At 55.8% G+C, this 114,915-nt stretch carries 99 protein-coding genes and 2 tRNA genes (1 of these 101 only partly in view); 65 read left to right on the forward strand and 36 right to left on the reverse strand.

All coding sequences use genetic code 11. The annotated features are described in order from the left end of the window. Positions 1 to 53: 53 nt before the first annotated feature. Entirely contained in the window at positions 54 to 200 is a 147-nt protein-coding gene (locus tag ACO06L_RS00005) for a hypothetical protein (protein ID WP_172514340.1), read from the reverse strand. Positions 201 to 218: 18 nt separating this feature from the next. Further along, complete coding sequence (locus ACO06L_RS00010; RefSeq protein ID WP_075195753.1) at positions 219 to 851, reverse strand: metallophosphatase domain-containing protein; 633 nt, start codon at positions 849 to 851, stop codon at positions 219 to 221. A gap of 254 nt (positions 852 to 1,105) precedes the next feature. On the opposite strand from ACO06L_RS00010, the gene ACO06L_RS00015 reads away from it, so the two are divergent. Genes ACO06L_RS00015 through ACO06L_RS00025 form a run of 3 tightly spaced genes read left to right on the forward strand, consistent with a single transcriptional unit; the run spans position 1,106 to position 2,044 of the window. After that, positions 1,106 to 1,333, forward strand: coding sequence for a hypothetical protein (locus tag ACO06L_RS00015; protein WP_075195754.1), 228 nt, complete (start codon positions 1,106 to 1,108; stop codon positions 1,331 to 1,333). A gap of 25 nt (positions 1,334 to 1,358) precedes the next feature. Further along, entirely contained in the window at positions 1,359 to 1,556 is a 198-nt protein-coding gene (locus ACO06L_RS00020; protein WP_136633023.1) for a hypothetical protein, read from the forward strand. An 11-nt stretch (positions 1,557 to 1,567) separates the two neighbouring features. After that, complete coding sequence (locus ACO06L_RS00025; RefSeq protein WP_075195756.1) at positions 1,568 to 2,044, forward strand: putative molybdenum carrier protein; 477 nt, start codon at positions 1,568 to 1,570, stop codon at positions 2,042 to 2,044. A gap of 45 nt (positions 2,045 to 2,089) precedes the next feature. Here ACO06L_RS00025 and ACO06L_RS00030 read toward each other — a convergent pair whose 3' ends face one another. The 3 genes from ACO06L_RS00030 to ACO06L_RS00040 form a co-directional block, all read right to left on the reverse strand. After that, complete coding sequence (locus ACO06L_RS00030) at positions 2,090 to 2,764, reverse strand: 3'-5' exonuclease (protein WP_075195757.1); 675 nt, start codon at positions 2,762 to 2,764, stop codon at positions 2,090 to 2,092. Between the two features lie 144 nt (positions 2,765 to 2,908). After that, positions 2,909 to 4,312, reverse strand: a complete 1,404-nt coding sequence (locus ACO06L_RS00035) for a DEAD/DEAH box helicase (protein ID WP_075195758.1) — start codon at positions 4,310 to 4,312, stop codon at positions 2,909 to 2,911. After that, on the reverse strand, positions 4,309 to 4,860 hold the full coding sequence (locus tag ACO06L_RS00040; protein WP_075195759.1) for a hypothetical protein: 552 nt from the start codon (positions 4,858 to 4,860) through the stop codon (positions 4,309 to 4,311). Before ACO06L_RS00040 ends, ACO06L_RS00035 begins: the two co-directional genes overlap by 4 nt. A 116-nt stretch (positions 4,861 to 4,976) precedes the next feature. On the opposite strand from ACO06L_RS00040, the gene ACO06L_RS00045 reads away from it, so the two are divergent. After that, positions 4,977 to 5,186, forward strand: a complete 210-nt coding sequence (locus ACO06L_RS00045; protein ID WP_075195760.1) for a helix-turn-helix domain-containing protein — start codon at positions 4,977 to 4,979, stop codon at positions 5,184 to 5,186. Between the two features lie 64 nt (positions 5,187 to 5,250). On the opposite strand, the gene ACO06L_RS00050 is transcribed toward ACO06L_RS00045, so the two are convergent. The 8 genes from ACO06L_RS00050 to ACO06L_RS00085 all read right to left on the reverse strand — a co-directional run bounded on the left by ACO06L_RS00050 (position 5,251) and on the right by ACO06L_RS00085 (position 15,032). Continuing rightward, positions 5,251 to 6,432 (reverse strand): NAD(P)/FAD-dependent oxidoreductase, encoded by a 1,182-nt coding sequence (locus ACO06L_RS00050; RefSeq protein WP_075195761.1) that lies wholly within the window; start codon positions 6,430 to 6,432, stop codon positions 5,251 to 5,253. Between the two features lie 75 nt (positions 6,433 to 6,507). Next, positions 6,508 to 7,809, reverse strand: coding sequence for a site-specific integrase (locus ACO06L_RS00055; RefSeq protein ID WP_083637217.1), 1,302 nt, complete (start codon positions 7,807 to 7,809; stop codon positions 6,508 to 6,510). 181 nt (positions 7,810 to 7,990) lie between these two features. Then, positions 7,991 to 8,473, reverse strand: a complete 483-nt coding sequence (locus ACO06L_RS00060; RefSeq protein ID WP_075195763.1) for a hypothetical protein — start codon at positions 8,471 to 8,473, stop codon at positions 7,991 to 7,993. 8 nt (positions 8,474 to 8,481) lie between these two features. Then, positions 8,482 to 10,599 carry a hypothetical protein gene (locus ACO06L_RS00065; RefSeq protein ID WP_075195764.1) on the reverse strand — a complete coding sequence of 706 codons (2,118 nt, stop codon included), beginning with the start codon at positions 10,597 to 10,599 and terminating at the stop codon, positions 8,482 to 8,484. After that, the gene (locus ACO06L_RS00070; protein ID WP_177190656.1) at positions 10,596 to 12,656 is read right to left on the reverse strand and encodes a hypothetical protein; all 2,061 of its coding nucleotides are present in this window, start codon (positions 12,654 to 12,656) and stop codon (positions 10,596 to 10,598) included. The genes ACO06L_RS00065 and ACO06L_RS00070 overlap by 4 nt, the downstream gene beginning before the upstream one ends. A gap of 207 nt (positions 12,657 to 12,863) precedes the next feature. Further along, entirely contained in the window at positions 12,864 to 13,901 is a 1,038-nt protein-coding gene (locus ACO06L_RS00075; protein ID WP_421845102.1) for an NAD(P)/FAD-dependent oxidoreductase, read from the reverse strand. Between the two features lie 43 nt (positions 13,902 to 13,944). Beyond that, positions 13,945 to 14,751, reverse strand: a complete 807-nt coding sequence (locus ACO06L_RS00080; RefSeq protein ID WP_421845104.1) for a PhzF family phenazine biosynthesis protein — start codon at positions 14,749 to 14,751, stop codon at positions 13,945 to 13,947. Then, positions 14,748 to 15,032, reverse strand: coding sequence for a hypothetical protein (locus tag ACO06L_RS00085; protein ID WP_064227337.1), 285 nt, complete (start codon positions 15,030 to 15,032; stop codon positions 14,748 to 14,750). The genes ACO06L_RS00080 and ACO06L_RS00085 overlap by 4 nt, the downstream gene beginning before the upstream one ends. A 213-nt stretch (positions 15,033 to 15,245) precedes the next feature. Between ACO06L_RS00085 and ACO06L_RS00090 the strand changes: the two genes are divergently transcribed. Continuing rightward, on the forward strand, positions 15,246 to 16,661 hold the full coding sequence (locus ACO06L_RS00090) for a PLP-dependent aminotransferase family protein (protein WP_421845106.1): 1,416 nt from the start codon (positions 15,246 to 15,248) through the stop codon (positions 16,659 to 16,661). A gap of 7 nt (positions 16,662 to 16,668) precedes the next feature. Here ACO06L_RS00090 and ACO06L_RS00095 read toward each other — a convergent pair whose 3' ends face one another. Together ACO06L_RS00095 and ACO06L_RS00100 are read right to left on the reverse strand one after the other, a co-directional pair. Continuing rightward, positions 16,669 to 17,325 carry a response regulator transcription factor gene (locus tag ACO06L_RS00095; protein WP_202347271.1) on the reverse strand — a complete coding sequence of 219 codons (657 nt, stop codon included), beginning with the start codon at positions 17,323 to 17,325 and terminating at the stop codon, positions 16,669 to 16,671. Continuing rightward, positions 17,318 to 18,820, reverse strand: a complete 1,503-nt coding sequence (locus tag ACO06L_RS00100; RefSeq protein ID WP_421845108.1) for a sensor histidine kinase — start codon at positions 18,818 to 18,820, stop codon at positions 17,318 to 17,320. The genes ACO06L_RS00095 and ACO06L_RS00100 overlap by 8 nt, the downstream gene beginning before the upstream one ends. A 152-nt stretch (positions 18,821 to 18,972) precedes the next feature. Between ACO06L_RS00100 and ACO06L_RS00105 the strand changes: the two genes are divergently transcribed. The 6 genes from ACO06L_RS00105 to ACO06L_RS00130 all read left to right on the forward strand — a co-directional run bounded on the left by ACO06L_RS00105 (position 18,973) and on the right by ACO06L_RS00130 (position 26,064). Beyond that, complete coding sequence (locus ACO06L_RS00105) at positions 18,973 to 20,604, forward strand: acyl-CoA synthetase (RefSeq protein ID WP_421845110.1); 1,632 nt, start codon at positions 18,973 to 18,975, stop codon at positions 20,602 to 20,604. Between the two features lie 95 nt (positions 20,605 to 20,699). Next, positions 20,700 to 22,076, forward strand: a complete 1,377-nt coding sequence (locus ACO06L_RS00110) for a solute carrier family 23 protein (protein ID WP_421845112.1) — start codon at positions 20,700 to 20,702, stop codon at positions 22,074 to 22,076. A 256-nt stretch (positions 22,077 to 22,332) separates the two neighbouring features. Then, complete coding sequence (locus tag ACO06L_RS00115; RefSeq protein ID WP_064227343.1) at positions 22,333 to 23,166, forward strand: metal-dependent hydrolase; 834 nt, start codon at positions 22,333 to 22,335, stop codon at positions 23,164 to 23,166. Between the two features lie 110 nt (positions 23,167 to 23,276). Next, positions 23,277 to 24,227, forward strand: coding sequence for a DegV family protein (locus ACO06L_RS00120; protein ID WP_202347275.1), 951 nt, complete (start codon positions 23,277 to 23,279; stop codon positions 24,225 to 24,227). 139 nt (positions 24,228 to 24,366) lie between these two features. Further along, the gene (locus tag ACO06L_RS00125) at positions 24,367 to 25,401 is read left to right on the forward strand and encodes a hypothetical protein (protein WP_421845114.1); all 1,035 of its coding nucleotides are present in this window, start codon (positions 24,367 to 24,369) and stop codon (positions 25,399 to 25,401) included. A gap of 24 nt (positions 25,402 to 25,425) precedes the next feature. Next, positions 25,426 to 26,064: a LysE family translocator gene (locus ACO06L_RS00130; RefSeq protein WP_421845116.1), complete on the forward strand. Its 639-nt coding sequence runs from the start codon at positions 25,426 to 25,428 to the stop codon at positions 26,062 to 26,064. Positions 26,065 to 26,135: 71 nt separating this feature from the next. Here the strand turns inward: ACO06L_RS00130 and fdxA are convergent, their stop codons facing one another. Together fdxA and mutS are read right to left on the reverse strand one after the other, a co-directional pair. After that, on the reverse strand, positions 26,136 to 26,459 hold the full coding sequence (gene fdxA / locus ACO06L_RS00135) for a ferredoxin FdxA (protein WP_008170541.1): 324 nt from the start codon (positions 26,457 to 26,459) through the stop codon (positions 26,136 to 26,138). Positions 26,460 to 26,608: 149 nt separating this feature from the next. After that, on the reverse strand, positions 26,609 to 29,239 hold the full coding sequence (mutS, locus tag ACO06L_RS00140; protein WP_421845119.1) for a DNA mismatch repair protein MutS: 2,631 nt from the start codon (positions 29,237 to 29,239) through the stop codon (positions 26,609 to 26,611). An 82-nt stretch (positions 29,240 to 29,321) separates the two neighbouring features. Here mutS and pncC point away from each other — a divergent pair, with 82 nt between their 5' ends. Next, positions 29,322 to 29,822, forward strand: coding sequence for a nicotinamide-nucleotide amidase (pncC, locus tag ACO06L_RS00145; protein WP_421845121.1), 501 nt, complete (start codon positions 29,322 to 29,324; stop codon positions 29,820 to 29,822). Positions 29,823 to 29,986: 164 nt separating this feature from the next. Further along, positions 29,987 to 31,033 carry a recombinase RecA gene (gene recA / locus ACO06L_RS00150; RefSeq protein ID WP_064227350.1) on the forward strand — a complete coding sequence of 349 codons (1,047 nt, stop codon included), beginning with the start codon at positions 29,987 to 29,989 and terminating at the stop codon, positions 31,031 to 31,033. Here the strand turns inward: recA and ACO06L_RS00155 are convergent. Then, the gene (locus ACO06L_RS00155) at positions 31,030 to 31,287 is read right to left on the reverse strand and encodes a hypothetical protein (protein ID WP_202347277.1); all 258 of its coding nucleotides are present in this window, start codon (positions 31,285 to 31,287) and stop codon (positions 31,030 to 31,032) included. The genes recA and ACO06L_RS00155 overlap by 4 nt on opposite strands. Before the next feature lie 234 nt (positions 31,288 to 31,521). Here ACO06L_RS00155 and ACO06L_RS00160 point away from each other — a divergent pair, with 234 nt between their 5' ends. Then, the gene (locus tag ACO06L_RS00160) at positions 31,522 to 31,992 is read left to right on the forward strand and encodes a flavodoxin family protein (RefSeq protein ID WP_421845123.1); all 471 of its coding nucleotides are present in this window, start codon (positions 31,522 to 31,524) and stop codon (positions 31,990 to 31,992) included. A gap of 7 nt (positions 31,993 to 31,999) precedes the next feature. Here ACO06L_RS00160 and ACO06L_RS00165 read toward each other — a convergent pair whose 3' ends face one another. Next, positions 32,000 to 32,377, reverse strand: coding sequence for a PilZ domain-containing protein (locus tag ACO06L_RS00165; protein ID WP_064227353.1), 378 nt, complete (start codon positions 32,375 to 32,377; stop codon positions 32,000 to 32,002). A 217-nt stretch (positions 32,378 to 32,594) separates the two neighbouring features. Between ACO06L_RS00165 and ACO06L_RS00170 the strand changes: the two genes are divergently transcribed. Genes ACO06L_RS00170 through ACO06L_RS00180 form a run of 3 tightly spaced genes read left to right on the forward strand, consistent with a single transcriptional unit; the run spans position 32,595 to position 37,298 of the window. Next, complete coding sequence (locus tag ACO06L_RS00170; protein ID WP_421845125.1) at positions 32,595 to 35,003, forward strand: AAA family ATPase; 2,409 nt, start codon at positions 32,595 to 32,597, stop codon at positions 35,001 to 35,003. Between the two features lie 39 nt (positions 35,004 to 35,042). Then, positions 35,043 to 35,669 (forward strand): response regulator FixJ, encoded by a 627-nt coding sequence (gene fixJ, locus ACO06L_RS00175; protein ID WP_069183866.1) that lies wholly within the window; start codon positions 35,043 to 35,045, stop codon positions 35,667 to 35,669. 45 nt (positions 35,670 to 35,714) lie between these two features. Continuing rightward, the gene (locus ACO06L_RS00180; protein ID WP_230707562.1) at positions 35,715 to 37,298 is read left to right on the forward strand and encodes a response regulator; all 1,584 of its coding nucleotides are present in this window, start codon (positions 35,715 to 35,717) and stop codon (positions 37,296 to 37,298) included. Here ACO06L_RS00180 and ACO06L_RS00185 read toward each other — a convergent pair. After that, positions 37,295 to 38,167 (reverse strand): MaoC family dehydratase, encoded by an 873-nt coding sequence (locus ACO06L_RS00185; protein WP_202347281.1) that lies wholly within the window; start codon positions 38,165 to 38,167, stop codon positions 37,295 to 37,297. The two genes, ACO06L_RS00180 and ACO06L_RS00185, sit on opposite strands and share 4 nt — an antisense overlap. Positions 38,168 to 38,449: 282 nt before the next feature. Between ACO06L_RS00185 and ACO06L_RS00190 the strand changes: the two genes are divergently transcribed. The 3 genes from ACO06L_RS00190 to ACO06L_RS00200 all read left to right on the forward strand — a co-directional run bounded on the left by ACO06L_RS00190 (position 38,450) and on the right by ACO06L_RS00200 (position 39,926). After that, positions 38,450 to 39,481 (forward strand): AraC family transcriptional regulator, encoded by a 1,032-nt coding sequence (locus ACO06L_RS00190; protein WP_064227357.1) that lies wholly within the window; start codon positions 38,450 to 38,452, stop codon positions 39,479 to 39,481. A 138-nt stretch (positions 39,482 to 39,619) separates the two neighbouring features. Next, positions 39,620 to 39,696, forward strand: a tRNA-Asp gene (locus ACO06L_RS00195). 77 nt (positions 39,697 to 39,773) lie between these two features. After that, complete coding sequence (locus tag ACO06L_RS00200) at positions 39,774 to 39,926, forward strand: hypothetical protein (protein WP_202347282.1); 153 nt, start codon at positions 39,774 to 39,776, stop codon at positions 39,924 to 39,926. A 2-nt stretch (positions 39,927 to 39,928) separates the two neighbouring features. Here the strand turns inward: ACO06L_RS00200 and ACO06L_RS00205 are convergent, their stop codons facing one another. Then, positions 39,929 to 40,978 (reverse strand): AraC family transcriptional regulator, encoded by a 1,050-nt coding sequence (locus tag ACO06L_RS00205; RefSeq protein ID WP_202347283.1) that lies wholly within the window; start codon positions 40,976 to 40,978, stop codon positions 39,929 to 39,931. Positions 40,979 to 41,132: 154 nt separating this feature from the next. Here ACO06L_RS00205 and ACO06L_RS00210 point away from each other — a divergent pair, with 154 nt between their 5' ends. The 21 genes from ACO06L_RS00210 (at position 41,133) to ACO06L_RS00310 (ending at position 68,249) form a co-directional block, all read left to right on the forward strand. Next, positions 41,133 to 43,202 (forward strand): NADPH-dependent 2,4-dienoyl-CoA reductase, encoded by a 2,070-nt coding sequence (locus ACO06L_RS00210; RefSeq protein WP_202347284.1) that lies wholly within the window; start codon positions 41,133 to 41,135, stop codon positions 43,200 to 43,202. A 205-nt stretch (positions 43,203 to 43,407) separates the two neighbouring features. Further along, complete coding sequence (locus ACO06L_RS00215; RefSeq protein WP_202347285.1) at positions 43,408 to 44,655, forward strand: DNA repair protein; 1,248 nt, start codon at positions 43,408 to 43,410, stop codon at positions 44,653 to 44,655. 111 nt (positions 44,656 to 44,766) lie between these two features. Beyond that, complete coding sequence (locus ACO06L_RS00220; RefSeq protein ID WP_064227361.1) at positions 44,767 to 45,651, forward strand: NAD(+) kinase; 885 nt, start codon at positions 44,767 to 44,769, stop codon at positions 45,649 to 45,651. A 2-nt stretch (positions 45,652 to 45,653) separates the two neighbouring features. Then, positions 45,654 to 46,667 carry a metallophosphoesterase gene (locus ACO06L_RS00225; protein ID WP_202347286.1) on the forward strand — a complete coding sequence of 338 codons (1,014 nt, stop codon included), beginning with the start codon at positions 45,654 to 45,656 and terminating at the stop codon, positions 46,665 to 46,667. Between the two features lie 43 nt (positions 46,668 to 46,710). Next, entirely contained in the window at positions 46,711 to 47,577 is an 867-nt protein-coding gene (locus tag ACO06L_RS00230) for a rhomboid family intramembrane serine protease (RefSeq protein WP_202347287.1), read from the forward strand. A gap of 165 nt (positions 47,578 to 47,742) precedes the next feature. Next, positions 47,743 to 48,033 (forward strand): YeaC family protein, encoded by a 291-nt coding sequence (locus ACO06L_RS00235; RefSeq protein WP_064227364.1) that lies wholly within the window; start codon positions 47,743 to 47,745, stop codon positions 48,031 to 48,033. Continuing rightward, on the forward strand, positions 48,030 to 48,869 hold the full coding sequence (locus ACO06L_RS00240) for a DUF2797 domain-containing protein (RefSeq protein ID WP_202347288.1): 840 nt from the start codon (positions 48,030 to 48,032) through the stop codon (positions 48,867 to 48,869). The genes ACO06L_RS00235 and ACO06L_RS00240 overlap by 4 nt, the downstream gene beginning before the upstream one ends. Positions 48,870 to 48,951: 82 nt before the next feature. Then, positions 48,952 to 51,594, forward strand: a complete 2,643-nt coding sequence (gene pepN / locus ACO06L_RS00245) for an aminopeptidase N (protein WP_202347289.1) — start codon at positions 48,952 to 48,954, stop codon at positions 51,592 to 51,594. 136 nt (positions 51,595 to 51,730) lie between these two features. After that, positions 51,731 to 53,119 (forward strand): DUF1329 domain-containing protein, encoded by a 1,389-nt coding sequence (locus ACO06L_RS00250; protein ID WP_202347290.1) that lies wholly within the window; start codon positions 51,731 to 51,733, stop codon positions 53,117 to 53,119. A 146-nt stretch (positions 53,120 to 53,265) separates the two neighbouring features. Continuing rightward, entirely contained in the window at positions 53,266 to 54,414 is a 1,149-nt protein-coding gene (locus ACO06L_RS00255) for a WD40/YVTN/BNR-like repeat-containing protein (RefSeq protein ID WP_227512647.1), read from the forward strand. A gap of 46 nt (positions 54,415 to 54,460) precedes the next feature. Beyond that, positions 54,461 to 56,845, forward strand: a complete 2,385-nt coding sequence (locus ACO06L_RS00260; RefSeq protein WP_202347291.1) for an efflux RND transporter permease subunit — start codon at positions 54,461 to 54,463, stop codon at positions 56,843 to 56,845. A 185-nt stretch (positions 56,846 to 57,030) separates the two neighbouring features. After that, a complete protein-coding gene (locus tag ACO06L_RS00265) occupies positions 57,031 to 58,014 on the forward strand; it encodes a TAXI family TRAP transporter solute-binding subunit (RefSeq protein WP_230707552.1) in 984 nt (327 codons plus the stop codon). 82 nt (positions 58,015 to 58,096) lie between these two features. Continuing rightward, positions 58,097 to 60,700: a TRAP transporter permease gene (locus tag ACO06L_RS00270; RefSeq protein WP_202347293.1), complete on the forward strand. Its 2,604-nt coding sequence runs from the start codon at positions 58,097 to 58,099 to the stop codon at positions 60,698 to 60,700. A 154-nt stretch (positions 60,701 to 60,854) separates the two neighbouring features. Continuing rightward, the gene (gene thrS, locus ACO06L_RS00275) at positions 60,855 to 62,780 is read left to right on the forward strand and encodes a threonine--tRNA ligase (RefSeq protein ID WP_064227372.1); all 1,926 of its coding nucleotides are present in this window, start codon (positions 60,855 to 60,857) and stop codon (positions 62,778 to 62,780) included. Continuing rightward, positions 62,777 to 63,322 carry a translation initiation factor IF-3 gene (infC, locus tag ACO06L_RS00280; protein WP_082905111.1) on the forward strand — a complete coding sequence of 182 codons (546 nt, stop codon included), beginning with the start codon at positions 62,777 to 62,779 and terminating at the stop codon, positions 63,320 to 63,322. The genes thrS and infC overlap by 4 nt, the downstream gene beginning before the upstream one ends. A 95-nt stretch (positions 63,323 to 63,417) precedes the next feature. Beyond that, on the forward strand, positions 63,418 to 63,609 hold the full coding sequence (gene rpmI, locus ACO06L_RS00285) for a 50S ribosomal protein L35 (protein WP_007151842.1): 192 nt from the start codon (positions 63,418 to 63,420) through the stop codon (positions 63,607 to 63,609). Positions 63,610 to 63,659: 50 nt separating this feature from the next. Beyond that, complete coding sequence (rplT, locus tag ACO06L_RS00290; RefSeq protein ID WP_008170485.1) at positions 63,660 to 64,013, forward strand: 50S ribosomal protein L20; 354 nt, start codon at positions 63,660 to 63,662, stop codon at positions 64,011 to 64,013. Positions 64,014 to 64,165: 152 nt separating this feature from the next. After that, positions 64,166 to 65,164: a phenylalanine--tRNA ligase subunit alpha gene (pheS, locus tag ACO06L_RS00295; protein WP_202347294.1), complete on the forward strand. Its 999-nt coding sequence runs from the start codon at positions 64,166 to 64,168 to the stop codon at positions 65,162 to 65,164. Between the two features lie 60 nt (positions 65,165 to 65,224). After that, on the forward strand, positions 65,225 to 67,597 hold the full coding sequence (pheT, locus tag ACO06L_RS00300; protein ID WP_202347295.1) for a phenylalanine--tRNA ligase subunit beta: 2,373 nt from the start codon (positions 65,225 to 65,227) through the stop codon (positions 67,595 to 67,597). Positions 67,598 to 67,600: 3 nt separating this feature from the next. After that, positions 67,601 to 67,903: an integration host factor subunit alpha gene (ihfA, locus tag ACO06L_RS00305; RefSeq protein WP_007151838.1), complete on the forward strand. Its 303-nt coding sequence runs from the start codon at positions 67,601 to 67,603 to the stop codon at positions 67,901 to 67,903. After that, positions 67,884 to 68,249 carry a MerR family transcriptional regulator gene (locus ACO06L_RS00310; RefSeq protein ID WP_008170477.1) on the forward strand — a complete coding sequence of 122 codons (366 nt, stop codon included), beginning with the start codon at positions 67,884 to 67,886 and terminating at the stop codon, positions 68,247 to 68,249. The genes ihfA and ACO06L_RS00310 overlap by 20 nt, the downstream gene beginning before the upstream one ends. A 69-nt stretch (positions 68,250 to 68,318) precedes the next feature. Here ACO06L_RS00310 and ACO06L_RS00315 read toward each other — a convergent pair whose 3' ends face one another. Next, positions 68,319 to 68,507, reverse strand: a complete 189-nt coding sequence (locus tag ACO06L_RS00315) for a YgaP family membrane protein (protein ID WP_064227376.1) — start codon at positions 68,505 to 68,507, stop codon at positions 68,319 to 68,321. Positions 68,508 to 68,635: 128 nt separating this feature from the next. On the opposite strand from ACO06L_RS00315, the gene ACO06L_RS00320 reads away from it, so the two are divergent. Next, a complete protein-coding gene (locus ACO06L_RS00320) occupies positions 68,636 to 69,259 on the forward strand; it encodes a Crp/Fnr family transcriptional regulator (protein WP_202347296.1) in 624 nt (207 codons plus the stop codon). Positions 69,260 to 69,311: 52 nt separating this feature from the next. Here ACO06L_RS00320 and ACO06L_RS00325 read toward each other — a convergent pair. After that, a tRNA-Pro gene (locus ACO06L_RS00325) sits at positions 69,312 to 69,388 on the reverse strand. A 117-nt stretch (positions 69,389 to 69,505) separates the two neighbouring features. Next, the gene (locus tag ACO06L_RS00330) at positions 69,506 to 71,149 is read right to left on the reverse strand and encodes an FMN-binding glutamate synthase family protein (RefSeq protein WP_202347375.1); all 1,644 of its coding nucleotides are present in this window, start codon (positions 71,147 to 71,149) and stop codon (positions 69,506 to 69,508) included. A 260-nt stretch (positions 71,150 to 71,409) separates the two neighbouring features. Between ACO06L_RS00330 and ACO06L_RS00335 the strand changes: the two genes are divergently transcribed. Continuing rightward, positions 71,410 to 73,002: a BCCT family transporter gene (locus tag ACO06L_RS00335; protein WP_202347376.1), complete on the forward strand. Its 1,593-nt coding sequence runs from the start codon at positions 71,410 to 71,412 to the stop codon at positions 73,000 to 73,002. A gap of 61 nt (positions 73,003 to 73,063) precedes the next feature. Here ACO06L_RS00335 and ACO06L_RS00340 read toward each other — a convergent pair whose 3' ends face one another. The 4 genes from ACO06L_RS00340 to ACO06L_RS00355 all read right to left on the reverse strand — a co-directional run bounded on the left by ACO06L_RS00340 (position 73,064) and on the right by ACO06L_RS00355 (position 76,860). Then, a complete protein-coding gene (locus tag ACO06L_RS00340) occupies positions 73,064 to 74,011 on the reverse strand; it encodes an alpha-L-glutamate ligase-like protein (protein ID WP_064227380.1) in 948 nt (315 codons plus the stop codon). Between the two features lies 1 nt (position 74,012). Continuing rightward, positions 74,013 to 75,530, reverse strand: coding sequence for an inactive transglutaminase family protein (locus tag ACO06L_RS00345; protein WP_202347377.1), 1,518 nt, complete (start codon positions 75,528 to 75,530; stop codon positions 74,013 to 74,015). Continuing rightward, entirely contained in the window at positions 75,527 to 76,324 is a 798-nt protein-coding gene (locus ACO06L_RS00350; protein WP_064227382.1) for an ATP-dependent zinc protease, read from the reverse strand. The genes ACO06L_RS00345 and ACO06L_RS00350 overlap by 4 nt, the downstream gene beginning before the upstream one ends. Before the next feature lie 146 nt (positions 76,325 to 76,470). After that, entirely contained in the window at positions 76,471 to 76,860 is a 390-nt protein-coding gene (locus ACO06L_RS00355) for a hypothetical protein (protein WP_064227383.1), read from the reverse strand. A 288-nt stretch (positions 76,861 to 77,148) separates the two neighbouring features. Here ACO06L_RS00355 and rmuC point away from each other — a divergent pair, with 288 nt between their 5' ends. Together rmuC and ACO06L_RS00365 are read left to right on the forward strand one after the other, a co-directional pair. Next, complete coding sequence (gene rmuC / locus ACO06L_RS00360; RefSeq protein ID WP_202347378.1) at positions 77,149 to 78,624, forward strand: DNA recombination protein RmuC; 1,476 nt, start codon at positions 77,149 to 77,151, stop codon at positions 78,622 to 78,624. Between the two features lie 5 nt (positions 78,625 to 78,629). Next, on the forward strand, positions 78,630 to 79,484 hold the full coding sequence (locus tag ACO06L_RS00365) for a hypothetical protein (protein ID WP_202347379.1): 855 nt from the start codon (positions 78,630 to 78,632) through the stop codon (positions 79,482 to 79,484). A gap of 1 nt (position 79,485) precedes the next feature. On the opposite strand, the gene ACO06L_RS00370 is transcribed toward ACO06L_RS00365, so the two are convergent. After that, positions 79,486 to 80,505, reverse strand: a complete 1,020-nt coding sequence (locus tag ACO06L_RS00370; protein ID WP_202347380.1) for an AraC family transcriptional regulator — start codon at positions 80,503 to 80,505, stop codon at positions 79,486 to 79,488. A 195-nt stretch (positions 80,506 to 80,700) separates the two neighbouring features. Here ACO06L_RS00370 and ACO06L_RS00375 point away from each other — a divergent pair, with 195 nt between their 5' ends. Further along, a complete protein-coding gene (locus ACO06L_RS00375; RefSeq protein WP_202347441.1) occupies positions 80,701 to 81,822 on the forward strand; it encodes a CaiB/BaiF CoA transferase family protein in 1,122 nt (373 codons plus the stop codon). Positions 81,823 to 81,939: 117 nt separating this feature from the next. Continuing rightward, a complete protein-coding gene (locus ACO06L_RS00380) occupies positions 81,940 to 84,609 on the forward strand; it encodes a penicillin acylase family protein (RefSeq protein WP_202347381.1) in 2,670 nt (889 codons plus the stop codon). Between the two features lie 353 nt (positions 84,610 to 84,962). Here ACO06L_RS00380 and ACO06L_RS00385 read toward each other — a convergent pair whose 3' ends face one another. Both ACO06L_RS00385 and ACO06L_RS00390 read right to left on the reverse strand, forming a co-directional pair. Continuing rightward, positions 84,963 to 87,833 (reverse strand): MECDP-synthase, encoded by a 2,871-nt coding sequence (locus tag ACO06L_RS00385; protein ID WP_064227388.1) that lies wholly within the window; start codon positions 87,831 to 87,833, stop codon positions 84,963 to 84,965. Between the two features lie 305 nt (positions 87,834 to 88,138). Continuing rightward, complete coding sequence (locus tag ACO06L_RS00390) at positions 88,139 to 88,912, reverse strand: enoyl-CoA hydratase (protein ID WP_064227389.1); 774 nt, start codon at positions 88,910 to 88,912, stop codon at positions 88,139 to 88,141. Positions 88,913 to 89,095: 183 nt separating this feature from the next. On the opposite strand from ACO06L_RS00390, the gene ACO06L_RS00395 reads away from it, so the two are divergent. Beyond that, positions 89,096 to 90,610 carry a fumarate hydratase gene (locus ACO06L_RS00395; protein WP_064227390.1) on the forward strand — a complete coding sequence of 505 codons (1,515 nt, stop codon included), beginning with the start codon at positions 89,096 to 89,098 and terminating at the stop codon, positions 90,608 to 90,610. Positions 90,611 to 90,686: 76 nt separating this feature from the next. Here ACO06L_RS00395 and ACO06L_RS00400 read toward each other — a convergent pair whose 3' ends face one another. After that, on the reverse strand, positions 90,687 to 92,141 hold the full coding sequence (locus ACO06L_RS00400; RefSeq protein ID WP_202347382.1) for a protein adenylyltransferase SelO: 1,455 nt from the start codon (positions 92,139 to 92,141) through the stop codon (positions 90,687 to 90,689). Between the two features lie 75 nt (positions 92,142 to 92,216). Here ACO06L_RS00400 and ACO06L_RS00405 point away from each other — a divergent pair, with 75 nt between their 5' ends. The 5 genes from ACO06L_RS00405 to ACO06L_RS00425 all read left to right on the forward strand — a co-directional run bounded on the left by ACO06L_RS00405 (position 92,217) and on the right by ACO06L_RS00425 (position 98,029). Then, positions 92,217 to 93,155 carry a hypothetical protein gene (locus ACO06L_RS00405; protein ID WP_202347383.1) on the forward strand — a complete coding sequence of 313 codons (939 nt, stop codon included), beginning with the start codon at positions 92,217 to 92,219 and terminating at the stop codon, positions 93,153 to 93,155. Positions 93,156 to 93,167: 12 nt separating this feature from the next. Continuing rightward, positions 93,168 to 93,983, forward strand: a complete 816-nt coding sequence (locus ACO06L_RS00410) for an HAD-IIB family hydrolase (RefSeq protein ID WP_202347384.1) — start codon at positions 93,168 to 93,170, stop codon at positions 93,981 to 93,983. A 36-nt stretch (positions 93,984 to 94,019) separates the two neighbouring features. Next, positions 94,020 to 95,243: a glycosyl transferase gene (locus ACO06L_RS00415; RefSeq protein WP_202347385.1), complete on the forward strand. Its 1,224-nt coding sequence runs from the start codon at positions 94,020 to 94,022 to the stop codon at positions 95,241 to 95,243. Then, entirely contained in the window at positions 95,240 to 96,979 is a 1,740-nt protein-coding gene (locus ACO06L_RS00420) for a sugar phosphorylase (protein WP_202347386.1), read from the forward strand. The genes ACO06L_RS00415 and ACO06L_RS00420 overlap by 4 nt, the downstream gene beginning before the upstream one ends. A gap of 81 nt (positions 96,980 to 97,060) precedes the next feature. Beyond that, positions 97,061 to 98,029, forward strand: a complete 969-nt coding sequence (locus ACO06L_RS00425; RefSeq protein ID WP_202347387.1) for an NAD(P)H-quinone oxidoreductase — start codon at positions 97,061 to 97,063, stop codon at positions 98,027 to 98,029. 32 nt (positions 98,030 to 98,061) lie between these two features. On the opposite strand, the gene ACO06L_RS00430 is transcribed toward ACO06L_RS00425, so the two are convergent. Continuing rightward, positions 98,062 to 99,087, reverse strand: a complete 1,026-nt coding sequence (locus ACO06L_RS00430) for an NADP-dependent oxidoreductase (RefSeq protein ID WP_202347388.1) — start codon at positions 99,085 to 99,087, stop codon at positions 98,062 to 98,064. A 179-nt stretch (positions 99,088 to 99,266) separates the two neighbouring features. On the opposite strand from ACO06L_RS00430, the gene ACO06L_RS00435 reads away from it, so the two are divergent. The 8 genes from ACO06L_RS00435 to ACO06L_RS00470 all read left to right on the forward strand — a co-directional run bounded on the left by ACO06L_RS00435 (position 99,267) and on the right by ACO06L_RS00470 (position 109,634). Beyond that, positions 99,267 to 101,339 carry a type VI secretion system Vgr family protein gene (locus ACO06L_RS00435; RefSeq protein ID WP_202347389.1) on the forward strand — a complete coding sequence of 691 codons (2,073 nt, stop codon included), beginning with the start codon at positions 99,267 to 99,269 and terminating at the stop codon, positions 101,337 to 101,339. Next, positions 101,336 to 102,160 (forward strand): DUF4123 domain-containing protein, encoded by an 825-nt coding sequence (locus ACO06L_RS00440; protein ID WP_064227398.1) that lies wholly within the window; start codon positions 101,336 to 101,338, stop codon positions 102,158 to 102,160. Before ACO06L_RS00435 ends, ACO06L_RS00440 begins: the two co-directional genes overlap by 4 nt. 3 nt (positions 102,161 to 102,163) lie before the next feature. Next, on the forward strand, positions 102,164 to 105,556 hold the full coding sequence (locus ACO06L_RS00445; RefSeq protein ID WP_202347390.1) for a toxin VasX: 3,393 nt from the start codon (positions 102,164 to 102,166) through the stop codon (positions 105,554 to 105,556). Next, positions 105,553 to 106,689: a hypothetical protein gene (locus ACO06L_RS00450; RefSeq protein WP_202347391.1), complete on the forward strand. Its 1,137-nt coding sequence runs from the start codon at positions 105,553 to 105,555 to the stop codon at positions 106,687 to 106,689. Before ACO06L_RS00445 ends, ACO06L_RS00450 begins: the two co-directional genes overlap by 4 nt. A gap of 162 nt (positions 106,690 to 106,851) precedes the next feature. After that, positions 106,852 to 107,424, forward strand: a complete 573-nt coding sequence (locus ACO06L_RS00455) for a hypothetical protein (RefSeq protein ID WP_064227401.1) — start codon at positions 106,852 to 106,854, stop codon at positions 107,422 to 107,424. A 67-nt stretch (positions 107,425 to 107,491) separates the two neighbouring features. Beyond that, positions 107,492 to 108,568, forward strand: a complete 1,077-nt coding sequence (locus ACO06L_RS00460; protein ID WP_064227402.1) for a hypothetical protein — start codon at positions 107,492 to 107,494, stop codon at positions 108,566 to 108,568. A 90-nt stretch (positions 108,569 to 108,658) separates the two neighbouring features. Next, positions 108,659 to 109,072, forward strand: coding sequence for a TA system antitoxin ParD family protein (locus ACO06L_RS00465; protein ID WP_064227403.1), 414 nt, complete (start codon positions 108,659 to 108,661; stop codon positions 109,070 to 109,072). Then, positions 109,056 to 109,634, forward strand: coding sequence for an AAA family ATPase (locus ACO06L_RS00470; protein WP_064227404.1), 579 nt, complete (start codon positions 109,056 to 109,058; stop codon positions 109,632 to 109,634). The genes ACO06L_RS00465 and ACO06L_RS00470 overlap by 17 nt, the downstream gene beginning before the upstream one ends. Before the next feature lie 7 nt (positions 109,635 to 109,641). Here ACO06L_RS00470 and ACO06L_RS00475 read toward each other — a convergent pair whose 3' ends face one another. Continuing rightward, positions 109,642 to 110,538 carry a DUF1853 family protein gene (locus ACO06L_RS00475; protein WP_064227405.1) on the reverse strand — a complete coding sequence of 299 codons (897 nt, stop codon included), beginning with the start codon at positions 110,536 to 110,538 and terminating at the stop codon, positions 109,642 to 109,644. Between the two features lie 64 nt (positions 110,539 to 110,602). On the opposite strand from ACO06L_RS00475, the gene ACO06L_RS00480 reads away from it, so the two are divergent. The 3 genes from ACO06L_RS00480 to ACO06L_RS00490 all read left to right on the forward strand — a co-directional run bounded on the left by ACO06L_RS00480 (position 110,603) and on the right by ACO06L_RS00490 (position 112,916). Continuing rightward, positions 110,603 to 111,043: a VOC family protein gene (locus ACO06L_RS00480; RefSeq protein WP_202347392.1), complete on the forward strand. Its 441-nt coding sequence runs from the start codon at positions 110,603 to 110,605 to the stop codon at positions 111,041 to 111,043. Positions 111,044 to 111,145: 102 nt separating this feature from the next. After that, positions 111,146 to 112,570, forward strand: a complete 1,425-nt coding sequence (locus ACO06L_RS00485) for a hypothetical protein (protein WP_202347393.1) — start codon at positions 111,146 to 111,148, stop codon at positions 112,568 to 112,570. Continuing rightward, the gene (locus ACO06L_RS00490) at positions 112,542 to 112,916 is read left to right on the forward strand and encodes a hypothetical protein (RefSeq protein ID WP_202347394.1); all 375 of its coding nucleotides are present in this window, start codon (positions 112,542 to 112,544) and stop codon (positions 112,914 to 112,916) included. The genes ACO06L_RS00485 and ACO06L_RS00490 overlap by 29 nt, the downstream gene beginning before the upstream one ends. Positions 112,917 to 112,958: 42 nt before the next feature. Here ACO06L_RS00490 and ACO06L_RS00495 read toward each other — a convergent pair whose 3' ends face one another. After that, entirely contained in the window at positions 112,959 to 113,492 is a 534-nt protein-coding gene (locus ACO06L_RS00495) for a cold-shock protein (RefSeq protein WP_202347395.1), read from the reverse strand. Between the two features lie 222 nt (positions 113,493 to 113,714). On the opposite strand from ACO06L_RS00495, the gene ACO06L_RS00500 reads away from it, so the two are divergent. Continuing rightward, positions 113,715 to 113,933 (forward strand): SlyX family protein, encoded by a 219-nt coding sequence (locus ACO06L_RS00500; RefSeq protein WP_008170396.1) that lies wholly within the window; start codon positions 113,715 to 113,717, stop codon positions 113,931 to 113,933. 72 nt (positions 113,934 to 114,005) lie between these two features. Here ACO06L_RS00500 and dapE read toward each other — a convergent pair whose 3' ends face one another. Continuing rightward, positions 114,006 to 114,915 carry the 3' portion of a succinyl-diaminopimelate desuccinylase gene (gene dapE / locus ACO06L_RS00505; protein WP_202347396.1) on the reverse strand. The gene runs 227 nt beyond the window's last position, so only the last 910 of its 1,137 coding nucleotides appear in the window; its start codon lies off the right edge, out of view — the gene reads right to left on this strand; the stop codon is at positions 114,006 to 114,008.

Here is a 114,915-nt window from a genome sequence, read left to right on the forward strand (position 1 = left end):
TGTCCAAAATCCAAATGTTCGCTTTGCGACCTTTGCGTTCATTGTATAAGTCTCTACTCAAAGCCTCGATTATTTTCTGGGAGATTACACTGGGCCTTCAAATCCACTACGTCATCAAACCCCGTTTCGTAACCCTCAACCAGGACCGGCGTCTCCGGTGGCAGGCTTTTCAGCCGTTTGATCAGTTCTTCCGCAGTCATGTCTCGTCTCCCGTCTTGTCAAAGGTCGAGAACGATCGGTGGGTTGGTGGGCGCATATCGTGCGGTGCAGGTGCTGGCATTGATTAACGTCGCCGTGCCGTGACGGTGCTCGCCGTAGCCTTCGTGAATATGCCCAAAGACGTGTGCTGTAAGGTTAAGCTGGCTGAGCCGATGTAAGAGATCAACACACCCCACGTTCTGGCATTTGAAGCTGAGATTCACTTGGTCCCCGATACCCTTCGGTGGCCCATGGGTTATCAGTACATCAGTGTTGTCGGGGATTTGCTGCCACTTGTTATACAGTGACTGGCCGCGATCCAGCATAAATGCCCAGTCCATGAAGGTGGGTGTCCAGGGTGAGCCCCAAAATCGAACACCTTCAATGATGACGCCGCTGTCCTCAAGATAGATCGCATTCGTCAGCGCTTCGACAGCAAGCTCGGGTGTCTCCTGAAACGCCCAATCATGGTTACCGGCAATGACAATTTTGTGCCTGTGGGGCAAAGTGCCGAGCCAATCGTTCAGGTCTTCCACGTTATCTAGGGTGCCAGCCCCAAGGCAATCTCCGGCATGAATCAGGACATCGCCATCCGGCACCTGTGGTATCCGGCGGTGTAGACTGTGGGTGTCAGAAACACATACAAGCCTCATCGGTCTTCCTATTTCGCGTGTAATGTGGGTGGCATGCTTTGTCTGCAAGCAATGGTAACCTTGCTCTGGAACGCGCAGTCGGATCCGTCTTCAGCGAACAATCTGATAGGCTGGTCGCGCTAAAACGCAGCCGTCATTGGCCATCCTTATCGAGACATGCCCATGTCACACACTATGTTCCTCGGAATAGCCCAAAGTATAACCGGGAGCGCCCCCTAGTCACGTTCATCGATGTTGAGGAGTCTGGGTTGGACATGCAACAAAGCTACCCGATTGAGATTGCCTGGGTGGACTCCTTGGGTAGCGCGGATAGCTTCCTGATTCGACCATCCCCCGCGTGGACATACTGGGAGCCGAAGGCAGAAACCATTCATGGGATTTCCCGAGAGCCCCTCATACGAGCTGGTTTATCGGTGGAGCAAGCTGCCGAGCGGTTGAGTGATGCCCTGGGGCTGGAAAACGGTGTGCAGCGACGCGCCTGATTTTGATGCTCAATGGATTGATACCTTGTTTCGCGCTGCGAGAATGGAACACGACTTCAAGGTCGTGGACCTTCGTGTGCTCTATACTGAGATCGGCCCCGACGCCACAGAACGGTTTCGTCATCGGGCCGCTTTAACGGTGCCTGCGCACCGGGCTGAGGCTGATGCACGGCGGTACGCACTGGCTTACGGCAAAGTGCAGAACTCCGATCCGGCTATGTGACTTAACTTACGATGATGTGTCCAAGAAAGGTGATCAGTGGAGGCCAGACTGGCGCTGACCGGGCAGCCCTCGATGCGGGCTTGGCAACGGGACTGGCCATTGGCGGGTGCTGCCCGAGGGGGCGCATGGCTGAAGATGGACCCATCGATGACCGTTACCCGCTGGAAGAGATTACCGGTGGGTACCGCCAGCGCACCAAACGCAACGTGCTGAATGCCGACGGTACGGTAATTTTCTATCACAGCGCCCCAGAAGGTGGTACTGAAGCCACGCTGGCTTTCTGTATCAGAGAGAAGAAACCTTATAAGCTTATTGACACCGAGAGTGTGGCGGCGAGCACTGCAGCGGGTATGATCCGAGAGTTCGTTCAGCGCAATGCCATCACATCGCTAAACGTGGCTGGCCCCCGTGAGAGCCGCTGTTCTGGGATGTATGGGTTCGTCTTAGAGGCACTTTGTCTGTCGTTGTCTGGGGGCGGCCTCAGTTGAAGGATTTCTCAGATTGCCCCTGATGCTCGATGCTGGAACATCAGCTCAGTCGTACCCAAGCCCGAGCTCTTGATCTAGCGCACTTAACTCGTTCAGCGCATCCAGGCGCCCACTCTGCCACTGGGTTACCAGCTCGGTTCCGAGTGACCAGTCCATAAAAGGCAATAGCCGGACGATGTTGCGTGCATCATCCACACCCCGGTGGTGGTGTCCCTCGAATTCGAGCTCATGAAATGCCAGAGCGTGGGCCAGCCCGTTCTTTTTCTTCTGCCCCGTTGTCCTACGCCAGATCTGTTTGAGGTTCAGATGAGGGTAGGTCAGAAAAACCGGTGGTGAGTTGTATTGTTCACTCTCCGCCTGAATATGGAGTCGGTCGTAATCCCCCCAGCTACACCAGATGAACTCCTTGGCAGGACTCCCCAGCCAAGCGTTGATCTCCTGACACACCACCGTAAATCCGGGGGCTGCATCCACCATTGTCTGGCTAATGCCAGTCAGTTTTGTACAGAAACCGCTCAGATGGGGGTGCCGCACGGGGCGCACCAGAAAAGACTTGCTGTCCAGTAGCGTTCCGTCACGAGTGGCCAGCGCGCACCCAAACTCAATGATCTCCATGTTATGGATGCTTTGTGGCTGGCCGGATGGGGCGTGCCGGCTTTCCCAGCAGGTCGCCTCTAAATCAATGACGAGAAGCGGTGAGTGATCGCTGAAATAATCCATCAGAAGCCTTGTGCTTTTCGCGCGTTAGTATTTTTCACAAGTTCCAGCAATATTTGGGTGAACTCGAAATCAATGAAACACCTAATCTGAACAGAGTTTATATGCCTCTGTAGATATCCCACTATATAAAAACTCCTGACCAAACTACGTTGCCCTCTCACCGAATAGGGACAAAACCTCACTCCAGTATTGATTGCTCACGGATAGATCAATAGTCTCCCTAGCGCCGTTATGTTCCGGTGCAACATCCCATGTGCCCGTATTATCGATACCGAGGTCCCACGCTGCTGACTGGCCCTCTTGCTGGAGCATTTCAGAGCCCTTTGCTTCATCCGGGCTTTGCTTTGATGATCTTGGCGAAAATGAAACCACGTGCTGCCCTGGCAGGTCGTCACCAATTCTGCGTGCAAATTCTGTCAAGCTGGGCTCTGCAAGGACGTAGAGCCAGCCACCAATGTTAGATGGCTCCCTTGCTTGGCGCCGGAGTATTCTGCCGAGGACTTGCCGAAAATGGAGCTCTGTTCGAATCCTGCTGAGGTGACAGCACACCTGCAATCTCGGGATATCGGTTCCTTCACTAATCATCCCCACAGAAATGATCCATCGATCAGATGATGTTTTGAAGTTTGAAATAATTTGATGGGCTTCGGGAGTGTTGTAAGTGACAACAACAGGTCTTTCTCCGAACGCTGAAAGCCGAGCTGCAATCTGTTCTGCGTGTGCCACTGTAGCCGCTACAATGAGGCCGGCAGCCGTAGGAACCTGCTTCCGGATCTCTAATAATTTTTTTGATGCTTCGGAGAGTGTCTGGTCGATCACTTCGTCCCGGAACAGAAAGTCAGGATAAGTAATATGACCCTGGCTGATTGTTTCCCGAATGCTGGAGTAGGTTTTAAGGCCGAGTTCCGATGACCTCAGGCTGATTTCTCGATTATCAGTGAGCACGATTTTTGGGGCTCGGCAAACGCCGTCGGTAACCGCCCGCTCCAAGCCATATTCGTAATCACAATGGAGCTCGCCGTCAGGCTGCGTGTAGCGAGAAAGTACTATTGGGTTGTCGTCAGTCCTCCAAGGCGTTCCTGATAGCGCCATTGTGAAGGAAGCCTTTCCTTGAATCCGATCGAGAATTGTTCGCCCCCAACTGTTGCCAAGTGAGAGTTCGTCCCCCCAGCTGCTGCCGGAGCAATGATGGATCTCGTCCAATACCACGAAGACCCTGTGTTCACTCAGTACTCGCCATAGCTCTTTGGGAAGCGTGTTCATCGACTGATAGGTATAGGAACCGCCTGCTGCGCCGATCTGGCCATTGAAGCTTCGCCCAAGGATTTGGCTGAATGTCTTGCCGACGCTTTGTGCTACTGCCCGTGAAGGGGAAAAACACAAGACGAAATCAATGCTGCCGCGCTCCAGAAGGACTTTCGCCACCGATGCTACCATGACGGTTTTGCCCGCCGCAGGTGTTGCGTGACATAGAAAGTGGGATTGGTACTCAAAAGCTTGAAGGGCTTGATCGATGCACTCTCTTTGCCAAAGGCGCAGTTGGATCATGCGGGAGATCCGATTTTTGTAATGACCGACTCTACAGCTCGAAGTTGGCCCAGAAGTTTCGTGCTTCTTTCGCGAGACTCCAGGTACTGTGCCTTCACGGCGCTCCGAAGTGCCGGGTATTTGTTATACAGGCGCTGGTATTCCTCCGCCTCACCAATGCTGGCAATCAGTTCGACCTTCCTTTTAGAAAGCTCCTCCTGCAACGCCCGTTGTGTCTCACCATCCATTGACGATTCAACGTGCCCATATGCAGCGCTAAATGGAGAAGGCTTGGCTTCCAGGGAAATGTCTTGGTTGTTTGAACGGTAGATAAACTTGCATCCGCGGCCAGTCGATCCCTCGTAGCGATCGATAACTTTTGCCTTTTCAAGGCGTAGAAGTTCTCTGTATATGTACTTGCGAACTTGGTTGCGGCTTGGCCGCTGAACTTCGGGTATTTGAAGAAGATACATATCCCGGATGCTGGTATTGGAAAAAGGAGTATCTGACTGCTGTCTCAGGAGTTCGATCAGGATCTTGTCGACGCTCAGTGGTTGCGATTTTTTCATAAGGCGGTCCGATTCGTCTGTAGGTCGATCTGGTCGACCCCCGAAAAATGGGTAGTATATGCCGTGGCTCGAAATGCCTCAAGAAACCATAGTCTTGTCTTTTGTGAGGGCAAGAAATGGGCTCACCGATTTGTGAGGCGTTTGGCCGGAATTTGCGTGCGATTCGAAAATCGAAAGGGTTTTCTCAGGAACGACTCGCTCATGAAACGGGAATTGATCGAAGTTATGTGGGGAAGATTGAGAGAGGAGAAGTGAACATTACTATCGAAAAAATCTACCTGCTAGCAGATCATCTACAGTGCTCACCTAAGGATCTGCTCATTTAGCCGTTGACTCCAGGTCGTCTGTTCTTCCGCTCTGGTCGATTGAATTTCAAATGCCAAAAACCATTCAGACATGTTGCCCAGCGGCTACTCCAGAAGCCCAAGCCCATTGGAAGTTATGACCGCCCAGATGACCAGTCACATCCACCACTTCGCCAATGAAAAAAAGCCCTGGCTGATTGCTTGCTGACATCGTTTTTGATGACAGATCACGAGTGTCCACTCCGCCCAAGGTAACTTCGGCTGTTTTGTATCCTTCCGTTCCTGCGGGTCGCACTTCCCAATGACTTAGGACGTCAGCTATCGCCTCTAAGTCTTCATTGCGGCAATACTGGAATGGTTTGTTCCACTTTTGGAGTTCGCAGAAAGCTTTTGCAAACCTTTTCGGCAAGAAATCTTCGAGAAAATGGCGGATATGGCTCCGTGGTTTTGTTTTGCGATGTTCGTGCAGCCTATCACAAACAGACACGCTCGGAAGAAGGTTGATCCGTATTGTATCTCCGGGATGCCAGAAGCTCGATATTTGCAGCATGGCGGGGCCGCTTAGACCACGGTGAGTGACCAGCATCGGTTCGCGGAAATGTTCGTTGTTACAGTGCACGTCCACAGGGCAGCTCACACCGGAGAGTGGCGCCAGTCGCTCCTTTAGTTCTGGATGCAGGGTAAAGGGTACAAGTCCTGCGCGGGTTGGATGCACGGAAAGCCCAAACTGCCGTGCAACGTCGTATCCGAAGCCTGTGGCGCCCATGGTGGGGATAGACAGCCCACCGCAGGCGATGACCAGGGATTCGCAGGTAAGGGTGCCGCCGCTGGTTTGTAGCTGATAGCCGTGATCGACGCCGTTGATTTTATTCACGCTTGTTTTAAGTCGCACTTCTGCGCCAGCCCACTCGCACTCAGTGAGTAGCAGGTTGAGGATCTCCTTGCTGCTGCCTTTACAGAAAAGCTGGCCCGCAGCTTTTTCCTCATGCTCAATGCCGTGGCGATCTACCAATTCTAAAAAGTCTTGAGGGGTGTAACGCTTGAGTGCCGAAATGCAGAAATGGGGATTGTCAGACAGGAAATTCGCCGGCGTGCTGTTTAGGTTGGTAAAATTGCAACGACCGCCTCCGGACATGAGGATTTTCTTACCAGGTTTATTGGCATGATCGAGTACCAATACGCTTCTGCCGCGATATCCCGCTGTTGAAGCACACATTAGCCCGGCTGCACCTGCTCCTATAATGATCACATCATAAGTGCTTGACATAGTATCTCCTGAGGAAAAGACCGCTAGTGTAGGGCAGTCGGTGTAATGAGCCAATGATTCGTTAGGGCTCGTAGTCTAAGTTCGGAAGTTCGCGACGAGATCCTCGATCTGATTGAGCTTGGCATTTAACTTCTCGATGGTTACGTTGCTAATCTGCTTTCCAGCTACATTCTGAACATCGCCTTTCAACTCGTTGGTTAGGTAGAAGATGCTCTTCAATCTGTCCTGAAGCTCTTTCACCTCATAGGAGTGTGCGAAGGCATCAAGCTCTTCCCAAGCCAAATCGATGTAGTGCCACAATGAGTCAACACTTCTGTGGCCTGTAAAACTCGCGACTTTTTTTAGTATTGTTCGGTAATCACTGTCGGTAATGATGTGGCGGCTCTTCAATGGATTCTTATCCATGAAGCTAATAAAGTGTAGCTTAACCATATTGGTGATAAAGCGATGTCTAAACATTTTCTGACAGTTCTTTTGTTTGATGCCGGCTCTTACCGTAAGCCTCCGAAATTCTTGGTAAGCGGCATCTGGAAGTACCTCTTTGCCGCTTTCAGAATTTAGATAGATTACATTGTCCACATCCTTCTCTGATTGAATAATTCCTGCAGCAAGCAGGCGTTCAATTAATTTCTTTCTGTAAGAATTGATAAATATTTCAGTCTTCATCGCCAAGCTGCGTGGAATTGGAATCGTTCTCATATTATTTTTGGAGTCGATCCGGCCTTTGAGTGTGGGGAGAATCAGTTGCGATTTTCTCAGGCTAGCCACATTGTTAGAACAGGGTATAGTGATTAATTCTTGAGGTCGGAGCCCCGTTGCTTCAAGCAACACGAGTTGCAGCTCACGCCTTCTATGCATGTATTCGAGATGGTCCGCCTGTTGCTTTCTAGAAAAAAGACCTCGCAGTTTTCTACTCACATTCTTATCGCTTCGTGAAGCCTCAAGGGTATCCCACAATTTTCTGATGTTTATTGTTGAAATAGGGGTTGCGTTCGTCGTGGTAGCTCTTGGTATGTTCATCGGGAAAACGTTGTGAATGATTTGCCGACCAGTTCTATGTGCATAAACTTCTTGCTTTAGCTTTATCTGATACCTTTTATCAGCATCATCCACGCCCGCAATCAGTCGCTCAGTGGCAATGTTTTGCTGAACCCAAACCAGAAAATTAATGGAGGTTGCCACAATGGCTTTAACCGTGTTGTTGTTCCTGACGCGCTCGTTGTAGATATCAGTTTCTTGACAGAGTTCATAGATAAACTCATCGATATGGCTGTGTTTCAAATCAGCGAAATTCACCTTTCTCGCGTAGCAAAATCGAACTAGGTGGGAAAGATTTCGCGCGTAATTCCCAAGTGTCCCACCATCCTTTTGGTTCACCGTCACAGTCCTACTTCTATCGCATAAATACATTTCTGCGATTACGCAAGGCGAGCCATTAGGCCAAACAAATGAGTAATAGCAATACCGTACACGATCGTTCAAAAAGATCTCACCGGTTCCACTATCGAATCTGTCTATTGTCGGAAATCGAACATTTTTGATGAGGCGATAAAGTTGACTAGTCATTGTCGGCAACGAGCGTCAAAGAAAAATACTCCCGATACAATTCGTTGTGCCTGTCCAAATCGTATTGGTATTCAGGGCTCTTTTTGACTGCATCGAGACAGATCCTATTCAAGTCGGTGTATGCTCGGATGAGGATCGCTCGAAACCTTTCGGCTTCGTCGAGTTTTTCTTTATAAAATAGGGCCCTACTTTTAGTTTCATTCGACTTTTTGTTTCTTGAATTTTTGCTTTTCTTTTTGATTGCGACCCTTATTTTCTCGAGTTGTTCGAAACCTCCGTCGAGTGCGGTATCTGAATACTTCTTGAACGTATTGAGAGTCATTGCATGGATGCCTACTGATTTTCGCTCAACAGAAGCAATCGCAGCCTGGCTCCCGCACTTAGATGTTATCCAGGAATATGCGTCAGGATTTTTCAGTGCTTCAATCATTGAATGATAGAGCACTCTAATGGATTCTTTTCTTATATCAGACATCTCACCGCCTACGAAATCTTGATAGCAATGTCGACCTTTAATCCTTCATCGACATTCTCGATACCAAAAACAGTTACTTCGAAATGACCCGACTCAATTTGAATTTCAAGCCATTGTTTCAGTTCGTCTTCTTTAATCTCGGAAATAGAGTTAACCTTGAACTGATTGCAGACTGCGTCATAAACATCTTCGATGTTGCTGACGTCAGAGAGATTATTACCGTCCTTGAAAAGCCTCAATTGCTGATACGCATATTCAGATTCAACCTCAACCATCTCCTGGCCTTCAAAGTTATCCTGAATATACTCAAAAATGTGATCTGGATTGGTGTGACCTGCCATCCACCGAGCGCTATCTAAGGAGGAAAATTTAAATGTCCAAAAAAAGTTCAAAAGAAACGATTTTCGTAATTCATGTGTATTGACGTACCACCGTCTTCCGTATTCATCGAGTGGTACTTCGATATGGTCACAGAAATAGGAAAGCCGTGACCTTATGAATTCATGATCGGCAATCGAAGCAGATGTCCAACTAAATCCGTAGTTGATTCCATACAGAAGGTATTGTTCTTCTTTTTTTGAAGGGACATGTTTTCGCGCATGTTTGTTCATTTCTTGAAGTAGTACGATGGCCCTAGCTGCAACACGCGGAATTGGCTTCGCATCTTCTGGAAGGATTCCGCGTATACCCGACTTTTCAATATCCTGCATGAGCCAAAAGCCATCGTTATCCTTGAAATATAAACAATCGTATTTTAATGAGGAGAGTTCGTTTACTCTGATCGGTTTCATTGAAGCTATTATAATGAAACAAGCACCCCGCAAGATGTCAATGAGATAGGTTAGCGGAGGTCTTGATCTGAATAATTCCACATCGCGGCCGTGATAATCAAACGAACTGATCTCTATTTTCTTTCGATGTCGTTGAAGTACGTTTTCAACAACAATTTCTCGTTTCTTATAAAGCTGAGTAAATGGTTTTTCAATGACTAATAAACCCTCGTTGTGCAAAGTGTCGAAAGCGTCTACCATAGCACTGATAATCGCCTCCCCTTTGTTAAGCACCCAATCAACCGAGGAGTTGATTATCTGCAGACAAACGGGCAGCGGAATCCAAGGTGTGTGTTTAATCTGCAATTGATTGTTCTGTATGTATGTGTGGATCTCTTCAAACCTAAACTGCTCTGAATCGGGCAATTCACGGTGGAACAACTTCTTTGTAGATAGAAAAATTTTAAAGTAACCCAAGAACTGCTTTATGTTTTCCTTGTTAGCTATAACTTCAGAAATAAGCGGAGTCGTATGTCCAGGAAACTCATACTCAAGCGTCACAGGCACGAGAACGTCTTGGCTTTTCCTTAGTAGATCTGGCTCAAATTGTCTCAAAAACGCACTGAATTTATCGCTATGCGTAATTTGTTGTGGGAGCTCAAATTCCTCGACGAATTTCATGCGGTCTATGACAGAATCACCGAATTTGGTTTTTCGGTAAAATCCTTTTGATTTAAAGACTCTGATTGCTTCGCTAATATCAGCGGATGTTAGATGGTAAATATCGTCGCTGATTAAAGCTGTACCGGACATCTCAAAAAAACGAGCTTTAAAAATCTCTGCAACGCCGAACAACTCCATGATTCCGCCGTGAATTTTCTCTCTTACGTAGCGAAAAAGTCGTTCTTGAGTGAGATTTCTAAGAAACTCTGATCGTGGGCATAGATTAATATCTTTACGAAAGCACCATTGAGCAAAAGATAGAAGGTTATTAACTAGACCAGGTAGTGAACTCACGGAGACGTTTGGAGCGATAGAGGTTGATTCTACTATCACGAAAATTGCTTTCTGGAGGAAGTCAAGAAAATCACGATTTTGAGGTGAATAGAGAAGTGTCCCATCAGGAAGCCGTCTGTTCCAATTTATGGTTCGCACGTACTTATAGCTACCGTCAGCCCTTTTAACAGTTTTTGCTGTTTTAATGATCCATTTGCTTTCATGAATTCCAGATAGCAGCCAATCCGCGATAAAATCACCGGAATAGATTGTGATTCCAGAGTCGTAGCCTGCGAGATACTTTTGAATGCTTACTACGTCCGCTTGGCTCCAGTCCAAATGGGCGTTGAGTTTTCTCATGAAATATTAGCCCGTCGCATGATAAGTTGATCCCACTCCAATTTTTCGGCCATTAATAATGCTTTGTTTTTTGCAGAAAAATTGGTTTCTCTGACGGAGGATTCGTTATGTTGAGAGAGGGTGGTGTTTAAATGCTTTGCTAATGTAATGAAACTGATAGGAGCCAAACCTGTTTTAGAGTCTTTCTGTGCAAGTGTCGATGCACCTATATTATTGTTCTCGGCAATAAGTTTATAAGCATACAACAATGACAGAGACCTCTCTGAAATATTTGCGATCAGATCGCCTTGATGCCTTTCGCGTGTTTCGTCGATTTTATCCTTCAGATAGCTGATTAGAGGATTGTTACCTTTGGAATCAAGAGCAAGCATTTCGAGAATAAAGCTATGTAATTCATTCAAATTACTAAAATCTACAGCGTCGAGTAGATAATCCTCATTTGCACATGCGGAAACAAGCATTAGGTTTTGAAACCGTCTCACCTGCCTTGTGTTATAGGCTGCTATGAGAGGTTTTGGAAGATAGTGCTCAAGCGCTACTCTTGTTCCGTTGCCTAATTTTCTAGAAACGGCTCTGATTGATCCAGTTCGAAAATACTCTAGAACGCCTTCTGAAGCTCGCAGTTTCGAATGGGTTATCTGATTTCGGGAAATCCCGGCATCAGCAAGGGACGGAAACAAGCTGCCGATGAAGAGTGAGCCTTCAGTTCTCCCGGTCAAATAGGCTGTTACTCTCGAACCTTGCGCACAGGTAAAATCCTTATCCTTTGAATTCATGGCGAGGATAACGAATAGGTACTTAGATAAATTGGTGGGGAGATTCGCGAGGTTGGCCGTGCGCATTTCTAAAAGCGTTGAGATAATCTCGAGACTTAAATCTGACAACCCTTCTTTCTTAAAAGCTTTGGCGCGACTCTTTTCAATCATAAAAGAAATTGAAGTTTCCCCAATTTCGAGACGTGATTTACCATGTTTGTCTTCAACCTTGCAGTTAAGCAAGGATAAAAAAGTAAATTTTGGATTTTCCATCATTAAAAGTGCGACGATAAAGGAAACATCCATGTTACCCAAAATGCCTAACATCCAATTTAGTTTTCCCGTATAGCCGATTTTATCTTTTTCAATATGGCTCGGGGGGGTATGACTCATCCATAATGATTTGTTTTCCCACATAACGGTTCTGCTTGCCAGCCCACAGTCTTCAATTTTTGATGAAAGTTTAATGAATCCTTTGTATTTTTTGCTCAATAATAGATAGGCGGCGAAAGATTTCCTGTTATGTCCAGATGAAAAATGGCGTCTAATGGGCGGGGTGCCTTTTTCGCGAGGATATATGTCATAGAAGTCTTTAGCTTTGACCCGTCGCTCAAGAGAAGCGAGATCAATTTCGTTTATTAATTTTTGGCCATCTTCAAAAAATGCTTTTAGGGTCTTCCAATAATCTGTTAACGCTTGATGCAATCTATTTCGTTTTCGTTCAAGATCGTAATAAAGCTCGTCCAAATATTCAGAGTCAGTCCTGCTCAAGCTCACCGGGCAAATTAGTTTATCAATTTGGTCTTTGTTATTAACTTTGTATGCTGCCTTTTCGCCAATTATGCTCACATTGAAGCTGGATTCTTTTTGGACTTGATTGACCTGCTTCATTGCGGGAATGAGAACTGAAATGGGTATCTGATCTCGGTCTTGCAAGTACACCAAAAAGGGGAGAAGATTTTTATTCCAAATAGCGACCCGTGTAGTGATGCTTGATTTAATTTCAGGCGTGATCAATGTCGTCAGATAAAGATTTTTTATTAGCGTCGACCAGTCGTCGGCTTTCTTTGGAAAAGCTTTCATCTCTGAGTCAGTAATAGTCGGTCGCAACACGCTATTTAGGCGACTCCACCAACTTTTTATTGAGATTGGTTTCTTACCCGTGCAGTAATTGACTGCATGCTGTGCGAAAGGTTCCCAGTCTTTTACATGAGACAGATAGTGAATATTGATGTGCCTACAAGCCCCGGCTTCGGATTCTATCCTTAACTGATGCTCGCCGTTTTTCATGGTGATTTTCACTATATCTCTACTTCCGTTAACTGTCGTTCTCGTTTAAATCAATGGCGCCCCATATTAAAAACAGCATCTGCACGATTCGGCCTTCGCTCACGTGAGATCTCTACCAAAAAGCTGTCAAAAAATGTCTCTCAATAATTGTAGCTGTCAGATCATGTAGGTTATTGCAGTGTAGACGAAAAATGGGCGAGTGGGCCTTTTTTTGACAATTTAATGCGTTCGGAATATGCCTGTGCGGTAGCCCTCGGTTCCCGCCGGCTTGATCGACCATTGGCCCAGAACATCGGCAACCTGCTCGATATCGCTGTTCTTGTAGCCCTGCAAAGGACCGGTCCAGCCCTGCAGTTCGTTGAAGGCCTGGGCAAACCGTTTCGGCAGGTGCTGGGTCAGGTAGTTTGCAATGGTCGATTGCGGGCGGGTTTTCCGGAGGTTCAGCAGGTCATCCTTGATGCGGCAGGCCGGCAGCAGATTGATGGCCAGGCTGTCGCCCGGCTCCCAGAAACTGGAAATCTGGAGCATCGCCGGACCACTGAGCCCGCGATGGGTGACCAGCATCGGTTCCCGGAAGTGCTGGTCATGGCACTGCACGTCAACGGGACAACTGACACCGGACAATGGCGCGAGCTGTTCTTTCAATTCCGGCTGCAGGGTAAAGGGCACCAGGCCTGCTCGCGTGGGAAGTATGTCCAGCCCGAACTTCTCGGCTACCCGGTAACCAAAGGCGGTAGCGCCCATGGTGGGAATCGACAGGCCACCGGTGGCGATCACCAGGGACTCACAGGTGAGATCGCCGGAGCCGACGCGCAGGCGGTAGCCGCTGTCGGTTTCGGTAATGCGGTCGACCGCTGTTTTCATTCTCACTTCCGCTCCTGCCCACTCGCATTCGGTCAGCAGCATGTTGAGGATATCCTTGGCGCTGTCCTTGCAGAACAACTGGCCAGGGGCTTTTTCCTCATGCTCAATGCCGTGGCGGTCTACCAGTTCCAGAAAATCCTGGGGGGTATAACGCTTGAGCGCAGAAATGCAGTAGTGCGGGTTGTCCGACAGGAAGTTGGCGGGCGTGCTGTTCAGGTTGGTGAAGTTGCAGCGGCCGCCGCCGGACATGAGGATTTTCTTGCCGGGCTTGTTGGCGTGGTCCAGCACCAGCACCCTTCGGCCGCGATAGCCGGCGGTTGCTGCACACATCAGACCCGCAGCGCCGGCGCCGAGAATGATTACGTCGTACTGTGATGCTGAACCTGCCGCCATACTGCCCGCCGTTGGAAAGAAAACGGCGGGCAGTATACCAGTCTCAGGGCAGGTAGACGGAGCCTTCCATGAAGAATGCGGCCTGGCCGGCGATGTCGACCCGGTCGCCTTTCAGTTCGCAGCGCAGCACACCGCCTCTTGCCGAAATTTGCCGGGCGTCGAGCCGTGTCTTGCCCAGTTTTTCTGACCAGTAGGGCACGAGCACGCTGTGAATGGAGCCGGTAACCGGGTCTTCATCAATACCGGCGCCCGGAGCGAAATAGCGGCTGACGAAATCGCAGTCTTCGCCAGGTGCGGTGATGATCAGCCCCTGATTGCCGAGTTGCTTGAGTTTGCGCAGATCCGGTTGAGCAGATCGCACAGCGTCCTCGTCCTTCAGAACCACCATGTAGTTGGTGTCATTGGGAACGAAGAACGCGGTGTCAGGTGCCTCTGCCAGCGCCTCGCGGATCAAGTCCGGTGTTGGCCGTTCCTCGAAGCCCAAATTCGGAAAATCCAGTACCAGCCAGCCATCCTCCGCCTGCCGGACGGAGAGCGGGCCGCTTTTGGAAAGTAAACGGATTTGCTCCTTGTCCCAGCCAAGCTTGTTGAAAATAACCCAGGCACTGGCCAGGGTGGCGTGGCCACACAGTGGCACCTCTGTGCCCGGAGTAAACCAGCGGATATGGAAATCGGCATCCTCGTCGTCTGGAAGCGGCACGAAAAAGGCCGTTTCCGAGAGGTTGTTCTCCATGGCAAGCGAGAGCATGACATTGTCCGGCAGCCATTGCTCCAGAGGCATGACCGCGGCCGGGTTGCCGCCGAAAATCCTGCTGGTAAAAGCATCAACCTGGTAGAGGGGCTGTGTCATGGTCTGTTCTCCTTGAAAGATCGTCTAGCGTAATGATGCGCCCGGTGCCTGGCAAACATCTCCAGCTCCGAAGCACTGTAAAAGTGCAGTTCCGGCAATGGGGCCGAATGCGTCAGTACCCAGTGCTCCTGAGCCGGTTCGTTGATCGAAAACCCCAGGTCTTCGAGCCATCGACGGGTGACGTCCATGCCTTTGAAGAGCGGTGTCGCGCAGGCCTGCAAACCGAACAGGTCTTTACTGGTTGCTGGTGGTGCCGACAGATGCGTGTTGGCGATGCCCATGGTGAAACTCCTTCTTCAGTATTCAGTCCGTTTATTGTCGGCTCCCGCTGACAGTCATAACAGATTCAGATAATCTCATTTTGAACCGGTACAGAATGTGGTTTTCTGAATCTGTGCCGGTCAGATTCGACTGTATCTGTACTGCATGGAGAAGTGCCGTGTCTGGTGCAATATAGTGGTGACTCCGGAGGTACCAGTGACGAGGGACGGGCAATGGGCATTCTTTACAATCAGGTGGCGGATCAGCTCCAGGAGTTGATCGGGGACGGTGTCTACCGCGACGGTGATCGATTGCCGGGCGTGCGAATGCTGAGCCGGCAGTTTGGCGTGAGTATTTCGACCATCCTGCAAGCGCACCAGACCCTGGAAGCACGGGGCTTTCTGCAGGCCCGGGAGCGCAGTGGCTACTTCGTAAGGCTGCCGACCGTGGATGCACCTGAGCCGGTGATGCGCCGGCATCGAAGTCGTCCGGTACCGGTCAGCGCCCGGGAAATGACCCTGGACCTGTGCGCCGACGAGCAGAAGCGTATGGTGCCTCTGGCCACGGCGATTCCCCATCCGGATTACCTTCCGCTCCGACAGATCCAGCACAGCACGCTCTGGGCTGCACGTCGGGGCCTGGAAACACTGGACTACGCCTTTCCCGGCAAGGAGTCGTTCCGTCGACAGATCGCCCAGCGGATGGCGACCCTCGGGGTACCGGTAACCCCGGATGATGTGCTCGCCACCAACGGTGCCCAGGAGGCCATAATCCTGGCGCTTCGTGCCGTGACCCAGCCCGGTGACATTGTGGCGGTGGAATCTCCGTCTTTCCCCGGCATTCTTCAGGCTCTGGAAGTGGTCGGGCTGAAGGTCATTGAAATTCCTACCCATCCTTCCGAGGGTTTGAGCCTCGAAGGCTTGCAGCTGGCCTTGGAACAGTGGCCCCTGAAAGCTTGTGTGGTGGTGACCAATCACAGCAATCCCATGGGTGCGCAAATGTCCGACGAGCGCAAGAAGCAGCTGGTCTCCATGCTGGCGGCGGCTGCTGTTCCCCTGATTGAGGACGATATTTACGGGGATCTGCACCACGCCGGTGACCGGCCGCGCCCGGCCAAGGCCTTTGACCGGGCCGATAACGTGATTTACTGCAGTTCCTTTTCGAAGACTATCTCGCCGGGCCTGCGGCTGGGCTGGATGGTTCCCGGGCGGCATATGGCCAGCGCCCGGCAGCACAAGTATTTCGTCAACTTGGCGACCTCTTCGATTCCCCAGATGGCGGTGGCCCACTTTCTGGAGCAGGGCGGTTACGATCGCTATCTGCGCTCAGCGCGTCAGCACTATCGCGAGTCCACAGAGCGTATGCGTACAGCCGTGGCCCGTGCATTTCCGGAAGGTACCGCTGTGAGTCGACCCCAGGGCGGGTTTGTACTCTGGGTGCAGTTGCCGGACGGCGTTTCCGGCACGGAGGTTTACCACAGGGCCAGGGCGGAGGATATCAACGTGGCGCCGGGGCTGATGTTTTCCACGGCCAATAAATACGAGAATTGCCTGAGACTGAACAGCGCCAATCCCTGGAGTGAGCGTATCGAGCAGGCTGTGGGCAGGCTGGGGGTTCTGGCGCACGAGGTCCAGGCCAAGGCGGGTTAGGGGCCGTTCAGGTCTTTTCGCTACGCAGGTCCAGTGGGTCGAGCAACCCTGCGGCAATCGCTGTGCCGGTAACATCCGGCAGGCGATCGGCGCCCAGGCGTTTCATCACACGGGCCCGGTACAGATCAATCGTCTTAACGCTGACATCCAGCTGCTCGGCGATTTCCCGGCTGGTGTAGCCCTGGGCCAGTGGGAGAAACACATCCCGTTCGCGCCGGGTGAGGGTGGTCAGCAGAGCTTCGGTTGCCTCATCGCCCTGCAGCTGTGTGCCGGATTGCTGGTGTTCCTGAAGGGCCTGTTGAACGCTGTCCAGCAGCAACTGCTCGTTGAAAGGCTTTTCGATAAAGTCAAAAGCGCCGGATTTGAAGGCCCTGACCACGATGGGCACATCGGCATGGCCAGAGACAAAGATGATGGGCAGGTCCAGCCCTCGCTTCTGAAGCTCCTCCTGAACGTTCAGGCCGCCGAGCCCCGGCATCCTCACATCCAGAACCACGCAGCCGGCTTTGCCGTTGCCAACGGCGTCCAGAAATTTGCGGCCGTCGCTGTAGGCCTGGACGTTCAGGCCCACGGATTCCAGCAACCATTGGGTGGATTCCAGCATGCCTGCGTCGTCGTCAACAACATAGACGGTGGTGGCTTCCGGGGCAGAGTGGTCAGTCATCGGGCTGGTTCTCCGTGGTTGCGGTTTTGTGCTTCTGGTTCTGGCTGGCCGGGAATCGACAGATCAGGGACAGTCCCCCCGTTTTAGCGGGGCGGGCATCCAGAAAGCCGCCAAAGCCTTCAATGATCGATCGGCTCATGGATAGGCCAAGGCCCAGTCCCTGGGGCTTGCTGGTGTAGAACGGCTGGAACATCTGGCGGATGCCCTGCTCATCCAGGCCCGGGCCTTCATCAGTGACTTCAATCAGGGTTTCGTTCTGATCGTTGATGCAGGTGGTTATGATGATCTGCGCAGGTGCACTCCGGGTTTCTTCGTCACGGGCTTCGATCGTGGCTTCAATGCCATTGCGGATCAGATTGATCAATACCTGTTCCAGCAGCACCGGATCGGCGGTGATGACCGGCGCGCAGCAGGCCAGTCTCTCGCGGATCTGCACGTTATTCTTCTCGGCCTCCCACTGACACAGGCGGGCGACGTTGTTTACGACATCATTCAGGGCGAGTGGCGCGGTGCGCTTCTGGCCCTTGCGCAAGAAAGCCCGTAGACGCTTGATCACTTCCGATGCGCGGTTGGCATGGTGAACAATTTTCTGCAGGCCATCATCCACGCGATCCAGGCATTCGGGGTTGGTTCGGGCGCTTTTCAGATAACGTTGGCTGGCACTGGCAAAGTTCACGATGGTGGCCAGCGGCTGGTTCATCTCGTGGGCAATGCTGGAGGCAAGCTCCCCGAGAGTCGCGAGCCTGGCGGTATGGGCCAGTTCGTCGGCCAGCCTGCGGTTGTTCTCCTCGGATTCCACCCGGGCGGTGATATCCCGGGATACACTGATGACCTCAATCACGGCGCCGGTGTAGGTCTCACGGATGGCCCGGCTGGCAATCTCGAACCAGCGGCGGGATCCGTCCCGGTGGATGATCTCCAGGGTCATGGTGGCGTAGCCGTCATCCCGGAGCAGGTTTCGGGTCTCCGCCAGTTTCTGGGCTACATGGTTGCCGCGAAAGACCTCTTCGAGCGGTTTGCCTCGTAATTCTTCCGGCCAGTAGCCCAGCAGCCGCCATGACGCCGGGGTAGCATCGATAAAGCGCCCGTCCGGAGCGTGGCGGGAGATCAGGTCTGTGGTGTTTTCGGTGATCAATCGGTACAGGCGGTTGGAGCGGGTTGCCTCTTCCTGGGTCAGAACCTCATCTGTGGCGTCTCTCGCTCGTGCCAGAACCCTGCCGCTTCGGACATCTGGGACGAACGTCCACATCAGGATGGTTCCCGGAATACGGGCTTCGACATTCTCGATTGCCCGGTCCTGTTCCAAGGCAGATTTCACCAGTGCCAGAACATTGACCGGCAGCAGCCCGGACCGGGATGGCAGATTCGCCGTCTTGCACAGATTCCGGCTTGCGCGGTTGCCTTCAAGAACGGCGCCATCGGCATCCAGGATCAATCCGGGTTGCGGGTCGGCGTCGTGCAAACTAAATACACTTGGAGTGGAAGAATCGTTCATGGCTTATCGTTATAGTAAATTAACTATAATACGTTGGTATAGTTTCTAGTATTTATGCTATCCAATACTATTCTGGCCAGCCCGAAGTATAGCTAGTTTAGCGATATTCCTGAATACGCCATAAGAACAACAGTACTCAAGAGGACCACGCAATGACCTCGATATTTGATCAAGGCCTGGCGCCCGTTGACGCCAACTACGCCGTTCAATCCCCCATCGATTTTATCGAACGTACCGCCACGGTTTACCCGGAGTATCCCGCCGTTATTCACGGGGCGATCCGTTACACCTGGGCGCAGACCTACGAGCGTTGTCGCCGTCTGGCCTCTGCCCTCAAGGGGCGCGGCATCGGACGTGGTGACACCGTCGCCGTTATGCTGCCAAATATTCCTGCCATGGTAGAGGCCCACTTCGGGGTTCCCATGATCGGTGCGGTGCTCAATACCCTGAACGTTCGCCTGGATGCCGAAGCCATTGCTTTCATGCTGGAACACGGTGAGGCCAAGGTTGTAATTGCCGACCGGGAATTCGGTGAGGTGATCAAAGACGCCGTCAGCCGGCTGGACACCAACAAGCCACTGGTGATTGATGTGGACGATCCCGAGTACGGCGAGGGCGTTCAGGTCAGCGATCTGGATTACGATGCCTTCCTGCAGGAGGGGGATCCGGCGTTCCAGTGGAGCTTCCCCGACAACGAGTGGGATGCCATCTCCCTGAACTACACATCCGGCACGACCGGGAACCCGAAGGGCGTGGTTTACCACCATCGTGGCGCCTACATCAATGCCATCGGCAACCAGGCAGTCTGGTCCATGGACATGCACCCGGTGTACCTGTGGACCTTGCCGATGTTCCACTGCAACGGCTGGTGTTTCCCCTGGACCATCACCGCCATGGCCGGAACTCACGTCTGCCTGCGCCGGGTTGACCCGGAGAAGATCCTGCAGTTGATCCGCGACCATCAGGTTACCCACATGTGCGGCGCACCGATTGTTCTCAACGCGCTGCTGAACGTGCCGGAATCCGCCAAGGCGGGTATCGATCACGAAGTGAAATCCATGACAGCCGGCGCGGCGCCCCCCGCCCAGGTTATCGGTGCCATCGAAGAGATGGGCATCCAGGTGACTCACGTTTACGGCCTGACCGAAGTTTATGGTCCGGTGACGGTTTGCGCTTGGAAGACCGAGTGGGATGCGCTGCCGCTGCATGATCGCGCCCGCAAGAAGGCTCGCCAGGGCGTTCGTTATCACACCCTGGCTGGCACCATGGTTGGCGACCCGAACACCATGGAACCAGTGCCCAAAGACGGCAAGACCATCGGTGAAATCTTCCTGCGCGGCAATACCGTAATGAAGGGTTACCTGAAGAACCCCAAGGCCACTGACGAGGCCTTCCGGGGTGGCTGGTTCCACACCGGTGACCTGGCGGTATGGCACGAAGACGGCTACATGGAGATCAAGGACCGGCTCAAGGACATTATCATCTCCGGTGGTGAAAACATCTCCACCATAGAGGTTGAGGATACCCTGTACCGCCATCCGGCTGTGCTCGAGGCGGCTGTGGTTGCCCGGCCGGACGAGAAGTGGGGCGAAACTCCTTGCGCCTTCGTGACTCTCAAGCCGGAAGCGGGACAGGTCAGCGAGGAAGAGATCATCAACTTCTGCCGCGAGCACCTGGCCCGGTTCAAGGTGCCCAAGACCATCGTTTTCTCGGAGCTGCCCAAGACTTCCACGGGCAAGATCCAGAAGTTCGTGCTGAGGGACCAGGCCAAAGAACTGGATTGATCCCCCGATCGGCTGCGCCGCTCCGGCGCAGCCGAATTTAACCAGAAAAACAACGCTGTCAGGCACACGCGCCGCGTGAGCCCGGAGACCTTTTTATGCAAATGTTTCACCGAAAGAACGGGGAAGAGCAGCCGTACTGGCCGGCCGGTCCCTTCAAGGTTCGTCTGCCGTTTGTACATTACCGCTGGGAATTTGCGGAGATGGTGCAGGCCCTGATCATGTTTGTGGTCAGCCTGGCTATGATTCCCCTTCTTGAGAAATACCTGGGTGTGCCCTACGACGTGGCTCTGACCTATGTGGTGATCTGCGGTATCGGTTTCATGCTGCCGGCGTTGCTGGGCGTGCCTCTGGTGCCAGGCTGGATAACGCCCGGTATTCCGGTTGTTCTGCTGTTCCTGAGTGATTATGAGCCTGGTCCGGAGGCAATTCAGGCCTTATTCGCCCTGCAATTCCTCGTGTTTATTATTTTTCTGGTTCTGGGCGTTACCCGCCTTGGCAGCAAGCTGGTGGAATTGATTCCCCGCTCCATGAAAGGCGGGATTATCATCGGTGCCGGTATTGCGGCCCTGATGGGTGAGATCGAGGCTGGTGGTCGCCTGGCCAACACACCGATCTCCCTGATCATTGGTGGTCTGGTCTGCCTGTACCTGATGTTCTCCGTGTCTTTTAAAGGTTTCGTAGAGAGCAATTCCATCGCCCGCAAGATCGCTAACTACGGCATGGTGCCGGGCATGGTGGTTGCGATTCTGGTTGGCTTTGCCACGGGCGAATACGATGTGCCCAATGTGGAGTGGGGCATCACCAAGCCGGCATTTGACGAGCTGTGGTATTACCTGCCATTTGCCGTCGGTTTCCCGGACGCCAACGTGTTCCTTTATGCGATCCCCACGGCTGTGATTGCCTATGTCATTGCCTTTGGCGACATCGTGGTAGGTCAGTCGCTGATGAACCGCGTCGACCATCTGCGCAAAGACGAAGATATCGATAACAGCATTGATCGGGTTCATCTGGTAACCGCTATCCGAAACGGCGGCCATGCTTTCTTCGCGCCCTATCCGGGCCTGGCAGGCCCGATCTGGACGGCAGTGACCGCAACTATGGCAGAGCGCTACAAGTACGGCCGCAATGCCATGGATTCCATCTACAGTGGCGGCGGTACCTTCTGGATTACCGGTTTCATTGCCCTGTTCGTCCTGCCGCTGGTGAGCTTCTTCCAGCCGGTGTTGCCAATTGCCCTCTCGCTGACCCTGCTTCTGACCGGCTATATCTGTCTGATGGTAGGTCTAGAGCAGCTGGAGAATAACACCGAGCGTGGCATAGCCGGCACCATGGGCGTGGTTCTGGCGGTGTACGGTGCCGGCTGGGGCCTGGCCACCGGTGCCGTCCTCTATTTCCTGATTGAACGTACCAAATTGCTTGGCTTTACCGCCGACCCGGAAGCGCCGGGCGTGAAAGCCGCAGAAGAGCACTAAACCTGCGTCTTCCGGCTCTGCACCGGAAGGCGTTGACCCCCTGTGTGTCCTTGGGAGGCCTCGTGCCTCCCTTTTTTATGCCTGCATTTTCTCTTGAAATCCGGTCGTTGACAGAATGTCATTTCGTGACAATTTGTCCAATTTTTTCTACCGAAGTATTCCTTCCGCTTGGTTTCCGGGTTTAAACTGCTTTGACTGATGAATTTTTGTCCGCTGTTCATTACTGATAACAACACTACAAAAACAGGAGGCAGTCATGACCATCAGCTCCACGCCCGAGGGCGTGTCCGTTGAACCGAGGCATCTCCGGTTCGATGTCAGTGAAGATCTGAAAACGCTCTGGCACGGTAACGACGCCTTCCGGACTGCGTTTTTCAATGCCCTTTCCCTGCAGTTCCCTGACGGCGAACAGCAATTCATCAATGCCGTTCGACTCTATCGGGACAAAATTGAGGATCCAAAGCTGAAAGCGGAGATTCGCGGCTTTATTGGCCAGGAAGCCTTGCACAGCCGGGAGCACAAGGACTACAACGAAGCCCTGAAGGCCAGAGGTTACGACATTGATGCCCTTGACCAACGGTTCCGGAAGCATATGGAGTGGGTGGGCAACCTGCCGCCAAGCCGCCAACTTGCAGGTACCTGCGGAGCAGAGCATTACACCGCCGTTCTCGCCAATGCCATCCTGAGCCACCCCGAGTGGATGGAGGGTGCTACTCCGGCCATGGCAAAGCTCTGGCGCTGGCATGCGATCGAGGAAACCGAACACAAATCCGTTGCCTTTGATGTTTACCGGGAATGTGTTGGCAATGAACGGCTGCGCCGGATTGTCTTCCTGTTCGTGACCTGGAATTTCTTCAAGTACACCTTTCTCAATACCTGTAGCCTGCTGAAGGCCGATGGTAAGCTCTGGAGCCTTCGCACCTGGGTTGGCGGGTTTAATTTTCTCTGGGGCAGGCCCGGAGTGCTTCGCAAGTGTCTGCCGGAATTCCTGGCCTATTTCCGCAAAGGCTTTCACCCCTGGCAGCAGGACAACCGCGAGCTGCTCAAGCAGAACCTCCGTGAGCTGGATATGACATCCAGTGCAGGATAGGGCCGGTTTGCTGAAATTCTGATCGCGGTGTGTAAAACTGTGCGGCATAAAGAATAACGACAATAAAGGGGGCTTCCGGTCGAGAAGCTGCCCGGAGCTGGAGGCCCACCATGCGAGTTGGTTTGATCGTCGATTCTGCGTGCGACTTACCTTATGATTTCAGCCGCAAGCACGACCTGTTCGTCCTGCCGGTAACCGCTGTAATCGATGGCCAGACCTATATAGACAAGCATGATCCCGTTCGGACCCAGGAGTTTTACCAGAGCGGCCTGTTACAAAAAGGGCATCAGGCTGAGACCCGCGCCTTCACCGCTGAACAGATCCACGACCTGTTCATGGAGAAAATCGTCACCCAGTTTGACGTCGCGATCTGCGAGACGGTCACGAAAACCCGAAGTCTGATTTTCCAGAATGCCACCGAGGCAATGAATACGGTCCTGGCGAATTACGAGGGCGCACGGGAAGCGGCCGGGCGCGATGGCCGATTTTTCATGCGGGTGATCGACAGCAAGCAGATCTTTGCCGGCCAGGGCCTGCTGGCAGCGCATACCCTGAAGCTGATCGATCAGAAGGTCTCCAAGAATGCCCTGCGCCATGAGGTGGAAACCTTCAGCGACAAGATCTACACCTGCGTGATTCCGAGGGACCTGCATTACATCCGTGAGCGGGCAAGGCGTCGTGGTGACAAGAGCGTGTCGGCTTTGGTAGCCTTCCTTGGTAAAGCGCTGAACATCACCCCGGTGATCTTTGGGCAGGGTGCTGAAGGCCAGCCGGCGGCCAAAACCCGCAGTTTCGATGTGGCGGTGGAAAAGGTGATGAACTATGCCACCGCACGCGTGGAAGCCGGACTCCTGACCCCTTATGTCAGTCTTTCCTGTGGCCTGACCTGGACCGAAATCGAGGATTTGCCCGGGCTCAACCGCTTGCGGGACGCCTGCGAGCGTAACGGTGTGGAACTTCTGCTATCCCAGATGGGCATCACCAGCAGTATCTATGTCGGCCCTGGCAGCCTCTGCCTGGCCCTGGCCGCGGAACCCCACAGCTTCAACGACTTTCAGTAATTCCTGCATAGAGTTCGCGGCTGAACCGGACTGGCCCGGCCGCATCCCTTCACCTGTAGTTTTGGCAAACCTGCCAGCCTGAACTTCATGTTAGCCTCTGGTCAGTGTGTTTCATTTCAACAACAGGACAACTGACGCCATGACCAAAGGCAAAACGGATCTCGCCACCCAACTGCTGGAACAGCATGTGAAGCATGAACTGGCCTCGCTCAAGGGCGCAAAGCTGCGCAAGTTTCTGGAACAGGAGCTGGATGAGCTGTGGAGTTATGCCGGTGAGATAACCCTGAACCGGATCACTTCGGAAGAGCAGGTGATGGGCGTCATCCAGCGCATTGTTATGGATATGGAGCTGGATGCCGGCATTCCGGAGCTGGCCGCGGAAATGGCGACCGAAGTGCTTAATGCCGATGTGCAGTCGCAGACCACCCTGGGTGAGATCATTACCCGCGAACAGGCCACCGGCTTTCTGGAAGAGGCCCTGGAGCTGCGGCAGCAGCGGGAGCGGGTGATCAGCGAAATTATGGCGCACCCGGTCTATCAGGAGCTGGTGTCCAATGTGGTTTACCACGGCCTGGTTAACTACCTGTATGAGGATAACCTGATCGCCAAGTCGGTACCGGGTGTTGGTTCAATGATGAAGTTCGGCAAGCGCATGGCCAACCGGGCGGTGCCGGGACTGGATGAAACCCTGGAGCGGCGCCTGAAGGCCTGGCTGTCGGACAGCCTGCCCGGACTGATCAGCCGCAGTGAGCAGTTCCTGCATAGCGCCCTGTCTGACGACGAGCTTCGGGACAGCGTGATGGCGGCCTGGGTGTCGCTGGAAGACCGTACCATTGCCGAGCTGCATGAAGGTCTTGGCGACGTGGAACTGCAGGAGTTTGTGGTGCTGGGGTATGAATTCTGGCTGCAGTTCCGCAAGACCGGATACTTCGAGAACTGTGCCCGGGCGGTGGTTTCCCACCTGTTCGTAAAATATGGCGAACGCCCGCTGACTGACTTGCTGGGCGACATGGGGGTAAGCCGTGAAGTCGTCATGGCGGAGATTGATGCCTACGCAATTCCGGTTATAGACGTATTGCGTGAAGAGGGCTATGTTGAGGCCCTGATTCGCCGGCGGCTTGCACCGTTTTATAAGTCTGCCGCTGCGCGCAAGATTCTCCAGCAGGAGGCCTGATTTCGTTCAAGTGTTTATGAGGGAATGGTTTTGATCTCGGATCTGTTCTGGGCCTATCTCGTCGCAATTACCCTGCTCACCATTACACCGGGTGTTGATACCCTTCTGGTGATGCGCAATACCGGCCGGGGTGGTTTGCGGGATGGTTGTGTCACCAGCGTTGGCATCTGCAGCGGCCTGTTCATTCATGCCACGCTCTCGGCTCTGGGCATTTCCCTTCTGCTGGTGGAAACCGCCTGGGCCTTTTCAGCCCTGAAATGGGCCGGTGCCTGCTATTTGGTGTGGCTGGGCATCGGTTCATTGCGTCAGGCCCTTCGCCGTGGCGACGCCCCCGAGGTAAAAGAGGAAAAGGTTGCTCGCCGGAAGGTCACCATGGTGGCGTCGCTCCGTGAGGGACTGTTATCCAACGTTCTGAATCCGAAAACCGCGCTGTTCTATATGGCTTTGCTACCACAGTTTGTGGATCCCGCCGGTAACGCCTTTCAGCAGTCCCTGATGCTGGCCGGGGTGCATTTCCTGCTGGCCATGCTCTGGCAGTGCGGTCTGGCCTGGGTGGTGGTCACTTTCCGGAGTCTGGGCGTGAATGCGCGGATGAAGCGGATGCTGAACGGCCTGACCGGCGGGTTTTTCGTGGCCATGGGGGTCAAGCTGGCCAGTACCTGATCGTTTCTGATGCTCTTCGCACAAAAAAAGGGAAGCCGCAGCTTCCCTTTTTCCGTTTCAGCTCTGAAATCTTACTTTTCCAGATACTGCAGCTTGTTCGGCTTGCCATCCCACTCTTCGGCGTCTGGGAGCGGGTCTTTCTTTTCGGTGATATTCGGCCATTTTGCGGCCAGATCAGCATTCAGTTCTACAAACTGGACCTGATCGGCTGGCAGCTCGTCTTCCGAGAAAATGGCTTCGGCCGGGCACTCTGGCTCGCACAGGGCGCAGTCGATGCATTCGTCCGGGTCGATTACCAGAAAGTTCGGTCCTTCGTAGAAGCAGTCTACCGGACAGACTTCCACGCAGTCTGTGTATTTACACTTGATGCAGTTATCAGTAACGATAAACGCCATAGTCAGATCCCTGGTCCAGTGGTGGTCAGTCTCATCAGGAGCGCCGTCGGGCGCCGCCGTTATATTTTAGTGCGCGATATTGTAGGGAGCGACCCGCACAGCCGCAAGCGTTGGGCTGCTATAACCTTATTACACAGATCAATTTTCCGCTATTTCTTCATCAGCGCCTTCAGTTCGTAAAGCTGGTTCATGGCATCCCGGGGGGATAGTCCATCCAGATCCATCTCTTTAAGGGCTTCTTCCACGGCGCTGGGTTCAAGGCTTGCGAACATGTCGCCCTGGTAGACGGGTTCGTTAACCTGGGTGGCCGGTTTGGCCCGGGGCGTATCGATGCTCTGTTCACCAGTCGGAGCTGCCGGTGCCGCTGGCGAGGCACTGCCTTCCAGATGGGACAGCTGGGTCTTGGCGTTACGGATCACGTCCTGGGGCACGCCTGCGAGCTTGGCCACCTGAAGCCCGTAGCTCTGGCTCGCAGGGCCATCGTGCACGTTGTGCAGGAATACGATGCTGTCATCGTGTTCGGTGGCTGTCAGATGCACGTTGACGGCATGCTGCAACTCATCGGCCAGCTGGGTGAGCTCGAAATAGTGGGTGGCAAACAGGGTGTAGCAACGGATTTCCCGGGCGAGATGCTCGGCGGTGGCCCAGGCCAGTGACAGGCCATCGAAGGTGCTGGTGCCACGACCAACTTCGTCCATCAGCACCAGGCTGTGCTCGGTGGCGTTGTGCAGGATGTTGGCGGTTTCGGTCATTTCCACCATGAAGGTGGACCGGCCGCCGGCGATGTCGTCGGAGGAGCCCATCCGGGTGAAAATCCGGTCCACGGGGCCGATCACCGCCCGGTTGGCTGGCACAAAACTACCGGTGTAGGCCAGCAGGGCGATCAGTGCGGCCTGGCGCATGTAGGTGGATTTACCGCCCATGTTCGGGCCGGTGATGACCAGCATGCGGCGCTGGGTATCCATCAACAGATCGTTGGGTACGAAAGGCTCGTCCAGCAATTGTTCAACTACAGGGTGGCGGCCTTCTTCTATATCGAAACCGGGGGATTCGCTGAATTCCGGCGCTGAAAAGCGCAGGGAGGTGGCGCGCTCGGCAAAATTGCTCAGTACGTCCAGCTCGGCCAGCGCCTGGGCGGCATCCTGCAATGGTGCCAATTGCCCGGCCACGGTTTCCAGGACCTCATCGTACAGGCCTTTCTCACGGGCAAGCGCCCGGCTCTTGGCGCTGAGGGCCTTGTCTTCAAATTCTTTCAGTTCCGGCGTAATGAAGCGCTCGGCATTCTTCAGGGTCTGTCGGCGAATGTAATCCACCGGCGCCTGGTCCGACTGGGCCCGGCTGATTTCGATGTAATAGCCGTGGACCCGGTTGTAACCCACCTTCAGGGTGCTGATGCCGGTGCGGTCCCGCTCCCGGGTTTCCACGTCCAGCAGATACTGGCCGGCGTTCTCGCTGATGTTGCGCAGCTCGTCCAGCTCCTCGTCGAAGCCTTCCCGGATAACCCCGCCTTCGCGAATCACCACCGGAGGATTGTCGATGATGGAGCGCTCCAAAAGGTCGGCCAGTTCCGGGTATTCGCCAATGGTGGTCGCCAGCTTGACGACATGGTGGGAGTTAACCGGTTTCAGGGTTTCCTGCAGGTCCGGCAAGGCCTGAAAGGCGTCGCGAAGCCGTGCCAGGTCTCGAGGGCGCGCTGACCGAAGGGCGACACGGGCCAGTACCCGCTCAATGTCGCCAACGGCTTTCAGAAGGTCGTGTACAGGCTCGTAGTGAAACCCGTCGAGCAGCGCTGAAACCGCTTGCTGTCGCTGACGGACGATCTCCACATCCCGCAGCGGGCGGTTCAGCCAGCGCCGAAGCTCCCGGCCACCCATGGCGGTGGCGGTGCGGTCCATCACCCAGGCCAGGGTGTACTGGTGGCCGCCCATCAGGTTGGTGTCGATTTCCAGGTTGCGGCGACTGGCGGCATCCAGAATCACCGCTTCATCCCGACGCTCGCGGGTCAGCTTGCGAATATGGGGCAGGGCGGTGCGCTGGGTTTCCTTGGCGTACTGCAGCAGACAACCGGCGGCACAGACCGCCAGGTTCAGGTCTTCGCAGCCGAATCCGGTCAGGTCTCGCACCTGCAGCTGTTGGGTAATCACCCGCCGGGCGGTATCGGATTCAAACAGCCATGGGCCCTGACGGCGAATTCCGGTGAAGCCCTCCAGAATTTCCTCGTAGGGAAAGTCCTCGCTGATCAGAATTTCCGCCGGGCGCAGTCGCTGAAGTTCGCCCTGCAGGGCTTCCAGGTTCTCCAGTTCTGAAACGGCAAAACGGCCGCTGGAGATATCGAGTGAGGCAAAACCGAACTGTTCCCGGTGGTTAAAGATGGCAACCAGCAGGTTGTCCCGGCGATCCTCCAGGTAGGCATCGTCGCTCAGGGTGCCAGGGGTGACGATCCGTACCACCTGACGGTCAACCGGTCCCTTGCTGGTAGCCGGGTCACCAATCTGTTCGCAGATGGCGATGGATTGACCTGCCCGAACCAGCCGGGCAATGTAGCCCTCAGAAGAATGATAGGGGATGCCCGCCATGGGGATCGGGTTGCCTCCGGACTGGCCCCGGGCGGTGAGGGTGATGTCCATCAGCTCCGCCGCCTTCTTGGCGTCTTCGTAGAACAGCTCGTAGAAATCCCCCATGCGGTAGAACACCAGTTCGTTGGGGTGCTGGCCCTTGATCTTCAGGTACTGCTGCATCATGGGCGTGTGCTTGGAAAGATCGGTCTGAGCTGCTGACATGAACGGGTCCGGGTAGCCTTGCTTTGGATGAAGGCGTGAATTGTAAGAAAATAACCGCCGCGATGAAATGAAGGAGGTCATTATGCTGGCCAGCGATCAGGAATTGGAAGAGGCAGGCAATCGCCTTGGTGAACGACTGCTGCGAACCGGCCGTACTGTCGCTACGGCGGAAAGTTGCACCGGCGGCTGGGTTGCCAAGGTACTGACCGACCGGGCCGGGTCCTCGGCTTACGTGCTTGGCGGGCTGGTAACCTACAGCAATGAGGCCAAGCAGGGGTTGCTGGGCGTGACCCGGAAGTCGCTGGATGAACATGGGGCGGTCAGCGAACCGGTGGTGCGGGAAATGGTGGCCGGTGCCCTGGTGGCGACAGACGCGGACGTTGCCGTGGCCATCAGCGGTGTAGCCGGGCCCGGAGGTGGCAGCGAGGACAAGCCTGTGGGCACAGTCTGGTTTGCCTGGGGTAGCAGTCCGGCCTCCACCGTGGCGGTGGTAAAGCACTTTGATGGTGATCGTGAGCAGGTTCGCCGACAAGCCGTTCTCTTTGCCCTTCAAGGGGTTAACGATTTTGTGGGCGAACTCTGACGGCTTTCACATCCGAGGGGGTTGGTCTCCTCTGCGGGTTATGTTTTAATACTGTTCAAATATACAGGGAATTGACTGTTTAAGCTGTACGGATTCCCGATCCACTATTTCGCTGCCGGCCTTTATCTGAGGTTGGTGGCCCGGGCGACAGAGGGTTTGCACTGATGGAAGACAACCGCAAGAAAGCATTGAGCGCAGCACTTGGGCAGATCGAGCGCCAGTTTGGCAAGGGCGCTGTCATGAAAATGGGCGATCAGCCCCGTGAAGCCATTCCTGCGGTCTCCACCGGTTCCCTGGGGCTGGATGTAGCCCTGGGTATCGGTGGTCTTCCCTATGGTCGGATCTGCGAAATCTACGGTCCGGAGAGTTCCGGTAAGACCACGCTCACCCTGCAGGTGATTGCAGAAGCCCAGAAAGCCGGCAAAACCTGTGCGTTTGTGGATGCCGAGCACGCTCTCGATCCGGTGTATGCCGAGAAGCTGGGCGTCAACGTGGATGAGCTGCTGGTTTCCCAGCCGGATACCGGTGAGCAGGCCCTGGAAATCGCCGATATGCTGGTGCGCTCCAACGCGGTAGACGTGATCATCGTGGACTCCGTGGCGGCCTTGACCCCGAAAGCGGAGATTGAGGGTGAAATGGGCGACAGCCACGTTGGTCTGCAGGCGCGACTGATGTCCCAGGCGCTGCGAAAACTGACGGGTAACGTCAAACACGCCAACTGCCTGATGATCTTCATCAACCAGATCCGTATGAAAATCGGGGTGATGTTCGGCTCGCCCGAAACCACGACCGGTGGTAACGCCCTGAAATTCTATTCTTCCGTTCGTCTTGATATCCGCCGCATCGGCGCCGTGAAAGACGGCGATGAGGTGGTTGGTAACGAGACCCGCGTTAAAGTGGTCAAGAACAAGGTTTCACCACCGTTTAAACAGGCCGAGTTCCAGATCATGTACGGCAAGGGCATCTACCACATGGCGGAAGTTCTGGATATGGGCGTTAAGGAAGGCTTTGTTGACAAGTCCGGGGCCTGGTACGCCTACAACGGCGACAAGATCGGCCAGGGCAAGGCCAACGCCTGCAAGTTCCTGGAAGAAAACATGGACATTGCCAATGAGATTGAGGCCAAGGTTCGCGATAAGCTGATGCCCAAGCCGGTCTCCAAGAAAGAGGCTGAAGAAGCGCCCGCCGAAGCGAACGGCGAGCTGCTCTAACCCTTCCTGAGCAATACCAGGCGCGGCAGGTGGCAATGTAAACCTTCCGCGCCATCCCCACACTCGACTTTCTTTTCAGGTATTAGCCTTTCTTCCAATTCTCTCCTGAAGTGGCCTGGTTCAGCGCCGATGTCGATTTCCAGGCGCCTGAGGTAGTCCTCGCCACCAGCTTGTTGTAGCTGGCTTTTGATCCACCTCCGGTATTTCATTCGACGATAGAGATTCTGTAGATTTTTGCTGTTGAGAAAACGCATCGACTTCTCCTCCTCTTAACTGTCTGGTTCATACTAAGCAGAAGTCGTTGCAGGGTATCGGTTCAGAATGTTCAAAAATTCTCGTAACAGATCATTCATTTTCACCTCTGTGCTGCTCAAAAAATAGACATCTGTGTTTGCTGCCTCTTCCGTCGGTTTGAGGTGGTGTCACAATGAATTCATACTCGATAGGTGCTCAGGTTTCTTGCTCTTCAGATACAAATCAGAGGCGGTATGGAAGCAAAAAAGAGATTATTGATAGTCGCTCACGTCCCTTCCCCCAATACGCTCAAGCTCAGGCAGGCGGCTGAGCAGGGCGCCCGCCATGAAGACATCGAAAGCGTTGAGGTAAAGGTGATGGCGCCTTTGGATGCGGGCCCTGAAGACGTTCTGGCCTGTGACGCCATCATTCTGGGCACCACTGAGAATCTCGGGTATATGAGTGGTGCCCTGAAAGACTTCTTCGATCGCAGCTACTATCCCTGCTTTGAGAAAACCCAGGGTTTGCCTTTTGCCTACTACATTCGGGCCGGCCATGACGGCACGGGCACCAATCGGGCAATTGAAAGCATTACCACCGGGTTGCGCTGGAAGCTGATCCAGGAGCCTCTGATCTGCCGGGGTGAGTATCGGGATGAGTTTGAAGAACAGTGCCGGGAGTTGGGGATGTATGTCGCGGCCAGCCTTGATGCCGGGCTGGTGTGAGGCTGGCTCAGCTGGCAAACCGGTTGTAAAAGCCTTCAATCCGCGACAGGGCATTGTCGACAGTTCGTGAATAGCCTTTTTTGTCCAGGCAATAGCTGAACTGGACGCTGACGCGATAGCCGGCCTGGTAAGGTTGGCAGTCCACCACCCGGGCGCAAACCCGCGATTCGCTGATGTATTTGCCGTCAAAATCCATGAATAGGCGGGCCCCGGGCTCCACCGGCCTGGGGCAGAGCACGGCCATACCGTAGCGGTTTAGGTCCAGGCAGGTAACCGGCGTGGGCTGCTTGCCCCGACCAAAGAAACCACGCTCCCGGAGCTGAACCTTCAGGCAGGAGGCGGGGTAACGATCCTTGATTCTGCGTTCGGCGGAATCACTGGTCATACGCTGGCGTCCGTTGCATGCATTGTATTTATGGTTGGGAGATGAAGTGTAGTTCCGGAAGGGCTGGCTGAAAAATAACCGGCTGCGGAATTGTGAACTGTCTAACAAAATCCTGCGCAGTGTGCGCAACTCCAGAAATCTTCCTGCTGAACGCGACAGAGCCGACTGCAGAATCTACAATGACCGGCCAATGTGTTAACCGTTACAGGACCAAACCTTGAAGTCACTGTCTCTGCACCAGCTTTACAAAGCCTGTGTTCTGAAAGATCTGCCGTTCAAAACCACCAAGCAACTGGAGCCCCTGGCTGAAATCGTCGGGCAGAACCGCGCCCAGGAAGCTGTGCGTTTTGCCCTGGCAATGCCCCATGGCGGTTACAACGTGTATGCCGTTGGCCGAAATGGACTGGGTAAGCGCACCATGATGTTGCGCTACCTGGAGCACCATGTGGATACGGATCAACAGAGCCATGACTGGTGCTACGTGGCCAACTTCGAGGAGCCACGTATTCCGAAGCTGTTGCAGTTGCCGGCAGGAAAAGGCACCCAGCTCAAGCAGGATATGGAAAAGCTGATGAGTCGACTGGTCAAGGTGATTCCCCAGACCTTTGACAGTGACAGTTTCCTGGAGCGTTCGGAGCAGTTGAAAAACGAGTACGGCAAGAAGCAGGAAGATGAGCTGGAGAAAGTGGCGGCTCAGGCCAGGCGTAAGAAGGTGAGTCTGACAGTGACCACGCCGGGTGGCTACCGGCTGGTTGCCATGAACGGGGATGAACCTCATACCGCAGAATCCTTCCAGGCCCTGAGCGACGAACAGCGTGACAAGTTTGAAGATGCCATCAACCGGCTTGAGAAAAAGCTGCGCCAGGCCCTGCGCAAACTGGCGGACTGGGAGCAGGAGTATGCTGATAAGCAGCAGGCCCTGAACCAGGAAACGCTCGAAGGTATCTCTGGCCACCAGATTGATGAGCTGATCGAAAAATACAAGGATCTGCCTGATGTGGTCGCCTATTTCGAAGCGGTTCGGGCGGACCTGGTGGAGAATCTGGAGATATTTCTCGACGACAATGAAGAACAGGCGGCAATTGCCTACGCGTCCCTGGACAAGAAAATGCCCCGCCGGTATCTGGTCAATGTGCTGGTGCACCAGAAAACCAACGAGGTGCCTATGGTGGTGGAGGATAACCCCACCTACCATAACCTGTTTGGCTATGTGGAGAACGTTACCTACAAGGGCACGGTGTTCACGGATTTTTCCCTGATTCGACCGGGCAGCCTGCACAGGGCCAACGGGGGCTATCTGCTGATGGATGCCATCAAGGTTCTGGAACAGCCGTTTGTATGGGACGGCCTCAAGCGTGCCTTGCGCTCGAAGTCCATACAGATAAATTCCCTGGAACGGGAACTGACGCTGTCCGGCACTATCTCAATTGAACCAGAATCGGTTCCCCTGGACGTCAAGATCGTTCTGTTCGGTGATCGTGAAACCTGGATGTTGCTGCAGGAATACGATTCCGAGTTTGCCGAACTGTTCCGGGTGACGGCGGATTTCGAGAACGAGATGTACCGCTCCGATGACAGTCAGTTGCTTTATGCAAAATTCATTGCCAGCCTTGTGAGTGAGAAGAAACTGCTGCACTGTTCCAATAAGGCAGTTGCCCGGGTTATTGAACACAGTGCCCGTATGGCCGAGCATCAGGATCGACTCTCCCTGCACGCGGCGGATATTGCCAATCTGCTGCGGGAATCGGATTTCTGGGCCCGACAGGCCGGTGCGAAGCTGATCCAGGACCTGCATGTCGAGCGCGCGCTGGAAAGTGCGAAATATCGCAGCAGCCGGATCCGGGATCAGTTCTACGATTCCATCCGTGACGGCACGACGCTCGTAACTACCACTGGGAAGTGCGTTGGCCAGGTCAATGCACTGTCAGTGCTGTCCACGGGTGGGTTTGAGTTTGGCCTTTCCAACCGTGTCACTGCTACCTGCTATTATGGAGATGGCGCGGTGATGGATATTGAGCGTGATGTGAAGCTCGGTGGCAATCTTCACTCCAAGGGCGTGATGATTCTCAGCTCCTGGCTCGCCTCCCATTTTGCGGTCAACGATCCGATGCATCTGTCGGCCAGTCTGACTTTCGAGCAGAACTACGGCGAAGTGGACGGTGACAGTGCATCGCTGGCAGAGCTGTGCGCGCTGATCTCGTCCCTCTCCGGAATTCCGGTGCGACAGGATCTGGCGATCACAGGGTCGGTCAACCAGTTTGGCGAAGTTCAGCCCATCGGAGGCGTGAATGAGAAAGTGGAAGGCTTTTTCACCACCTGCCAGCTCAAGGGCGGACTGTCAGGCACCCAGGGTGTCATTGTGCCAGCCACCAATGTGCAGAACCTGATGCTAGACAGCGAAGTGGTGCAGGCAGTGCGCGGGGGGCAATTCTCGGTGTACGCGGTTGCCCGTGTTGAAGAGGCCATAACTCTGCTGCTTGGCAAGCCTGCGGGCAAGGCCGATGACAAAGGCAGGTACCCGAAGCAGAGCGTTTTTGGCATTATCCAGCAACGACTTGAGAAAATGCGGGAACACGAGCGCCAGGAACATGCTCGTGACGACCATAAAGACCCGTCAATTCACTGACCGGCGATCATAAGAAAACGGACAGGAGAGAACACACCCATGACTGATATCCAGCAAACCGTGTACGTTGTAGAGGACGATGAAGCAGTCCGCGATTCCCTGGAGCTGCTGCTGAAATCCGACGGCAAGCCGGTCAAGACCTATGAGAGTGCAACCGCTTTCCTGAAGGATTATTCCGACAAGATGGCAGGCTGCATTGTGCTGGATATCCGCATGCCCGGCATGGACGGTATGGAACTCCAGAAAAAACTCAATGAAAAACACTCCATCCTGCCCATCATCTTTGTGACCGGCCACGGTGATGTGCCCATGGCCGTTGACGCCATGAAAGAGGGCGCTGTGGACTTCATTCAGAAGCCCTACCGTGAAGAAGCGCTGCTGGAGAAAATCGAGGCGGCACTAAAGCAGGATCTGGAACAGCGGAAGTCCCTGGATGAGAAGCAAGAGATCATCCGACGGGTCAAGAGCCTGACCCCCCGTGAACATGAGATCATGGACAGGATGATTGCCGGCCAGGCCAACAAGGTGATTGCCATTGAGCTGGAGATAAGCCAGCGCACAGTGGAGATCCACCGCTCCCGCGTTATGCACAAGATGGGTACCCATTCCCTGGCACATCTCGTTCGTATGGTCCTGTCCGTAAAGGACCTTATCGACGCAGGGTGATCCCGGCGGCATCATGCGGTTACTTTTTTAACCGGCCCGACATTTATGACTGAAGCTGTCAGCGAGAACTCGGAGGTAACGGTTCTGCTCGTGGATGATAATCCGCAGAACCTCAAAGTCCTCTATGAGACCCTGAAAGACAAAGGTTACCGGCTACTCATTGCCAACGAAGGCGAAAAGGCCCTCGACCTTGCCCACCGCCATCAGCCTGAAGTGATTCTGCTGGATATCATGATGCCGGAGATGGATGGCTATGAAGTCTGTGAGCGCCTGAAGGCGGACCCTCAGACGGCCGACTGCGCCGTTGTGTTCCTGTCTGCGCTGGATGACCTGCAGGCGAAGGTGAAAGGCTTTTCCCTCGGTGGCGCCGACTACATTTCCAAACCCTTCCAGTCCCAGGAAGTGATCGCCCGGGTTAAAACCCACGCCAGTGTGATTCGCCTCGAGCGGGAGCTGCAGGCCCGCAATCGCGAGCTGCAGAGTGACCAGGCCCGGATTCTCAATTCCATCAGCGAAGGCATCTACGGTCTTGATGAGAACGGCATCATCGAATTTGCCAACCCTGCGGCGGCCTCGATTGTTGGCTGCCCGGTGGAAGAGCTGATTGGTCGCGATTTTTTCCAGACCCACTTCGCGACCGCCGGGGACAATCCGGACGGCTTGCCGGTAAAGGCCACCTGCCAGCAGGGTGTGGCGGAGAACCAGCGGGATATTCGAATGCTGCGGGCGGATGGCACTGGCTTTCCGGCGGAGTACCGTTCGACCCCGAAACTGGACTCTGATGAGCTCCATGGTGCTGTTGTCGTGTTCCGGGATATCACTGCCGAACTGGACAACGAAAAGGCGCTGGAGGATGCCAGGCAGCTGGTTCAGGAACAGCGTGATCAGCTGGCCCATACCTCCCGCCTGACTACCATGGGTGAGATGGCTGCCGGTGTTGCCCATGAGGTTAACCAGCCGCTGACAGCCATCACCAATTATGCCCGCGTTGCCAAGCGGATGATGGCGAAGGAAAACGCGGACATGGGTCTGCTTCAGGAGACCCTGGACAAAATTGAGGCCCAGTCCCACCGGGCCAGTGAAATCATACGTCGCATACGTCGATTCATGAAAAAGCCGGCCACGGGCAAGGAAGTACTGTCCGTGCCTGCGTTGCTGGAAGACACCCGGCAGTTTGCAGAAGTGGATATGCGCAACAACAAGGGTGCCATTGAACTGTCGGTTCCGGAGAACATGCCGGAGGTTCTGGCAGACCCGGTTCAGGTGCAGCAGGTAGCGCTCAACCTGATTCGCAATGCCCTGGAGGCCACCAGCAGCATTGATTCCAGTGCGCCGGTCGAGGTGAGTGCCAGTGTGCAGGGTGACACCTGTGTGCGAATCCAGGTGCGCGACCATGGCGTTGGCTTGTCGGAAGACGCCGAAGAGAAACTGTTCCTGCCGTTCTTCACAACCAAGGACGAGGGCATGGGGATTGGTCTCTCAACCTGCCGCTCGTTGATACAGGCGCAGGGTGGCGACATAGGTTTCGAGCGACCGGAAGATGGCGGCGCCTGTTTCTATTTTACTTTGCCTGTCGCCGGCGCCCAGGGTTCCCCCTGCGCACCGGATGGTGAGCCTTCCCAGAACTAGAGCCAGTTGATGCGCCCGGTTAAATGGGGCGCATCGCCTTTGGCGTTCAAGACCTGGTAGTCCCAGCCTTTCTCTCCCGTTTGCCAGTTGAGCTGGGCTGTGCCGGGCAGAAACAACGGTTTCTTGAACTGGCAGCTGACGCTCAGAGCGCCATTTTGCCAGTCTTCCTGTTGCTCCAGTAGTGCGAGTGCATGGGCTTTGGTCCACATGCCATGGGCGATTGCCCGTGGAAAGCCGAAGGCTTTGGCGCTCAGGGCATGCATGTGGATCGGATTGCTGTCGCCGGATACACGTGCGTACTGCCGGCCAATGGACTCGGGTGCTTTCATGTTTTCTGTGTTCGGATAACGCTCCAGCTCTGGTGGCGCTTTTTTGCCGGATTTGCCCTCACCATCCGATTGCCGGAACAGCGTTGTGCTTGCTTCTTCCCAGACCAGCCTTCCTGCCGAGCGTGCCTCCGTAATCAGGTCGAATTCCACGCCCCGGGCGCTTTTAACGGTGTTGCCGAGCCTTACCTGCATATCCAGGTTTTCCCCGGTGCCGATTGGTCGGTGCTGGGTGATCGTATTTCGCAGATGCACCAGACCAAGCAGCGGCAGGGGAAAGCTTTTCTCGGTAAGCAGTTTCAGGTGCAGGGGAAAAGCCAGCACGTGCGGCCAGGTGACAGGCAGATGACTGTGAGCCTTGAAGCCGCATACCTGCTGGTAGCGTTTCAGGTTCTTGCCTGCGGTACTGATACCGAGCAGACTCGCCGAGAGATTCGGGATGCTGATATCACCGCCGGTTTGCTTCTGCTTCGGCAACAGTGTTCTGCCATACATCGGTAACAAGGCGGGCGGCGTGTTGTGGTAAACGAGAGTCTCTGACATTGGTGTTCTCCTTCACAGCCCGGACAATGAATCCCGGCATTGCCTGATTAGAAAGCTTTGAAGCAAAGGGTATGCTTTTTTTTACAATTTGGTACAACTCGGCGTCTGTGGCCTGATATGCTCTAATATAAGACGATTGTCTAACAGGGTGCATTTCATAGGCCCCTTGAGTCTGGCAAACCCCTGGAGTCTGGCAAACCCCGCCAGATCAGGCATTGACCTGGCGTGCCACGGCGGCTGTCGGGAAGGTCACAGTAGTAAACCAATAAAAAGCGGAATCTTATGCAGGAACTTCGTGACGCGGGAGTGATGTTGCGCCTGATCTATGAGGCGATGAAAAAGAAGGGAATCGATACCGATGCCATCTTCACTCGACTGGGTGTGGATGAGAATTACGTCTATACCGAGCAGCTTCGAACCCCCCACAGTGCCCAGATGTATTTCTGGCAGGCTGTTGAGGATGTTTCCGGGGATCCCGATGTTGGCCTGCACCTTGGGCAATTACTCCCTGCGTACAAAGGACAGGTGCTGGAATATCTCTTTCTGAGCAGCCCAACCTTCGGCGAAGGCCTGCGGCGGGCCCAGAACTACCAGCGCCTGCTGAGTGACGCGGCGAATACCGATTTCTTCATTGAAGGTGATGACGCCTGCATGGTGCTGGATGCAGCGTCTGATGATGTCCGCCGCCTGAGGCATTTCAACGAATGTTTCGTGCTGGGATTGATTACCTTTTTCCGCTCGATCACCGATGGCAACTTCTATCCCTCACGCATTGAGTTCGAGCATGAACGGGCCGAGGGCCAGGACCATGTGCGCGAGGTGCTCGGATGTGACGTCACCTTTGGTGCGCAGCAGAACCGGCTGTACTTTCCTGCAAAACTGTTGTCCCACGCCTCACCTCATGCGGAGCCGGAGCTGCTGGATCTGCACGAGCGGTTTGCCAGCGAACAGGTCGCCCGGCTGGAGAAAAAGGATATCGTTGGCCAGGTGGAGCGGATTGTGGCTGAACTGCTCGATAGCGGTGAGGTTACCCTGGATGCCGTGGCTGAGCGCCTTGGTATCAAGCCGCGAACCCTGCGTACTCGGCTGACCGAAGCCGAGACCAGTTTCAATCAGGTGCTCGCGGATTTTCGCTATCGTCTGGCCCGTCAACTTCTGGCAACTACCGACGAATCCATCGATGAAATTGTCTATCTCACCGGCTTCTCTGAGCCCAGCACTTTTTATCGCGCATTCAAGCGCTGGTCCGGAATGACACCTATCGAATATCGCAAAACCGCCCAGGGCAAGGACGCCATGGTCGATGCCATGTAACAGAACGCTTTTTCTGAAAAAATTTAAGAAAAAGCGTTGACATAACAGGGCGCCTCTTTATAATGCGCCCTCGTTGTCACAGAGCAATCACACCCTTGATTGCCAAGCCTTTTCGAGGCTAGCTGTGGTGACCCGCACGGAGCGGTAGTTCAGTTGGTTAGAATACCGGCCTGTCACGCCGGGGGTCGCGGGTTCGAGTCCCGTCCGCTCCGCCATTTTTGCTCTTCTTGTTTTACTCCGTAACAGCCCCAGTATTTCTGACGGCCTTTCCTGTCTGCGCGAATTCAATTCTGTGTCATCGTTCTGTCACCGAGACGGTCTAGTCTGTTCCGGAAAGTTCAAGAACAGGACAGCCGCCATGCGGGATTACGAAGAAGAGTTGATTGAAAACCAGTTTGAAGAATACGAAGACGATGATGGCTGGGACGATGCTATGGAGCTCTGATCTCAGGAATGCCGGATTCGCTTTCGGTGTTCCCCCGGGCTCAGGCTGAACCATCGCCGATAAGCCTTGTGAAAGGCGGCAGGATTGGCAAAACCCAGAAGCCAGGCGATTTCCGCCAGTGATGTCTCCGTCTCGCGAATATAATCCCGCGCCAACTGTTTCCGCGTTTCATCCATCAGTTCCCTGAACCCGGTTCCCTCTGCAGCCAGCTGTCGCTGGAGCGTCCATGGCGCAACCCCCAGTTTCATGGCAATGGTTTCCAGGCTCGGTGTCTCGCCCCGGAACAGCGGCGTGAGAAGGTGTTTTACCCGATCGCCCGTTGTCCATCCCCGTCGGATCTGCTGCAGTTCCCGTTCGCACAGCTGCGTCAGCTTTTCATGCATGGCCGGTTGGGCCTGTTGGCTCGCGCTTTCCCAGATATCCTGCCGCACTGTGAGGCTGTTATTCGCCGCTCCGAATTGCACCGGACAGCGGAACCAGCTTTCGAATAAGTCATCCTGGCCAATGGACCGGTACTCGATGGTGACTCTCTCAAGAACGTCATAGCGACCGGTCACGGTTCGCAGGAACTGGGTCCAGGCCGCCAGAACAGAATCCACCACGAAATAGTTGAAGCCGTTGTAAGGGCGAATCGAATAGAACTGGGCCTGCCGGATTTCCGGCCAGACCGTTGGTGTTCCCCGGCTGTTGCGGCTGGTCAGCAGAGCATAGCGAATCAGTGCGCTGATCGCCGCTCCGGCCGTGCTGGCGGTCTCTCCGGCAAGCCCGGCAATACCGGCGTCGACAGGCCGGGATAATGCTCCCATCCTCAAACCCAGGGCCGGGTTGCCGGTCTCGTTGATCGCCGCGTGCCCGAGGCGCATGAATCTTGGAATGCTGATGCGTGCTTCTGGCGATGTCAGTGTCTGATGGTCAAGCTGGAAACGGGATGCCAGTTCTGCACTGTTCGCACCTTCGGCTTCGGCTGCCCGCATTAGCGCAGATACATAGAGAACACTGATGTCTCCCAGTGAGTTCTGGCTTTTGGGTGGGGTAGATCGGCGATCGCTCATTGCAGTCTTTGTCTGACATGTTATGCAGGGATAATAAAATGTTATGCCTGGATATTGTCGATGGCAAGGACCGCGAGTAGTTTAAGGCTCAACAATGAATGGGACCCTGGCCGTTTTGGGAGTCCCGCCGAAGATCACGATGAGGAGACCGAACATGACTGCGAGCACCACTCCGGGCGTAGCCAAATACCCGAACCTGCTTGAGCCGCTGGATCTTGGCTTTACCAAATTGCGTAACCGTACCCTGATGGGCTCCATGCACACGGGGCTGGAAGAAGCCAAGAACGGATTCGAACGGCTGGCGGCGTTCTATGCAGAGCGTGCCCGCGGCGGTGCAGGCCTGATCGTTACCGGCGGTATTGCTCCGAACGTAGAAGGGGGCGTGTTCCAGCACGCCGCCAAGATGACCACCGAAGAGGAATCCGACAAGCATCGGATTATCACTGACGCCGTGCATGAAGCGGATGGCAAGATCTGCATGCAGATTCTTCATGCTGGCCGTTACGCTTACTCTCCGGAGCTGGTGGCACCTTCAGCAGTCCAGGCACCGATCAACCCGTTCAAGCCCAGGGAGCTGGATGAGGCGGGCATCGAAAAGCAGATCCAGGATTACGCGGATTGTGCCGCACTGGCACAGCGTGCCGGCTATGACGGTGTTGAGGTCATGGGTTCGGAAGGGTATTTCATCAACCAGTTCATTGTTTCCCACACCAACCACCGGACCGACCGCTGGGGGGGCAGTTACGAAAACCGTATCCGCCTGCCCATCGAAATCGTACGCCGCGTGCGTGAGCGGGTGGGAGAGAAGTTTATCCTGATCTACCGCCTCTCCATGCTGGATCTGATTGAAGATGGCAGCACCTGGGAAGAGGTTGTGCATCTGGCCAAGGAAATCGAGAAGGCGGGAGCCACCATTATCAACACTGGCATCGGCTGGCATGAGGCCCGGGTGCCCACCATTGCCACGTCGGTTCCCCGTGGGGCCTTTACCAAGGTGACCGCGCGCTTGAAAGGTGAGGTGAGCATTCCGCTGGTCACCACCAACCGGATTAACATGCCGGACGTGGCCGAGAAGATCCTGGCCGAGGGCGATGCCGACATGGTGTCCATGGCCCGGCCGTTCCTGGCAGACGCTGATCTGGTTCTGAAGGCGGCAGAAGATCGCGCCGAGGAGATCAACACCTGCATTGGTTGTAACCAGGCCTGCCTTGATCACACCTTTAGCGGCAAGCTGACGTCCTGTCTGGTGAATCCTCGCGCCTGTCACGAGACCGAACTGACCTACGTGAAGACCGCCAATCCAAAGGCTATTGCTGTGGTTGGTGCTGGTCCCGCTGGCCTGGCATTTGCCACGGTAGCTGCGGAGCGGGGGCACAAGGTCACCCTGTTTGATGCTGGCAGTGAGGTTGGCGGCCAGTTCAACGTTGCCAAGCTGATTCCGGGCAAGGAAGAATTCTACGAAACCCTGCGTTATTTCCGGGTGATGCTTGACAAGCATCAGGTGGATGTCCGCCTCAACACACGTGTCAGTGCTGAAGATCTAAAGGCCGGCGGCTTTGATGAGGTTATTCTGGCGACGGGCGTCAAGCCGCGCACTCCGGAAATCGAGGGAATCGATCATCCGAAAGTCATCGGTTATCTCGATGCCCTGCTGGAGCGCAAGCCGGTCGGGCAGAAGGTGGCCGTTATCGGCGCTGGCGGTATTGGCTTCGATGTCTCCGAGTTTATTGTCCACAAGGGCACGTCGGCCGCGATAGACACCGACCACTTCATGCGTGAGTGGGGCGTGGATCTGAGTGTTGCGCACCGTGGTGGCATTCAGGGCGTTGAGCCGGAAGTGCCGGAGCCTGCCCGTGAGGTCTACCTGCTTCAGCGTAAGGCATCGAAAGTGGGCAAGAATCTGGGCAAGACCACGGGATGGATTCACCGAACCTCCCTCAAGAACCGTCAGGTTCAGATGGTGCCCGGTGTCACCTATCGCAAGATTGATGATCAGGGGCTGCACGTAACGGTCACGCCCAAAGGTGCGGAGCAGGGCGAAGACCGGGTGCTGCCGGTGGATACCATTATCGTATGTGCCGGTCAGGAGCCGCTGCGTGAACTGCAGAGCGATCTCGAAGCGGCTGGCCTGCCGGTGCACCTGATTGGCGGTTCGGATGTAGCCGCGGAACTGGATGCCAAGCGGGCCATCGATCAGGGCAGTCGTCTGGCGGCAGAGCTTTAAGCGCAAACACGATCACAAATCGTTGCAGTTTTTCCCTGTGCAGAAACGATTGTCTGGCTAGACTAATAGCTTTGAGTCTGTCAGCTTGCCTCTTCACCCTGATGCGGGGAAGCCGGGGTTGAAGAGGCCGGCATCGCTATCTGATGGAACATCTTTCCGGGTTCTGTCGTGTGGTGTCGAGTCGTTGAACTGTGGAGAACGTGCAATGGTGTCTGCCGACCAGGCAACCGATGGTTATTCGGCGGTATTTTTTGTGGAAGGGAATCAGGTGGCCCGTGAGATGCGGGCCAATGAATTCGGAGCCTTCCTGGATGGCTATGTAGGGTTGTCCGATCTCGCCGAAACCGATGTCAGGGCTGTTCTGGTTGAACTGAGTGGCGATCTCCGGGTTCAGGCACTGGTTTTCTTCCGGATCTGGTTTGATGAGGAAGGTCGAGCCGACAGTCACTGGAATGTGCCAATTGAAGAGCTGGCAAGAATGGGTGCCAAAGGGCCTGACATGGGTGGCGGTGCGATCCGGCTGGTTTGCCGGAGCCAATGCCCCGACCCCAAGTTCAAGGAGGATCTGTGGGACCCGGACATGACACCCGGGAACAACCATTTTCAGGCGATTCGCAAAGCGGTTGAGGCCAACAGTCTCAAATTCCGGAAAATGGAGCCGGTCCAGGAAGAGAACATTCCGGTTCTGAGCGAGCAGGCCGAGGATTCTGCTGAGCGTGAAGAGTCTGCGGCAGCGGCAGATCGTTCTCGTCTGGCGCAGCTGATTCGGGAGCAGCGCCTGCGGATCAAGACCCTGCAAAGTGTTCACCGGGATGCCCTTTCGGACATCCAGCGGGAACATCGGCTGGAAATTCAGGCGTTGCGCAGTGATTTTGCAGATCTCGAGCAGAAATACGAGCGCCAGCGCCTGAGTAATGAGCAGCTCAAAAAGCGCCTGGCGGAGCGAAATGAGCAGTACCTCACCATGCAGGAGCAGATGGCCGCTGTTGGTGAGGAAAAACAGCGTGAGGATTCAAACGCGGGTGCCGAGCTATTGCTGCTCAGGGAACAGCTGGAACGGCGCCAACGGGAGCTGGAGTTAAGGGACGAGAAAATCGTTGCCCTTGAGGAGGAAAATCACGAGCTGAGCCATCGTGAACCGCCGGAGGACTCCATCATGGGCCATCTGAAGCGCCAGACGGTGTTTCTGGTGGCCTACCAGCCGGGCGTCGGTCATGTGACGCTGCCTTTCAAAGACATTGAAACCTACTTCAGTAACCCCACCGCCTATGCAGCAGAACGCTGCGGTATGAATGAGCCCGCTTATCGGGAATGGCTGGAGCATTACGAAAACCCCGTCTGCACCCACGAAGGCAACGATGGCAATTCTTGTGGTGAGCCGATTCTGCGGGTAAGTCAGCCAGCAGAATTCCGTCCGGGCATTGATGACCGGTGCGAGAAACACCAAGCCTGAGGCCGGAACTTTTTCAGTATCGGGGTGACTTTCGTTAAACTGTACGCCAGATTGTCACCGGGGTAACGGTTTCGTTTGTCCCCGCCGCATCCCGACACCACAGGAAACTTCATGGATCAGTTCAGGAACATTGGTGTGATTGGCCGTATGGGCAGCGTGAAAGTGGTTGAATCACTGCGCCAGCTCAAACAGTACCTGATCGCCAACAACTACCACGTCATTCTTGAGGAAGACACAGCCAGCATGTTGCCCGGGCATGGCCTGCAGGTGGCGAGCAAAAAACTGCTGGGCGAGATCTGTGACCTGGTTATTGTGGTCGGCGGTGATGGCAGCCTCCTGGGAGCCGCCCGTGAGCTGGCCAAGTCCAAGATTCCCCTGCTTGGGGTAAACCGTGGCCGTCTGGGCTTTCTGACCGACATATCCCCTTCCGACCTTGAGGAACGACTGGGCAAGGTTCTGGAGGGCGAATACATGGAGGAAACCCGGTTTCTGCTGGATGGCAACGTCGAGCGTAATGGTCAGCCCCTGGGGTTTGGTACCGCCCTGAACGATGTTGTGCTGCATCCGGGTAAATCCACCAGGATGATCGGCTTCGATCTGTTCATTGACGGCCATTTTGTCTACAGCCAGCGCTCGGATGGCCTGATCGTCTCCACTCCGACCGGGTCTACGGCCTACTCGCTTTCCGCTGGTGGTCCGATCATGCATCCCAAGCTGGATGCCATTGTTCTGGTGCCGATGTTTCCCCACACTCTCAGTAGCCGGCCGATCGTTGTCGATGGCAAGAGTGAGATCAAACTGGTGATCGGGGAGACCAATGAAACCTATCCGCAAATCAGCTTTGACGGCCAGATGAACATTGCCTGTGCGCCAGGCGACATCATTCGCATCACCAAGAAGCCGTTCAAGATCCGGTTGATTCACCCCACCGACCACAACTTCTACGCCACCTGCCGTGACAAGCTTGGCTGGGCTAGTGAAATATCAGCGAGTTGATCATGGCTGCAACAAGACCGACCGCGAGTCGCGGTTACGACATTATTGGCGATATACACGGCTGCGCCAATACCCTGGCCAGATTGCTGGACCAGATGGGGTACCGCAAGATCAACGGGGTATACCAGCACCCGCGTCGTCAGGCGATTTTCATTGGCGATATCATTGATCGTGGACCCCGCATCCGCGAGGCGCTGCATCTGGTGCGGGACATGGTGGAACATGGTGCGGCCCGTATTGTCATGGGCAATCATGAGTACAATGCACTCGGCTACTGCACCCGGGCACGTCCCGGCAGCGGCAAAACCTTTTTGCGCGAGCACAATTCGCGTCATGACCGTCTGATCCGGGAGACCCTGGAACAGTTCGAGGCGCATCCGTACGAGTGGAATGAGTTTCTCGAGTGGTTCTACACCATACCGCTGTTCATCGACGACGAGGATTTCCGCGTTGTTCACGCCTGCTGGGACGGCGATCTGATCGAAAAATTCAAGCAGTCGCAGGGCGGCGCCTGCATCGATGAGGATTTCCTGCACGCTTCTGCCGCCATCGAGTCCTTTGCCGGGCAGGTCATGGATACCCTTCTGCGTGGCACAGATCTCCGGCTCCCCGAGGGAATGGCTATCACGGGCCGGGATGGCTACGTGCGTGAGTTTTTCCGAACCAAATTCTGGGCGGACGATCCCCATACCTATGCCGATGTTGTGTTCCAGCCAGACCCGCTGCCGCCCGAAGTGGCAAGCCGGGTACTGACCGATGGCGAGCGCAAACAACTGATCAGCTACCCCCTGGATGCGCCGCCGGTTTTCGTGGGCCATTACTGGATGGAGGGCGAGCCTGCGCCGCTCAAACCTAATGTCGCCTGCATTGACTACAGTGCCGTGAAGTACGGGCGGCTGGTGGCCTACAGGATGGATGGTGAGCGGGCACTTTCCCGTGACAAATTTGTCTGGGTAGATGTGGAAAGGCCGGAGCAACCGGACTATCCCACCAGCGAGGACAGCGTTGCGCGGTAAACCGTGCATTGCAGCTGAACCATTTCCACAGGCGGAGTAAGCGGTGTACCGAGTCAAGCAGTTGGATACCACGGTGAACCTGGCCGGCTTCAGTCGCTGGCTGAACGGCCAGGGTGTGACCCACCGGATTACGGAAGAAGGGGGATTCCAGGTGCTTTGGCTGGAGGACCCGGCCCACGCTGAACCTGTGCTTTCCGCTCTGGACCGTTTCATGGCGGAACCCGAAATCAGGGAGGCTGTTGTGGATCGCCAGAATCGGTCGCCGGTATTTGTTGGTGGGCGCTGGCAGCCTTCACCTCGGCATGCGCCGCTGGTACTTGGGATCATTGTGTTTGCTGTAGCCATGGTCTGGCTTACGGCCATGGGCCAGAATGAACTGGCGGCCAGCCTGATGGTGATTGATCCACGTGATTATGACTGGGGCACCATGGCCGGTCGCGTTGACGCCTTGACCGCCACCCTGGCCAGTGGCCAGATTTGGCGGCTGCTGACACCCGATTTTCTGCACTTCAGTTGGACCCACATCATATTCAATTCCGTCATGCTCTGGTTTCTGGGCAGCCAGATCGAATGGTTCGATGGTCGGGCCCGATTGATCACTCTGTTTGTGATTACCAGTCTGGTCTCGAACGGCTTGCAGTATTTTGTTTCCGGGCCCCTGTTCGGTGGCCTATCCGGAGTGGTTTATGGGATTCTGGGCTATTGCTGGCTTAGCCAGCGATCTGCACCGAGGTTCCAGTTTCCGCCGGCACTGGTTACCTTTGCAGTTGCATGGATGGTGATCGGGTTTACGCCACTTCCCGAAATGATCGGGCTCGGGCGTATGGCCAATGAAGCGCACCTGGGTGGGTTTGTTGCCGGATTGGCCCTTGCGGTGGTTTTGCCCGTAAGACGCAGGCGTGGGGCATAAAAAAGCCCCGCCAGAGGCGGGGCGTTAAAAGAGCTTTTAGCTCCTGATGAGAGAGACCAAATGATACGACCGTCGTCATTTGGTGAGGCAATGATAATCATTATCGTTTGATGCTGTCAAACGGTTCTGCCACATTTTTAATGAACGTTTTTTCAGGAGAGCGGGATGACCTACGAAGAACTGATCGAGCGGCTGGATCCGAATGTCTACCGGAGTCTCCGGCAGTCAATTGAACTCGGTAAATGGCCCGATGGCCGTAAACTGACGCCCGAACAGCGTGAAATCAGCCTGGAGGCGGTGATCTACTACGAGAATCTGCACAACATTCCGGAAGAGGAGCGCACAGGCTACCTCGACCGGGGCAGCAAGGCGGGGACCGCCTGTGATCCGTCGGTTCAGCGCACGCAGGGTAACGGTGACGTCGATCCAGACCAGTATGTTGAGGTCAAGTCTTGAGCGAGCTGATTGATGTCACCGGCCGGCTGCGCAAAATGCCTGCGGAGGTGGGTGACCCGGTGGCGTACTCCATTGCTGTGGGCGACACCCGCATTCCTCTGAACGACTTGATCGGTAGGCCGTTGCGTCTGGATTTCGATGGTGTGATCCGGTGCATCCACTGCGACCGGAAAACCAACAAGAGCTTCAATCAGGGCTTCTGTTTTCCCTGTTTTCGTAAGCTGGCGGCCTGTGACAGTTGCATCATGAGTCCGGAGAAGTGCCACTATCACCTTGGTACCTGTCGGGAGCCGGAATGGGGAGAAACCCATTGCATGGTCGAACACGTGGTGTATCTGGCCAATTCATCGGGTTTGAAGGTGGGCATTACCCGCGGATCCCAGGTGCCAACACGCTGGATTGATCAGGGGGCAGTAGACGCCATACCGATGGTCCGTGTTGCAACGCGGTATATTGCCGGCCTGGTGGAAGTCGCCTGCAAGGCCCATGTCGCTGACCGGACCAACTGGCGGGCGATGCTCAAGGGCGATGTTCCTGAGCTCGATCTGGCACAGGAGCGTCAGCGCATGCTTGGGCTGGTCGCTGACGATCTTGAGGCGCTTCGGCAGACCCACGGTCAGGATTCGATCCGGGAAGTTGACGAGCAGGGCCTTGGCCTGAGCTATCCCGTCAAGGTCTGGCCAGAAAAGATCAAAACCCATAACCTCGACAAAACGCCGGAAGTGGAGGGCGTGCTCGAGGGCATAAAGGGGCAGTACCTTATCCTGGATACCGGTGTGATCAATATTCGGAAATTCACCGGTTATGAAGTCCGTTTCCGGGTCATGGAAGGCTGACAGCGCCTTGCCCGGCCCATCTTTTCACGCCAGCGGGCCCTGAATTCCAGCGCCCGCTGGCCGCGAACTCTGGAGAAAACCAATGCGTACCAGCCAGCCACAGAGCATTTATCTGAGCGATTACAAGGTACCGGCGTATCTGGTCGACACCGTAGACCTGAGGTTCGAGCTTTTTGAAGACGGGGCACGTGTGCACAGCACGCTTGAGGTTCGCCGCAACCCGGAATCTGGTGAAGTGTCTGCACCCCTGGAGCTTGATGGCGACAGTCTGACGCTGGAATCCGTCGCCCTGGATGGCGCCGAGCTGGCAGAGGGTGACTATGAGGACCGGGGCGATCAGCTTGTGGTCCGCTCCGTACCGGAGCAGTTCACGTTGACCGTGGTGACCTGGATTGAGCCACAGAATAATACCCGTCTGGAAGGTCTGTACAAATCCTCCGGCATGTTCTGTACCCAATGTGAGGCAGAAGGCTTCCGGTGCATTACTTTCTTCCCGGACCGTCCGGACGTGATGGCACGTTTCCGAACCCGCATCGAAGCCAACAAGGACGCCTATCCTGTCCTTCTCTCTAACGGCAACGATGTGGAAAAAGGCGAGTTGGAAAACGGCCGGCATTTTGTCACCTGGGAAGACCCGTTCCCCAAGCCCTGCTACCTGTTCGCCCTGGTGGCCGGAGACCTGGTAGAGAAACGGGATACCTTTTCCACGTGCTCGGGCCGTGACATTGATCTGCGCATGTACGTGGAGCCTCGAAATGCCGAGAAGTGCGACCACGCCATGGATTCCCTGAAGCGTTCCATGCGCTGGGATGAGGAAGTCTATGGTCGTGAGTACGACCTCGATATCTTCATGATTGTGGCGGTGGATGACTTCAACATGGGCGCCATGGAGAACAAGGGGCTTAACATCTTCAACTCCTCCTGTGTGCTGGCCAGCCAGGAAACCGCCACGGACATGGCGTTCCAGCGAATCGAGGCCATCGTTGCCCACGAATATTTCCACAACTGGTCCGGCAACCGGGTTACCTGCCGCGACTGGTTCCAGCTCAGCCTGAAAGAAGGCTTCACGGTATTCCGGGATTCCCAGTTCTCTGCGGATATGGGATCTCCGACAGTCAAGCGGATTGAGGATGTAACGCTGCTGCGTACGGCCCAGTTTGCTGAGGACGGAGGCCCCATGGCGCATCCGGTGCGGCCGGCTTCCTACATGGAAATCTCCAACTTCTACACCCTGACCATTTACGAAAAAGGTGCAGAAGTCGTGCGCATGATCCACACCCTGCTGGGGCCGGACATGTTCCGTAAGGGCAGCGATCTGTATTTTGAGCGCCACGATGGTCAGGCGGTAACAACTGATGACTTTGTAAAAGCCATGGAGGATGCTTCCGGTCGTGATCTGGGTCAGTTCCGTCTCTGGTATGAGCAGGCAGGCACGCCAGTGCTGAATGTTTCGGATGACTATGACGCCGGGAAAGGTGTGTATCGCCTTACTATTGAGCAGAGCATTCCGGATACCCCGGGACAGACCAACAAAAAACCGCAGCACATACCGTTTGCGCTTGGTCTGCTTGGACCGGATGGACAGGCGCTGCCGTTGCAGCTTGAATCCGGAGATTCGGGTGCGCCGACGGAGCGGGTGCTTGAGCTAACCGAAGCCGTCCACACTTTCGAATTCCATGGCGTCGAGTCCAGACCCGTGCCATCACTTTTGCGGCATTTCTCCGCGCCGGTTCGGGTTCGCTACAACTGGACCCGCGAGCAGCTGCTCTTCCTGATGAGCCATGATCCGGACGGGTTCAATCGTTGGGATGCGGGTCAGAGACTGGCGGTCGATGTTATTCAATCGCTGTTCGGTGCGCCGGACGATGCGGAAATCGAACCGAGACTGGTGGAGGCTTATCGCAAACTGATTTCCGACACCAATCTCGACCAGGCCCTGGTGGCCAAAATGCTACAGCTTCCCTCTGAGGCCTATCTGATTGAGCTGGCTGATAACGCCGATGTGCCGGCCATCCATCAGGCCCGTGACGCGGTACTCCGGCATCTGGCCGGTGCCCTGAAAGGCGAGCTCATTGATTGCTACCAGCGCCAGCAGGACAGTGGCCCCTACGAGGTGACGCCGGAGGCCATTGCTCGTCGTAGCCTGCGCAATACCTCTTTGGCCTGGTTGCTGATGATTGATGACGAGGAAGGCCGGGGCCTGGCTGTGAGCCAGTTGAACTCGGCTGACAATATGACCGATCGCATGGGTGCCTTGCGTGCGCTCGTCAATTCGGGCTTTGAGGCTGATCGCCAGCACGCGCTGGATGACTTCTATGACCGGTTCCAAAGCGACCCACAGGTTGTTGAGCAATGGTTCTCTGTGCAGGCAGCCAGTGATCAGGCCGGCCAGCTCCCGGACATCCATAAACTTCTGGAGCATCCGGCCTTTGACTGGAAAAACCCCAACAAGATTCGCTCTGTGGTGGGTGCGTTTGCGGGTCAGAATCTGGCTGCGTTCCACAAGCCTGACGGTTCCGGTTACGAATTCCTGGCGGATCAGGTCTGCCGCCTGGACGACAGCAACCCGCAGATTGCTGCGCGCCTGGTGACGCCGCTCACCCGATGGAGAAAGTTTGCGCCCGCGTACAGCGCTCAGATGAAATCCGCTCTGGAGCGGATTCGCGACAAATCCGGACTGTCCCGGGACGTTTATGAGGTGGTGCACAAGAGCCTTGCGGAGTGAAGTCAGATACAAAATCGCACTTTCGGTCGATAGACTTTAGTCTGGGATCGGGTAATCTGGAGTAAGGTCTGTAATTCCATCAGACGACAATAAAAAAGCCTCCGCAGAGGCTTCCAGACGCACTTAAGGTTTCACAATGATGTATAACAAAAATGCGATTCTCGGCGGCCTGCTGGCTCTCTCCGTGGCATCAGGGCCTGCGTGGGCGGCGGTCTCCGCCAGTGAAGCGGCCCGTCTGGGCCAGGAGTTGACACCCTTTGGCTCGCCCAAGGCCGGTAACAGTGCCGGTACCATCCCGGCCTGGACCGGAGGGCTGACAGAACCGCCTCCCGGCTATGAGGGCAGCGGACAGCACCACATTAATCCGTTCCCGGATGATGAAGTCCTTTTTACCATTACGCCCGCCAACATGGATCAGTATGAGGAGTACCTCACTGACGGTGTGAAGGCGATGCTCGAAACCTACCCGACCACATTCCGGGTGCCCGTTTACCAGTCTCGTCGTACCCATGCGGTCCCAGATTGGGTGGCAGAGAATACCCGTGAAAACGCGGTAAGCGCGGAGATTGTTGGTCAGGGCGAAGGGCTGGATGGAGCCTTTGGTGGATACCCATTCCCGATCCTGCACGGCAATGACGAGCAGAAGGCCTGGCAGGCGGTCTGGAACCATCTGACCCGCTGGCGCGGTGTCTCTGTAACACGGCGCTCCAGTGAGGTGGCGGTCCAGACCAACGGCGACTATTCGCTGGTTACTTCCCAGCAGGAAGCCTTCTTCAATTTTTACAACCCGGAAGGTGGTGAAGAAGATCTGGATAACGTGATCTTCTACTACCTGTCGTTTACCCAGTCACCACCCCGCCTTGCCGGTGGCGCCATTCTGATTCATGAGACCCTGAACCAGATCATCAACCCCCGGAATGGTTGGGGCTACAATGCCGGCCAGCGTCGGGTACGTCGGGCGCCAAACCTGGGGTACGACTCCCCGATTGCAGCGGCTGACAACCTCCGGACTGCAGATGATACCGATATCTTCAACGGGGCCCTGGATCGCTACAACTGGAATTACGAAGGCAAGCGGGAAATCTACATCCCCTACAACAATTACCGAATTGGGGAAAAAGGTCTTCCTTACGAGGAAATCCTCGGTATCTCCCATCTGAATCCGGACCTCACCCGTTGGGAGCTTCACCGTGTGCACGTGGTTGAAGCCACACTGAAGGACGGTGAGCGCCATATCTATGGCAAGCGCCGCTTCTATATCGACGAGGACAGCTGGAACACGGTTCTGCTGGATCAGTACGACGGTCGCGGCGAACTCTGGCGTGTAACGATGGGGCTGCCGAAAAATTATTATGAACTTCCGGGTGTGTGGACGGTTCTTGACGTCTATCATGACCTTCAGGCCCGTCGTTATCATGTACTCGGTCTGGACACAGAAGAGGCCAATACCCGCGTGTTCACCAACGAGGTCCCGAACAGGCGTTACTTCTCGCCGGCTTCCCTGCGCCGCAGGAGTGTTCGCTAACGCACTGTTGGCCGAGGGATGCGTCCCCGCCCACAGGAAGTGGCGACCCGACATACCGGCAACCGTAAGGTTGCCGGTATGTTTACAGTTATTCCCGGCTTTGCCGGTCAGAGACACAGTTCAATACAACATAATAGGCAATCTGAATGGCTAAAAGGTTGATGTGCAAGACTCTGGGCGCTGCCTGCCTTGGACTTTCCATGGTCTGGTCTGCCCCTGCAGCGTTTGCGCTTGCAGATATCATCGAAACCCCGGCCCGGCCGACGGATCTGGCCCCGGAAAATCTTCTCACCGATGCGACCCGGGTTGGGGATCGCATTGTGGCCGTGGGAGAACGCGGCCATATCATTTACTCGGATGATGAGGGGAAAACCTGGGTTCAGGGTGAGGTACCTGTTTCTGTGACCCTGACAGGGATCGATTTTGGCTCCGACAGCCATGGCTGGGCAGTGGGCCACAGCGGCGTTGTCCTACATACCAGCGATGCCGGGGCCACCTGGAGCCTTCAGATTGACGGTATCCGCGCCATGGAACTGGCCATTGAGAGCCGGGAAGAGCAGATTGCCGCCATGGAGGAGCGGATCGAAGAAGCGCCCGAAGAAGAGAAAGAAGATCTCGAGTGGGCGCTCGATGACCTCTACTTCGCCCTCGAGAACATTCAGGCGGATATGGACATCGGCCCAGTTAACCCGCTGCTGGATGTCTGGTTTGAAAACGAGAACCGCGGTTTTGTGGTGGGCGCCTACGGTATGTTCCTGCGCACCATGGACGGCGGTGAGACCTGGAAAGACTGGGCGCCAAGAATTGATAACCGGCAGAACTTCCACCTCAATGGCATTACCCGGATCACGGGTGGTGCCCTGGTGGTCGTTGGTGAAGCCGGTCAGATACATGTCTCCGTAGACGGTGGTGAGACCTTTGAGCGCCGTGAGGCGCCTTATGAAGGCTCCCTGTTCGGTGTTATCGGCACAGGCCAGGTTAACGAGATTCTCGCCTTTGGCCTTCGTGGCAATATGCTGTTCTCTTCAGACCTCGGCAAAAGCTGGCGGATGGTTCCCAATTCGGCCGGGGCTACGCTCAACGACGGCGTCGTTTCGGAGGATGGTCGTATCACCTTGGTAGGCAATAGTGGTGCGGTACTGATGAGCACCAATGGCGCCGAAACCTTCCGCGAGTATTTCCGAAGTGATCGTGAAGGTGTCATGAGCGCGGTGCCTATTTCAGGAACAGACCTGCTGATTGTCGGCGAAGGTGGGGTAAAGATCACAGACGCCCGTGGAAGAAACCTTCAATAACGCCCTGATGTGGCAACAACCGAACGAACAATAGAGGGGCTTTTGAATGTCCAACCCTAAGCATGACAAGGGCGAGCACTATCTGACCACGCCCAAGGCCGAACCCTTTCTCGAAAGGCTGATCTTCAATAATCGGCCAATCATTCTTGTCGTCTTCGCCGTGTTGACGCTGTTCCTGGGATATAACGCCGTCAAGATCCAACCGGATGCCAGCTTCGAGCGGATGATTCCGCTTGAGCATCCCTACATTGTAAATATGCTTGATCACCGGGATGATCTTGAAAACCTCGGTAACTTCGTTCGTATCGCCGTCGAGGTCGAAGAGGGCGATATTTTCACCCAGGAGTACATGGAAACTCTGAAGCAGATCACCGACGAGGTTTTCTATCTCAACGGCGTGGATCGCTCGGGTCTCAAATCCCTCTGGACGTCGAATGTCCGCTGGGTTGAGGTTACCGAGCAGGGTTTTCAGGGTGGCACTGTCATACCGGACGGCTATGACGGCTCCCGGGACAGTCTGGAGAAGCTTCGCCAGAACGTTCTTCGTTCTAACGAAGTCGGGCGCCTGATCTCTGATAACTTCCAATCAACGATCGTTTACGCGCCGCTGTACGAGAAGAATCCGGAGACCGGTGAGGCTCTGGACTACGGAGAATTTTCCCGTCAGCTTGAAGAAAAGATTCGTGAAAAGTACGAAGAACAGAACCCGAACATCAAGATTCATATTGTCGGTTTCGCCAAGAAGGTCGGCGATCTGATTGAGGGGATTGGTTCTATCGCCTGGTTCGCAGGGATTACCATCCTGCTGACCACGCTGTTGCTGTTCTGGTACTCGCGGGCTATTGCCGGCACCCTGGTTCCTGTCTTTACCTCAATCATTGCGGTGTTCCTGCAGTTGGGAACTCTTCGGTTGCTGGGCTACGGGCTGGACCCTTATTCGGTGCTGGTGCCATTCCTGGTGTTTGCGATTGGTATCAGTCACGGCGTTCAGATTGTGAATGCCATGGCCGTTGAGGCTGCCAAGGGCTTTGATGCCGTGACCGCTGCGCGCCTGGCTTTCCGCGCACTATACATACCGGGCATGTTGGCTCTGATTTCGGACGCCTTTGGCTTCCTGACCCTGTTCTTTATCGAGATCGACGTTATCCGGGACCTGGCCGTTGCCGCAGGTATTGGTGTGGCGTTCGTGATCTTCACCAACCTGGTGTTGCATGTACTGATTATGTCTTATGTCGGTATCTCCAAGGGGGGGATCCGTCACGTGCAGAATCACGGCGAAAAACAGGATCGGAAGTGGCGCGTTTTGTCCTACTTCTCCCATCCGGGCGTTGCGCCAATCTCGTTGCTGATTGCTGTAATTGGTCTCGGTCTTGGTCTTTATTACAAGCAGGATCTGAAGATTGGCGACCTGGATCAGGGTGCGCCTGAGCTTCGTGCGGATTCCCGCTACAACAAGGACAATGCCTACATCATCAATAATTACTCGACCAGTGCGGATGTATTGGTGGTGATGGTCAAGACGCCTGAAGAGCAGTGCACGCAGTATAATGTGCTGCGGGCCATGGATACTCTGCAGTGGGAGCTTCAGAACACGCCGGGCGTTCAGTCTTCGGTATCACTTGCAGATGTTTCCAAGATGGTGACCAAGGCGCTGAACGAGGGCAACTGGAAGTGGTATGAGATCTCACGCAACCAGACCATCATCAATGCGTCGATTCGTGAGGCACCTGCCGGGTTGATTAATACAGACTGCAGCCTGACTCCGGTTTTGGTGTTCCTTGAGGATCACAAGGCAGAAACCCTGGAAACCGTCGTTGAGCGCGTCGAACAGTTTGCGGAGAAAAACAGCACTGAGGAGCACAGGTTCCTGCTGGCGGCGGGTAACGCCGGTGTCGAGGCCGCTACTAACGAGGTTATCTCCGGCGCCAAGGATAAGATGCTGATCCTCGTTTACAGTGTGGTGAGTTTGCTGTGCTTCGCGACCTTCCGTTCGATCCGTGCTGTGCTGTGTATCGTGATACCTCTGGGACTGACTTCGATCCTCTGTGAGGCGATCATGGCGGTATCCGGCATTGGTATCAAAGTGGCAACCCTGCCGGTTATTGCCCTGGGGGTCGGTATAGGTGTCGACTACGGCATCTATATCTACAGCAAGCTGGAGAAATACCTGCTTGAGGGCAAAACGCTTCAGGAGGCTTACTACGAGACCCTGCGCTCCACTGGTAAGGCGGTTATGTTTACCGGCGTGACTCTGGGCCTGGGTGTTGTCACGTGGATTTTCTCGCCCATCAAGTTCCAGGCCGACATGGGCTTCCTGCTGTTTTTCATGTTCCTCTGGAACATGGTGGGAGCCATCTGGCTGTTGCCGGCCCTGGCCCGGTTCCTGCTGCGGCCGGATCAGATGCTTGCCAAGGCCCGAGCTGCGAAATAACATTGGCGCCGACCTGCAAAAAAGCCCGCATTGCGGGCTTTTTTGTTGTCTGGTCAACCGGTTAGCGAGCTAATCCATACTTTATTTATGGTGTGAAGTGGTCTATGTTTTATGGTGATCGTACGTCTTGCCCGCTCTTGAAGCGGGCGCCGAATTACAATGAACAGAAAAAAGGAAGAACTCACATGACACTGAAACTCAAAGCCTCCGCATTCGCTGTCGCCGCCGCAGTCAGCCTGGGTGCTGCTTCAACCTCCGTTTCCGCTCAGGAGCAGCGCTTTGTGACCATCGGCACCGGCGGTGTAACCGGCGTTTATTATCCGGCTGGCGGTGCTATCTGTCGTCTGGTGAACATGGACCGTAAAGAGCACGGAATTCGGTGCTCTGTCGAGAGTACCGGTGGTTCCGTCTACAACCTGAATGCCATCCGCCAGGGAGAGCTCGATTTGGCAGTTGCCCAGTCAGACTGGCAGTACCATGCCTACAATGGCACCAGCCAGTTCAAGGATGATGGTGCTAACAAAGATCTCCGCGCTGTCTTTTCTCTGCATCCGGAACCGTTCACCGTTGTTGCCAGCAAGGGCTCAGGTATCAAGACCTTTGAAGACCTTGAAGGCAAGCGGGTATCCGTTGGTAACCCGGGCTCTGGCCAGCGCGCCACCGCCGAGGTTCTGATGGATGAGATGGGCTGGACGCTGGACAAGTTCTCCCTGGCTGCCGAAATCAAGGCCGCGGAGCAGTCCCAGGCCCTGTGTGACGGTAACATTGATGCCTTCTTCTACACCGTTGGCCACCCGTCCGGTGCGATCAAGGAAGCGACAACTTCCTGTGACAGTGTCCTGGTCAACGTGGATAACGCCGCCACCCAGAAGCTGATTGACGATAACCCGTACTATCGTAAAGCGGTGATTCCTGGCGGTATGTATCGTGGCAGTGACGAAGACGTAACCACCTTTGGTGTTGCGGCGACCTTCGTGTCATCCACCGATGTCCCCGATGATGTTGTCTACGCCGTTGTGAAGGCTGTTTTCGAGAACTTTGACAGCTTCAAGCGTCTGCATCCGGCGTTTGCCAACCTGAACAAGGAAGAAATGGTCTCTGATGCCCTGAGTGCGCCGTTGCACCCGGGTGCTGCCAAGTACTACAAGGAAGCCGGTCTGATCGACTGATCTGTCTGCACTCCGACACAGCGGGCCCCGGTCCGCTGTGTCGTCCTTTCAGAGAACCATCTTTTAAGTACGGGACTAATTTATGGCGACGAGCGATCCGGCAAACGGAGCTGGTGCTGGTGGTAGCAGTAATGTAGACCAGATCCTGCAGACTGAAACCGGGGGCAGGGCGACCAGCGGGTATGCCGCTGTCATTCTGTTTATCGTTCCCCTGGTGTGGTCGCTGTTTCAGCTCTGGATTGCGTCACCGCTCCCTTACATTTTCAACTTTGCCATCTTCAATTCCACGGAAGCGCGTTCTATCCATCTCGCGTTTGCGGTTTTCCTGGCGTTTTCCGCCTTCCCCATGATCAAGGGGCGGCACGTGAATGTCGTGCCCATCTACGACTGGATTCTGGCGCTTGTTGCGGCTTTTTGCGCCTCATACCTTTATGTTTTTTACGAAGAGTTGTCGACTCGCCCCGGCGCTCCGATCACCCAGGATCTGTGGGTTGCGCTTATCGGGCTCGTGCTGTTGCTTGAAGCGACCCGTCGCTCACTGGGTTTGCCACTGACCATCGTCGCTGCTGTCTTTATCACGTACTCGATTGCCGGCCCCTACATGCCGGATGTGATTGCCCATAAAGGCGTGAGTCTGAGCAAACTGGCGTCGCACCAGTGGCTGGGTACCGAGGGTGTGTTTGGCGTTGCACTCGGGGTTTCCACCAGCTTCGTCTTTCTGTTCGTGTTGTTTGGCGCGCTGCTTGAGAGAGCAGGCGCCGGTAATTACTTTATTAAAGTCGCCTATGCCATGTTGGGGCATATGCGTGGTGGTCCCGCCAAAGCTGCGGTGGTTTCCAGTGGTTTAAGCGGCGTTATTTCCGGTTCGTCTATTGCCAACGTCGTCACTACCGGCACGTTCACCATTCCGCTGATGAAGCGGGTTGGTTTTCCGGCTACCAAGGCCGGCGCAGTGGAAGTGGCCGCATCAACCAACGGCCAGCTGACACCTCCGATCATGGGCGCGGCCGCTTTCCTGATGGTCGAATATGTGGGTATCTCCTACCTGGAGGTCATCAAGCACGCCATCCTCCCTGCGATGATTTCCTATGTGGCACTGATTTATATCGTGCACCTTGAGGCCTGCAAGCTGAACATGCAGGGCATTGAGCGTCTCAACAAGCCGACTCTTGCCCAGCGGATGCTGAATTGGGTCGTTATCCTCATCGGCCTGAGTGTGCTGACCCTGGTGGTGTATTACGGGATCGGCTGGACGAAAACGCTTTTCGGTGAAGCGGCGATGTGGGTGTTGGCACCTTTGCTGGTGCTGATCTATATCGGCCTGGTTGGCTATGCCACCCGATTCCCGGAACTCGAGGAAGACGATCCGGATAAGGACATGGGCGAATTGCCGCCGGTTGGCCCAACTGTAAAGACTGGGCTTTACTTTCTTCTGCCCGTTGTAGTGCTGGTCTGGTGCCTTACTGTTGAGCGTTTCTCGCCACAGCTGTCGGCGTTCTGGGCCACGCTGTTCATGATTTTCATTGTTGTTACACAGCGACCGTTGAAGGCCTTTTTCTACAAGCACGGCAACTTCCTCACTGCGTTCAAGGATGGCGTGTTTGATCTTGCGCATTCGCTCGCCACCGGTGCCCGAAACATGGTGGGTATCGGCGTGGCAACTGCCACCGCCGGTATCGTGGTGGGTACGGTTACCCTGACCGGTATTGGCCTGGTGATGACCGAATTTGTCGAGTTCCTGTCTGGCGGCAACCTGCTGCTGATGCTGATCTTCACGGCCATTATCAGCCTGATCCTCGGCATGGGTTTGCCGACCACTGCCAACTACATCGTTGTGTCCACGCTGATGGCGCCGGTAATCGTCACTCTGGGCGCCCAGAATGGGCTGATCGTGCCGCTGATTGCGGTGCATCTGTTTGTGTTCTACTTTGGCATTCTGGCGGACGATACGCCGCCCGTGGGGTTGGCGGCTTATGCCGCCGCTGCCATATCCGGCGCCGATCCCATACGAACGGGTATCCAGGGCTTCACCTACGACATCCGTACGGCGATCCTCCCGTTCATGTTTATTTTCAATACCCAGTTGTTGCTCATTGGGTTGACCGGATGGTTTGACCTGCTGGTTACGATCTTCAGTGCAGTCACTGCGATGCTGGTCTTTTCCGCGGCCACGCAGGGGTTCTGGTTTACCAAGAGCTATAAGTGGGAATCACTGTTATTGCTGCTGATTACGTTCACCATGTTCCGGCCCGGCTTCTGGTGGGATATGGTTTACCCGCCCACGGCAGATCGGCCCGGCGCCGAGATCATGGAGTATGTTGAGGATGTGCCAGCAGACAAACCGATTGTCCTGAAGGCTTCCGGGATGACGATTGATGGCGACGAGGTGACCACCTATGTGCGGCTTGAGATTCCCGCTGGCGACACGCCCGAGCAACGACTGATGGACGCGGGGCTGGAGCTCAGCCCGGATGGCGAAAAGATGGCCGTCGACTTCGTCGGGTTCGGTAGCCCTGCAGAAGATGCCGGTATCCAGTTTGGCTGGACCATCGACGCGGTGCAGGTTGACCTCGAACGCCCGCCCAAGGAGCTGATGTTCATTCCCGCGCTGGCTCTCCTCGGGCTTCTGGCGTTTGGTCAGTTGCGTCGACGGGCCCGGGAGGAGGCCGCTGGCCAGCCAGCCTGATGTCAAGTCTGTGTCTGTGAAAACCCGGCATTAACCTGCCGGGTTTTTTTCTGTTAGACTTCCGCTCGAAACGGCCCGCGGTTTGTATCGCGCCGTGCCGTCACCATGTGGTCTCTGGTATAGATCACCGCTGAGTAACCAACAGGAGCCTTTCATGCCCGTCGTAACCCTGCCCGATGGTAGCCATCGCAGTTTTGCCGAACCCGTAACCGTTCATGATGTTGCCGCCGATATCGGCGCTGGCCTTGCCAAAGCCGCCCTTGCCGGGAAGGTGGATGGCCAGCTCGTGGACACCAGTTATCGCATCGAAAACGATGCCGAGCTGGCAATCGTCACGGAGCGTGATGAAGAGGGCGTTGATATCATTCGCCATTCTACGGCTCACTTGATGGCCATGGCTGTCCAGGAACTGTTTCCAGGGGCCCAGGTCACCATTGGCCCGGTCATCGACAATGGCTTCTACTACGACTTCAAGTACGACCGCCCGTTCACCAATGAGGATCTGGCGCGGATCGAGAAGCGGATGGAAGAGCTCTCCAAACAGGACTTGCCGGTTTCTCGCTCTGTCATGTCTCGCGATGAGGCGATCAAACTCTTCGAGGATATGGGCGAAGAATATAAGGTCCGTATCATTCAGGACATTCCGGGCGATGAGGACCTTTCGTTTTACAGCCAGGGCGATTTTATCGATCTGTGCCGCGGTCCCCACGTTCCGAGCACCGGCAAACTGAAAGCCTTCAAGCTGACCAAAGTAGCCGGAGCCTACTGGCGTGGTGACACCAGCAACGAGCAGCTTCAGCGCGTGTACGGAACCGCCTGGGGTAACAAGAAGGATCTCAAGGCCTATTTGCACCGTCTGGAGGAGGCCGAGAAGCGGGATCACCGCAAGGTCGGCAAGAAGCTTGGCTTGTTCCATATGCAGGAAGAAGCACCGGGCATGGTTTTCTGGCATCCGGATGGCTGGTCGCTGTATCAGGAAGTTGAGCAATACATGCGCCGCAAGCAGCAGGAGCATGGCTACAAAGAGATCAAGACACCACAGGTGGTGTCACGGACCCTGTGGGAGAAGTCAGGACACTGGGATAAGTTCAAGGACGACATGTTCACCACCGAGTCGGAGAAACACGACTACGCCATCAAGCCCATGAACTGTCCGTGCCACGTGCAGGTCTTCAATCAGGGGCTGAAAAGCTACAAGGACCTGCCTCTGAGACTGGCGGAATTCGGTTCCTGCCACCGGAATGAGGCTTCCGGGGCGCTGCATGGACTGATGCGGGTTCGTGGCTTCACCCAGGATGACGCCCATATTTTCTGTGAAGAAGACTCCATTCAGCAGGAAGTGTCGTCCTTTATCGGAATGCTGCACGAAATCTACACAGACTTCGGGTTTACCGAAATCCTGTACAAACTCTCAACCCGTCCAGAAAAACGGGTTGGCTCCGACGAGGTCTGGGACAAGGCGGAAGCCGCCCTGGAAGAGGCCCTGAATCGCGAGGGTGTAGACTGGGAATTGCTGCCAGGCGAAGGCGCCTTCTACGGCCCCAAGATCGAGTTCTCGCTGAAAGACTGTATCGGACGGGTATGGCAGTGTGGCACTATTCAGGTGGACTTTTCGATGCCGGGTCGTCTGGGTGCGCAGTATGTTGCCGACAATTCAGAGCGGAAGACCCCGGTTATGCTCCACCGGGCGGTATTGGGTTCCTTCGAACGTTTTATTGGTATTCTGATCGAGGAATACGAAGGTGCATTCCCGACTTGGCTCGCGCCGACTCAGGTGGCGATCCTCAATATTACCGATAATCAGCGTGATTATTGTCAGAATCTGGCGAAAAAGTGGGATTCTTTGGGCTATAGGGTTAATGCTGACTTGAGAAACGAGAAGATCGGCTTTAAAATCCGCGAGCATACTCTTAACAAGGTTCCCTACCTTGTCGTTGTCGGTGACAAAGAAGTCGACAACAACGCCGTTGCGGTGAGAACCCGCAAGGGCGAAGATTTGGGAACTTTATCGCTTGAAGCGTTTGAGCAACTCTTAAGTGAAGATGTTGAACGCAAGGGCAAAACAAAGACGGAGATCTGATTATTAAACAGCGAACGAATCGGGGTGGGCGTACTCCTAAAGCGCCTATCAATGAGAATATTGACGCAACTGAAGTCCGCCTGATCGATGCCGAAGGCAACCAGGTCGGAATTGTGCCAATTGAGGACGCTCTGAAGCAGGCCGAAGAGGCCACCCTTGATCTGGTGCAGGTTACGGATTCCGATCCGATCGTCTGTAAGATAATGGACTACGGCAAGAAGATCTTCGAAGAGAAGAAAGCGAAGGCGGCTGCCAAGAAAAAGCAGAAGCAGACGCAGGTCAAAGAGCTTAAGTTCCGTCCAGGAACTGAAGAAGGGGATTATCAGGTCAAACTACGCAACCTGATACGTTTCCTTGAAAACGGGGACCGCGGCAAAATCACGATCCGCTTCCGTGGCCGTGAGATGGCACACCAGGAAATTGGTATGCAGCTCATGCAGCGCATTGAAGCAGACGTGGAAGAGCTTGCCCAGGTTGAGATGCGGCCGAAAATGGAAGGCCGGCAGATGACCATGGTAGTGGCGCCCCGCAAGAAGAAGTGAACCTGATCGGGTGCTTGTCCCCCGCGCATGCGGGGGATTTGTCGTTCAGGGGCACGTCATTGTTTATTTAAAAATAGAATGCGGAGTTTTAAAAAATGCCTAAGATGAAAACCAAAAGCGGAGCCACCAAGCGGTTCAAGAAAACCGCCACCGGCTTCAAGCACAAGCAGTCCTTCACCAGTCACATCCTGACCAAGAAGAGCCCGAAGCGTAAGCGTCAGCTGCGCGGCACCAAGCTCATCGCCAAGTCGGATGTTGCATCTATCAAGCGTATGACCGCGTGCTGATCCAGCCGCGAGTATCATTCCTTAGAAAGTACAGGTAGAAGGATTAAAGTATGGCTCGTGTAAAACGTGGTGTGGTCGCACGCCGTCGTCACAAAAAGATTCTCAATCAGGCCAAAGGTTACTACGGCGCTCGTAGCCGGGTATTCCGTGTAGCCAAGCAAGCGGTTATCAAGGCTGGTCAGTACGCTTACCGTGACCGTCGTAACCGCAAGCGTGCTTTCCGCGCTCTGTGGATTGCCCGTATCAATGCTGGTGCCCGCGCTAACGGTCTGTCTTACAGCCGTCTGATCGCTGGTCTGAAAAAGGCTAACGTTGAAATCGATCGTAAGGTTCTGGCCGATCTGGCTATGAACGAGCAGCAGGCGTTTGCCGCTGTTGTTGAGAAGGCCAAAGCGTCCCTGTGATTGCTTAGCTCTTTCATCGATTGCTGATCGATACGGGCGTCTCATGATTTCATGATGGCGCCTCCTGATAGGGGAAGGGCACGCTCTTCCCCTATTTTTGTTTTTGCAGTTACGTTTTTAAGCACTTCCATTTCTGGTTTGGAGCAGGGTCAATGGAAAACCTGGAGCAACTGGTTCAGGACGGTCTGGCAGCAGTTGATAGCGCCGACAGCCTGCAGGCACTCGATCAAATTCGTGTTGAGTATCTTGGCAAGAAGGGTGTTATTACCCAGCAGGCGAAAACACTGGGCAAGCTGTCTGCTGAGGAGCGCCCTGCCGCCGGCCAGAAGATCAATGAAGCCAAAGGGCAGGTAGAGCAGGCCATCAATGCCCGGCGAAATGATCTGGAACGTGCCGCCATCGAACAGAAGCTTGCCAGCGAATCCGTTGATGTGACTTTGCCGGGTCGAGGCCAGGACCTGGGTGGTTTGCACCCGGTTACCCGCACCCTGCAGCGAATCGAACATTTCTTTGCGCGCGCCGGGTACACCGTGGAGCAGGGGCCCGAGATCGAAGATGACTATCACAACTTCGAGGCCCTGAATATTCCTGGCCACCATCCCGCCCGCGCGATGCACGACACGTTTTATTTCAACCCGGGCACACTGCTGAGAACCCACACCTCACCAGTACAGATTCGCACCATGGAGGCAGGCAAGCCGCCCTTCCGAATGATCTGCCCTGGTCGCGTGTACCGATGTGATTCGGATATGACCCACACCCCCATGTTCCATCAGGTGGAAGGGCTTCTGGTCGAGAAAAATGTCAGTTTTGCCGACCTTAAAAGCACCGTTGAGGAATTCCTGCGGGTGTTTTTCGAGCGGGACCTTCAGGTCCGTTTCCGGCCATCGTATTTCCCCTTCACCGAGCCCTCTGCCGAAGTGGATATCGAATGGGGACGGGAAGCTGATGGCAGCATCAAGTGGCTCGAGGTTATGGGCTGCGGAATGGTGCATCCGAAAGTGTTTGAATACTGCGGAATCGATGCCGAGGAATACCGTGGCTTTGCATTCGGTCTTGGTGTAGAGCGCCTGGCCATGCTTCGTTATGGCGTGAACGATCTGCGTATGTTCTTCGAGAACGATCTGCGCTTCCTGCGACAGTTTCGCTAACACGCAAGATCAAGGCATCCAACCAAACAGGCAAAACCGCATCAGGACAAGGCAATAACCATGAAATTCAGTGAACAGTGGCTGCGCGAGTGGGTCAATCCACAAATCGATACCCAGGAATTAATGGACCAGATCACCATGGCAGGTCTGGAAGTGGACGGTTTCGAGCCGGTGGCCGGTCAATTCAGCGGCGTGGTCGTTGGAGAGGTTCAGTCAGTAGGGCCACATCCTGACGCAGACAAGCTGCGGGTTTGCCAGGTCAGTGATGGTGCCTCCGAGGTTCAGGTGGTCTGTGGCGCTCCCAATGTTCGCGAAGGTATGAAGGTTCCTTTTGCCGTGGTGGGTGCGGTTCTGCCGGGTGATTTCAAAATCAAGAAGGCCAAACTTCGCGGTCAGCCCTCCGAGGGGATGCTTTGTTCCGAATCAGAGCTTGGGCTCTCGGACAATCACGATGGCCTGATGGAGCTCCCGGCGGACGCACCGGTGGGGCAGGACGTGGCCGATTACCTGAAGCTGAACGACGTCACTATTGATGTGGATCTGACTCCGAATCGCGCCGACTGCCTGTCTATCAAGGGTATCGCCCGTGAAGTGGGCGTCCTGAACAGCATGCTGGTCAACAGCCCAGTAATCGAGCCCGTGGAATCGGTGCACTCTGAAGTGCCTGATATCCGGGTGGAAGCGCCGGCAGGGTGCCCGAGGTATCTTGGCCGTATTCTCCGGAATGTGAACCTGCAGGCGGAGTCGCCTCTGTGGATGCAGGAAAAGCTTCGCCGTTCAGGTATTCGTTCCATTGATGCCGCCGTGGATGTCACCAATTACGTCATGCTGGAGCTTGGCCAGCCCATGCACGCCTTCGATCGTGATGAAATTCAGGGCGGGATCATTGTCCGGATGGCGCGAATTGGTGAAAAGCTGGTTCTGCTGGATGGTCAAGAGGTCGAACTCACCCAGGGAACGCTGGTGATCGCGGATCATGAGAAGCCGATCGCCATCGCCGGTGTCATGGGCGGTGAGCATTCCGGAGTCAGTCCGAAAACACGGGATCTGGTGCTTGAATCGGCCTACTTCGATCCGATTACGCTGGCGGGTAAGGCCCGTCACTATGGACTGCATACAGACGCATCGCACCGGTTCGAGCGGGGCGTTGACTACAAGTTGGCGCGCGATGCCATGGAGCGGGCCACCCGGTTGCTGATGGACATCGTTGGTGGTGAACCTGGCGAAATCGTCGAAGTTGCCAGCGATGAGGATATTCCCGAGGATCGGGTTGTTGACCTGCGAGCCCGCCGACTTAACGATGTTCTGGGCATGGAAATTGATCGCACTACCGTCGAGGAAATCCTGACCCGTCTCGGTCTACGGGTGGAAAAGCTCCTGAAAGACGGCTGGCGGGTCAGTGTGCCCAGCTTCCGCCCGGATATCTCTATTGAAGAAGACCTGATCGAAGAAGTCGGTCGAATTTATGGTTACAACAATCTGCCCGTAACCGAGCCCACGGGCTCTCTCGGTCTGCGACCTGAGCAGGAGGCTGTTCGCCCTGTATCGGCCATCCGCAACTTCTTTGTGGATCATGGATACCAGGAGGCGGTGACCTACAGCTTTGTTGATCCGAAGGTTCAGCAACTGGTGGATCCCGATCGTCAGGGCATCGCGTTGGCCAATCCGATTTCCTCGGATCTGTCGGTGATGCGTACCAGCCTGTGGAGCGGCCTGCTGAAAACCGTGGCCTACAACCAGAATCGTCAGCAGCCCCGCATACGACTGTTCGAAACCGGTCTGCGCTTCCTTCAGGAGGGCGAGCGGATTGATCAGCAACCGATGCTGGCCGGTGTGGTGGTTGGCAGCCAGTATCCAGAAAACTGGGCAAACGGTCGCAGAACCGCGGATTTCTTTGATGTAAAAGGGGATCTGGAGAGTCTGTTCAGGTTGCTGGGCATTGAGATTCAATTTATTGGCAACAAGCACCCTGCGTTGCATCCAGGACAGACTGCGGAACTGATGCGTGACGGCGAGCACGTGGGCTGGTTGGGGACTCTACACCCACAAGTTCAGAAAAATCTTGAACTTAATGGCACGATCCTGATGTTTGAGCTATTCTTGAATTCAATCGTTACCGGATATGTGCCTAATTTCAAAGAAATTTCAAAATTCCCGGAAGTTCGTCGGGATTTGGCTATTATTATCGGAAGCGAGGTAGCGTTCGCCGATGTGGAGCGTGTAGCGAGAAAGCATGCCGGCGGGCAGCTGACAGCGTTGCGTGCGTTCGATGTCTATGAGGGCGAGAGTCTGGGTGAGGGTAACCGAAGCCTGGCTCTGAGTCTGTTCTGGCAGCACCCCGAACGTACATTGAACGAGGATGAAGTGCATTCGCTCTTCAACGGTGTGATCGACGCATTGAAAGAAGAGCTGGGGGCAACACTGAGGAGTTGAGAGATGGCGGCTTTGACGAAAGCGGAAATGGCGGAGCGGTTGTACGAGGAGTTGGGTCTGAACAAACGCGAAGCCAAGGAAATGGTGGAAGCTTTTTTCGATGAGATCAGAGGCGCTCTCAGCCATAACGAGCAGGTGAAGCTGTCGGGTTTCGGTAACTTCGATCTGCGGGACAAGAAGCAGCGGCCGGGACGGAACCCGAAAACCGGTGAAGAGATTCCAATCAGTGCACGGCGTGTCGTTACGTTTCGCCCGGGACAAAAACTAAAGCAAAAAGTAGAAGCGTATGCTGGAACCCAGTCATAACAACGAACTTCCCACAATTCCGGGGAAGCGTTATTTCACCATAGGTGAGGTAGCGGAACTGTGTGCTGTGAAAGCACACGTACTGCGGTATTGGGAACAGGAGTTTCCGCAGCTGTCGCCGGTGAAGCGTCGGGGCAACCGTCGGTATTATCAACGGGCGGACGTCATTACCATTCGCCAGATTCGTAGCCTTCTGTATGACCAGGGCTACACAATCGGTGGCGCGAAGCAGAAGCTGAGCAGTCACGAGGTGAAAGACGATACCTCCCAGTACAAGCAGCTGATCCGGCAGATGATTACAGAGCTGGAAGAGGTGCTCGAGGTGCTCAACGCGCCGGTCAAATAGTGCTTCCGAAGCTTTGAAGAAAAACCGGGATAGCGAGGAAGCTGCCCCGGTTTTTTTATGCCTGCACGGTTACTGCTTCTTGCATGTCTTGATTCCCAGCAAAGAGTAGGCAGGGCAGTTGCCTACCAAGGCAGTTGCCAGAGGCACTATGCCAATCCAGCCCCAGGCTGTTTGCGGGCCCACAAATACGAGTGCCAGCAGTACAATGCCGACAATGGCGCGAATGATACGGTCTGCAGATCCCATATTGATGCTCATGATCCTTTCTCCTTGCTTGATATGCGATGACAGTACGGACTTTAGCCCCTGTTCGCTGACGGTTCAGTGATAAAGTCACACAGGCCTGGCCGCCCGGTAGGCTAATCTAACGACCTATGGAAAAGCCGATGTTGCAACACAGCATTCTTGAAACATTGCCTGAGCCTCTTCGCAGAGAAGTCCTGAGCGGCCTGCAGCCTCTTCACTTCGAGCATGGAAGGATTCTCTTCCGGGCCGGGGATCCCTGTCAGGGACTCCCTCTGGTACTGAATGGAAGCGTTAAGGTCCAGATGACCGGCTTGTCCGGTCACAGCATCGTGCTATATCGGATGGGGGCTGATGACATTTGCACATTGTCTATCGGCTGTCTGATGACAGGCGATGGCTTTCGCGCAGAAGCAGTGGTTGAGGATGATGCCGAGGTGTTTATGATGCCCAGGGGGCTGTTTGACCGGCTGATGGATCAGTCTGCTGATTTCAGGCTTGGCATTATGGAATCCTACGGACGCCGCTTGAATGACCTGATGTTACTGGTGGAAGAGGTCGCGTTCAGGCGCATGGATGAGCGGCTGTTTCAGTGGCTCGAGGCCAGGGTCAGGCAGGGAATAATCACGATTACCCATCAGGAACTTGCCGTGGAGTTGGGAACCGCCAGGGAAGTGGTTAGCCGGCTGCTGAAAGAGTTTGAACGCAAAGGCATGCTGCGGCTCGCCCGGGGAAAGATCGAATTCACAGGTTCGTTTCCCCGGTAAGCCCGGAAAACAAAAAGCCCGGACCTTTCTGTCCGGGCTTTTTGTCGGAATCTGGTCGGGACGGTAGGATTTGAACCTACGACCCCTTGCACCCCATGCAAGTGCGCTACCAAGCTGCGCTACGCCCCGATTCGCTCTCTGCCACCGGAAGAAACTTGGGAGTATTCTCAGTGGCTTAGCGGGAGCGAAGTCTACACGAGCCTTTGGAAAAAATAAACATCCGATGACGATTTTGATGCCTGTTTTTTAGCGTAGCTTGGTCTCCCGGAGTTTAAGGATAAATTCGGGTGGTTCGAAGGTGTCCGACCGAGCGAATTCCCAGTATTTATCGAAGATCGTCAGTCCGGTTTTCCCCTCAAGCAGGGCACCCGGTTCCAGGAAAGGGAACAGGTCCATGTAGGAGTGTACCTCTGTTTTCGAAACCCGCCGTACGATGTGCTCGGGGCCAAGTTCGGATGGGTGTCTCAGGCCTGAGGCCTCAAGCAGGTTCTGCAGGGCATCAAGGGTATTCTTATGGTAGTTGTACACCCTCTGACTCTTGTGCTCCACGTCCAGCTTGTTGCCGCGCCGGGGGTCCTGGGTGGCCACACCGCTGGGGCATCGCCCGGTATGGCAATTGAGCGCCTGTATGCAGCCCAGTGCAAACATATAGCCCCGGGCGGCGTTGCACCAGTCGGCGCCGAGGGCCAAGGTTCGGGCAATATTGAAGGCCGAGGTAATCTTGCCTGCGGCTCCAATGGCGATGTCTTCCCGAAGGTTTGTGCCAACAAGGGTGTTGTGAACCAGTAAAAGCGCTTCCGTCATCGGCATGCCCAGCCGGTTGATAAACTCCAGCGGTGCAGCCCCAGTGCCGCCTTCGCCTCCATCAACGACTATAAAATCAGGTTTTCGCCCGGTTTCCAGCATGGCTTTGACGATGGCGAACCATTCCCAGGGGTGACCAATGGCGAGTTTGAAGCCTACAGGTTTGCCGCCAGACAATTCTCGCAGCCGGTCAATGAATTCCAGCATCTCTACAGGAGTTGAGAAAGCCGAATGGCTGGCAGGAGAAACACAGTCTTCGCCCACAGAAACACCACGAGCTTCGGCGATCTCAGGCGTCACCTTGGCGCCTGGCAAAATCCCGCCATGACCGGGTTTGGCGCCCTGGGATAGTTTGAGTTCTATCATTTTGACCTGATCAAGTGTGGCATTCTGCCGAAACATGTCCCCGTTGAAAGAACCATCTTTGTGGCGGCAGCCGAAATACCCGGAACCTATCTCCCAGACCAGATCTCCCCCGGGCTGACGGTGATAACGGGATATGGAGCCTTCGCCGGTATCGTGATAAAAGCCGCCCATCCTGGCGCCAGTGTTAAGGCTGAGAATGGCGTTGGCTGAGAGTGAGCCGAAACTCATGGCGGAGATGTTGAACACGCTTGCGTTGTAGGGCTGGTCGCAATTTCTGCCGATCAGAATCCGGAAGTCGCTGCCGCTCAGCCGAGTGGGAGCGAGCGAGTGGTTCATCCACTCGAATCCTTCCTCATACATGCCGAGTTGGGAGCCGAAAGGGCGTTTGTCGAGGACATTCTTCGCGCGCTGATACACGATCGTGCGCTGTTCCCGTGAGAAGGGGCGCTCTTCAGTGTCTGACTGGATGAAATATTGCCGGATTTCAGGCCCGACTGATTCGAGCAGGTACCGGAAGTTGGCCATGATGGGATAATTTCGACTCACCGTGTGCTTCCGCTGCAGCAGATCGTAGGTGCCCAGGGCCGCGAAAGCACCGAAAATCAGTGGAAAGACATAACCCGCATTCAGAGCCAGGGCCAGTCCAAGCGAGACAAGAAAGCCGACAATGCTGAGCACATAGGCAGTATAGCGAAGCGGGAAGGTCTTTGTTTTTTCCATGGAATCCTCTGGTTGTCTCCCAAAACCGGCTCGACCGGCAAGGTGATTAAAGAAGAGTTTAGTCGTACGACGCGGGATTCCGCCTCGATTGGTCCGGACTTTGGCTGGTCCGTTGTCGATCATGGTCTATGATAATTATCAAGGCGGCTAAAATAATCGTAGTTTTGATGTTTTGAACTCAAAACATTATGATAACGCGCTTGTAATGTTTGAACTCCGATTCTGAATAAACGACTTATCAACCCAGGAGGCGCCATAACGTGGGCGAGGTAGTGAAAGACGAATATTCGACGGACTACGTGGCTGGCCAGGACAATATCACACCGTTCGGGCTGGATCTTCACGCACCGGTATTTCCGATTACGGCGATACTGGTTGTTGCGTTCGTGATAGGAACCCTGATGTTCCCCGGGCAGGCCAAAGAGCTGCTTGATGGAGCGAAATGGGACATTATTGCGACCTTTGACTGGTTTTTCCTGATCAGTGCCAACATCTTCGTAGTGGTGTGTTTGGCCTTGATCTTCCTGCCAATGGGTAAGATCCGTATTGGCGGCCAGGACTGCAAACCTGAATTCTCTACGATTTCCTGGTTCTGCATGCTGTTCGCGGCTGGCATGGGTATTGGTCTCATGTTCTGGGCCGTTGCCGAGCCGGTGGCCTACTACACAGGGTGGTATGAGACACCACTCAACGTAGAGGCGGGCACGAATGAAGCCCGCAATCTTGCGATGGGCGCGACGATGTACCACTGGGGCCTGCACCCCTGGGGCATCTATGCCATCGTTGCGCTGTCCCTGGCATTCTTTGCCTTCAATAAAAACATGCCGCTAACCATTCGCTCCGCCTTTTTCCCTTTGCTTCGAGATAAAGTGTGGGGCTGGCCTGGACACATTATTGATGTTCTGGCGGTTGTAGCCACCATTTTTGGCCTTGCCACATCTCTCGGTTTCGGCGCTCAGCAAGCGGCTTCCGGCCTGAACTATCTGTTTGATGTTGGCGCTGGAACGAATATTCAAATGGCGATCATCGTTGGCGTTACAGCGCTTGCGTTGATCTCAGTGCTCAGGGGCCTCGATGGCGGCGTGAAAGTCCTGAGTAACATCAACATGGGCGTTGCAGCCATTCTGCTGTTGTTCGTTATTTTCGCTGGTCCAACCATGACCATTCTTGAAACCCTGTGGGTTACTTCTTCCAACTATGTTGGCAATGCTTTGCAGCTCAGTAATCCGTTTGGTCGTGAAGACGAAGCCTGGTTCCAGGGCTGGACTGTGTTCTACTGGGCATGGTGGATTTCCTGGTCACCGTTCGTTGGCATGTTCATCGCGCGCGTGTCCAAGGGACGCACAGTTCGAGAATTTGTTACCGCAGTGTTGATTGTTCCGACTGTGATCACGATCGTGTGGATGAGTGCTTTCGGTGGTGCCGCTATCGAACAGATCCAGCAAGGCATTGGTGAGTTGGCTGAGAACGGTCTGACTGAAGTTTCCCTTGCGACGTTCCAGATGTTTGCGAACCTGCCGCTGACCGGAATCCTGTCATTCGTCGGTATCGTTCTGGTTCTGGTGTTCTTCGTGACTTCCTCGGATTCGGGCTCGCTGGTAATCGACAGCATCACTGCCGGTGGCAAGACCGACGCACCGACCGCTCAGCGTGTGTTCTGGGTTGTTGCTGAGGGTGCCATTGCTGCTGCCCTGATCTTTGGCGGCGGTGAAGATGCACTTGGCGCGATTCAGGCAACCGCAATCAGTGCCGGTCTGCCGTTTACGGTGGTTCTCCTGGTCATGACCTGGGGTCTGCTGAAGGGGCTCAGTCACGAGCGTCAACTACTGATCGCACGGGGCGAGCTCACGTAAAATTGATCTGAAAATAAAAAACCGGGGCTTCGGCCCCGGTTTTTTTGTGCCTGGTAAGAACTCAGGAACTGGCGAACGTTTCCATGGCAAAACGTGAGCGCTCCGACGGCGTAAAGTGTGGCCGTTTAAGCGCTTCAATGGCCCGGAGTCGGGGCAGCAGGCCGCGACCATTTGCCATCTGGATTGCCAGCCCGGGTCGGGCGTTCAATTCCAGCAGCAGTGGCCCTTCGTTGGCATCCACCACCAGATCGACTCCCATGTAGCCAAGGCCGGTCGCCTCGTAGCACCGTGAGGCCATTTCCAGCATCTCGTCCCAGGCTTCAATCTGGATGTTCTCCAGTGCCAGGCCAGTGTCGGGGTGCAGGGTAATCGGGCGGTTAAACTGAACCGCATTCAGGCCTCTTCCAGAGCCGATGTCCAGGCCAACACCCACGGCGCCCTGATGGAGGTTTGCCTTACCGTCAGATGCGGTTGTGGCCAGTCTCAGCATGGCCATCACGGGGTAACCCTGGAAGACGATAATCCGGATGTCGGGCACACCCTGATGGGAATACTTTGCCAGTGATGGCGCAGACTCCACCAGGTTTTCCACGATCGCCACGTCCGGCGTGCCGGCGAGTGAGTAGAGCCCGGCCAGAATGTTGGTCAGATGACGTTCCAGGAATGGGGAATCGACGCGCGAACCGGACGCCTTGATGTATTCATCGCCATCCCGACCGGTAATGACGGTAATGCCCTTGCCGCCGGAGCCTTTCGCCGGTTTGATGGCAAAACCGGCCAGATCCTCTGCCATTTCCCGGAAGTGCGATATTTCATGCTGCTGGCGAACAACCTGAAGCAGTTTCGGGGTGTTTACGCCGTACTCGGCAACCACCAGTTTGGTCTTCAGTTTGTTGTCGACCAGAGGGTAGGATGACCGCTCATTGTACCGGGCAATGTAGTCTACATTGCGCCGGTTCATATTCAGCATTCCCAGTCTCTTGAGTGATCGCGGCGATATCCAGTCCATGTCAGTCGTACGCCTTCATTGGCGTGAAGCGCCTCAGCTCGCTGAGCTTGTAGCCGGTGTACTGACCCATCAACAGGATCAAGCCGAGGATTACGAGGTGCAGCTCCGGGAAGTTGAAGGTGAGATGGCCGGCCAATGGTGCGCTCATCAGCAAATAGGCGCAGATGGCCACAAACAGACTCCCGGCGCCCTGGACCATGACCTCGTGCGCACCCTCTTCCTCCCAGAGGATGGACATACGCTCGATGGTCCAGGCAATGATCACCATCGGGAAGAAGGTCACCGTCATACCGGTGTTGAATCCCATCTGATAGCCGATGATGCTCAGGCCCGCAGTAATAAAAATAACCAGGATGATCAGAGCGGAAATTCGTGATACCAGCAACAGGTTGAGACTGGAAAGGTAGCCGCGCATAAGCAGACCAATGGATACGACCGAGAGGAAGGCTATCAATCCCGGCACCAGTGTCGTCTGGACGAACGCCACCGCGATCAACACGGGCATGAAGGTGCCAGAGGTGCGAATACCGATGACAATTCGCATGAAAGCGACCATCAGTGCCCCCAATGGCAGCAAGAGCAGCATGCGGAACATGCTTTGTTCTTCTATGGGCAACTCATAAAAGCTCAGGAAACCGAGGCCGTTGGAGGCGGACTCCATGGTTGCCAGCTGAAGGGCGGGAACCGTTTGTCTGAGCATTGAGAAGCTCACTTCTGAGTTTTCGCCACCCACCACATCAAGCAATGAGGCCGCGCCCTGGCGCCAAAGCAGGAGATTGTCAGGCACGCCCTGTTCGGCCGTTTTGGGGTTGAAGGTGAGCCAACGTTCGCCGTTGTAGATTTGCAGATAGGGCATCAGCTGCTGCCGACGGCGAGCATCCTCGAGCCTCAGTCCATCCGCTATTCTGGCGGCAATACCGCTGTGGTTGAGCATGTCGACCAGAAGGTCCAGGTAGTTCTCTTCCGAGACCAGCAGGGTTGTGTTCTGGGTCCGTGTATCTGGCTGCATAAGCCGGATCAGTTCACGGGTCATGCTTTCCGGGGTGCTTGAGCGAGCCTTTGCCTGGTCCAGAATTTCCTGCACGGCGGTTGCTTCGGGCTCTTCCCAAAAAGTCCTCGGTGTTCTGGGTTCACGGGCCGGGATCTCCGGCTGGGCGTTGGGATCCGGAATAAACTGAGCTTTGAAGTACAGGGTTTGTGGCCCGGAGACTTCACGCTTGCTCCACTCCGCCCGGCGACTGCCGGAGCTGTCGATGATGGAAAAGCCGTAGCCAGGTGACGCCGCCTGTTCGGTCAGGATCCGGAAACCCGGGGGCTGCTCGGGGATATTGAGGCTGGCAAGCACGGATCCGTCGCCTGCGTCAAAATCAATCCTTGCCTCGACCATCCAGACAGGTCGCTGCTCACCTGTCAGCCAGGGGATGCCAAGCTCAACGTGCCGCCAGACGGCGAGGGAGATGCCTGCGGCGATCAGGAGAAAAACGGCGATGTAAAAGGGCAGGCGCGAGCGGGTGGTCACGATTCGTTCCCGTTGTTGTTACGGATGGATTCGGGCAACTCGGTTGCGTACTCCTTGCCGACATCGACCAGCATCACGTCACGCAGAATATTGCGGCCGATAAGAACTTCGTAAGTGAGGTTGGTTCTGTCCGCAAGTGTAAACTCCGCGACCTGTTGGTGGTCGCCAATAAAAAACTGAAGCTCGACGACGACACGGCGCTCTGCTTCGTCAGCGCTGGCCTGGATGACGCGAACCCGGCGGGAGATCTCTTTTTCAAGAGTTACGAACTTGTCGGCACCGGGAACAGGTACATCAAACCGCACCCAGTTGTTGCCGTCCCGCTCAAACCGAGTAATGTTACGTGCGTCTATGGAGGAGGTTTCGGCACCGCTGTCAATTCGAGCCTTGTAAATCAGGCCGGGGCCTGCGAGGTAGAAGTTTTCGACCTCGCCGACAATGACTTTGCCCTTGAGTCGATCTGCACGGCCTTTCGAATCGTCTATCGTGGGGCATTGCTTCTGGGCCTGCACCGGCGGGCACTCGGGTTTTTCCACCTGGGTTGCAATCGCGTCCAGTATGGTCTGCGTCGATGAGCGGTTCTGGGCGATGGCTTGCTCGTGCCTGACTGCTGCGTTGTTTTCCATGGTAACGAGCGTCGCACGCTGACTCTTGATGGAACCCTGGAGTTCATTCAGATCAGTTTTGGGAACCATCAAATAGCGGTCTGCCGAGCATCCCGTCAGCAGAAGAATGCCTGCAAGTGCGGTGACGGTAAGCTTAGGCAGTCCAGCCCGATACCATTTAAAACCCATGAAGAACCCCTGAGCTGGCAGCCTGTCACGCCCGATTTCGGGCTACCGTGACGGTCTGTGCGTGTGAAACCGAATTAATACGGAACGGGAGTATACAACATCCAACCTGTGTGGTTGATTTACAGATGGTTAAGGGGCGGTAGTGTTTACCGTGACAGAAAATTCCCTTCACCAAGAACGGTCTCAGCGCGCAGGTATTCCTGGATAACCGGCGAGCAATTGAGGTAGAACAGCAGCAGCTCGCGCTGTACATCCTGGTCCTGAATTCGAGCAGCAAAACTGATCAGTTCCCGGATTTCCTCGTCACTTTCAGATTTGCTGGAGGGCATCCCGAAACTCTTGCCATAACGGGCTTTTAGCAGATTGGTAAGACGCTCGAGGTGAAACTCGCCCGTGTGAGTGATGTGTGGCAGGATTCTGAATCCTTCCTTGCTACCGGTCGAGCGGGTGCCGAACAAGCCTGCCTGGCTGTCCTGGCCGGAGCAGTCATTGTGCAGAAACTCCGCCTCCAGTTTTCGCCACAGTTCTTTCAGCATGATCTGTTATCCGTTTCTGATCTGGTTCGAACCCGACATGCGGTTAACAAAGGGTAATAACCACTTGGCGAGTGAACATTTTACCCTTTTAGACGATATTACGTTTGCCGTCCAGAGACAGATGCCCGGGCTTTAAAATATTGCCAAACAGTCGAGGTCCTTATCGGCGGTGCCAATCAGATTGACGGCGCACCGGGCAAAAGGTTCCTTTCGTGGGGTAGACTGTTCTGCAACAGATAAATACTGGCTGTTCAATCAAACACAGAACCTCAACAGGAGTAGTACCAGGTGCCTGAAGCCATCACAGAACTGATCTTGTCCCGACCTGATCTGGTGGCGGGATTGATGGTTGTATTAATACTTCTGGTAATTCTGAAAGGGCTTTGGGGTAGGAATAGTCGGCTTGAGCAGGACGTCGAGCATTGGCGTCAGCACGCCGCAAGCCTCGAGAACAGGCTGGCCGGGCTTGATTCGGACCTGGAGAGCCGGAAGGAGCGCCTGGCGCAGCTGGAAAGTGAGCGTCAGAGCCTGCAGGCAAAGGCGGATGAGCTTTCCGGGGCGCTGGGCGAGGCCCGTGTTTCGCTCCGGGAGCAGGAAGTGACGATTGATAAGGAGCGCCGATCCGCCAATGAAAAGCTGGAGCTGCTGGAGCGCAACCGGGATGCCCTGAAGCAGGAATTCGAGAATCTTGCCAACAAGATTTTCGATCAGAAGAGCGAGCGTTTCAGCCAGCAGACCCGCACCAGCCTTGATACCCTGCTCAATCCATTCAGGGACCAGTTGCAGGACTTCCGCAAACGGGTTGAGGACGTGTATACCACCGAAACCCGTGACCGTCAGGCGCTCCGTAGTGAGATCAAGTCACTGCAGGACCTGAACCGTCAAATCACCGAGGAAGCATCCAATCTGACCCGGGCGCTGAAGGGTGACAAGAAGATTCAGGGCAACTGGGGCGAGCTGATACTCGAGCGGGTACTGGAGAAGTCCGGTCTGCGTAAGGGGGTGGAATACGACACCCAGGGCAGCTATCGCGACAGCGACAACCAGCTCTATCGGCCGGATGTCATTGTCCATCTGCCGGACAGCCGCAACCTGATTATCGATTCCAAGGTCTCACTGGTGGCCTACCAGCAGTGGGTGACGGAAGACGAAGATTCCGGGGTTAAAGAGGAGGCTCTCAAGCAACACGTTGAGGCCGTGAGAAATCACATCCGCACTCTCAGCGAAAAGGATTACAGCCAGCTCCACGGCCTCCATTCCCCGGATTTCGTGCTACTGTTCATGCCGATTGAACCTGCTTTTGTGGCAGCATTTCAGCAGGACGAGAACCTTTTCGCAGAAGCCTTTGAGCGAAAGATTATTGTGGTAACTCCAACTACGCTACTGGCAACACTGCGAACCATTGAGAACATCTGGCGGTACGAGCGGCAGAGCCAGAACGCCCGGCAAATCGCTGAGCGGGCTGGTGCCGTCTATGACAAACTCAGGGTGTTTGTGGAGGCAATGGAACGTCTGGGCACACAGTTGCATACCGCCCAGGGAACCTATGATTCGGCCATGAACACTCTGACCCGTGGGCGCGGCAACCTGATCTCCCAGGCGAATCGTTTTGTAGAGTTGGGTGTTCGGGTGAAAAAGGAATTGCCGAAGGGGATAATGGATCAAGCTGAAGTGGACGCCACTGAGGATTTCGAGCATTCCGGGGACAACGACCTGCCTGATTCAGAGGAACAGGCGATTGGTGCAGATAACGAGCAGGAGTAGATGCCATGGCAGTATTAGTTGGAACAGGTCGCTGTTTTGCCCTGGGAGTCGTGCTGGCTTCCGCGCTCCTGGCAGGACCCGCGTTGGCGCTGGCGCCCGAGCACGAAACCCGCAGATTGATGTTGGCTACCGAGGAGGCAGTTGTTGCCGAGAACTGGGGCGAGGCTGCCGAGTATCTGAACCGCTTGCAGCAACTGGAAGGGGAAAAACCAGAGGATTACTTCTTTTACCGGGGCCGGGTGATGTTGCAGTCTTCCCACCTGAACGAAGCCCAGTCTGCTCTTGAAACCTATGTGAGCCGCGCCGGCGCTGAGGGTGCCCATTATCAGGAATCGTTGCAGCTCATCACCTCTATTGAAAAGACCAGAAAGCAGAACGCCCTGGCGCCCCAGGCAGCCGGTGAAAGTGAACAGGTTGCGGTCATTGAGCCTGCGGGTGAAGGCCGTGTTGAGTCCTTGCGCAAGCTATATCTGGCAGATTCAGATCGTGAGGCGTTGACCCTTCATATCAACAGTCTGCTCGAATTGGCTGGCTGGCGCCGTGATCAGGCGGTAGTGCGGCTCGACCGACCGGCGGATGTGGAATATCGCATTGGAACCCAGGGAGACGAGATACAGATTCAGGAAATCAATCGCGCCGAGGACGGCCGGATACTACGAAGCACGGAGCCGATGTCGGTGTTTGGCATTAACCCTAGGGTTGAATGGCGTTGCGAGGCGGCTGTTTCAACCTGCTGGGTCTACGATCCCAGGGACGGTTCCCGCCTGCTCCAGCTGGCCGCCAATCGGGAGCGGGCCCAGGAAATCGCCGAGACGCTCGGGCAACTGATCCGTGCGCTCCAGGTACCGTCGGGGTCCTGAATCAGTCGGAGGGGGCGCCACGCTCGCCTTCCCGATATGCACCGGGCGTTACGCCCGTCCACTTCTTGAAGGCCCGGTGGAAGGTTGATGGCTCGGTGAAACCGACCTTGGCGGCGATGTCGTTAATGGGAAGTTCCTGTCGGCTCAGGTAGTAAATTGCCATATCCCGCCGCAACAGATCCTTGATTTCCTGGAACGAGGTATTCTCCTGTTTCAGCCGGCGCCGCAGTGTTTGCGGGCTGGTGTGCAGTTCCGCAGCAATCCATTCAAAATCCGGCAACGGCTTTGATAAATCCCTTCCGATCAGGGCCCGGATGCGCCCCGTGAATGTATTGCTCTCGTCTGGGCGGGACAGCAAGTCTGCCGGGGAGGTCTTCAGGAACTGTCGCATCTCCGGCTTGTCCCGAATCACTGGTGCAGACAGGAAGCGTTTATCGAAGGTGAGAGCGATTTTGTCGGACTCGAACGCCAGGGGGCAGTGAAAAATGTGTCGGTATTCGTCGCCGTGGGCCGGCCGGGGGTAATCGAATTCGGCCTTCTCCAGCTCGATGGGTTGGCCGATCAGCCAACTACCCAGGCGGTGCCATATCACCAGAATGCTCTCCCGCAGGAAAAAACTGGGGTCGTTGATCTCGCCCTCCATTCGGGCGACCAGCTGAGCCTTGTCCTCGCCAATCTCGAGTTCCATCGACACCATCGGCTCAAACAGGCGGGAGAACTGGAAGGCCTGCCGGTAGACCGATTCCAGGTTGGGGCAGTCAATCACCAGCGCGCACATGGTGGCAAAAGTCCCTGTTCGGGCCTTTCTGGGCCCCAGCCCCATGAATTCATCCCCCATCCGGTTCCAGAGCACCTGCATCAGATGACTGAACTGGTCACTGCTGACCCGGGCCATCTCGATACGTAACAGATCGGGAGAGATTCCTGCCTCCCGGAGCATTTCGCGGGTATCAAAACCAAGTCTCTCGGCACCCACAAGGGCAGCCTGAACAAAGTGCTTCGAAACCGTCAGATCGGACATTACGCTCGCCATTCCATAAAAACGAAACCCATCATAAAACCCCGGCAGAACAATGCAACCGAAGCCGTTCGGTCGGGCTGGTAGAAACGGCCAATCGGAATGACGGAACCGGCAGTTGGCCCCATTGGCAAAACCGGGCAGCATGAAGGAAGCGAACGCTACTCGGACAACTCTGACAATAAAAAGGAGATCATCATGGCGGGTCCTTTGACTTCGCTGAAAGTTCTGGATTTCAGTACCTTGTTGCCCGGCCCCTACGCCACCATGCTGCTGGCAGACATGGGGGCAGATGTATTGCGTGTGGAAGCACCGGACAGAGTGGATCTGACCCGGGTTATGCCGCCCCACGATGCCGGCGTGAGCGCCGCCCACGGTTTTCTGAACCGCGGTAAGAAGTCTCTCGGGCTCAACCTCAAAGAGCAGGGGAGCCGGGAGAAAGTTCTGGAGCTGGTCAAAGCCTACGATGTTGTTGTTGAGCAGTTTCGCCCTGGGGTGATGGACCGCCTTGGTATTGGCTATGAGGCCCTGAAGGCCGTAAACCCTCGCCTCATCTACTGCTCAATTACTGGTTATGGCCAGACCGGCCCCTACAAAGACCGCGCAGGCCACGATATCAACTACCTCTCCCTGGCGGGCGTCAGCAGCCACTGTGGCCGAGCCGACAGCGGCCCGCCACCGATGGGTATCCAGATTGCTGATGTTGCTGGCGGTTCGCACCATGCCGTTATGGGCATACTGGCTGCGGTGATCCACCGGCAGCAGACCGGCGAAGGGCAGTTCGTAGATATCAGCATGACCGACGCAGCCTTTGCGCTGAACGCCATGGCCGGGGCAGCCTGCCTGGCCGGTGGCCAGGAGCAGAAGCCAGAGAGCGCGTTGCTCAATGGCGGCTCCTTCTACGACTACTACCAGACCAGCGATGGCCGCTGGCTCTCGGTGGGCAGCCTCGAACCCCAGTTCTCTGCTCGTCTTTGCGACACCCTGGGGATTCCGGACATGAAAAGCCTGGCCATGAGCCAGAAGCCCGAGCATCAGCAGCAACTCAAAGCCGCGATAAAGGAAAAAATTGCCGCGAAGCCGCTGGCCGATTGGCAGGAGGTTTTTGCCGATCAGGATGCCTGCGTGGAGCCGGTTCTGACCATTTCGGAGGCCGCCGAGCACCCCCAGCTGAAGGCCAGAGACATGGTGGTTGGCGTTGACAGGGGAGACGGCACTCAACAACCGCAGATCGGGTTCCCGATCAAGTTCGAAAAAACGCCATCGGAAACGTCCCGGATCGGGAAAATGCTTGGGGCTGATAACGATCAGTTTCTTTAGAAGAAAATAACGTGAATAAGTGTTCAGTTTTATCTGGCTGAAAAGGAGGGCTCTGCTAGTTTTATAAATGTCACCGGAAGCGGTGGAACCGTAGTGAACAAATACAAGGACAACACTATGAAGCTCAGGAAAACCCCGAGTGGCAGACATGCCCTCAGTCTCACCGTCGCCCTGCTTGGCAGTACTTTGCTGGCGGGCTGCTTTGATAGCGATAATGACTCTTCGGGACCCTCACAGACTGAGGTGGATCCCAATCTCTTTCCCTCGGATGGTCAGCTAGAGGCGACCATTCGTCGAACTACGGGCGGCGTTCCTCACATCGTCGCTGACGACCTCAAATCTGCGGCTTTCGGGCACGGTTATGCTCAGGCGCAGGATAACGTCTGTATGCTGGCGGAGGCCGTCGTTAAGGCCCGCAGCGAGAGAGCGAAGTATTTTGGGCCAGGACCCGATGCGGGATTTGGCGTCGGTATCAATGTCGTTAATGACTTCAGCTACAAGGCCCAACAGATATATGCTGGCGCTGAGGCCGAGTTCCCCAATCTGAGCCCGGAGAGCCGTGCGCTGATTGAGGGCTTCACTGAGGGCTACAACCGATACGTTAATGAAACGGATTCTTCTCAGTTCCCTGCGGAATGTGCGGATCAGGACTGGGTTAAACCGATAACACCGGTGGATCTGCTGGCTCATTATCGCATCGTTGGTCAGTACGCCAGTGGTGCGCTGTTCGCCACAGGGGCGGTTTTCCTCGCAGTCCCTCCGGGAGAGAGCCCGGCGCCGACACCGGTAAGCTCGGTGACCAATGTTGAGGAAGTGAACAAGCTTCTAAAGAGCGTTGTGGCTACCGCAGAGGCTGGCGCGAAATCACAGACCAATTTCGCGGATATGGGCCTTGCCAGTAACGCTTGGGGTATTGGTAGCGAGTTGACCGAGCAGGGCCGGGGCGCTCTCTTGGCGAACCCCCACTTCCCTTACACAGGACATCGGCGCCTCTACGAGGTTCAGATGACCGTGCCGGGTTACCTGAATGTTCATGGCGCCGGCCTGCTGGGCACGGCGATCCCGTTGATCAATTTCAATGAGAATCTTGCCTGGTCTCACACAGTAACGACCAGTCGTCGCTTTACCTGGTATGAGCTGGTTCTCAAGGATGGAGATAATCTGACCTACGTGAAAGACGGAGTGGAAAAGCCGATCACCTCCGAGACCTATCAGATTGAGGTCGATATGGGGATGGCTCAACCTGTGGTGCTGGAGAGAACGTTCTACTTCTCCGAATATGGTCCCATGATCGCCGCGAACGCTGTGAGTAGTCAGCTGCCGGCTTGGGGCGACAATGGTGCGCTGAACACTTCCTCGACGGTGGCTCACACCTATCGTGATGCCAATGCCAACACTGGGGGGCTTCTGGACACCTGGTTGGGCATGAGTCGAGCCAGCAATCTTGAAGAGTTCCAGAGTGTCTTCCAAAACTGCGGCTCAACCCTCTGGACCAACACCACCTACGCGGATGACCAGGGTAACGCTTTCTACATCGACAGCAGTTCGGTCCCGAACCTCTCCGAGAAAGCCATCGCGCTTGTGAACTTCAGAAGGGCTGGCAGTGCAGCATACGCTGGCCTCTTTGACCAGGGCGTTACCTTGCTCGATGGCAGGCTTTCCCAGGAGGACTGGGTGGAGACCGCTTGTGGTCCTTTGGTGCCTTATGACCAGAAGCCAAAACTGGTTAGATCGGATTGGGTACAGAACTCCAACAGTAGCTATTGGTCAACCAACCCGGACGAGTTCCTGACAGGTTTCTCGCCCCTGTTCGGCGATGAAAAGGCGCCAATCAATCCCCGTACCCGCCTTGGTATCAAGATGCTGCAGAATCTGATGGAACCGGGCTTTCCGGATGCGCCGCTTCCGGCTGGACAGGACGGAAAGTTCAGTGCAGAAGAGTTGATTGGAGTGATCTGGAACAACCGCGCATGGTATGCAGAGCAATTCCTGCCGGAACTTCTGCAGCGCTGCGATGCCATTGGCACTACGGCAGTGAATGGCGTCGATCTGTCTTCCTGGTGCCAATCGCTAAGCACTTGGGATGGCCTGTACAATCGGGACAGCGTGGGTGCCCATATCTTCCGGGTGTTCATGGCTAACTACCGTAACGATCTGGATTCAGATCTGACTACACCCTTCAGCCCGGCCGATCCTGTAGGCACGCCTGCGGATCCATCCGAAGAGAATGCAGGGACAGCTAGCGACACCATGCTTCTCGCGCTTGCCGATGGCGTGACTGCTTTGCAGTCTCAGGGCATTTTGCCGACTGATGCACTGGGCGACCTGCAATATTATCGAGCTTCTGGCGGTGTTGTTCCTGGCTCCGGCGGGACACCGGTGTTTCAGACTCAGCCAATCCCCTGGCACGGTGGCGATGGCAATATTGACGGCGCCTTCAATGCGATCGGTGTTGTGACAGATCCGTTCCTGGAAGATACCCGGTTCCCGCGGATCGCGCCGACAACTATTGATAATACTGCAGGGCTTTCGGATGGCTCGGACGGCATTGATGGCTGGTTGATGGCCAGAGGTACCAGCTGGCACTTCGGGCTGGAATTCACGGACAATGGTCCGGAGGCTTATGGCCTTGTGAGTTATTCCCAGTCTACGGACGCCATGTCACCATTCTTTAGTGATCAGAGCGAGCAGTATTCCAATAAGGACTACCGTCAGTTGTTCTTTACTGAGGAAGATATTCAGGCGAACCTGTTGCCGCAGGGCGAGACTGTTATTTCTTCAGATTAAGACTCAGACCAGGATGAAAACGCCGCGCTCTAACGAGTGCGGCGTTTTTTTCGTTGCTATCAGTTATGCCGTTTAGCTCAAGCAAGAAGCCCGTCTAGCCACTCGTAAAGCGGGAAAATCCCTGCTTTTTAGCCACCTTTCCTCCGCTACACGCCTGTCCCCTTTGGCTATCTGAGCGCCGTCAAACATCCTCATAATTTATGGTTGTCCCAATAATGTGAACGGCTGCATTGCTGCAAGAGTCCTCGGGTGTGGGGGCTCCTCGATATGTTGATTGTTCGTCTCTGACCCAGGTCGGGCTTGCCAAAAAAAAGCCCCGGCAATGCCGGGGCTTGGTAGGCAGAAGCTAGTCCTTAAGGAGCAGCTTGCTCGTCCTGATCAAGTGCGTTGGCCAGAGTCGGACTGGTTCCCAGTGCATCAATGTTGTTGGGGGAGGCTGGCACGTTACCGCCGCTCAGCGCTTGGGCTGTTTGAGTGACCATTACCGTAAAGGCATCACTGGTAACGGCAAACCCACCCGGGCAAGCATCATTTGGCGCTTGAGGCGCTACAAAAGTACCATGATTTGCGGTAGAGCATGGGTCACTGCCATCAAAGAATACAGCGACCGGTGTGGTGGCCGAGCCTGAGATGTCTTCACCCTGAAGCAGGTTAAGGTCAGCACCATCGGCAAGATTGGTGCCGCCTGCTCCCAGATCCAACAGTGCCATCAGTGGCTCTGTGCCTGTTAGCGGTGCAGAGAACGCCGGGCTGAGCGGATTGACGTTGGCTTCGTTGGGAACCGTGGTGTCGCCAACAACTTCTGTTACCAAAAGATTGCTGGTAGAAGCACCAAGGCCTTTCGCAAAGTTCACCGGGTCGCCAGCATCTGAGATTGACTGGAAGACATAGAAGAAGCTCTCGAAATCAGAGGTTCCCTGGGTGACACCTGCATTGGCCAGCCCACCAAGAACTTGACCGGAGAAGGCCGGAGAGTTCTCGATCAGGCGAGTAACTTGGCCGCTGGTGTTGTGCAGAACGACCGAGTTAAGCGTCGGGAATGTGAAGTTCGAAAGAGGAACTCCGGCCTGCGCATACGTGCCGTTGAGAGTGGCGTTCAAGGTCGCGTCGTTTGCCAGAGAGGCAAATACCGTTCCGGAAATGCCACCTAGGGAGTGCCCGATGAAGTTCACCGGTACGCCAGCCAGATCGCCTGGTGCGAAGTCCTTGTTGAGGTCAAAGGTCTGGATTGATGCTGCAACGTTTAGCAGGTCAACAACACCTTGGCGCAGATTGTCACGGCTGTTCATCATATTGAGCGGGTTGATAAACAGGCTACCTGATGAAATGTCAGCCAGCGGAGCTTCTACCGGTTGCAGAGACGCATTTGCAGTGTATCCGAAGTGACGCTCGCCGATGTAGTCTGCCGAGATTAGGGCGTTGAGTTGAGCGATTACAGCCGCCTGGTTTGCATCATTAGGATTAAGAAGACCAATTGCGGCTTCCACATCTGTGGTGAGGGCATCCGCATCCAGAGGCGATAATCCAGCTACCGTACCGTTAGTTGCGCCTGCGAGGCCATGAAGTGGCTGATCTATGGCCACAACAGTCTGGCACGCGCTCTGAGCCAGCAATATCGCGGGCAGCATGGAAACGCTCCGATCTACCGTAATGCCATGCTGAAAAATGGTAACCCCTTCAGGTTTTCCTGCCCCATTGGTTTCGACGCATGAAGCGGGTTGAGCTGCGCTTCCATCCAGAACAGGTTGGAAAACCACAACGGGGACAGTGGTGGTCGCATTTTGTTCTGGGAATGGGAAGTACCCGTTCACATTCAGCGTGCCGTCGATATCCCGCAAGAAGGAGAAGATCGTCTGGCCCGGCGCCAGGTTCTCATTAAGGTCGTCTTCCAGGCTTGTGCTACCGCTCCAACTGCCGGTCACAATGCCCGCTCCGGTTTCACCCGGCAACGACTGGAAGTACGGCAGAGCGATGGCACCTTGGGAAACCTGAACCTGCTGCGCTGCATTCGCTATAGCATTGGTTGGATCCGCTGCCAATACCTGAATTGTGGCTAGATCAGTTGCGGGTTCTGGTGCATTAAAGAAAGACGGGCGCGGAACCGGAAGGTGAAGCGTGTCACCGATTTCTGCGCCGATCGCAGCTTGAAGGTCACCTGGTTCAGTGAGGGGCCGAACTGTAGCCAACGCGGTTATTGCTGCCAGCTCTTGGGCATCCAAATCGCTTGGATCAATATCGCCCGCTTGTAGGTCCGCAGCAAGCTCTGCAATTTCACCAAGTTTCGTTGTCAGCTGGGAAAAGTTGAGCGTCGGATAGTTGTCTCTCACCGCTTTCAATTGCGCAGTAAAGCCAACTTTTTGGCCCAGTGCGCTTCCGAATGCTGCAGGTGCCATCATAGCGCGCAACACGTCAGTATCTGAGTTGGTAGTGAAAGTGTATGCCAGTGCCGACTTGGGGGTATCCTGCGGAATCGCCTGAGCGAGGAAAGCGTTCGCCAGTGTATCTGAGGCCTGCAGGATCGATTTCACGTTAGCTAGGGCTGGGTTACCCAATACACCATCCGCAAGATTAACGTCCTGAACAGACCGCTCAATTGGCTGTCCGTCAGCGCCAACAATGTTATTCGTGGCCACGACCAAGTATTTCTGACCTTCTGCGAGAGGCTCCAGGGGAACGATTCTTATGGCGTTGTCGCTGCCACCATCAATACTTACAACGTCGGCTCGGAAATTGGGAATTGACGCCAGATCGAAAGGATTCGCCTGGTCAATGCCTGACGGATTGGTATTCGGGAGCGCTTCAGGCACGCCCTCAACGGCATCTTTCACGTTGACCGGCAGCAGGAATACGGTTGCACCAGCCTGAACGGATACGGGGTTCAGGGACCCGTCAAACTTCAGTGTGAATGCGCCGGAGGTAGAGAAGCCGGAAAGATCGTTGACCGCATCATCGGCCGGAGAAGTGCCGCCAGAGAGCCCTGTAAAGTCATAGTTAGCGCTCTGAGTCGCGCCCAACAACAGAATCAGGTCGGCATTGATCGGAAATTTCGGATCGGAAGCAATCGGGTTGGGATCGTAAATCGGACGAACAATCGACTTATCAATCGTCGTATCTTCAATCTGATAATCCGGATTGGCATTCGCCCCCGTCTCGCCGCTATCAAAGCAGCCTGTAAGTCCAACGGAAGACGCCACGGCAAGACTTATTAGAGTTTTCTTGAACATGGGTGGAACCTTTTCCTGTTGTTGTGTCGTTATGTTCGGCAGCTGACGGGGCCGGTCTGATCCGGTAAGCCCGTTGTCAGTGGCCTGTTCTGCTTAAACTGTTGTCTGAAATTGTAGCCAGCGCTGTAAGCCAATTTCTGTATCTCTGACTATAGCGACAGTATGGCAAGTGTTGATCAGCCAAAAGTGTGATTCTGGTGTTTGAATCCTTCCCGCACGATTGGAGTTCGGCCTTTGAGAAAAATAGTTGCCGGATAACGGTTTGTCGAGGTCCGGCAACAGGGAAATTGAGGCGCAGTCGAGGTTTACTCGAAGCGCGAGAAATCCGGTGCGCGTTTTTCCATAAAGGCCCGGAAGGCTTCGGCGGCTTCTGGGGATTTCAGGCGCTCGGCAAACAGCTGACCCTCTTCGAGCATGGTCTCCCGAAGTGCCGCCATGGTTGGCTGATTCAAAAGGGCTTTGGTGGCTCGAATCGCAGCTGGCGCTTTTTCGGCCAGCCGCTGGCAGGCCTCGAAGGCACTGGCCTCGGTTTGCTCTGGCTCGCAAACCCGGTTGATGAGGCCAAGCCGGACGGCCTCTTCGGCGGTGAAGGCGCCGCCAAGCATCAGGAGTTCGGCGGTGCGCACCCTGCCAATCCAGGAGGGAAGTAGCAGGCTGGAGCCGCCCTCGGGGCACAGGCCGAGGCTGGCAAAGGGCATCTGGAACGCCGTGTTGTTGCCAGCGAACACCAGATCGCAATGCAGCAACATGGTGGTGCCAATGCCGACGGCCGCGCCATTGACTGAAGCCACCACAGGTTTGGTTGCACTGGCCAGTAATAAAAGAAAGCGGCCGACTGGGGTTTGTTCGAAATCACCGGGCAAGCCGGCGGCAAATTCTCCCAGGTCGTTGCCTGCAGTGAAACACTCGCTTGTACCGGTGAAGAGTACGCACCGGATGTTGGTGTCATCCCGGGCCTGTTCCAGGGCGTCCCCCATGGCGGTGTACATGGCGTGGGTGAGGGCGTTCTTGCGCTCTGGCCGGTTCAGTCGAACGATGAGAATCCGGTCTTTGATTTCGGTGAGGACGAGGTCAGTCACGGTGTCTCCTGCGGTGTTATTCTAGTTTGGTTAGGATGATACCTTTTTCTGCAGGCGTTTTTCACGGGTTTTAATCCTTGCTTCGCCATCTGTCGAATCACTCGCCAAGCCGATTTTCTGGTAAACTCTCGCCTCCCGATTTTTGATGACACGACATAACGATATCAAGCTGATGAGGCGCCTATGACCACCGTAATCCGCCAGGACGACCTGATTGAAAGCGTAGCGGACGCGCTGCAGTTCATTTCCTACTATCACCCGAAGGATTTTATCCAGGGCGTCTACGAGGCCTACCAGAAGGAAGAATCCCGGGCGGCGAAGGATGCCATGGCTCAGATCCTGATCAACTCGCGCATGTGTGCCCAGGGCCACCGCCCGATCTGTCAGGACACCGGCATCGTGACGGTATTCGTGAATGTCGGCATGAATGTCCAGTGGGACTGCGATATGCCGCTGGACGACGTGATCAATGAAGGCGTTCGCCGTGCCTACACCCATCCGGACAACGTGCTCCGGGCTTCGGTACTGGCCGATCCGGATGGCAAGCGCCAGAACACCAAGGACAACACCCCAGCTATCATCCATTACAAGATTGTTCCGGGTGACACGGTAGAGGTGCACGTCGCTGCCAAGGGCGGCGGGTCTGAAGCCAAGTCCAAGTTCGCAATGCTGAACCCCTCTGACTCGGTCGTCGACTGGGTGCTGAAGATGGTTCCGCAGATGGGTGCCGGCTGGTGCCCGCCGGGCATGCTGGGTATTGGTATCGGTGGCACCGCGGAAAAGGCGATGGAGCTGGCCAAGGAATCCCTGCTGGACCCGATCGATATTCACGATCTGAAAGCCCGTGGCGCCTCCAATCGTTCCGAAGAGCTTCGTCTTGAGCTTTTTGACAAGGTCAATGAACTGGGCATCGGCGCCCAGGGCCTGGGCGGTCTCACCACGGTTCTGGATGTGAAGGTGAAAGACTATCCCACCCACGCGGCCAATAAACCGGTTGCGATAATTCCGAACTGTGCGGCCACCCGTCACGCCCACTTTACCCTGGACGGTACCGGGCCCTCCCTGCAGACCCCGCCGAGCCTGGACGACTGGCCGGAAATTACCTGGGAAGTGGGTGAGAACGTCCGTCGCGTGAATCTGGATACCGTCACACCGGAAGACGTGAAGGACTGGCAGCCGGGCGAAACAGTCCTGCTCTCCGGCAAGATGCTGACCGGCCGCGATGCTGCCCACAAGAAGATGGTGGACATGATCGAAAAAGGCGAGGAGCTGCCGGTTGATCTGAAGGGACGGTTCATTTACTACGTGGGCCCCGTTGATCCGGTGCGTGAAGAGGTGGTTGGACCCGCAGGCCCGACGACTGCCACACGTATGGACAAGTTTACCCACACCATGCTTGAGAAGACTGGCCTTACCGGCATGATCGGTAAAGCCGAGCGCGGTCAGGTGGCCATCGACGCCATCAAGGAATTCGGTGCGGTATACCTGATGGCCGTGGGCGGTTCCGCCTACCTGGTCTCCAAAGCCATCAAGAACGCGGAAGTGGTTGCCTTCCCGGAACTGGGTATGGAAGCCATTTACGAGTTCGAGGTAGAGGACATGCCGGTTACAGTCGCTGTTGATTCCCGTGGCTCTTCTGTGCACCAGACAGGTCCTGCCGAATGGCACGAGAAGATCATTGCTGCAAAGGCGGTCTGATCTCCGGTAGGTGCTTAAAAAATGAAAAGGGCCGTACGAGTAGATCGTCCGGCCCTTTTTTGTTTGCTTTAACCCGTCAGCTTGAACAGCTGATATTCAGATGCTTGCCCCAATCCGGCGGCAATGCCGCATAAGCCTCGTTCTCCGGTTGCTCGTCATAGGGCCGCTGAAGCACCTTCAGCAGTTCTTCCATCGGTTCGTAGTCCCCGTTCTGCGCTTCCTGGATGACCTGCTGGGCCAGGTAGTTCCTCAGCACATACTTTGGATTCACGCGACGCATGGCGTACTCCCGCTCATCGTGAGCGCGGGTTTCGTTCAGGAGTCTCTCCTCATAGCGCTCCAGCCACTGGTCTGCCACGCTGCGATCTACAAACAGATCCCGCACCGGCCCATGGCCATGGCTGTGCAGATTCGAGAGCGCCCGGAAGAAGGCGGTGTAGTCGATATGGTGCTCGTGCATCATGCTGAAGGTATCCATGATCAGGCTCAGGTCCGCTTCATCTTCGATGGCGAGGCCAAGCTTGTCTCGCATGTTCTGGAGGAAGCGCTCGTTGTAGGCCACTTCATAGCGGCGAAGCCCCCGGCGCACGTCGTCTTCCTCCATTACCGGTAGCAGGGCTGTGGCCAGGTATCGGCAATTCTCAAACCCGACTTGCGGCTGACGGTTGTACGCGTAGCGACCGCCCTGGTCGGTATGGTTGCTTATATAGCCGGCATCGAAATCATCAAGGAATGCGAAGGGGCCATAATCAAAGGTGTCGCCGATGATCGACATGTTGTCGCTGTTCATCACCCCGTGGCAGAAGCCCACCGCCTGCCAGTCGGCAATCGTTCGTGCCGTGCGTTCGACAACTTCCTCGAACCAACGGCTGTATCGCTCGTCATCGGGTAGGTTGATCAGGTGGGGGAAGTGCAGCGAGATCACGTGTTCGAGCAGCGTCCTGACGGTTTCAGGCCCTTCGTGGTGGGCGGCGAACTCGAAGTGTCCGAAGCGTATATGGCTCTGGGCCACTCTTACCAGTGCCGCGGCTGTCTCGATGGACTCCCGGCGCACCGGGTCTTTAGCGCTCACCATGAACAGTCCCCGTGTGGTAGGGATACCAAGTCCATGCATGGCCTCGCTGCACAGGTATTCGCGAATGGTGGAGCGAAGCACGGCCCGGCCATCCCCAAAACGGGAGTAGGGGGTCATCCCTGCGCCTTTGAGGTGCCAGTCCCAGCGTCGTCCATCGGGGCCAACGGTTTCCCAAAGCAGCAGGCCGCGGCCGTCGCCGAGTTCCGGATTGTAGGCGCCGAACTGGTGGCCGGTGTATTTCATGGCCACCGGGTCCATGCCCTCGAGCAGCTCAGAGCCTGCACCCACGCCGGTCCAGTCGGATTCGGAATCGGCGCGAAAGCCCATCTGTTCCGCGAGCTTGTGGTTGAAGCACACCATCTTTGCGTCTTTCAGAGGCGAGGGCTGAACCCGGGTATAAAAGCTGTCCGGGAGCTCAAGGTAGCGATGCTCCACTCGAAAATCGTTGCCACTCATAAAACGCCTATACTCCCATTGGTATGAATTCTGCTGCCGTTTCTCTTCAATAAACTATTAAACCGGAAATCCAACGTGTCTGATCGCTCGCTCGAACAAACCGTCAGTGCCCTGATTCAACAGGAGGGCCTGCCCGATTCCTACGCCGAAACGGTGGAAAAGACCATTCTGCCGCTGGCAGACCGAATCTGTGCGCTCCATGATACGGAAAAGCAGCCCATTGTGGTTGGTATTCACGGAGCCCAGGGCACGGGCAAGTCCACGTTGACCCTCTTTTTACGGGAAATTCTGCTCCGGCACCGCAACCGTTCCACTGCCAATTTCTCCCTCGATGACATTTACCTTACCAGGGGTGAGCGCCAGGACCTCGCCGAACGGGTGCACCCGTTGTTTATAACCCGTGGCGTGCCGGGAACACACGACGTTGCGCTCGGGCAGCAGGTCTTGAACCGCTTGCGCAGTGCAGCGCCTGAAGATGCCACCCCGATTCCTGCATTCGACAAGTCCCGGGACGACCGGGTTCCCCGGGATCAGTGGCCTGTCTTTGGCGGAAGGGCGGAGGTCATTCTTCTGGAGGGCTGGTGCCTGGATGCGCGACCGGAGAAAGACAGTGCGCTCGCTGAGCCGATGAATCGCCTGGAGGAGAATGAGGATCCGGACGGCATCTGGCGCAGCTATGTGAACGATCAGTTGAAAGGGGAGTACCGGCAGTTTTTTGATGAAATCGATTTTCTGGTCATGTTGAAGGCTCCCTCCATGGAGTGTGTTCTTGAATGGCGTCGACTCCAGGAGCAAAAGCTGGCGAAGAAAATTCGCAATGCACCAAAAAGTGGCGAGCCCCACGGTAATGCACAGGATTTGCGCATTATGACCGACGACGAAGTCGGCCGCTTCGTTATGCACTATGAGCGGGTTACCCGTGCCTGCCTCGCTGAAATGCCGGGCCGGGCCGATGTTCTGATCAACGTGGCCGAGGATCACTCCCTCGGCCTTCCGCAGTTCCGCGAAGCCTGACGGAGACCAGCCATGGCCCGACCCCATTTGATCATCTTTTCTGATCTCGATGGCACCCTGCTTGATCATGACGATTACCGCTGGCAGGCGGCGGGCCCGGCGCTGGCCAGGCTGACGGCGGCCAATATTCCCCTGGTGCTTAACTCCAGCAAGACCATGCCTGAAATCCGTGCATTGAGGGAAGAGCTTGGAAATACCGATCCATTCATTGTCGAAAACGGTGCAGCCGTGGTTATTCCGCCCCACGCCCTGGGCAATGCCGAAGCAGAAGTGGTGAATTTTGGTGCAACCCGGGATCGGGTCCTTGAGGTGCTTGGCGCCCAACGGAAGAAGGGCGCGCGGTTCAAGGGCTTTGCGGACATGTCCGCCGCCGAGCTGGCTGCGGAGACAGGCCTTGACCCGGTGGCGTCCGGGCGGGCCAAAGAACGGCTGGGGACTGAGCCATTGATCTGGCAGGGCACAGAACAGGAGCTGGCGGAGTTTGAAGCGGCTCTAAGTGCCGAGGGTCTCCGCCTGGTAGCGGGCGGACGTTTTCTCCATGCCATGGGGATATTCGATAAAGCCGATGGGGCCCGGTTCTTGCTAAACAAATATAAAGAGCAATACCGGGAGCAGTATGGCGATCAGCCAGTGTTGGCTATTGCCCTGGGTGACAGCCCCAATGATCAGCAGATGCTGGAATCGGCAGATATACCGGTGGTGATCCGGGGCGTAAAAAGCGAAGAGGTGCGGTTGCCCTCGGCAAAGCACGCCATGCGCTCCCTCAAGCCCGGCCCCGAAGGCTGGAATGAGTGCGTACTCAATCTCCTGGTTGAGTACGGGTACTGACCCGTTCGAGTGCGGGTATCAAGAAGGAGAGCCGCCATGGGCGACTTTTACCAGAATGGCATTATTACAACCCTTCATAACCTTGTTCGGCGTCCGGTGGAGGACCTGGAAGCGGAGCTGATGAGTTTTCGCAAGGCCCGGCCCATGTCGTTGGTGCTGCCGTCGCTGTACTCAGAGCTGGAGGGGCCGGCCCTGAAGAATATTGTGCACGAGCTGGGCAAGGTGCCTTATCTGGATCAGGTGGTGATTGGCCTGGACCGCGCCAACGAGGAACAATACCGCCATGCCCTGGAGTATTTCTCGGACCTGCCTCAGAACTTCAAGGTGCTCTGGAACGACGGGCCCCGCCTCAGGAACATTGACCTGAAGCTTCGGGAGCAGAACCTGGCGCCGACAGAAATGGGCAAGGGCCGAAACGTCTGGTATTGCTTTGGCTATGTATTGGCCTCCGGTGTCAGCAAGTCCGTTGCCCTGCACGATTGCGACATCCTTACTTATTCCCGGGACCTCGTGGCCCGCCTTATCTATCCTGTGGCCAACCCCGGCTTCAACTACATGTTCTGCAAAGGCTACTACGCCCGGGTAGCGGACGGAAAAATGAACGGACGGGTGAGCCGCCTGCTGGTGACACCGCTGATCCGCGCGCTGAAGAAAGTCTGCGGCCCCAACGATTTTCTGGATTATCTCGACAGTTACCGGTACCCCCTGGCCGGGGAGTTCTCGTTCCGCACGGATGTGATCAATGATCTGCGCATTCCCAGCGACTGGGGGCTGGAGATCGGTGTGCTGTCGGAGATGAAGCGCAACTACGCGACCAACCGCCTGTGCCAGGTGGATATTGCCGATGTCTATGATCACAAGCATCAGGAGCTTTCGCCGGAGGATGCCAGCAAGGGGCTGTCCAAAATGAGCATGGATATCGCCAAGGCCCTGTTTCGAAAGCTGGCGACCAACGGCGAGATTTTCTCCAATGAGAAATTCCGGACGATCAAGGCCACGTATTTCCGCATTGCCCTGGATTTCGTGGAGACCTACCAGAACGACGCCATTATTAACGGCCTGACGTTTGATCGGCACAAGGAGGAGAAGGCCGTGGAGCTTTTCGCCCAGAACGTGATGCGGGCCGGCGCCTATTTCCTTGATAACCCGATGGACACCCCTTTTATTCCCAGCTGGAACCGGGTAACAAGCGCCATTCCCGACATCAAGGAGCAGTTGCTGGAGGCGGTGGAACTGGATAATGAGGAATTCCGGCCATGACCCAGGCTCTGAAAGCGAAGCTGGTTTCCATGCTGGATGTCGTCTATCCAGAGCTGGACTGTGACTTTCTGGCCGAACAGTTGCTGACCACTATGGGTCTGGAGCCCAACCAGGCCCCGCCGCCTGCGCACCAGAATAACTGGGACGAATCGGATGTGGTGCTGATCACCTATGCCGATACGGTTCAGCGGGCGGACGAAAAACCGCTGCAAACGCTGCATCGTTTTCTGGGCGATTGCCTCTCAGATACTGTCTCGTCGGTGCATATACTGCCGTTTTTTCCCTACAGCTCCGACGACGGTTTCTCGGTCATGGACTATCTGGCGGTGAACGAGTCCCACGGAAACTGGGAGGATATCGAGGCCATCGCCCGGGATTACAAGCTGATGGCGGACCTGGTGATCAACCATATGTCAGCCCGCAGCCGCTGGTTCGAGAATTTCCGCAAACGGGTCGACCCGGGCAAGGACTATTTCTTTGAAGGTAATCCGAGAGATGATCTGAGCGCCGTCGTGCGACCCCGAACCTCGCCACTGCTGAACCCGGTTCAGACCGATGATGGCGAACGGTATGTCTGGTGCACCTTCAGTGAGGATCAGGTCGATCTGAATTTTGCCAACCCGAAGGTGCTCATCGAATTCGTTGCCATCATCCGGCGCTACTTGGAGCGTGGCATTATCATCTTCCGGCTCGATGCCGTCGCCTTTCTCTGGAAGGAGCCGGGAACGCCCTGTATCCATCTGCAGCAAACCCATGAGCTGATCAAGATCCTGCGCCTGTTGATTGAGCACCACAGCCCGGATGCGGTGGTGATTACCGAAACCAACGTTCCCAACCGGGAAAACCTGACCTACTTCGGCAACGCCAACGAAGCCCATGTGATCTATAACTTCTCCCTGCCGCCCCTGCTGATCAATACCCTGGTTACCGGTGACTGCAAACACCTGAAAACCTGGCTGATGAGCATGCCGCCGGCGCAGATGGGCACCACCTATCTGAACTTTATTGCGTCCCACGATGGCGTCGGTATGCGGCCGACGGATGGTCTGCTCACTGAGGAAGAGAAGCAGCGGCTGATCAACACCATGGATTCCTTTGGTGGCAAGGTATCGTACCGGCGCACGCCGGATGGCCGCGACCAGCCTTACGAAATCAATATTGCCCTGTACGATGCACTCCAGGGCACGGCGGAGTGCGGCCGGGATCACTGGCAACTGCAACGCTTCGTTTGCGCTCACACCGTGATGTTGGCGCTGGAAGGGATTCCGGCGTTCTACATCCACAGTTTGCTGGCCACTGAGAACGATCTGGAGCGGGTAGAGCACACCGGTCGGCTGAGGTCCATCAACCGCAGCCAGTGGCAACTGGATGATCTGGAGCAGAAGCTTGCCGACCCCCTGAGCCATCACAGCAAGGCGTTCCAGGAGCTGAAACGCCTGATTGCCATTCGGCGTAAACAGCCGGCGTTTCATCCTAACGCCACCCAGTTCACCCTGCACCTCGGGCTTCAGCTGTTTGGTTTCTGGCGCCAGAGTATGCGCAGGGATCAGTCCATCTTCTGCATTCATAACATCAGCAACGAAGTGCAGCAGGTAGCCCTGAGCGACATCAATCTGATTGGTACCGATCATTGGCAGGACCTGATTTCCGGAATGACCATTGATGACCTGTCCGGCTCGATTACCCTGAAACCCTACCAGAGCGTATGGCTGTCCAACCTGGAAGTTACCGTCTGATCATCTGACAACGTCATTTGTGCAATGCTCGAAAAACATAGGGTATCCTGTGGCCATATGAGCAAGGCCGAGACGTCATACATGATCAAAGCAATCAAGGTAACCGGGGGCAACCTCAGTTGGGATTCCTGGGAAGGGCCGGGGGAGCCTCCGGCGGATCACGTCGAGATCGAGGTGGTCTGGACCGCCATTAACCGTGCCGACCTGATGCAACGGGCTGGTGTCTATCCACCCCCGCCGGGAGCGTCTGACATTCTGGGGCTGGAAGTCAGTGGTCGGATCGCCTCGGTTGGACCGGATGTTACCCAGTTCAAGCCCGGCGATGAAGTCTGCGCCCTGCTGACCGGAGGCGGTTACGCCACCCGCGTGGTGGTACCGGCGGTGCAGGTGTTGCCCATTCCCAAAGGGTTAACGCTGGAAAAGGCCGCGGCCATACCGGAAGTTTTCGCCACGGCCTGGCTGAATCTCTATCACGAAGCGGCCTTGAAACCGGGCGAGCGGGTGCTGCTGCATGCGGGTGCCAGCGGCCTTGGAACCGCGGTTATCCAGCTGGCGACGGCCTTTGGTAACCCGGTCTTTGCCACCGCTGGTGATAAGGCCAAGCTGGAGGTTTGTCGCAATCTGGGAGCCAGTGGCGTCTGGAACCGGAACGAGGGTTCCTTTATTGATGCTGTCACTGCATGGGGCGGCGTGGATATGGTTCTGGATCCGGTCGGAGGCAAATATATTGCTGAGGATCAGCGGGTTCTGAATGTCGATGGCCGGATCGTACTGATCGGACTGATGGGCGGCCGGATGGCCGAGGTGGACCTGGGCATCATGCTGATCAAACGCCAGCGCCTGATCGGTTCCACCCTCCGTTCCCGAACGGTCGAGGACAAGGGCGAAGTGATGCAGGCACTGTACCGGCACGTCTGGCCACTGCTCGCAGCCGGCCAGATTGAGCCTCTGATTGACAGCACATGGCCGATAGAGCAGGTGGAAGATGCGATGGCCTATGTGGCCGACAACAGGAACACCGGTAAGGTGCTCCTGAAAATCTCCGACTGATCACACAGCCCCTCGCGTCTCCCGGGCTGAAATCAGTCTGCGATATGAACCAGCTGCTTGCCGAAGTTCTGCCCTTTCAGCATGCCCTTGAAGGCATCAACGGCATTTTCCAGACCTTCGGCAACGGTCTCCCGGTACTTGAGTTCACCAGAGGCGACCCGGGAGGCCAGAATGTCCGTGATTTCCTGATGCTGGTCCTGCCATTCTGTCACGAGGAAAAAACGATGCTCGGGAGCCGGATCAAGCGCCCCGAGCACGTGGAAGGGAGTTTCCACGCTGGCCATATCTTTTGCATTGTAGGCAGAGACAAAACCGCAGATGGGCACTCGGGCTCCCTCATTCAACAATGGCGCAACGGCGCGCGTAACGGCACCACCCACGTTTTCAAAGTAGATGTCGATGCCGTCGGGGCAGGCCGCTTTAAGATCTGCTTCCAGGTTGCCGGCCTTGTAGTCAACGCAGGCGTCGAAGCCCAGTTCATTGACGACGAAATCGCACTTTTCAGGCCCACCGGCAACGCCGACCACTCGACACCCCTCTGACTTTGCGGTCTGACCAACGACAGTACCCACTGGTCCGGAAGCAGCCGAGACAACCACGGTTTCGCCGGCTTTCGGTTTACCTACGTACATCAGGCCGCAATAACCAGTGCGCCCGGGCATGCCGGCAACGCCAAGGTAGGCTTGCAGGGGCACGTTGTCACGTTGCTGAATCTTGTAAACCATGGGCGCATCGGCCGGAAAGGTAACGTACTCCTGCCAGCCGGAATAGCAGGTGACCAGGTCGCCGACCTTCAGATCCTCTGAACGTGATTCCACCACCCGGGCAACGCTCTCGCCGACAATGGGTTCGTCAATGCCGATGGGGTCCATATAACCCTTGGCATCGTTCATGCGGGGGCGCATGTAAGGATCCAGCGAAAGCCAGAGCACCTGGGCAACCACCTCGCCCTCGCCAGGGGAACGCACGGGGCGCTCTTCCAGCACCAGATCGCCTTGCTGAATCTCGCCCTGGGGGCGCTGTTTGAGCACAACGGCTCGGTTCTTATATTCGCTCACTTGTCTCTCCGGTTGCATAATGAAACCAGATTAGGGTGCAGCAGAATGGATTTCCGGTCAACCTCTCATCATGCCGACACAAGACTGGCCCCGGGGTTTCATTCTCCGGCTTGATGGCTATAATCGGAGGCCTGCTCAGGACGAGCTTAAAAACCGATTGCTCTTCAAGGAATGAAGATATGCCCCAGGCAAGTGGATTGCAGTTTACCGCCCGTGTTGGCGGACTCCCCTCAGATCTATTCTCAGTGGTTGGCTTTAAACTGACCGAGCGCCTGTCCGAGGTGTTTCAGGGTCGTCTTGAGCTGGCCAGTACCGATCCATCCATTCGGGCTGCAGAGATTCTGGAGCAACCGGTTGATCTCGTTATCTGGCAGGATAGCATGCCTCTTCGGCGGTTTACCGGGGTGGTCAACGAATTCGTTCGGGGCGATGCCGGGCACCGACGGACGCGCTACGAGCTGACGATACAGCCGCCGCTATGGCGTCTGGAACTCATGCACAACAGCCGGATTTTTCAGACCCAGAGCACCGAGACGATTGTGCGAACTCTGCTTGAGGAGCGCGGCATTATCGATTCGGTCTTCGATCTGAAGCGCACCCCGGAGCAACGGGAATACTGTGTTCAGCATCGGGAAAGCGACCTGGCCTTTCTCGAACGCCTCGCGGCTGAAGAGGGCTGGCATTATCGCTATGAACACGGGAGCGTGGACGGGGACACCCAGTCGGCGCTTATAATCGCCGACCATCATGGCGATGCTCCGAAACTGGAGCCGGCAGCATACAACGCCAAAGCAGGCGGCAGCACCCAGCGCCCGGCGGTGTATCGGTTCCGGTATGAAGAACGGGTTCGGGTGGCCTCCGTGGCAATGAAGGATTACACCTTCAGAAATCCCGCCTATGCCCTGATGCATGAGCATGCTTCTGGCGATCTGAAGCACCGGGAAGACTACCAGCACTACGACTACCCCGGCCGCTTCAAGGCCGACGCCAGTGGCCAGCCTTTTACCGAAGCCAGACTGCAATCCCTTCGTAATGACGCCAGCACCGCATCCGGCGAGAGCAACCGCCCGGATTTCAGCCCCGGCGCGAAAGTGGAACTGACTGAACACGATAGTGACAATCTCAATCGGGAGTGGCTGCTAACGTCTATCACCCACACCGGAACGCAGCCCCAGGCTCTGGAAGAGGAAGGCGGCAGCGAACCCACCACGTATCACAACCACTTCAATGCCATACCTGCAGATCTGACCTGGTGCCCGCAGACGCCGCACCGTCCCCTGATGGACGGCCCACAAATCGCGATTGTCACCGGCCCGGAAGGCGAGGAGATTCACTGCGATGAACATGGGCGGGTAAAAGTCCGGTTCCCGTGGGATCGCTACTCGAAAAATAACGAACACAGCAGCGCCTGGCTGAGAGTCAGCCAGGGCTGGGCCGGCGGCCAGTATGGTTTTATGGCGCTACCTAGGATCGGCCACGAAGTGATTGTCTCCTTCCTCGACGGTGACCCGGACCAGCCGATCATCACCGGCCGAACCCATCACGTGACCAACACGCCACCCTATGGGCTGCCCGAGCACAAAACCCGCACCACCCTGAAAACGAAAACCCACAAGGGCGAGGGCAGCAACGAACTGAGGTTTGAGGATGAGGCGGAGCAGGAACAGATCTACGTACACGCCCAGAAAGACCTGGATCTGCTCACCGAGAACAACCGCACGGAGGTGATTCGGAACGACAGTCATCGCACCGTGGAGAACCACGATTTCAGTCATGTGAAAGGCAACGAGCATCACACAGTCGATGGCGAACAGCGGGAATCCATCGGGGGCGATTGCAGCCAGAACATAGGCGGCACATTCCACCAGAAATCCTCCCAGGGAACATTTAGCGAAGCGGGCACTGAAGTACACCACAAGGCGGGAACCAAAGTGGTGCTGGATGCCGGCGCTGAAATCACCATTTCGGCGGGTGGCAGTTTTTTGAAACTGGACCCAAGCGGCGTGACGCTATCCGGGCCAGGCATCAAGATCAATTCCGGTGGTTCGCCGGGGAGCGGTTCGGGACAGAGTGTGGTGATGGCGCAAATGCCAAGGGTTATTGAGGGTGATCAGCCCCACGAGCCCGAGCAGGAGGCACTGGCGGAAGTTGAACAACGGAAGAACGCTCCGGCCATCAATGTAGAATCCCAAGTTGCGGCACTCAGGAAGGGGAATGCAACCTGCCCGGTTTGTGAGGAGCAAAACTCATGAATCAGGATTCCTGGTCGTTGCGGGAGTCGCCCTTTACCCATGTTCCCTGGCCTGGCCATCAACCTGTTGGGCTTGTCCTGGATGGTGTTGCTATCCCCGAACTCGGTGAGCAAATCTACCAGTGGGCCGGCGGACAAACCATTAATGCAGAGTGCCTGTACGTTGCAACCCGCTGGGAGGCGGTTTCGGACTTGTCCCCCTGGCTTGTATGGCTCAGTGGGCCAGAAGACCCGGTGCTGGAAGGGTTCCTGGAGCAGGGGCCCAGGCAAGAGCAGGGTTACCTGCTGATCTCGGCCACAGACCATGCTAGCTGTGCCTGTTGGATGCGCTCCCACCTGCAGGTAGAAGTGGCGCCGGGCTGTGAAGAACTGGTGCGGATTGCCCATCCGGCACTGGCCGCCACGGTGATCGGGGGCAATTTGCCGCGTTTCCCCACCAGGGCCGTGGACCGGTTGATTGTTCCGGATCGTATCAGCGAGCAGTGGCACCTTGTCGAGCCCCCGGCTGTTCAGTCTGGCGACATAGGTGACCAACCCGAAAAAATGATGGCCTCGCGGGACTTGAAGGGCGCTTTCGATGCCTTTAATCGGCGCAAAGGCGCACTGCACATATGGAGCAACCTGCATGAGTCGGTGCGCAAACAGTTGGGTGGTCCTGATTTGAGGGATGCCTACCCGGCACTCGGCAGAATACTGGAAGAGGCCCTTGGCAACGGATGCAACAACTTGCGGGAGATTATGCAATTCCTGTTCGTAACCTTGCCATCACAAGCCGATAGCAATGCCGTGACGGAAACGGCGCCTCCATTGAATCAAGGATGAACAATGACACGGATACAACGCCCCACTGACGACCGGGCAAGCAACGATCTTTTGTGCTGGGAACAATCAGGCACCCTCATTGATGAACCCGCTTCATGCCCACTGCTGAAAACCGTGCACCTGCTGCCTATTCGGTACGGCAGGGTAGAAGTTGCGCCCGCCGATACAGACCCGGGGTACCCCTACTCACTGACCTCCCGCCCGCTTGGCTACCGCCTTCTTAGGTATGGCTATCTTTATGTATTGGACGCAGATACCGGGGAGCTCCACGAGTACCTGCATGAAAATGGTGAACTGACCGGCCACAACGGTGGCAAGCTGGAATACCCGAAGCAGCACACCCTCTACGTTTGCTTCGCCGATGTGCCCCTCACCGAACGCAAGAAAGCTCAGATACTCGACAGCCAGGAGGAGCGTGCGCACTTCATGCAGGAAATCGACCTGGCCAGTGCCTCGCCGGTCAGCGGCGGTGAGCACCTGCTGACGCCTGAACAGGCCAAACAATGGGTGGCTGAATTTGGCGAAGACTATACGCCGGATGCCCCCGAAAACGGCCACCCCCAGGAAAGCGAGCCCTACCAATGGGAGAATCAGCCCTATTACCACAAGAGCCGATTGGGCAAGTTGATCAAGCAGCAGGCCGTGGAAGACCCGGACAATTGCCTGTGCCTGGTGCTGAGGGACGACGTGGGCGTGATGCTGGACCTGGCTCAGCATCAGGATGATGTGGTGGGCTGGATCGGCGACTGGGCGGAAGGTGGTGACGAGCCGGGGCACACCGAGCGGGACTATATGCTGGGTGCATGGATAGAGTCCATGACACTGATCAACGATCACGCTCTGGAGACGGCTGGCGAAAGACCGGGAGGCGAACCTTTCCAGTCGCTGTACGAGAGTACCGACGAAGCACAACGCCAGTCCATCTACGACTACCTGGAGGTGCGCAGGGATTACCGTGGCCCGCAACCGATGGGCCCCGAAACCTACCTGCGCGAGCACCACGGGGATAATCCCCTGGTCCGGGCACAATTGGCCATGATTGATGCCCTGGGGCAGGCGAACTACGAGCAGCACCGGGACACCATCAATCAGCTCAACCTGCAGAACTATTACCAGCTTAACGGGGCCAAACTGGGCCAGCGCGGCATCAATGAACTGATCGACCGCCCCCGTATGGATGCCTTCATGGCGGCGCAGCGGGCCAAGCTGGCACGGTGGCAAGGGTTGCTGGCGGACATCACCGATGACCGGGCCACCCTGTTGTGTGATTCCCGCTTCCACCAGGCCGCCTGGTATTTCGACGTGGCGGATGAGAAGCAACTGGAGGCGGCCCTGGACCTGAACTATGCCTGCGTGAAGGATCTTTGCCGCACCGACGAGGCGGCGGAAAAGGTACTGGCCTGGCTGGAGGAGAACCCCCAGTACAGTCACCCCTTGTTCCACACCTTGCCCAAGGCCGCCCAGGCGCCGGATGCAGAGCCATCGACCACCTACTTTGGTATCGCAGGGGCCGGCTACAGCCTGGTGACCAGGGCTGCCGAGTGGGCGCGGCGCCTGGCCGAGGCGGAGGCCGGACACCTGCCGGACCTTGAGTTACGCTCCCAGGAAATCCAGGCAAAGGCAGCCGCCATTGGCGACACCCTGGCACCGGCGGTGTCAAAAGGTATCGCCCGGGCTATGGAACAGCTTTACCAAGGCATTGAGGCAAACCGGATACCGCCCCTGGACGACCTGTTCCGGGACCTGCCGTATTTTTTTAAGGGCAAGATGCTCAAGGTCATCCAAGCCGGTGAGGTAGAGTTCCGCGTTGCCTCGGAACCGGAGCTGGCCACCTTCCGCCAGAACCTGGAACAACTGCTGTCGCTGAACGAACGGCTGGAATCCCTGGCCCACGACCACGACGTGGCCAAGGCCACCCACGGCCACAAATCCGAGCGGGCGCAAAGCATCGTCAACGAGTTCAAGGCCACCCGGGAGGAACAGCGGGCCCTGGGCCGGCGTCTGGCCGGCGCCCTCAGCCCGGTGGAGGAAACCAATACCGGCCTGCGGCTCGAGCCCGCAACCACGGGCAGGGCGGGTATCTCCCTGCTGCTGCCTGCCGCGGGCCAGCAGCAGATGGGCACACTGATGGGGCACCTCCGCCAGGGCCTGACCTCTGCGCCACGGGTGAACCTGCTGGGGGATGGGCTGGGTGTGATGGTGTTTGCGGCGCAGTTGGTGAACTTTTTTCACGCTGTTTCCGAAGTTAAAGCTCAGTCACCAGACGCCAGGAGCTATGGCAAACTTATCGAAAGTCTGTCTGCTACGTCCGGCGCCGGTTTCCTGGCCGCCCAAAGCCTGGCGGACACCGCTCTGTCCTCCAGGGCCCAGACCCTGGCAAACTCTTGGCAGCGCAGCGCCGTGCAGTCGGTCCATATCCAGATGGGCCGCTTGCATGTTGGGTTGGGAATATTTGCATACGGCGCGGGTGCTATCAGCGCCGCCATCGGCACCTACAAGCATGCCAGCAACTGGCTGGAAGCCGTACGGACCGGTAATGCGCAGGCGCAATTGGGGGCGACCCTTGGCATGGTGGGCAGCGGCGGGCTGACGGCGACAAATCTATATGGCCTAAACCAGACACGAATAGCTGCGATGGAGGTATGGCGAGCCGCCGACAAGGCAGGTGCCTGGGCCACCGCAGGCACCCGTCTGTCCAGCCTGTTCGTCCGCCTGAACATTGCCGGGCTGGTGTTTACCGTGTTCGAGCTGGGGGGCACCTGGCTGTACAACCGCTACAATTTGAGCGAGCGGGATCAGTGGCTGCAGACCACCCCCTGGTCGCGGGAACCCGGCCAGATCCACAACGGATCGCTGGAGGAGTACGAGCAGGCCTTCGCCCAGCTCGGCAACAGCCTGTCCCTGGAGAAGGTCCCGGCGGAAGAGCAAGACGGTAAGGACCAACTGGTGCTGAACTGCCATGCTCTGACGGCGGCGGGGTTGATAGAGCCCCTGGACCAGCCGGCGCCCCGGCGAGTGTGGCTCAGTGCCTGGCGCATCCGGCCAGAACGCTCGGGCTGGTTCCGTGACACCCCGGAAACCTGGGTGCGCTGTTCCCATGATATCCTGACGAGCCTGGCCATCCGGGAAGGGGGCGGACATCTGCAACTGGCGTTCTCGCCCCCGGACCACAGCAAGAGCGATCCGTATCCCGAAACCCGTGACCTGGCGCTGATGGTCCGGCTGGACACCCACCATTCGGAGGACCGCTACACCCAGGAGGTGTACATGCTCAAGGTAACGCCTGACAGTGACTGGCCGGTGACGCCTGTCCAGGAACCTCCCCAGGATAACGAAGGCAGGACCTTCTGGTACCAGGTACGCAATCCCTTTATGGAACTGGATATCTTCGAATGACACAGGAAACGCCCAAGGCGGATATAGCGAATGCCCCCAGGGCCGGGCGAAGTGACAAGTTCCCCAGCGGAACGGTGACGTACCTGTCACCGTTGCCCCTGCCCACTGGTTTGCCGCCCACGGACCACGGGCACGCAGTGGGTGAGGTGAACGAACGCTATCTGGACTTCGGGGTGGGGTTGCCTTCGGTGTTTGGCTGGCAGGTGACTCTTGGCGGCCCTTTTGGCTTATTCGTTATGGTGGCCTTGGTTTTTCCGGCGATTGCCTTTTTAATGCTTTACTGGCTCGGCAATGGTCTGCCCGATGCCATTCATGCTTTTTGGGGAGTGATAGAGATCAGCTTCTGGATTGGCTTTTGGGGAGGGGGAGGTTTAATGCTTTGGTGGCTAGTTGCGTCCGTAATAGAACTCAAGAAAAAATCCCAGGTCATCCCCACCCGCTTCAACCGCCAGCGCCGCGAGGTGTGCTTCGTGCCCAATGGTCACCGGGAGCCCATTTTCGTACCCTGGGAGGAACTGGTGGCCTGGGTGACCGAGGCCCAGGGGGTGACCGAGTACGGTGTACAGCGCCAGTACGGCTTCGGTGTAGGCTTCCTCCACCCACAAACCGGCGAGAAATACACGCTGGAATTCCAGACTTACGGTTTGCCCCAGGCCATCAGCAACTGGGAGGCCATCCGGGCCTACATGGAATACGAAGTCCACACCCTGAAAGAGATCCAGGATCCATTGGAACTTCAGGGCCCGGATGATCCGCCCTGGGAGGGCGTCCATGTTTTCCGCAATGCCCGCAAACGTCTTCATGAGGAATACCGGGAAGGCAAACGGGGAGTGCACTACCTGACCGGCTGGTACCTGTACCACCTGATGACCTTTTGGACCCTGCCCAACCGACTGGTGGAGTGGGAAGTCAGGAAGATCAAACGCATGACCCGAAAAACGCTGCCCAGGGCCATGGCGGAGTGGTCTGAACCGTTATCTGAGAGCGAGTGGGCCAAGCCCAGCGAGACCTTCAAGCGCTTAAGCCAGAAGGTTCGTGAGAAGCAAAAGGCCCGTCCGGGGCGGTTGCCCTATGAAGTCTTTGCGGAAGTGTATGCCGAGGAGGACCGTCTGCCGCTGGCATCAACCAATTGATGAAGTAGTAAAGCCATTTCAAGGAGGAAATGATGACAAACATTGTAAACGCAAACCGCACAGGCTTTATGGCGTCATTCAGCTGTCACAAGCCGAGCTTGATCAGCTTGGAAGATCGGAAACCCTAGTCTGCAGTCAATGCCAGACGATGGACGGTCTCTCATGAACTCAAAAAGTACTCAGTTCGAACAGCCTCTACACGCGGGGCGTTCCGAGCCTTTCCCGAGTGGCCGGCTGACTCTTTTATCCCCCAAACCCCTGCCAACCGGCCTGCCGCCGGTGGATCATGGCCATGCGGTGGGGGAAGTGAATGACGGATACCTGGACTTTTTGGGCAGGGGCGACATCGGTGTTCGGTTGGCAAATGACGTTAGGTGGCTCTTTGGGCTTGTTCACACTCTCCCTTCCTCGCTGGCAGGCTTATTCCAAATTAAAGAACGTAACGCCCGCCCGTTTAACCGCCAACGCCGCGAAGTGTGTTTCGTGCCGGAGGGGCAGAAAGAGCCGATCATCGTTCCCCGGGAAATGCGGATCAGCCTCTCTAATAAGGATTTTGATGCCGCGACTGGGTATGCAATAGCGATGGCGGGTGGGCTGGTTTTTCTGGCGTATCTTTTACTGGTGACCATGTTGGCAATCCCGGGCTGGGGAGGGGCGATTTTGGGTATGGCTTTCATCGTTGTAGGAGGGTCCTATGCTGGGCATCAAAGGACGGCTCTTTTGAGCAATTGCTGAAGCGGCGTCCTTGGGGTGCATACGCTCAGCCCAAGTCACCCTATTGGTATTTTACCGAGGTTAGTGCATGACAAACGCGCAGATGAAGACTGAGTATGCGGCCACAGCCTTCAGAACTGTTGCTATTCAGCCGCTGCCCGAGAGCCCAAACAAACGCACGCGTATTGGCGAGGAACTGCAGCCAATCGGTACATACGCTGCAGTCATTCCTTATCTTCGAACGATTCAAGATGTGGAGGCGCTGCAAGAGCACGACAAAACTGACCCTGAATTCAAAGATAGTGATTGGTGGTCAGATCATCAGCGGATTCGATTTTTGAACGGGAAGATGGGGCTAAAGTTCCTGTTGCTGATTATTCCACTGATCTGGGTGCTTTCCCTGTGGTTGGCTGGTCCGGCAGTTATGGTTTGGATGATTGCCGAAGTAGATGTCTTGAAGGAGCTCCCGGCATTAGTTATTGGATTGTGCTCTATTGTCCTAACGATTGGGTGGTATGGGTTCGCGATCTGGGTCACGCCGATAACCACAAACTGGATTATGAGCACCGGCGTCGGATTCCTCCTTAAGCCGTTCGAAAAAAACATCAACAAAAAGCTGGATGCGACGCTTGAAGATGGATGCAGCGAATTCAACCGCCTCACGGGTCAGGTCCGCATTGCGCTTGGTCGCGGTCGCTTCTTTGAAGCCCCGTTCGTGGAATTTGACGCCTACATTGAGCGGGTAATTCAGCAAAGCGGGGTGTTCTACCGCCTGATGCTGGTGCACCGCTACACCCAGAAAACGTTCAACAAAACCGGCTTCAGCACCATCGAGTCGGAAAAGTCTGAAGTCTTGGCATTGTGGGATATGTTGCAGCGCTATATGGATGTCTCCCAGCCTCTGCCCGACACGCCACGCCTGGAACCTTTCCGTCATCTGGACCCGATAACCGCTGAGCATGACAGAAAAACCGGGAGGAACCCGAGGTACTGGCGGGATCTGGATCTGGAATCCTGGAAGGAGGGAGAGGGCTGGACGAAGGTGCATCAGCGCCAGAATTCATACCCGTGGGCAAGCCGAACCTGCAAGCTGACGCCTCAATTGGGCAAGATCTCGATGGAGGAATATCGGAAGCTGCGGCCTGCTGGTGCCTGGCCAATTTAATGCCTACCGAGAGGCCAAATCTCGTTTGTTGCATATTGCAACACCTGTGGTAATCTGTTGCTAACACTTAGCCCTACTCAGGAGGTCACCATGACAACCGCTGTCCGTCTCGACGAGACTCTGGTCCGCCACGCCGCCGCAGAGGGCGCGGTTCATCGGCGTTCGACACCCAAGCAGATTGAGTACTGGGCCGAGATAGGGCGTGCTGTTGCCGGGGACGTGAGTGCGGAAGATCTGATTGCCATTCTCCAAGGTATCCGCCAGGTGCGGGTTGAGCCGGTGGTGGCTGAGTCTGTTTCCAGTGATGACCTCTGGGCTGAAGTAGATCAGGCCCGGGAAAGCGGTGATCTGGGGCGTTCGATTGCCAGAGGTCGTACGGTGTATCAGGCGTCTGGAGACAAGCCCGGCTATCTGGAGGCGATTTATCCGGATGGCACCCGGGAAGTCGGTCAGTTTCGCAACGGGCGTTTTGAAGCACTGAGTGACCGTGACAACGCAGCCTGAACTCTGGCTGCTGATTGGCGGCAACGGTGCCGGCAAGACCACATTCTATGAGCGGTTCCTGGCCCGCCGGAAGATTCCTCTGGTGAATGCCGATAACATCGCCCGCAGTGTGTGGCCGGACGCGCCCGAGAAACACAGTTATGAGGCGGCGCTGATTGCCGAACGGGAACGGTTCCGACTGCTTGAAGAACGCCAGAGTTTCTGTTTTGAAACTGTCTTTTCCCATCCCTCCAAAGTTGATTTTGTCGGGGTCGCCAAGGCTGCGGGGTTTCGCATTCGGCTGTTTTATTTCCACCTGGAATTCGCTGCGTTGAACAACGCCCGGGTGGCGTCCCGGGTAAAGTCCGGCGGCCATCATGTGCCCGAGGCCAAGGTTGAGTCCAGAATTCCACGGACCCTTGCCAACCTTCGCGAATGCATCGGGCTGGCGGACGAAATGCACCTCGTTGATAACTCCAGCCTCGATCAACCCTACGTACGTATTGCGGTCTGGGAGGCGGGGCGGTGGCGTACCTGTCACGAGGCCTTGCCTCAGTGGGCAGCCGATCTTATTGATGCCTGATCGAGAACTATGGCCAGCTGTCCGGCACTACAAATAAGCGGGCGGTTTCCTGCCAGAAACCGTTGATGGTGTCCAGTTCGAGTTTTGCGAAAAGAAGCGGAACGCTGTGGTGCTCAATCGTGTTCAGCGCTGCGGCAATTACCCCTGGTTCGGGCGGCTCGCTCTGATGCCATGGGCCAATCCAGTGGGGCTTGTTCAGGACCACCCAGCCGGAAATCTCTGACGGACTTACCTGGGAAAGATAGCGCCACCGTCCGCGCAGATGGTTGGCTGGTACATACTCGGGGACGCTAACGTCTGCGGCGGCTGGATGGAACAGGTATCCGGGCATGAAGATGCGCGGTGTGACTGGCCCGGTGATTCCGGCGTCTGCCAGCAATGTTTGGGCCTCGGGCAGCTGGGTCCGCTGGCTTTGCTGGTGCAGCAGGCGATCGGTTTTCAGGTCCAGCCGGTCCCGGGCGTTCGGGCCGTACCACAGAGCTTTTCCCCCAGGCTCCGGAACCCCCAGGTAGTATTTGATAGCAATTTCGTGGTGTTCTATTCGATCTTCAGAGCGGTTGTGCACCACGAAATCCATCTCTCCGATGGTTCGGCCGTTCGACTGGATTTGCTGGTTTTGAATCAGAATATCCCAGCCCAGAAGGTCTTCGAGCAATACCCGGTAAAGTCGCTCGAAGTAGAACCCCAGCCTTTTCTGGGGTGCCTCTGTCAGCAGCGCCGGGGCTGTTTCGGGATGTTGGTCCCAGGCCTTGAGTTTTTCGGGAACGTCGTCAGAAAAGTAGCGCCCAGGCTCAAACGTCAGTGGTGACTGCAGCAGTTGGGGCGCCCGGCACAGCCAGGCAAGGTGCCTGATCGCCGGCGTGGTCAGCTCTGGAGTTGAGTAGGGGGTTGTTTTTGAATCCATATGGCCAGAATACCGTAAACTGTCCGCAAGGCACGATGATCAATACAGTTCTGAAGGAGGCTTCATGCAATATCTTCACACCATGATCCGGGTGAGCAACCTGGATGAGACACTGCATTTCTTTTGCGATCTGCTGGGAATGGTTGAGATCAGTCGCAAGAGTAGCGACAAAGGGCGATTTACCCTGGTGTTTCTGGCCGCGCCCGATGACGAAGCCCGTGCCCGTGAAGACCGGGCGCCGATGATTGAGCTCACTTACAACTGGGATCCGGAAGAGTATACCGGCGGGCGTAATTTTGGCCATCTGGCCTACCGGGTGGGTGACATTTATGCCCTTTGTGAGCACCTCAAAGCCAATGGGGTAACGATTAATCGTCCGCCCCGTGATGGCCATATGGCCTTTATTCGCACGCCGGATAACATCTCGATTGAGCTTCTGCAGAAAGGCGAGGCGCTGCCACCGAAGGAACCCTGGGCCAGCATGGAAAACACTGGTACCTGGTGAGCCCGCAGGCGGGCCGCCGCAAGGGGCTTGAGCGTGATACAATAAATGTCTGCAACATAGCTTTCGCATCAGGATGATGCATTCAGAACATGGAGAAGTTTGATGGACGATTGGCAAGGATGCCTGGATCCCCAGTGCCAGACCGCATTATTACGAGCCCGGGAAAGTGTTGAACGCCGCGGTGGCTCGGTGATTACCGTTGAAGACTACCTGCTTGCCCTGCTGGACTTCGCGCCTGCTATAGCCCGCTTTCTGCGCGTCTGCGGCGTGGATATGGATGAACTCACCCGCACCATTCAATGCGAACAACCGATCGTGACGGAAGTGGGTGGCGAAGGGCAATTGTCTTCCCAACTGATGTATTGGTTCGCGGCGGCCCGGGAATCCAGCGATTCGCCATGGCTTGGATGGTCGCAACTGCTGGAGGCGCTGGTTCGCCATGCGGAGCGGCTGCAGGAAAAGGCCTATGTGGCGGTTTTTGAGTTGGTCCCACGCTGGCCCGATCCTTCCGAGGAGCGGGATCCGGCGCCGATTGATAACTTCCAGAGAGCGCCCGTGGTAGTGACTGATTCCCCATGGGTTGAGCTGGCTGAGGATGTCGCAATCAGTCTGGCGGCGTCTCCGTCAGCCATGATCTGGGTGCGTGGCGAGCGTGGAGCGGGCAAGACCGCCTGGCTGCAATCGCTGCTTCCAGCACTGGAGCAGGATTACGTCGAGTTGGATCTCAGGAGGGAAACGGAGATCATGGCCAGTGATCTTCCGGTTCTTCCGGAGCTCTCATCGGAGGGCGGTCCGAGCGAGGACGGGCCTCGCTGGCCGGTACTGGTACTGGACAATATCTCGCCTGCGGACCTGATTGAGCTGATGGATCTTCCGGATGGGCTGGCGTCAGCGCTCGTACTGCAATGGGCTGGTCCAATTCTTCTGCTGGGTCCTGATGAGCCCATTAAAAGCGGTGCAGCCGCCTCAATTCAGCATCGTCTTGGCCGAACCCTGGACATCTTTGATATGCCGGTTTCAAGCGTGGTTCAGCGCCGGGCCATTTTAACCGCGCATCAGGCGGCTATCGAGAAGCAATGGAATGTCCAGATTTCTCGCTCTGCGATCCGGTTTGCCGCCTCTCGCCAAAGTCGTTGCGTGAGCACGCCAGGAGGAATGCTTCAATGGCTGGAACGGGCTGCTGCGAGGCTTAATCTCTTTGCGCGAAGAGGGCCGGCCGAGGCGGTGGCCCTGGCAGGGCAGGCCGACACCTTGAGGCGTCAGTCCCTGGTGGCGCTGGCGCGGAAGGAGCCGCTCGATGATATCGAGGCGTCGCTTGGCGAAATCCAGCTCCATCGGGTTGCAGCAGAAGTGGCCTGGCATGAGCGTAAGGCTGCAGGCACGTTGCGTCGGTTGTGTGCTGAGGATTTGCGGCAGGAACTGGAGCGCTGGGTTGCAGCGCGGCCCGGGCCGGTTCACTATGTGCTTCATTGTAATCAGCAGGACGGAGATTCAGCGGGTGCAGGATCTGGAAATTTACATTCGTGATCTGGAGCCAGGTGCGGTTTCGGGGTGGCTAGTGAACCATCTGGACGAACTGGAACTGGAGGACGGTGAGGTAACGAGAGTAATCAAGGGCGTGGCCCGCTACAAGAGCGAAAGGCTGCGGATATCGCTTTATCCCGGAGCTTTCGGAAAGCGTTTTACCTCATTGGTTATTGAAGGCACCAGGGTGCCCTGGAACAGTGATCTGGATTGCGCGCGCAGCGCCTGGCGCGCCATGGATACCGAGATTCGCTGCAGTCCGGGAGACTGGAAAGAGGGCGAGCCGGTAGAGGATGAAAAATGGTGGCGCCTGGACCACCGGGGCGAGCAACAGGTCGTCTGGAACTGAAAGAGGCAGCCCAAGGGCTGCCTCTTTGTTTTCAGTGGCTGATTACTCGCTCAGGATGGACACGTTGTCGGCCTGAAGACCTTTGTCTGCCTCAACAACATTAAAACGAACCAGTTGACCCTGGCGCAGAACCCGACGACCGCGGCCGCGGATCGCGCGAAAGTGCACAAAAACCTCGTCGCCACTGTCGCGCACAATAAAGCCAAAGCCTTTCTTGACGTTGAACCATTTGACGGTGCCTTCCTCATCTCCCTCAGGGCTGCTTTCGTCATAGCCATCATCATCGTCGTCGTTATAGCTCTGGCTGGGGGCACGGTTGCTCGGCCGGGAAGTGCTTTGCTTTTCGGCCGGTTTCTTGACGGATAACGCAATGGCCAGGAAGCCCGCAACGCCGAAAACGATCAGCGTGATGATGTACGCGGCGATACCACGAGTGCTACCCAGTGCCTCTACAAGTTGGCCTGCAGCGATCAGGCGAAGTGGCTCTGGTGTAAACGACAGCAACAGGGCAAGCACCAAAGGCGCGGGGATGGCGATCAGGAGAGCAAAAAGGATCGCTTTGGATGGATTACGCATTGACTGAAATTTCTCCATTCTTGTAACGCTAACGATAAAAACCGGATATCGGGTAAAATCGCATATCCGGCCGGTGAAAACCGCCAGTTCCCCGGAAAACGGGAGCGCAGGCGGGCAAAAGCGGCATGATACCAGATTATCCCGAGCGCTGACCAAGCAACGGGGTAAGCAGTGTCATCAATCACATTCTTTATAGATCCACCCAGGGAGTGCCAATACCTAATGAGCCAGAACGATCTGGAAACCCGACTGGACGAGCTGGAAACCCGGCTGGCTTTTCAGGACGACGTTATCAATACCTTGAGCGAGCAGGTGGCCAAGCAGGAAATGGACATTCGGGAATTGTGGGAGGCCAAACGTTTGCTGCACAAACAGCTCAAGGATGTTTCCCCGTCCAATATCAAGTCGGAGCAGGACGAAACACCTCCTCCTCATTACTGACGATGGCGCAATGAAAAAGGGTCAGATGAAGGTTCATCTGACCCTTTTTTTTGGGGATTCCGTTTTCGACCTCTATGCCAGAAGTTCGATCAGAATCTGTTCGTAGATGTCCGACAGGGTGTTGAGATCCTCGGCTTTCACACATTCATCCACTTTGTGAATGGTAGCGTTGATAGGGCCAAGCTCGACTACCTGTGCGCCGGTTGGCGCAATGAACCGGCCATCCGAAGTACCTCCAGAGGTTGAAAGCTCAGTTTCCCGGCCCGTTACCGTGCGTATTGCCTCCTGGCTGGCGGACACGAGGGCGCCCTTGTCGGTCAGGAAGGGGCGTCCGCTCAGATGCCACTGCAGGTCGTACTTCAGGTTGTGGCGGTCCAGGATGGCTACTACCCGTTCCTCCAGACTTTCTGCCGTGTTCTCCGTGCAGTAGCGGAAGTTGAAGTGCACCAGGCATTCGCCGGGGATAATGTTACTGCCGGTGCCCGCTTCCATTTTGGTGATCTGGAAAGTGGTCGGCGGGAAGAAGTCGTTGCCGCTATCCCAGAATTCCTTTGCCAGCGCGTCCAGTGCAGGAGCCACGGAGTGAACCGGGTTCTCGGCCAGATGCGGATAGGCAACATGGCCCTGAACTCCGTGCACCGTCAGGTAACCATGTAGGGAGCCCCTACGGCCGTTCTTGATCACATCGCCCACTTCATGGGTGCTGGAGGGCTCGCCAATCAGGCACCAGTCGATCTTCTCGTTCCTGGCTTCGAGCGTCTCCACCACTTTAACAGTGCCGTGCTGGGCTGGCCCCTCTTCGTCGCTGGTGATCAGCAGGGCAATGGAACCCCGGTGGTCAGGGTATTTCGCTACGAAGCGTTCGCAGGCGGTCACAAAGGCCGCCAGGCTGCCTTTCATGTCTGCAGCGCCTCGGCCGAGGAGGTACCCGTCTCTGATCACAGGGTCAAAGGGAGGGTGAGCCCAGTTTTTCTCAGGTCCG

This window comes from Marinobacter sp. (genome assembly GCF_965229985.1).
In the GTDB taxonomy this organism is placed as follows: domain Bacteria; phylum Pseudomonadota; class Gammaproteobacteria; order Pseudomonadales; family Oleiphilaceae; genus Marinobacter.

What these genes read in the sequence shown, in the direction of transcription:
- ACO06L_RS00005 (WP_172514340.1), bottom strand. Translation starts at nt 200, where the DNA reads ATGACTGCGGAAGAACTGATCAAACGGCTGAAAAGCCTGCCACCGGAG.
- ACO06L_RS00010 (WP_075195753.1), bottom strand. Translation starts at nt 851, where the DNA reads ATGAGGCTTGTATGTGTTTCTGACACCCACAGTCTACACCGCCGGATA.
- ACO06L_RS00015 (WP_075195754.1), top strand. Translation starts at nt 1,106, where the DNA reads ATGCAACAAAGCTACCCGATTGAGATTGCCTGGGTGGACTCCTTGGGT.
- ACO06L_RS00025 (WP_075195756.1), top strand. Translation starts at nt 1,568, where the DNA reads ATGATGTGTCCAAGAAAGGTGATCAGTGGAGGCCAGACTGGCGCTGAC.
- ACO06L_RS00030 (WP_075195757.1), bottom strand. Translation starts at nt 2,764, where the DNA reads ATGGATTATTTCAGCGATCACTCACCGCTTCTCGTCATTGATTTAGAG.
- ACO06L_RS00035 (WP_075195758.1), bottom strand. Translation starts at nt 4,312, where the DNA reads ATGATCCAACTGCGCCTTTGGCAAAGAGAGTGCATCGATCAAGCCCTT.
- ACO06L_RS00040 (WP_075195759.1), bottom strand. Translation starts at nt 4,860, where the DNA reads ATGAAAAAATCGCAACCACTGAGCGTCGACAAGATCCTGATCGAACTC.
- ACO06L_RS00045 (WP_075195760.1), top strand. Translation starts at nt 4,977, where the DNA reads ATGGGCTCACCGATTTGTGAGGCGTTTGGCCGGAATTTGCGTGCGATT.
- ACO06L_RS00050 (WP_075195761.1), bottom strand. Translation starts at nt 6,432, where the DNA reads ATGTCAAGCACTTATGATGTGATCATTATAGGAGCAGGTGCAGCCGGG.
- ACO06L_RS00060 (WP_075195763.1), bottom strand. Translation starts at nt 8,473, where the DNA reads ATGTCTGATATAAGAAAAGAATCCATTAGAGTGCTCTATCATTCAATG.
- ACO06L_RS00065 (WP_075195764.1), bottom strand. Translation starts at nt 10,599, where the DNA reads ATGAGAAAACTCAACGCCCATTTGGACTGGAGCCAAGCGGACGTAGTA.
- ACO06L_RS00075 (WP_421845102.1), bottom strand. Translation starts at nt 13,901, where the DNA reads ATGGCGGCAGGTTCAGCATCACAGTACGACGTAATCATTCTCGGCGCC.
- ACO06L_RS00080 (WP_421845104.1), bottom strand. Translation starts at nt 14,751, where the DNA reads ATGACACAGCCCCTCTACCAGGTTGATGCTTTTACCAGCAGGATTTTC.
- ACO06L_RS00085 (WP_064227337.1), bottom strand. Translation starts at nt 15,032, where the DNA reads ATGGGCATCGCCAACACGCATCTGTCGGCACCACCAGCAACCAGTAAA.
- ACO06L_RS00090 (WP_421845106.1), top strand. Translation starts at nt 15,246, where the DNA reads ATGGGCATTCTTTACAATCAGGTGGCGGATCAGCTCCAGGAGTTGATC.
- ACO06L_RS00095 (WP_202347271.1), bottom strand. Translation starts at nt 17,325, where the DNA reads ATGACTGACCACTCTGCCCCGGAAGCCACCACCGTCTATGTTGTTGAC.
- ACO06L_RS00100 (WP_421845108.1), bottom strand. Translation starts at nt 18,820, where the DNA reads ATGAACGATTCTTCCACTCCAAGTGTATTTAGTTTGCACGACGCCGAC.
- ACO06L_RS00105 (WP_421845110.1), top strand. Translation starts at nt 18,973, where the DNA reads ATGACCTCGATATTTGATCAAGGCCTGGCGCCCGTTGACGCCAACTAC.
- ACO06L_RS00110 (WP_421845112.1), top strand. Translation starts at nt 20,700, where the DNA reads ATGCAAATGTTTCACCGAAAGAACGGGGAAGAGCAGCCGTACTGGCCG.
- ACO06L_RS00115 (WP_064227343.1), top strand. Translation starts at nt 22,333, where the DNA reads ATGACCATCAGCTCCACGCCCGAGGGCGTGTCCGTTGAACCGAGGCAT.
- ACO06L_RS00120 (WP_202347275.1), top strand. Translation starts at nt 23,277, where the DNA reads ATGCGAGTTGGTTTGATCGTCGATTCTGCGTGCGACTTACCTTATGAT.
- ACO06L_RS00125 (WP_421845114.1), top strand. Translation starts at nt 24,367, where the DNA reads ATGACCAAAGGCAAAACGGATCTCGCCACCCAACTGCTGGAACAGCAT.
- ACO06L_RS00130 (WP_421845116.1), top strand. Translation starts at nt 25,426, where the DNA reads ATGGTTTTGATCTCGGATCTGTTCTGGGCCTATCTCGTCGCAATTACC.
- fdxA (WP_008170541.1), bottom strand. Translation starts at nt 26,459, where the DNA reads ATGGCGTTTATCGTTACTGATAACTGCATCAAGTGTAAATACACAGAC.
- mutS (WP_421845119.1), bottom strand. Translation starts at nt 29,239, where the DNA reads ATGTCAGCAGCTCAGACCGATCTTTCCAAGCACACGCCCATGATGCAG.
- pncC (WP_421845121.1), top strand. Translation starts at nt 29,322, where the DNA reads ATGCTGGCCAGCGATCAGGAATTGGAAGAGGCAGGCAATCGCCTTGGT.
- recA (WP_064227350.1), top strand. Translation starts at nt 29,987, where the DNA reads ATGGAAGACAACCGCAAGAAAGCATTGAGCGCAGCACTTGGGCAGATC.
- ACO06L_RS00155 (WP_202347277.1), bottom strand. Translation starts at nt 31,287, where the DNA reads ATGCGTTTTCTCAACAGCAAAAATCTACAGAATCTCTATCGTCGAATG.
- ACO06L_RS00160 (WP_421845123.1), top strand. Translation starts at nt 31,522, where the DNA reads ATGGAAGCAAAAAAGAGATTATTGATAGTCGCTCACGTCCCTTCCCCC.
- ACO06L_RS00165 (WP_064227353.1), bottom strand. Translation starts at nt 32,377, where the DNA reads ATGACCAGTGATTCCGCCGAACGCAGAATCAAGGATCGTTACCCCGCC.
- fixJ (WP_069183866.1), top strand. Translation starts at nt 35,043, where the DNA reads ATGACTGATATCCAGCAAACCGTGTACGTTGTAGAGGACGATGAAGCA.
- ACO06L_RS00180 (WP_230707562.1), top strand. Translation starts at nt 35,715, where the DNA reads ATGACTGAAGCTGTCAGCGAGAACTCGGAGGTAACGGTTCTGCTCGTG.
- ACO06L_RS00185 (WP_202347281.1), bottom strand. Translation starts at nt 38,167, where the DNA reads ATGTCAGAGACTCTCGTTTACCACAACACGCCGCCCGCCTTGTTACCG.
- ACO06L_RS00190 (WP_064227357.1), top strand. Translation starts at nt 38,450, where the DNA reads ATGCAGGAACTTCGTGACGCGGGAGTGATGTTGCGCCTGATCTATGAG.
- ACO06L_RS00205 (WP_202347283.1), bottom strand. Translation starts at nt 40,978, where the DNA reads ATGAGCGATCGCCGATCTACCCCACCCAAAAGCCAGAACTCACTGGGA.
- ACO06L_RS00210 (WP_202347284.1), top strand. Translation starts at nt 41,133, where the DNA reads ATGACTGCGAGCACCACTCCGGGCGTAGCCAAATACCCGAACCTGCTT.
- ACO06L_RS00215 (WP_202347285.1), top strand. Translation starts at nt 43,408, where the DNA reads ATGGTGTCTGCCGACCAGGCAACCGATGGTTATTCGGCGGTATTTTTT.
- ACO06L_RS00220 (WP_064227361.1), top strand. Translation starts at nt 44,767, where the DNA reads ATGGATCAGTTCAGGAACATTGGTGTGATTGGCCGTATGGGCAGCGTG.
- ACO06L_RS00225 (WP_202347286.1), top strand. Translation starts at nt 45,654, where the DNA reads ATGGCTGCAACAAGACCGACCGCGAGTCGCGGTTACGACATTATTGGC.
- ACO06L_RS00235 (WP_064227364.1), top strand. Translation starts at nt 47,743, where the DNA reads ATGACCTACGAAGAACTGATCGAGCGGCTGGATCCGAATGTCTACCGG.
- pepN (WP_202347289.1), top strand. Translation starts at nt 48,952, where the DNA reads ATGCGTACCAGCCAGCCACAGAGCATTTATCTGAGCGATTACAAGGTA.
- ACO06L_RS00250 (WP_202347290.1), top strand. Translation starts at nt 51,731, where the DNA reads ATGATGTATAACAAAAATGCGATTCTCGGCGGCCTGCTGGCTCTCTCC.
- ACO06L_RS00255 (WP_227512647.1), top strand. Translation starts at nt 53,266, where the DNA reads ATGGCTAAAAGGTTGATGTGCAAGACTCTGGGCGCTGCCTGCCTTGGA.
- ACO06L_RS00260 (WP_202347291.1), top strand. Translation starts at nt 54,461, where the DNA reads ATGTCCAACCCTAAGCATGACAAGGGCGAGCACTATCTGACCACGCCC.
- ACO06L_RS00265 (WP_230707552.1), top strand. Translation starts at nt 57,031, where the DNA reads ATGACACTGAAACTCAAAGCCTCCGCATTCGCTGTCGCCGCCGCAGTC.
- ACO06L_RS00270 (WP_202347293.1), top strand. Translation starts at nt 58,097, where the DNA reads ATGGCGACGAGCGATCCGGCAAACGGAGCTGGTGCTGGTGGTAGCAGT.
- thrS (WP_064227372.1), top strand. Translation starts at nt 60,855, where the DNA reads ATGCCCGTCGTAACCCTGCCCGATGGTAGCCATCGCAGTTTTGCCGAA.
- rpmI (WP_007151842.1), top strand. Translation starts at nt 63,418, where the DNA reads ATGCCTAAGATGAAAACCAAAAGCGGAGCCACCAAGCGGTTCAAGAAA.
- rplT (WP_008170485.1), top strand. Translation starts at nt 63,660, where the DNA reads ATGGCTCGTGTAAAACGTGGTGTGGTCGCACGCCGTCGTCACAAAAAG.
- pheS (WP_202347294.1), top strand. Translation starts at nt 64,166, where the DNA reads ATGGAAAACCTGGAGCAACTGGTTCAGGACGGTCTGGCAGCAGTTGAT.
- pheT (WP_202347295.1), top strand. Translation starts at nt 65,225, where the DNA reads ATGAAATTCAGTGAACAGTGGCTGCGCGAGTGGGTCAATCCACAAATC.
- ihfA (WP_007151838.1), top strand. Translation starts at nt 67,601, where the DNA reads ATGGCGGCTTTGACGAAAGCGGAAATGGCGGAGCGGTTGTACGAGGAG.
- ACO06L_RS00310 (WP_008170477.1), top strand. Translation starts at nt 67,884, where the DNA reads ATGCTGGAACCCAGTCATAACAACGAACTTCCCACAATTCCGGGGAAG.
- ACO06L_RS00315 (WP_064227376.1), bottom strand. Translation starts at nt 68,507, where the DNA reads ATGAGCATCAATATGGGATCTGCAGACCGTATCATTCGCGCCATTGTC.
- ACO06L_RS00320 (WP_202347296.1), top strand. Translation starts at nt 68,636, where the DNA reads ATGTTGCAACACAGCATTCTTGAAACATTGCCTGAGCCTCTTCGCAGA.
- ACO06L_RS00330 (WP_202347375.1), bottom strand. Translation starts at nt 71,149, where the DNA reads ATGGAAAAAACAAAGACCTTCCCGCTTCGCTATACTGCCTATGTGCTC.
- ACO06L_RS00340 (WP_064227380.1), bottom strand. Translation starts at nt 74,011, where the DNA reads ATGGACTGGATATCGCCGCGATCACTCAAGAGACTGGGAATGCTGAAT.
- ACO06L_RS00350 (WP_064227382.1), bottom strand. Translation starts at nt 76,324, where the DNA reads ATGGGTTTTAAATGGTATCGGGCTGGACTGCCTAAGCTTACCGTCACC.
- ACO06L_RS00355 (WP_064227383.1), bottom strand. Translation starts at nt 76,860, where the DNA reads ATGCTGAAAGAACTGTGGCGAAAACTGGAGGCGGAGTTTCTGCACAAT.
- ACO06L_RS00365 (WP_202347379.1), top strand. Translation starts at nt 78,630, where the DNA reads ATGGCAGTATTAGTTGGAACAGGTCGCTGTTTTGCCCTGGGAGTCGTG.
- ACO06L_RS00370 (WP_202347380.1), bottom strand. Translation starts at nt 80,505, where the DNA reads ATGTCCGATCTGACGGTTTCGAAGCACTTTGTTCAGGCTGCCCTTGTG.
- ACO06L_RS00375 (WP_202347441.1), top strand. Translation starts at nt 80,701, where the DNA reads ATGGCGGGTCCTTTGACTTCGCTGAAAGTTCTGGATTTCAGTACCTTG.
- ACO06L_RS00380 (WP_202347381.1), top strand. Translation starts at nt 81,940, where the DNA reads ATGAAGCTCAGGAAAACCCCGAGTGGCAGACATGCCCTCAGTCTCACC.
- ACO06L_RS00385 (WP_064227388.1), bottom strand. Translation starts at nt 87,833, where the DNA reads ATGTTCAAGAAAACTCTAATAAGTCTTGCCGTGGCGTCTTCCGTTGGA.
- ACO06L_RS00395 (WP_064227390.1), top strand. Translation starts at nt 89,096, where the DNA reads ATGACCACCGTAATCCGCCAGGACGACCTGATTGAAAGCGTAGCGGAC.
- ACO06L_RS00400 (WP_202347382.1), bottom strand. Translation starts at nt 92,141, where the DNA reads ATGAGTGGCAACGATTTTCGAGTGGAGCATCGCTACCTTGAGCTCCCG.
- ACO06L_RS00410 (WP_202347384.1), top strand. Translation starts at nt 93,168, where the DNA reads ATGGCCCGACCCCATTTGATCATCTTTTCTGATCTCGATGGCACCCTG.
- ACO06L_RS00415 (WP_202347385.1), top strand. Translation starts at nt 94,020, where the DNA reads ATGGGCGACTTTTACCAGAATGGCATTATTACAACCCTTCATAACCTT.
- ACO06L_RS00420 (WP_202347386.1), top strand. Translation starts at nt 95,240, where the DNA reads ATGACCCAGGCTCTGAAAGCGAAGCTGGTTTCCATGCTGGATGTCGTC.
- ACO06L_RS00425 (WP_202347387.1), top strand. Translation starts at nt 97,061, where the DNA reads ATGATCAAAGCAATCAAGGTAACCGGGGGCAACCTCAGTTGGGATTCC.
- ACO06L_RS00435 (WP_202347389.1), top strand. Translation starts at nt 99,267, where the DNA reads ATGCCCCAGGCAAGTGGATTGCAGTTTACCGCCCGTGTTGGCGGACTC.
- ACO06L_RS00440 (WP_064227398.1), top strand. Translation starts at nt 101,336, where the DNA reads ATGAATCAGGATTCCTGGTCGTTGCGGGAGTCGCCCTTTACCCATGTT.
- ACO06L_RS00445 (WP_202347390.1), top strand. Translation starts at nt 102,164, where the DNA reads ATGACACGGATACAACGCCCCACTGACGACCGGGCAAGCAACGATCTT.
- ACO06L_RS00450 (WP_202347391.1), top strand. Translation starts at nt 105,553, where the DNA reads ATGACACAGGAAACGCCCAAGGCGGATATAGCGAATGCCCCCAGGGCC.
- ACO06L_RS00455 (WP_064227401.1), top strand. Translation starts at nt 106,852, where the DNA reads ATGAACTCAAAAAGTACTCAGTTCGAACAGCCTCTACACGCGGGGCGT.
- ACO06L_RS00460 (WP_064227402.1), top strand. Translation starts at nt 107,492, where the DNA reads ATGACAAACGCGCAGATGAAGACTGAGTATGCGGCCACAGCCTTCAGA.
- ACO06L_RS00465 (WP_064227403.1), top strand. Translation starts at nt 108,659, where the DNA reads ATGACAACCGCTGTCCGTCTCGACGAGACTCTGGTCCGCCACGCCGCC.
- ACO06L_RS00475 (WP_064227405.1), bottom strand. Translation starts at nt 110,538, where the DNA reads ATGGATTCAAAAACAACCCCCTACTCAACTCCAGAGCTGACCACGCCG.
- ACO06L_RS00480 (WP_202347392.1), top strand. Translation starts at nt 110,603, where the DNA reads ATGCAATATCTTCACACCATGATCCGGGTGAGCAACCTGGATGAGACA.
- ACO06L_RS00485 (WP_202347393.1), top strand. Translation starts at nt 111,146, where the DNA reads ATGGACGATTGGCAAGGATGCCTGGATCCCCAGTGCCAGACCGCATTA.
- ACO06L_RS00495 (WP_202347395.1), bottom strand. Translation starts at nt 113,492, where the DNA reads ATGCGTAATCCATCCAAAGCGATCCTTTTTGCTCTCCTGATCGCCATC.
- ACO06L_RS00500 (WP_008170396.1), top strand. Translation starts at nt 113,715, where the DNA reads ATGAGCCAGAACGATCTGGAAACCCGACTGGACGAGCTGGAAACCCGG.